The following is a 112885-nucleotide window of genomic DNA, read 5'->3' on the forward strand; positions in this document are numbered from 1 at the left end:
GCCGGCCGGGTCGGGGTGGTGGGGGTCATGTCACTCGGTTCCTTCCATGGCGTGCACCAGCGCGGGCTCGGTGATGTCACGGCCGACGAGTTCGCGTGCGATCCGGCCGTCGCGTACCACCAGGACGCGGGTGCACAGGGCGAGCAGGTCCTGTGTGTCGGACGACGAGACGATGACGCCCATGCCCTCGCCGGCCTGGCGCTCTATCAGGTCGTACAGCTGCAGACGGGTGGCGATGTCGACGCCCGCCGTGGGTTCGCACAGGGCCAGCACCGGTGGACGCTGTGCCAGGCAGCGGGCCATGACGACCTTCTGCTGGTTGCCGCCGCTCAGGGTGGTGACGCGGGCCCCGCGGCCCGCCGTGCGCACCCCGACCCGCTCGATCCAGTCCTCGGCGAGGGCGGACTCGCGGCGCCGGTGCAACCGTCCGCCCCAGGACCGGAGCCGGTCCAGGAGGGGGAGGGTGAGGTTCTCGCCGACCGAGAAGTCGCCGATCACCCCCTCACTCGCCCGGTCGGCGGGGACCAGGGGGAGGCCCAGCCCGCCGGCTTGGCGCGCGTCCGTCCAGTGTGCGGAGCGCTCCGGCAGCCGCAGCCTGCCGCTCACCCGCCCGGGGTGGGCCCCGCACACCGCGTACGGCACGATCTCGTGGCCGGAGCCGACCAGTCCGGTGATGCCCAGCCGCTCACCGCGGGCCAGGTCGAAGCCGATCCCGCGCAGGGGGCCGGCCCGCAGGTCGCGGACCTCCAGGACCGCTTCGTCGGCCCCGTCGGCGCCGGGGCGGTAGGCCGGACGGTGGTCGGTCTCGGTCTCCTCGCCCGCCATCAGTTCCGCCAGCGAGCGCGGGGTGAGTCCGTCGACCCGCCGGGTGGCGATCCGGCGTCCGCCGCGGATCACGGTGACCCGGTCGGCGAGTGCGAAGATCTCGTCCATCCGGTGCGAGACGTACAGCACGCCGGCGCCGGCGTCGCGTACCTCCCGCACGATGTCGAAGAGCCGCGCCACCTCACAGGGCGGCAGCACGGCGGTGGGTTCGTCGAGGACCAGGACTCCACGCCGGCCCTCCCAGCCCTGCAGCGCGGCGGCGATGGCCACCACCGCGCGCTGGACGGGGGTCGCGGTCGTCAGGGGGCGGCGTACGTCGATGCCGAGACCGAACCGTTCGACCAGTGCGGTCGTACGCCTCTCCATCTCCGGCCAGCGGATGTTGCCGAGGGCCGTGCGGGCGAAGCCGCGGCTGAGCGCGAGGTTGTCGACGGCGCTCAGCTCACCCACCAGCCCCAGCTCCTGGTGGACGAAGCGGAGCCGGTCGTGCCGGGAGGCGGTGACCTGGTCGAGGTCGAACGGCTCGCCGTCGAGCTCGGCCACCGCTCCCGGCTCCGCGTGGTGGTAGCCGGCGAGGATCTTGATGAGGGTGGACTTGCCGGAGCCGTTGGGCCCGATCAGGGCGTGGATCTCGCCGGGTGACACCTCCAGATCGACGTCCTTGAGTGCCTGGGTGCCGCCGAATCTCTTCGACAGGGCGGCCACCCGTAGCACCGGGCCGGTCAACTCAGTCCCCAGAGCGCCTTGAACTGCGCCTGGTAGTCCTCGACGATCGGGAAGTCGCCGTCGGCCGAGGGCAGGTTGTCCTTGGTGACGAGCATGTTGGGCAGTGCCGCCTGCTGGTCCACGTCCATGGGCTGGCCGGTGAAGTGCCGGGCCAGGGCGTCGGCCTGGATCCAGGCCGTCTCGTGGGAGTTGAGCGCCATCGCGCCGTCGGTGAGACCGCTCTGGATGTACTGGTAGTTCTGCGCGTCACCGACGTTGACGACGATGTGCCTGCCCGTGATGCCGGCGGTCTTCAGCGCGGTCGGCACGCCCACGTTGAGCAGGCCCAGGGAGAAGACGACGTGGGTCACCTTCGGGTGCGACCGGAGGTACGACACCACGCGGTCCGGCATGTCCTTGCCCACCGCGGTGATCGGCACGTCGACGTTGTCCAGTCCACAACCGTCGCACCATTTCCCGTACTTGGCGGCGAAGGAGTCCTTGACGGGCTTGAGGATCGTGTACGCCGGAAGGTCGAAGTAGACGGTGTTCGCCTTGGCGTCACTGTTCGACACCACCCATGAGGCGAGCATCTCGCCCTGGACGCCGACGTCGTCCGGCCCGTTCTTGAGCAGGGAGATGCCGTCGCCCAGCAGGTCGTCGGCGTTCGACTGGATGACGGGGATCTCGGCGGCCTTCAGCCGGGCCAACTGCTTGGCGTAGACGGCACGCGGGAAGCCGGAGGCGACGACGGCGTCCGGTTTGTCGCGCAGGGCCTGCTCGTAGGCGGCCTGGACGGACTCCGGTGTGCCCTGGGTGGCGATCTGCTTCACCTCCCAGCCGAGTTCCTCGGCGGCCTCGGTGAAGAAGTCGGCGAGATCCTTGCAGGACTGGACGCCGCACAGGATGAAGTCGATCTTCTTGCCCTTGGGGATCTTCTTGCCGACGGGCTGGGTGACGGAGATCGAGGCCGGGCGCTCGGAGTGTTTCTTCAGGGCCGCGCGGGCCGCCGTCAGGCCGGGCGAGTCGGGGCCCGCCGCCTGCGACGTGTCGGCGGCCGGCGTCGCGCCCGTACCGCACGCCGCCAGGGCGAGCAGGGCGGTGACGGGCATGATCGCGGTGAGGGCGCGGCGGACCGCGCGACCGGGTGTGGAACTCATCGTTGAGTACTCCCGTGGTGTGGTGCCTGCGCTGCCGCGCCCCCGCGTCCGCGGCGGTCGGCTCCGGTTCAGGCGGATCCTGTGCCGCCCGGGCCGGGACGGCACGTATGGGGTGCTGAGGGGAAGCGGGCTTCGTCGATCGCCGGCGTGGGGCACGGCGCGGGCCGAGGGGTGCCCCGCGGCGCTGGGCCCGGGATCGGCAGACGCCGACCCGGACGAGAAACTTATGAGGCACTACAGCCTCAAGTGCGTCGGAGTGTGACATGCCCCAGCGGGCTTGGGGAGGGGCTGTCGTAAAAAATTCCAGGCCTGGGAGTGCTGTCCGTGATGACCTCGGGCGATGTGGCGCTGTTCGACGTGACGAGTGTTGCTCCCGGGCGGGGCTGCTAACTACACTCACTCTAAAGTTTCTGCCGGAGGAGAGAAGATGGACGAAACGTCGGAGTCGGTCACCGCACGGTGCCCAGGGCCCAGCGTCCAGGACTACCTCGACCAGGACAGCCGGCCCGTTCCGCCCGCTCTGAGGTTCGAGCGGAACGACCACCTCGGCAGCGAGGACATCGACGCCACACGCTTCACCTCCCGCGACTGGGCCGAACGCGAGATGCGGCAGGTATGGCGGCGGGTCTGGCAGTTCGCCTGCCTGGAGAGCGAGATTCCCGAGGTCGGCGACCACGAGATCTACGAGATCGGCGACGACTCGCTCATCGTCGTGCGCACGGCCCCCGGCGAGATCCGCGCCTACGTCAACGTGTGCCTGCACCGCGGCCGCAAGCTGCGCACCGGTGGCGGCAACGTCGGCGAGTTCCGCTGTTCGTTCCACGGCTTCGCCTGGAACCTCGACGGCACCATGCGGACCCCGCCCTGCGCCTGGGACTTCCCGCACGTCAGCCCGGAGAAGTTCGCCCTGCCCGAGGCCCGGGTCGCCACCTGGCGCGGCTTCGTCTTCATCAACATGGACCCCTGTGCGGAGTCCTTCGACAGCTACCGCGGCACCTTCGACGAGTACTACATCTGGCCGCTGGAGGACCGCTACAAGTCGCTGCACATCGCCAAGGTGCTCCCCTGCAACTGGAAGATCGCGCAGGACGCGTTCATCGAGTCCTTCCACGTGATCGCCACGCACCCGCAGATGCTGCCGTGGCTCGCCGACGCCAACTCCCAGTACGACGTCATGGCCGACCAGCCGAACTGGAGCCGGATGATCAACATCCAGGGCGCGCCCAGCCCGCACGTGGCGGAGTCCGTCACGGAGGAGGACGTGCTGGAGACGTTCTACGACTCCCGTGCGTTCTACTCGGCGGCCCAGGGTCGCGACCTGGTGAGGCAGGAGGGCGACGAGCTGCCCGCGATCCCGTCCGGCGGCACCGCCCGCCAGGTCCTCGCCCAGCGGATGCGCGAACAACTGGCGGCCACCGCGCGGCAGGACTTCTCGCAGACAGCCGACACCGAACTGCTGGACGCCATCAACTACCTGTTGTTCCCCAACTTCAACCCCTGGGGCGGTGCCAAGTCCAACATCATCTACCGGTTCCGGCCACACGGCCTCGACCCGGACTCCTGCACCGCCGAGATCATCTTCATGTCGGCTCCGAAGCAGCCCGGCGAGATGCCGCCTCCGGCCAGGATCCGTTGGGTCCCGGAGGACATGCTCTTCGCGGACATCCCCGAACTCGGTGTGCTCGGGCCCGTCTTCGACCAGGACTGCGAGAACCTGCCCTACGTCCAGCAGGGCTTGAAGGCGATGCGCAAGCCGGGCATCACCCTGGCCAACTACCAGGAGAGCCGCATCCGCCACTTCAACCGGACGCTCGACCACTGGATGGACAAGTGACCCGCCGCGTGGCCATCCGGCCCTCCGACGTCGAGATCGAGGTCCTCGACGGCGAGGACCTGTTCAGCGCCGCCGGGCGGCTCGGCTACAGCTGGCCCACCGTCTGCGGCGGCAAGGGCACCTGCCGTACCTGCTTCGTCCGGATCGAGGAAGGTGCCGAGAACTGCTCTCCCGTGGACCCGCTGGAACGCGAGGGCATCGAGGCCCTGCGCAAGCCGGTGGACGGCCTGACCCGGCTCGCCTGCCGGCTCCGGGTCGAGGGCCCGGTGACCGTGACCAAGCGCGGCGTACGCCGCCGAGTGCAGGAGTGAGGCCCACCATGGCCAAGCAAGTGATCCACCCGCTGACCGGGCACGTGTACCGGCTCACCGAGGACGGCCTGGTCGAGGTGACCGACCCGAAGACCGGAGCGCAGGGCGTCTTCGACTTCCAGGCCCGGTGGCAGTCGGGCGAACTGCGCCACGCCGATCTGCAGATGGCCGGCTGGGTCGGCCGGCTCGCCCAGCGCCGCGGCACCCGGCAGCCGGGGGAGTGACCCGGTGGCGCCCCGCACCACGCGGGTGGTCTGTCTGGTGCGCCGACCCGACGGGGACCCGGTCCCTGCCGACTTCACCGTGGACGAACGCCCCCTGCCGGCCCTCGGCGAGGGACAACTGCTCGTCCGCAACCTCTACATGAGCGTCGACCCGTCCATGCGGGGGCGGCTGGAGAGCACCGAGAAGCACTACACGCACAACTTCACCCCCGGCTCGCCGCTCGACGGCCGGGCCCTCGGGGTCGTGGAGGAGAGCCGCTGCTCCTCGGTACCGACCGGTGCCTTCGTAAGGCACCAGCTGGGCTGGCGGGAGCGGGCCGTGCTGAATGCCGCGGACACCGACGGCGCGGATCGCATCGACCCGCGCCTCGCCCCGCTGCCCACCTGGCTGGGGCTGCTCGGCCAGACCGGCTTCACCGCGTACGTCGGCCTGACCCGGATCGCCGGCCTCCGCCCCGGCGACACCGTCCTCGTGTCGGCGGCGGCCGGGGCCGTGGGCACCGCCGCCGGCCAGTTCGCGCGGCTGCTGGGCGCGGACCGGGTCATCGGGACCGCCGGAGGGCCGGACAAGTGCGCCCTGCTGGTGAAGGAGTTCGGCTACGACGCCGCCGCGGACTACCGGACGGAGCCGATGCGCGAGGCGCTGGCCCGGCTGGCACCCGACGGCCTCGACGTCTACTTCGACAACGTCGGTGGTGAGCAACTGGCCGCCGCCCTGCACGCGTTGCGCCCCGGAGGGCGCATCGCGTTGTGCGGCATGATGTCGCAGTTCGGCGGCGAGCGACGGCCGGTGGACATCAACCAGCTGATCCAGGCGGTCCTCAAGCGGCTGACGCTGCGCGGCTTCATCGTCCGCGACCATGACGACCTGCGGCCGGAGTTCGAGCAGAGGGTCGCGAGCTGGCTCGCCGAGGGCCGGATCACCGCGCGCGAGACGGTCGTGGAGGGCCTGGAGAATGCCGCCGGTGCGCTGCTGTCGCTGCTGGACGGCGGCAACGTCGGCAAGATGCTGGTCCGGCTGGATTGATCCCACCGAGACGGCGCCCCCGCCGGGGGCGCCGTCTCAGCGCATGGGGCGTGACGCGGCGACGGTGTGGGTGGTCAGGCAGACCCCGACGCGGGTCAGCCCCGCCACGGCCGCCCGGAAGTCCTTGATGTGCGCGGTGGTGAAGTGCTCGTCCAGGGCCTGCCGGGAGGTCCAGTGCTCGTACACCCGGATACGCCGTTCGTCGGTGGGATCGGCGGTCATGGCGTAGTCCAGGCAACCGGGTTCCCGCTCACGGGTGTGCCGGCCCAGCTCGACCAGGGCCCTCAGCATGGTGTCGCGGTCGCCGGGCTCGTAGTCCATCCAGCCGGCGACGATGATTTCCTCGGTCACGTGGTCCTTTCGCGGTCATGCCCTCGGGCCCGCCGCCCCTGCACAGGGGCGGCGGGCCCGAGGTGTCTCAGACGCCGAGCGGCGCCGGGACGCTGTCGACGGTGACCGTGCCCCGGTCGCCGTCGACCGTGATCACCATGCCGTCCCGCAGCCGTCGTGTTCCGCCTTCGACGGAGATGACGGCCGGGATGCCCAGCTCCCGGCAGACCACGACGGCGTGGCTGTTGATCGCACCCACGTCCACCACGGCCGCCCCGGCGACCAGGAACAGCGGAGTCCAGGCCGCGTCCGTGATCGGCGCGACCAGTACCTCACCCGGCTCCAGAGCCTCGCACGAGGCCGGGTCGGTGACCACCCGCACCCTGCCGGTGTACGTACCGTGACTGCCGCCGACACCGCTGAGGGCATCGCCCTCGACCGCGGCCTCGGTGCGCTCCTCGGCGCGTCGCGGCCAGGCGTCGATCTCGGTCCGCGCGTCGTCCGCGATGAAGAACGGCGGCTCCAGTTCGTGCAGTCCCGCGTACTCCTGAAGACGCTGCGCGATGACGGGGCCGAACGGTTCCGGGTCGGCGACATAGCCGTCGAGTTCGGTGTCGAGCAGCATCATCACGTCCTCGGGCGCGGCGAGGCGTCCCGCCTCGACGCCGCGGCGGCCGAGCTCCCGCACCGCCATCCGGATCTCGTTGACGACGGTCACACAGTTCGCCTTGGTGCGCTCGCGGGCCGGGATCCACACCTGGGAGGCGTGCATGCCGGCGTCGAACATCGGCTGCGCGTCCTCGGGCAGCGCGGCCCGGATCTCCTGCGCGGTCTGCTCGCGTCGCAATCTCAGGCGAGCCCGCCGGGCGGCCGGGGAACCGTCGTCGGAGCTGTGCCGGATCCGGTCGACCAGCGCCAGCGCCTGGACCGGCGCAGCCTCCCACGACAGCGCGTGGATGTCCCACTCGTTGGGACCGCGGTCGCCGGACGCGGCCAGGAACTCCTCGAACGCGTCACGGAACGCCTTCACGTCCCCGATGGCCCCGTCGAGCGCCCGCTCCACCGCGGCCGGGCCCTCGTCGAACAGCGCGGTCAGCTCCGCCGACGCCGCCACCTGGCGGGACAGCGTCCACAGCCCGTCCGAGGGGGAGGCCGAGTCGACGTCGCCGAGACCGCCGATGAGGTCCAGCATGTCGCCGGGTCGGTCCACACTCGCGCACAGCGGTCCGAGGATCGCGGGTCCGACGGACGCGGGCAGCGACGACTCGACGTGCCGTTGGAAGGTCGTCTCCACCTGGTCCAGCAACGACCGTGCGTACGCCACCAGTTCGGCGTCCGGCAACCCGGTCAGGTCCGGCCGCTCACGGCGCAGGCGGCGCAGCCGCTCCCGGTCGGCGTCGGCCTCCGGGAAGTTGGTCTGGCCCAGCATCCGCTGGAGCGTGCCACCGGCCTTCGCGGTCAGTTCTCCGTCCTGGTCGTCGGGGTGCGCCACATACTCCGGAGTGTCCGAGCGCTGGCCGACGAAGGCGGCGTCGATCTGGTCCGCCGTCTGGCCCATACGGATGCCGAACAGCCGCATGTGAGACAGGTTGAGGTAGAAGTAGCCGCCGAACATCCCGACGAACGGCGGTCGAGGACCGGCCACCTCCTCCTCGTGGTAGATGCCGAAGCCGACGAAGCCCTTGCGCCAGCCGTGCAGACCGCGCCCCCAGACCAGGGTCCAGCCCAGCGGGCTGGCCGGCTCCGGCAGGGTCTCGCCCGCGTTGGCGCGGGTGTAGTGCGGCAGCCGCTCACTGCGCTGCCAGTCCGTGATCCAGCTCTTCACGACCGAAGGTCTCCCGCCGTCCGTCCCGGTGCCTACCACTGCGCCGTACCGCCGTCGACACTGATCAGCGTGCCCGTGATACCGGCTCCGACGTCACTCGCGAGCAGTGAGGCGACGGCCGCGATCTGTTCCACGGTGGTGATCTTCTTGGTGGCGGCATGCTCGGCGAACCGGCCCAGCCACTCCTCGTAGGAGATGCCCTCGGCCTCGGCCGCGGCCGGTCCGGCGGCCCGCATGAGGTCGGTGTCGACGGCGCCGGGGCAGATGGCGTTGCAGGTGATGCCCTGGGTGCCGTACTCGAAGGCGGTCGCCTTGGTCAGGCCGTGGATCGCGTGCTTGTTGGTGATGTAGTGGCTGATCGCGGGCTTGTTGGCCTGCTTGCCCTCGACGGAGGAGATGTTGATGATCCGACCCCAGCCGCCCGCCAGCATCTTCGGCAGCGCGCGCCGGGTGCCGTAGAAGTAGGCGTTGAGGTTCAGCTTGAGGGCGTCGTGCCAGGCCTCGTCGCTGAGCTGGTGGACCGGGGCGAAGCCCGAGGTGCCGCCGGCGTTGTTGACCCAGACGTCGAGCCGGCCGAAGCGCTCGGCGGCGAAGTCGGCGAGGTTCTCGATGTCCTCCTGGCTGTTGGCGTCGCAGGGGTGGAAGACGGCCCGGTCACCGGCGCCGATCTCCTCCAGGGCCTGCTTGCCCTTGAGCTCGCTGCGGCCGCTGATGACGACTGTGGCGCCGTCGGCCAGGAACTGTTCGGCGATGGCGCGGCCGATGCTGCGCGTGCTGCCCGTGATCACCGCGACACGTCCGTCGAGGCTGCCCGTAGCCACCATGGTGTTCTCCCGCGAGTGTTGTTGGTTCGTCACCTGGTGGCTCGGTCGGCTTGAGTGCCTTCGGCGTGTGTGTCCAGGGACTGGTGGATGGTGCGGTGGAAATGCTGGAGTCCGGGCTCGTTGCGTCCGAAGACGAAGTCGGTCCCGTCGAGGGCGGCAAGGCCCTGCTGTACTCCGTAGGTGGTCGCGTAGTCCTCGTCGCGGACCACCTCGTGGAACCATTCGCCGAACCGGTCGGCGGCCTGGCGCTCCTCGTCGGTGACCGCCGGTTCCCGCAGCAGGATGATCTGCTGGGTCACCGACTCGGTGGCCGTCCGGGGGAGCACCAGGGAGACGGCGATCTTCTGCCGCCAGCCGCCGGCGATCGCGAGGCCCGGGAAGAGCCAGTAGATGGGGCCGACGCAGTCGCCCGGGTCGCGCTGGTCCGGCGGCAGTTCGACCGCCTGTGCGATCGGGCGCAGGGCCGGTGCGATGCGCTGGTGAGGGCCCCAGGTGTCGTGGGCCATCATGTTGGAGAGGTTCGTCTCGAACACCGTCTTCGGGTGCAGGGAGGCGAAGTGGTAGGTCTCCAGGTATCCGTCGAGGGTGACCTTCCAGTTGGGGCTGGTCAGTTCGCCGGTGGAGTAGTGGTGGCACTCCGCCAGCCGCATTCCTTCCAGCAGTGGCTGGAGGTCGCCCAGCCAGGCGTCCAGGTCCGGTTCGGCGGCCGGGTCCAGTGAGACGAAGACGATGCCGGCCCGTTCCCCGGCGGGAAGCGCGACGAGGCCGCGCCCCTCGCGAGGGACCTCGCCGAAGGTCTTCTCGGCGTACACGCCGCGCAGCTCACCGGTGAGGTCGTAGGACCAGGAGTGGTACGGGCAGGTCAGCCGTTTGGAGACGCCGCAGCCGGGTTCCAGGAGCTTGGCTCCCCGGTGCCGGCAGGCGTTGATCATGGCGTGCACGGTGCCCTGGCGGTCCCGGGTGATCAGCACCGGAACGCCGAGTACGTCGATCGCCTTGTAGGTGTGGGGGCCGGGCAGCTCGCAGGACATGGCGAGCGGCAGCGGGACACCACGATGGACGGCTTCCGTCTCCCGTCGCCAGCGGTCGGCGTCGAGGTAGTTGGCGACGGGTTCCGTCCACTGCTCGTCAACCTGGTGCGTCGTGCCGTCGCGGTAGTGCGCCACCACGCGTTCGACGAGTTCGGCGGCCTCCCGCCGCATCGCCAGGGACGCGGCGTCGGTGGACCGGTCCCGGCTGATCCACGAGGAGTATTCGGGGGTCGGGGGGGCCGAAGGGGCCGAGGGCGGCTCGCTCCCGGCGTCCGTCTCCCGAATCTCCGGCGAACTGGTCTGGACCACGATGTCCTCACAATCCTCCCAGCCGCGAGCCGGCGACCGGCTTCGGAATGCGACAGCTGGGCTGTGTCCGAAACGACAACAGGACTTAGTGTGGTCTGTCAATAGAAAGTGGCGAAGTGGCCGCTCGGTGGTCCGTGGGGGTGGGTGCGATGGTCATGACCCTGCCGTTCGAGGTGGGCGTGGTGGTGCGGGACCTGGAGGCGATGGAGCGCTTCTATGGCGAGGTGCTCGGTTGCCGGGCCGTGCGCCGCTCGCGCGTGCCGGAGTCCGTCGGCGGTCCTGCGGGCCTCGGTGGCGAGCTGCTCGTGGTCTGGCTCCGGGTGCCCTCCGGGGGGTGCGTCAAGTTGCTTCTTCCCTCGTCACCCCCGTCACTCTCGGCGTCCGGGCCGTCGCCGGGCGAGGTGTCCGCTCCGGCCGGGCGGCAGGGGCTGTCGTACCTGACCTTTCACCTCGACGACATGGACCCGGTGGTCGAGGCGCTGACGGCCGCGGGGGCCCGGCCCCTGTCGGACCCGGTCGTCGTCCGGGCGCGGGGGCGGCGTGTCAGCTTCTGGTCGGATCCGGAGGGCAATGCGGTGGAGCTGGTGGACGCGCGGGGACGGGAGTCGGGACCGGGGCGTAGTAATTAGAGATCCTGTTCAGTAAGGTGCCCCCATGCTGGTTACTGTAGACCGGCACTAGTAAGTCCGATTGCTTGGCAACTTCCCTCGGGCGAAGGGGCGGACGATGACTCAACGAGCGTCGACGGCGTCGAAGAAATCCGCGCAGGTCACCGCGCGGGTCATCAAGGATCTACATGAACGCATGGTGCGCATCCGGCTGTTCGAGACCGAGGCCGGCAAGCTCATGGAGGCCGGCAAACTGCCCGGATTCCTGCATCTCTATGTCGGCCAGGAAGCCGTGGCCGCCGGCGTGATGGCCGCCCTGCGCGACGACGACCAGATCACCTCCACCCACCGCGGGCACGGGCATGCCGTGGCCAAGGGTGTCGGCTTCCGGGAGATGTACGCCGAGCTGTACGGCCGTGTCACCGGCGCCTGCCTCGGCCGCGGCGGAAGCATGCACATCAACGACGTCACCCGAGGCATGCTCGGTGCCAACGGCATCGTCGGAGCGGGTGTCCCGATCGCGGTGGGCGCCGCCTTCGCGGCCCGGTACAAGGGCGAGGACAGCGTCGCCGTGACCTTCTTCGGCGACGGTGCCACGAACATCGGTGCCTTCCACGAGGGCGCCAACATGGCTGCCATCCTCGGCCTGCCCGTCGTCTTCGTCTGTGAGAACAACGGCTACGCCGAGTTCACGCCCCAGTCGAAGCACATGCTGATCACCGATGTCGCCGAGCGGGCGTCCGCCTACGGCATGCCCGCCGTCATCGTCGACGGCATGGACGCGGTCGCCGTCCACCGCGCCGCCGGCGAGGCCGTCGAGCGGGCCCGCTCCGGCGGCGGCCCCATGATGATCGAGGCCAAGACCTACCGCTTCTACGACCACCAGGGCGTCAAGGGACTGCGCCACCCCTACCGCTCGGACGAGGAGGTCGCCGAGTGGAGGGCCCGCGACCCCATCGACCTGCTCGAAGCCCGCGCCCTCGCCGACGGCACCGCCACCCGCGCGGACCTGGACGACACCTGGCAGCGCACCCGTGACGAGATCGCCGAGGCCATCGCGTACGCCGAGACGAGCCCCCTGCCCGACCCCGCCGACCTGCTGGCCAACGTCTACTCGGGATGACCGCCATGAGCACCCGCACCGAAGCACAGGCCGCCGCCCCAGAAGGCACGGCCCGCAAACTCACCTACGTCAAGGCCTTCAACGAGGGGCTCGCGCAGGCCATGCGCGAGGACGAGAACGTCTTCGTCGCCGGCGAGGACGTGGCCGGATACGGCGGCGTCTTCCGCATGTTCGACAACCTGCTCGACGAGTTCGGCCCCCGCCGCATGATCGACACCCCGATCTCCGAGGCCGCTCTCGTCGGCCTCGGGGTGGGCGCCGCCGCCCGTGGGCTGCGGCCCGTCGTCGACCTCATGTTCATGGACTTCATCGGTGTCTGCCTCGACCAGATCGTCAACCAGGCCGCCAAGATGAAGTACATGTTCGGCGGCTCGGTGTCCGTGCCGCTGACCATCACCACCGCCTCCGGAGCGGGCCTGGGCGCCGCCGCCCAGCACAGCCAGAGCCTGGAGGCCTGGCTCGCCCACGTGCCCGGCCTCAAGGTGGTGATGCCGTCCGACGCGTACACCGCCAAGGGGCTCACCGTCGCGGCGATCCGGGACGACAACCCCGTCGTCGTGATGCTCAACAAGGTCCTGCTCGGCAGCACCGGCGAGGTGCCCGAGGAGATCTACGGCATCCCGCTGGGCCGGGCGCACACCGCCCGGCACGGTGGCGACGTCACCGTGATCGCCCTGGGCCGCATGGTCGGCGAGGCCCTCGCGGCGGCCGACGAACTCGCCGCCGAGGGCGTGGAGATCGAGGTGATCGACCCCCGCACCGTGCAGCCCCTGGACACCGAGACCATGTTCGCCTCCGTCCGCCGCACCAACCGGGTCCTCGTGGTGCACGAGGCCGTCACCTTCGGCGGGCTCGGCGCGGAGATCGCCGCCCAGATCCAGGACGCCGCCTTCGATCACCTCGACGCGCCGGTCCTGCGTATCGGCGCTCCCTTCTCCCCGGTGCCGTTCTCCCCGGTCCTGGAGAAGGCCTATGTTCCCGATCGCGTCCGGATCGCCCAGGGCTGCCGGCGCCTCCTCGAAAGGTCGTGACCGACGTGGCGGTCGAGGTTCTGCTGCCGAAGATCGGCCTGACCATGCAGGAAGGCACGATCGACGAATGGCTCGTGCCCACCGGCGGGGCCGTCGCCGAGGGCGACGCGCTGCTGCGGCTGGCCACCGACAAGGTCGACGTGGACGTCGAGGCCGAGGCCGCAGGACGGCTCCACCCGGTGGTCCCGGCCGGCACCACCCTCCCCGCCGGAGCCCTCATCGGCTGGCTGCTGGCCGAGGGCGAGCAGCCGCCGGACCCGGCCGGTACGCCGATGCCGGCCGGGTCCGGTTCCGCGACCACCGCGCCGACGGCGCCGGACGCCGCCCCCACGGCGGCGGCCGCATCCCCGCCCGGCGGTACCGCCTCCCTCGTCCCGGGGGGCCGGCTCCTGGCCTCACCGAACGCCCGACGGGTGGCGTCCGGCGCCGGCGTCGACCTCACCGGCGTAACGGGCACCGGGCCCGGCGGCCGGATCGTCTCCGAGGACGTGGAGGAGTTCCTCCTCGACGCCGCCACCGGCGTCCCCCCGGCGGTTGCGGCCACCGCCCCCGCCTCCGTCCTCCCGGTCTCGCCGCTGGTCCGCCGACTGGCGAAGGAGCGGGGCATCGACCTCGCGGAGGTGAACGGCACCGGGCCCGGCGGCCGGATCCGCAGGTCGGACCTCGACCCCGTCACGCCGGCCCCCGAGCCGCCGCCCGTCCGCGGGAAGACCGCGCCACCCCGGCCGGGAGACGTCCTCCCCCTCACCGGGATGCGCGGCACCATCGCCCGCCGGATGCACGCCAGCCTCCAGGAGATGGCGCAGCTGACGCACGGGTACGAGGTCCGGATGGACGCCGTGGTGTCCCTGCGGGACCGGCTCAAGGAGGAATGGGCCGACAGCGAACTGCCTGTGCCCAGCCTCAACGACTTCCTGCTGAAGGCCGCCGCGCTGGCCCTGGGCGAGCACCCGCTGCTCAACGCGACGGTGCGCGAGGACGGCGTCCATCTGCTCGACGGCATCCACCTCGGCTTCGCCGTCGCCGTGCCGGGCGGCCTGCTGGTCCCGGTGATCGAGGACGCGGCGGCGCTGCCCCTGCCGGAGATCGCCCGCCGGTCGAAGGAGCTGGCGCGGGCCGCCCGCGACGGGCGGGTCTCCCCGGCCCAACTGGAGGGCGGCACCTTCACCGTCACCTCATTGGGCGGCTACGGCGTGGACTTCTTCACCCCGGTGATCAATCCCGGTCAGGTCGCCATCCTCGGGGTGGGCGCGCTCAGGGACGGCGTGGAGTGGCGGGACGACCGGCCGCTGCGGACACGGGTGCTCACGCTGAGCCTCACGTTCGACCACCGCGCCGTCGACGGAGCGCCCGCGGCCGAGTATCTGCGCACGGTCGGGGAGCTGCTGCGCAAGCCCCTGCGTCTGCTGGTGTGACCGGCGGCCGGACAGCCCGGCCGCCGCCGGGCTATTCGGCCGCCGCCGGGTCCGCGATCCGCTCCGCGAGGTCGCCGACCTCGCGGACGAACGAGCGGTGCCCGAGCGACCGGTACACGTCGTCGCCCCGGACCTGCGAGATCGCCGCGGTCTCCAGCAGCGCCAGCAGTCCCAGGCCGATCACCGCCGCCTCCGGCTCCGAGGCCGAGGTGCGGGCTTTGTGGATCAGTCGTACCAGTTCGGCCAGCAGGTCCGCGCGGCTCTGCTGGCGCAGCGCCTCGGCCTCCTGGCTCATGCCGGCCGACGACACGAAGAAGACGGTGGCGGCGGACCGCTGCTCGCCGAGCCAGGCCAGCAGCGTGGTGACCGTCGGCCCGATGTCCGTACCGCGCTCGTGGGCGTCGGTGAGTGCCCGCAACTGCTCGCGCAGCGCGGCGGCGAACACCCGCATCCCTTCCGCCAGGACCTGGTCCTTGGAGGAGAAGTGGTAGTACACCGCCGCCGAGGTCATCTCCGCACGGGCGGCGATGTCGGCCACCGTCACCTCGTCCGGCGACTGGGTCGCGAACAGCTCCGTGGCTGCCTCGATCACCCACTGCTTGCGCGACGGACGGTGAGCGGCGCGGGTCCCGGATGTCGTCATGATGTCAAGTATGCCGGGGCCTGGATGCTCCGGAGGCCCATGTGCAGGAGGAATTTGGCCGCCTGCCGGTCGGAGTTACTGGATAGCATGGTCAGTACAAGGGGATCCACGTAAGCGCGGGTCCACGGCAGTTGCCAGGGGAGCACGATGGCCACCACGAAGAACGGCAAGCAGCCCGCCCACCGCCCCTCGCGACGGCAGCACATCATCACCGCCGCCGTGCGGGTGTTCGGCCGCAACGGATTCGCGGAGACCAGCATCCAGGACATCGCGGCCGAGGCCCAGGTGGTGCCCACGGCGGTCTACTACCACTTCGACGGCAAGGAGGAGCTGCTCGAACTCGCCATGCGACGGGTCTTCGACCAGCTGAACGCGGTCGTGGAGGCCGCCCGGCCGGAGTCCGAACCGGGTGACGCGGAGGGGCTGCTGCGCGTCATCGACGCCGTATGGGAGTGGGTGGAGCAGAACCCGGACGAGGCGCGCCTCTACCAGATCCAGTTCGCGTCCGCCAACGGCAGCGTCAAGGTGCTCCGCGACGAGTTCGAGCAGCGGCACATCCAACGGGGATACGACTACCTGCCCGAGGGCACCACCCGCAGCCCCCGGGCGGCCAAAGCCCGGCACGCGACGCAGGCACTCGCGGTCCGCACCCTGATCAGTACGACCATGCTCGTCACGGCACTGCGGGCGGAGGGAGGCCCGTTGTCGCGGATGCCCTCCCGGGCCGTACTGGAGGCCGTCAGGGCGCTGGCGCTGCGTATCGTCGCCGAGGAGAAGCCGGCCCCGGCGCGCTCCTGAGGCGCTCACCAGGACCACGGCGCACGGCCCGGCCGCCCCTCACACCGTGAGGACCGAGCAGGCGCTGATCCCGGGTGCTCCGTACACGTGGGTGAAGCCCACCCGGGGAGCGCCCGGTACCTGCACGCCCGGTGCCCGGCCCTGCAACTGCCGTACGACCTCATGGAACTGGCGCAGCCCCGAGGCGCCCACGGGCTCCCCGCCGGCCAGGCAGCCGCCGTCGGTGTTGACCGGTATCCGGCCTGTGGGATCGGTGTCCCCGCGGGCCAGCAGCTCTTCCTGTTCGCCGTGCCCGCACAGCCCGGTCTCCGCCAGGTGGATCAGCTCCGAGCCGCTGTCGGTGTCCTGCAACTGGGCGACCTGGACGTCCGCGGGCCGCACACCGGCCGTGCGGAAGGCCGCCTCGGCCGCGTCGACGCTGGGGCTGTGGTGCGGGCCCGGCGGCAGCCAGGGCGAGAACACCTCGAACGAACCGAACCGCCGGGTGCGGAACGCCAACGCCGCCAGTTTGACGGGTCGTTCGCACAGGTCGAAGGCGCGGTCGCCGAGCGCCAGCACGAGCGCCGCCGCGCCCTGTCCCGGTGAGCAGAACATGTACTGGGTGAGTGGTGGACTGACCTCGGCGGAGTCCAGGATCTCCTGCTCCGTCAGCGGCTTGCGCCGCCAGGCCAGGGGGTGGTGCGAGCCGTTGCGGAAGGCCCGCGCGGCGACTGTCGCCAGCGCCCGCTCGGAGATCCCGTGCTCATGCAGGTATCGCTGCGTCTTGAGAGCGAAGAACTGGGTGGTCAGCATCATGCCGGTCTCGGCATACCAGTCGCCCAGACCGTAGCGGGCCGCGGAGACGTGGAACGCGCCCCGCTCATGCTTGTCGAACCCCACCGCCAGTCCCAGTGACGCCTCGCCCGCGCGCAGCGCGTTGGCCACCGCGAGCACGGTGGAGGTGCCGGTGGCGCAGCCGTTCTGCACGTTGACGAACGGCACACCGGTCAGGCCCAGGCGGCCCACCAGCGTGTCGGGCTTGCCGGACACGTCGGAGCCGCCGGCCGCGTAGCCGATGTCCTCCCAGGAGACCCCGGCGTCGGCCAGCGCCTCGCGTACCGCCCGCTCGGCCATGTCCATCCCGGTGACGGTCTCGTCGCGGCCGAAGCGATGCATTCCGCATCCGACGACGTAGACGTCCTCGCTCCGGCTCATCGCTCCCCCTCCCCGTCCGGGCGGAACGCGAAGGTCAGGACCTCGGTTCCGTCCTCGTCCTGATACGCGGGCACGGTGGTGAGCCGTACCGGCAGCCCGATCCGTATCCGGGTGCGGGGAACCGCCAGCCGCGCCTCGATCAGCACCTCACCGAGGTCCACATAGCCCACGTGGTACGGCCGGTGGCCGTCGGCCGGAGGCCGGTAGGGCGGCTTCGGCGGGAACGCCTGGAGCGTCCACGACCACACGCGCCCGCTCACCGGCAGCACGTGACCGGACATGGGCCCGTCCGAACACCTCGGGCACGAGTCCTGTCGGGGGAAGACGACGGTGTCGCACCTGGAGCAGCGCGCACCCGCGAGCCGCGGTGGGGCCCCGTCGGCCCCGTCGTCGAACAGCGAGTCGTCGATGAGTCGGGTGGTCATACCGGTTCCGCCTTCCACGTCACCAGCTCAGCAGCCCTGCCAGCCGTTCCCGGTGGTGTGCGGCGCCGCCCAGCAGGACGGCGTCGGACTGGGCCCGCCGGAAGTACAGGTGTGCGTCGTGTTCCCAGGTGAAGCCCATGCCGCCGTGCAACTGCACGCACTCGGCGGCGACGGACACGAAGGCCTCACAGCACCACGCCTGGGCCACCGCCGCCGCTTCGGCCAGCGCTTCGGCCGAGCCGGCCGCCCGTACGGCGCGCGTCACCGCCGAGCGTGCGCCCTCGACCTGGAGCAGCATGTCGGCGCAGGTGTGCTTGACCGCCTGGAACCCGCCGATCGCCCTGCCGAACTGCGTACGGTCCCGCACATGGGCCACCGTCATGTCCAACGCCGCCTGAGCGCCGCCGAGTTGCTCGGCGGCCAGGGCGACCAGGGCCACGTCCAGGGCCCGGGAGACGACATCCGCCCCCTCGCCGCCGGCGGTCAGTGCCCGGGCCCGCGCGCCGGAGAGGGTGACCACCGCCTGGCCCCGGCTGAGGTCCAGGGTGGTGACCCGGCGCACGGTGACCCCCGGTCCCCGCGGGTCGACGAGGAAAAGGTCCACTCCGTCGGCTCCGGCGGCGGCCACCACCAGCGCCATGGCATCGGCGCCGTCGAGTACGAACGGCGCGGTGCCGTCGAGGACCGGGACCCCGCTCTGCCAGGAGACGGCGACCGGCACGGCATCGGGCCGCCAGGCCCCGTCGGGCGCCGATACCGCCAGTGCGTGGACCGTGCCTTCGGCCAGTTCGGCCAGCGCCTTGTCGGCCGTTCCGCAACCGGCGAGCACCTGTCCGGCCAGCACGGTGGAGGACAGCAGCGGTACCGGTGCCAGCGTCCTGCCCAGTTCCTCGCAGACCACGGCGATCTCGGAGAGACCGCCGATGCCTCCGGCCGGCTCGGGCAGCCCGAGGGCCGCGAGGCCGACCTGCCGTCCGAGGGTGTCCCACAACGCGGCGTCGATGCCGGGGGAGTGCTCGGGCAGCCGGCGCACCGTCGCGGTGCCTCCGGCGTCCGCGCACACCGACCGTACGGTCTCGCGCAGGTCGTCCAGTTCGGCGTCCGACAGGGCCGGGCCGCCGGTCACGGTGCTCGTCATCGTGTGCTCCCGCTGCCGCTCTCGTCATGCCGCCCGCGTCGGGCACTGTGCGCGGCCGCCATCCGGGCCACCGGCACGCGGTGCGCGGAACAGGAGACGTAGTCGAGGCCGAGGTCGTCGCAGAAGGCGATCGACTCCGGATCCCCGCCGTGCTCTCCGCACACGCCCAGCTTGATACCGGGCCGCACGCTCCGTGCCCGCTCGACGGCCAGGGCGATGAGGGCGCCCACCCCGTGCGGGTCGAGCCGCGCGAAGGGGCTGGCCGTCAGGAGGCCGCGCTCCTGATAGGTGGCGAGCACCTGGCGCTCGACGTCGTCCCGGGAGAACCCGTAGGTCAGCTGGGTGAGGTCGTTGGTGCCGAAGGAGAAGAACTCCGCGTGTTCGGCGAGTTCACCGGCCAGGAGCGCGGCCCTCGGGGTTTCGATCATCGTGCCGAGCCGGTACGGGACCTCCACACCGGTGCGGGCGGCGACCGCCTCGGCGGCGCCACGCACGTACGCGGCCGCGGCGGCCAGTTCCTCCGGCAGGCTGACGAGCGGGATCATCACCTCCAGCTCGGGCCGGACCCCGGTGGCCGCCACGTCCGCCCAGGCGGCGAAGAGCGCCTCGGCCTGCGCCGGGTAGAGCCTCTCGTGCAGCAGCGCCAGCCGAACCCCGCGCAGCCCGAGCATCGGGTTCGCCTCACGCAACGCTGCGGCCCGCTGCTCCTCGGCCGCGTCCAGGGCGTGGCCGGGGGCGGGCAGGAACTCGTGCAGCGGGGCGTCCAGCAGGCGCACGGTCACCGGGCGGTTCCCGACCGCGGCCAGCAGAGCCCTGAAGTCCTCGTGCTGAGCGCGCTCCAGCGCCACCAGCGCCTCGTGGCGGGCGGCCGGGTCGGCGGCCAGGATCACCCGGCGGATCAGCGGCAGCCGGTCGCCGAGGAACTGGTGCTCCGTACGGCACAGCCCGACACCCTCCGCGCCCAGGGCGAGGGCGGTGTCGACCTCGGCGGCGGTGTCGGCGTTGGCCCGCACACCCAGCCGGCGCATGTCGTCCGCCCAGGCGAGCAGGGTGGACAGTTCGGGCGGCGGGCCGGCCACACTGACGTTCAGCGTCCCCGCGTAGACGGCGCCGGTGCGGCCGTCCAGTGAGACGGGGTCGCCCTCGCGCAGCAGCCGCTCCCCGATCCGCACCGTTCCGGCGGCCCGGTCCAGGCGCAGCCCCTCGGCGCCGCACACCGCGGGCTTGCCCGCGCCCCGCGCCACCACGGCGGCGTGCGAGGCGATACCTCCACTGCCGGTCAGTACGGCGACGGAGGCCAGCATTCCCGGCACGTCCGCCGGGGTCGTCTCCTGCGCCACGAGCACGACAGGGGTGCCGTCCGCACCCAGTTCGAGGGCCCGCTCACTGGACAGCACGACCACACCGGTCGCCGCGCCGGGGGAGGCGGGCAGCCCCTTCACCAGAAGTTCCTCGCCGCCGGTCAGCCGGAGCTGGGGGTGCAGCAGTTCCTGCACCTGCGCGGGGCCGATACGCAGTACGGCCTCCTCGGGGCCGAGTGCGCCGTCCCGTGCCAGGTCGGCGGCGAGGCATACCGAGGCCCGCAGCGGCGGCCGTTGCTGCGCGGAGGCGGCGAGCAGGGAGATCTCGTCGTCGCGTACCTCGAAGTCGACGGAGACGGGCGCGCGCAGATGACGTTCGAGGGTGAGGAGGGAATGCTCCAGCAGAGCCGTTCCGCCCGCGAGGCGGTCCAGCGGTTCACCGGTGTGCGGTGGTGGGGCGCTGCGCCGCACCCCGCGGAAGAAGGAGCCCTGAGGGGAGAGACGGCCCGTCTCGGGATGGCGGCTGACCGCCGTGCCGTAGCCCGAACGGTCGGCCGGGCCGATGCGCAGCGCCTGTACGTGCAGGGCGACACCGAGATCGGCGGGGAGCCGCTGCGCCTTGCGGGATCTCCTCGCTCGCGGTGAGTCCCACCGTACGAGAAGGGCGCGGGCGGCCAGGGCGAGCTGCTGGGCCGGGTCGTCGGGGAAGGGCTGTGAGCCGTGCCGCGCGACCAGGGACAGCAGCGCGTCGACCCGTGCCCGCGGCTCGGGCGTGTCGAGGAGGACGTCGTCGAGCACCGCGCCGGGTACGTCGAGGGCGTACTCGGCGATCATCCGCACGGTGGCGGCCCACACCTCGTACAGGGCGTCCGCGCGTCCGATGACGGCGCACAGACCGTCGGCTCCCGTGGAGGTGACACCGAGACAGGCGAGGTCGGGCGGCAGTCCGGCGATCTCGGTCGGGGCGCTCGCCGACAGGCGCAGGAGCAACGGGCGGCCCGTGTCGCCGATCCGCCGTCCCGACAGCGCTTCGATCAGGTCGACGGCGGCTCGGGCGGTGCCGGGTTCACACAGCGACGCGGCGGCACCGGCCGGCACGGTGAGCCCCGGGACGACCGGCAGTCCGAGGGCCACCAGCCGGTCCATGGCCGCGCCGTGGGCGCCCAGTTCGCCGGCGTCGAGCCCCCGGATTCGTCCCTGGCCGTAAGGCACCAGGAGGCGGCCCGGGGCTTCGGAGGGTGCGAGCGAGGCCTCGGAGGATGCGAGGGGGGCCTCGGACGGAGCGAAGTGGCCCGGCTCGCGGTCGGTGACGCTCAACCCCGGCTCCTCGTGACCAGCTCCTCTTCCCGGACCTCGTCCTCGGCCCGGCTGATCCCGAGCACGAGCAGCAACTCCTGGTGCAGCCGCATCCACACGGTGTGGTAAGAGTCGCACAGCGGCGAGGCCAGCCACTTCACCTCACCGTCGTCGAAGCGGTCGAGGGCTTCCTCCAGCTCGGTCAGATACCGCCCGCTGCCTTCGAGCGCCTGTTCCAGCCTGCGCAGCACGGGCTGGATGGCCTCGTGCACGTCCTCCAGCGACTCGCGCACCCCGGCGTCGTAGACGCTGTCGGAGTGGTCGTTGGCGGTTCCGTCGGGCCGGCACTGCCATGCCGTGCACACCTCGCGGATCTTCCTGTTGACCGGCAGGAAGGCCTCGTACGCCTTGGTGATCTGCTTCTCCCTCGCCGATCCCTGCGGGATCCGCAGGATTCCTGCGGCGGTGGCCTTGGCCCGCTCGGTGGGCAGCACGAGCGGACCCTTCACCATCGCCAGCCCGGTGTCGACCAAGGGGCGGTGCTCCGATTCGGGCCTGCCGCGCCACATGCCCCGCAGAACGAGGTCGACGACGGCTTCGGTGAGCGTCTCGTCGGGAGCGCCCGGAAGGTCCACGGGAGCAGATTGCATCGCCACACCTTTTCCCCGGTTCTGTGGTGACCGGTTCCTCGGTTCTGTGTTGCCCGGAGGTTACGCTCCGGCGGGCCTGTTAGTGAAGAGGGATTCAAGAAACACTTTCCGGTTCCCCGAGCCGGAGCCGACTGTCGACCGTCCGGGCGCGGCCCCGGGCGGCGAGGAACGACGCCATCCGTTCCTGTGCCTCCGGCCCGTTCGCCAGGGCGGCGATCTGCCGCGCCTCCTCGGCGAGGTGGGAGCCCAGCGCGGACCCGTCGAGGCCGCGCAGCAGGTTTTTCGCGGCGCGCAGGGCGTCACCGGCGCCGGCGGCCAGCCCGGCGGCGGTCCGGTGCGCCGCCGCGTCCAGTTCCTCGTCATCGACCGAGCGGGAGACCAGACCCCACCGTTCGGCGTCGTCCCCGGTCAGGACCCGGTTGGTGAGGATCAGGTCCGCTGCCAGCCGGGGACCCACCAGGCGCGGCAGGAACCAGGACGCTCCGCAGTCCGGCGTGAGCCCGACGTCCGTGTACGCCAGCCGGAACCGTGCGGACCGGGCCGCCAGGACGATGTCGCCCACGAGGGCGAGACCGACCCCGCCACCCGCGGCGGCGCCGCGCACGGCGGTGACCACCGGCACCGGCAGTTCGTGCAGTGCCTGTATCGCGGCGTGCGCGGCGGTCGCCACGGCATGCACATAGGCGCCCGTCCCGTCGCCGAGACCGGCGAAGGCGCGCAGGTCACCGCCCACGCAGAAGGTCCCGCCGGTCGCCCGCAGCAGGACCGCGCCGCCCGGGTCCGCGGCCACCCGGGCCGTCGTGTCCCGCAGTGCCTCGGCCGTCGCCAGGTCCAGGGCGTTGCCCCGCCCGGGATCGTCCAGCCGCACCTCGACGACTCCGTCGGGGTGGCGGACGACCCGCACCGGCTCGGGGTTCACCGAGTTGCTCATAGGACGTCTCCCCTGCCGTCTTCCCGTCGCCGGGCTTCTCACGGCAAGATACTAAAGACGCTATACAGTTTCTAGAACGCGGCGGGACCCGATGCCCGTACGCCCTTCGGCGGGAGGCCCCGTGCCCATCCAGTTCGACGTCGACCCGACGGTCGCCCAACTTGCCGCGTCCACCTCCGCGTTCGTACGCGACGTGGTCATCCCGGCCGAGCGCGCGTGCGGAGGGTCCGTCCACGACGCCCCCGAGGACCTGCGGGAGGCGCTGCAGAAAGGCGCTCGTGACGCGGGTGTGTTCGCTCCGCACGTGCCGACCCGGTGGGGCGGGCACGGACTCGACCTGCGCGGGCAGGCGCTGGTCTTCGAAGCCGCGGGCTACTCGCTGCTGGGCCCCCTGGCGTTGAACTGCGCGGCCCCGGACGAGGGCAACATGCACCTGCTGGAGAAGGTGGCCACCGAGGACCAGAAGGAGCGCTGTCTTCGCCCACTTGCCGCCGGCGAGGTGCGGTCCTGCTTCGCCATGACCGAACCGGCCCCCGGCGCCGGCGCGGACCCCCGGTCCCTGCGGACCACCGCGACCCGGATTCCCGGCGGATGGCGCATCGACGGGCGCAAGTGGTTCATCAGCGGGGCGCGCGGCGCCGGCTTCGCGATCGTCATGGCCCGCACCTCCGGCAACCCCGGCGACCCGGGCGGCGCCACCATGTTCCTGGTCGACGCGGGCACTCCCGGCATGCGCATCGTCCGGGACATCGAGACCCTGGACGAAGGGCTCTTCGCCGGGCACAGCGAGATCGTCTTCGAGGAGTGCGTGGTGGGGGACGACCAGGTGCTCGGCGAGGTCGGCCAGGGCTTCGCGGGTGCCCAGGTCCGGCTCGGCCCCGCCCGGATGACGCACTGCATGCGCTGGCTGGGAGCCGCGCGGCGCGCCCAGGACGTCGCGCTGGAACGGGCGGGCAGTCGCACGGCGTTCGGCTCCGTCCTCGGAGACCTCGGCATGGTCCAGCAGATGCTGGCCGACTCCGAGATCGACATCGAGGCGAGCCGCGCCCTGATCCTGCGCACCGCTTGGGAGCTGGACACCGGCTCCGCCGCCGCCGCGCAACTCACCTCCGTGTCCAAGACCTTCGTGGCGGAGGCCGTGAACCGGGTGGTCGACCGGGCGGTGCAGATCTGCGGAGCACTCGGCATCTCGGCCGCCGACGCCCCACTGGCCCGTCTGCTCAGGGAGGTGCGCCCCTTCCGGATCTACGACGGCCCGTCGGAGACACACCGTTTCGCCATCGCGCGACGCGCCGTGCGGCCGTACCGACAGCCGAACGCGGGTGCCACCGGCTCATGAAGGCGGCGTCGACGCCGAACGTCAGCCGCGACCGTTCTGCGCGTCGCGTGCGGCCGTGACGCGTGCCGCGGCGGCGGTCAGCTGTTCCTTCGTGAGGTGCGGCAAGGGGTCGCCCGTGACGGAATCCACCAGTTGCCGAGCCGTTCGGTGCAGTTTGGTGTTGGTGTTCTGGGACGTCATCACCAGGGCTTGCCAGGCTTCCTCGGGAGAGAGCGTGAAGACGGCCATGAGGATGCCCCGCGCGAGATCGATGGTGTCCCGGGTCTGCATGGCCCGCCGCAACTGCACGACCTCGACACGTGGATCGGGCTCGGGGTCGTCCGGCCGTGACGTGGGCGGCTCGGCGTCGGCCGCGCCGTCCTCCTCGCCCGAGGTGTCGTGCGAGGTGAACAGCGACAGGGTGTCGGTGAGGGTGAGGATTCGCTCGGCCGCCGGACTGATGTCGCGGATGACGGCCGTTTTGGCATGGTCCAGGGCCTGCCGGCGGATGCTCAGCAGGGTGTTGAGTCCGGAGCAGCCGCAGAATTCGACGCTGCTGAGGTCCAGGTCGATGCCGTGATCGGAGCGGGTCAGCGCCGAACGCAAGGACCGGTGCAACTGCTGATCCGTGGCGAGCTCAAGGTCGCCGCACACCGTGACGACCATCCGGTGACCGTCGGGGCGGCTGTGGATCGTGAGGTTCGGCAGACGCTGCGCATCGGCGAGCCCCGCCGCTCTCGCGCAGCCGTCGGCCTCACTGATCCCGGACTGTGATGGCTCCCGCATGGCCGTCTCCCCGGTGGCGTGCTCGCGGCGGTCCTCCGGAACCAGGTTCACCCTCGCGTCAACATACGTCAAGTGATACAGGAACTCTGATTCAGGTATTTATAAGCGTGAACTGGCAGGCGTAAGATCTGGTCCATGGCTGGAGCACCGGAACCCCATGCGGGGTGGACGTTCATCACGAACCATGCGCGGGTACTGGCAGCCATTGCCGAAGACCAGACCGTGCGCGTGCGTGACATCGCCGCCCGCTGCAGACTCACGGAGCGTGCCGTCCAGAAGATCATTTCTGATCTGGAGCAGAGCGGTTTCCTGTCCCACACGCGCGAAGGGCGCGGCAACACGTACCGGATCGCGCCGGGCACGGTGCTCCGTCACCCTGCGGAGGCCGGGCTCACGGTGGCTGCTCTGCTCACTCTGCTCGCCCGCGTCGACACCGGTCGTGCCGCGTCGCCCGAGGGCGGACCTCCCGTTGACGAGGAAGCCTGAGCACTCCTGGGCGCCGGAATCGACGCAGCCGGACAGGGGTGCGCCGCGAGCCGACGGCTCCTGCGTTTCCCACCCGGTTACCGGCGGGGGCCGGAGTGGAGGCGGCGTACAGGGCGTACGTCGTTCGTTGAGCCGGTCCTGCCGACACGCGGTACCACCTTGGGCGGCGGCCCACGCTCACCGTGCGCGTGCCTCGTCGTTGCCGGCCGGTGTCACCCGGCGATGTGCCGCTGGATCCAGTCGGCGGCGGTCCGGCGGAAGAGCTTTCGGCTGTCCGCGCGGAGGAAGTCGTGGCCCTCGTCGCGCAGCATCAGCAGTTCGGCCTCCAGACCGCGCTCGCGGGCCGCGCGTACGAACTGCTCGGACTCGCCGAGCGGCACATTGGTGTCGTGTTCACCGTGCACCGCGAGGACAGGAACGCGCAGTGCGTCGACGCGGGTCATCGGGGAGAGCGCGCGCAGCAGCTCACGGTCGATCTCCGGATGGCCGTACTTGTGCGCGGCCGATTCCGCGATCCACGGCTCGGTCCCGGCGTAGAAGGTCGCGAAGTCGGACATGCCGCAGGCCGCGACACCGGTGCGGAAGAGGTCGGGGTGCCACACCAGTGAGGCCATCACCAGATAGCCGCCGTACGAGCGGCCCATGACGGCCAGCCGCCGCGGATCGGCGAGACCGGACACGACGACATGCGCCGCGCAGTCGGCGACGTCCTCGATCGCGGCGAACCGTCCCGTGGCGAGGTCGGCGTCGACGAACGAGCGGCCGTGCCCCGACGAGCCCCGCACATCGGGAGCGAAGACATCGAGCCCCCGGCCCAGCAGCTCGTGGTAGAGCGGATTGAACACCGGACGTTCCTGCTCCTCCGGCCCGCCGTGCAGATGGAGCACGCAGGGCGCCGGCACACCGGGGGCCCGGCCGGGCGCCCTGTAGTACCAGCCGTTCAGCGGCAGCCCGTCGCGTGCCGTCAGCCGCAGCGGTACGGGGCGCACGGGCGGACGGCCGGGCGGGACGGCGTCCTGGTCACGGGACGACCACTTCGTCCGTCGTGCGGCGCCGTCGGAGAACCACCACACACCCGGGCGGCGCTGCGAGCCGGACAGGGCCAGCACCAGTTCCGCCCGGCCGCCGACCTGCGGGATACGCGTCACCACCTCGTGCGGCAGCGACACCGTCTGCCGCGAACCCACCCGCGCGTCCCCGGCGGATGCCGCCGTGACGGCGGTGACCTCCAGCTCCGTGGCTCCCCGCACGTTCCAGGCCAGCGCCGCGGTGCGTCCGTCGTGGCCGAGGGCCAACAGTTCCAGTCCGCAGTCCGCGCGCTGCGCGGCGACGGCCAGCCCCAGCCGCTCCCCTCCGGAACCGAGGCGGACGGCGAACAGCGCGGCGAACTCGCGTGCCGCGTCGCTGCGCAGCCACAGCGTGGTGCCGTCCGGGGAGAACCGGCCGATCCACGGATCACCGTCGGCGACCGGCAGGGCGAAGGTGGTCCGCAGATCGGTCGTACGGACGACGAGCGCTTCGCGGCGGCCGCGTGGCCCCCGGCGCAGAAGTGCCAGCCGTCCGTCCCGGCTGATGTCGCACACGCGCAGGGTGGCGGCGCCGCGTTCCACGGCCAGCAGGGCGGGGGCCGCGACACCCAGGGGATCGACGAGGTAGGCGGCCAGCCCTCCGCCGGCAGTCGCCTGCGGAGCCGTCTCGCCGCCTTTCGCGCCGGGGGCCCGAGTGCCCCGCACACCACCGTCGACCTCGTCGTTCGCGTCGGTGCGTGCCGTGTCCGGCACGTGCGACGGTCCGGCCCCGTGCACGTCCGTCTGATCCTGAGGGGTCCTGTCATCCTCCCTTCCCTGGGCTTCCCGGGCATGGGCGGCGGGACCGGCATCGCCGTAGTACGGGCCGCCCAGCAGCACGGCCCGGCCGTCCCGGGCGGCCCAGCCCGTCGGACGGCGGGCGGTGTACGTGCGCGGATCGGCGAGGCCCGGCTCCGCAGGAGCGGGCCGCTCCTCCGTCTCGGCCTCGCCCGGTGTGAGAACCGGCTCCGCGACGGTGACGGCGACGGCCGACCCGTCGTGCTGCCAACAGCCCAGGTACGCGGAGCTGCCGGGCTCGGCGCCGGCGAGGACGCGGCGCCCGGTTCCATCGGGGCGTACGCACAGCACCCGGGTGTGTTCGCCGCCGCCCGGGGCGGTCGTGTAGGCGATCCAGCGACCGTCGGGCGACCAGGCCACCTCTTTGACCGGATGGGGATCGGAGTCCAGCAGATGGACCTCATGTCCGCCGACCGGGCCGCTCCACAACTGCGGCACCCCGCCGCGGTCGCAGATGAACGCGACGTACCTGCCGCTCGGGTCCACCGACGGATACCAGCAGCCATGGGACTTCAGTGGCTGCGGTGTGTCCAGCGGCCCGGCGGTGTCGGGCAGCGCGACCGGTGCCGGAGCCGTGGAGGCCGCCGTCGGGGTGACGGCCGTCCCGGCGCGACCGCCGACCGCCCCTGCCGCCACCGCGGAGGCGGTGCCATGGTCCTCGGTGCGCCACGGCACCCCGTCGGCGACGTCCTCGCCGGCGGGGGCGTGCGAGGGGGCGCCCGTCAGCGGATACGACAGGGACTCCGTCGCCGGACGCGGGGGACGGGTCCCCTGCGCCCCGGTCAACTGATTCCGTGGGTTTGCAGCCATATCTCCAGCAAAGCTACCTGCCACAGCGCGTTCGCCCCACGCCTGGTGCGGTGCTCGTCCGGCCCCGACAGCAGCCTGGCCACGTACGCGTCCTGGAAGACGCCACGTGACCTGGCCTCGGGCGCCGACAGTGCCTCACGGACCCGCCCCAGCACGGGGCCCGCCATGTGTTTGACGGCGGGGACCGGGAAGTAGCCCTTGGGCTGGTCGACGACCTCCGAGGGCAGGACCCGGCGTCCGGCGGCCCGGAGGACCCCCTTGCCGCCGTCGGCGAGTTTCAGCTCCGGCGGGCAGGCCGCGGCCAGCTCCACGAGGTCGTGGTCGAGGAACGGGACGCGGGCCTCCAGCCCCCAGTCCATGGTCATGTTGTCGACGCGCTTGACCGGGTCGTCGACGAGCATCACCTCGGTGTCGAGCCGCAACGCCGCGTCGAGCGCCGTCTCGGCACCCGGGCGGGCCATGTGCTCCCGTACGAAGCCGCCGGACACGTCGTGATCGGGCAGCATGTCGGGCCGCAGAATCCCGGTGAGGTCATGGTGGGACCGATCGAAGTACGTCTCGGCGTACGCCTCGGGCGCCCGCTCCCTCGGGACGGCGGCCATGTCCGGATACCAGTGGTAGCCGGCGAAGACCTCGTCGGCGCCCTGACCGCTCTGGACGACCTTCACCTCCTTCGCCACCTGCTCCGACAGCAGATGGAAGGCCACCACGTCATGGCTGACCATCGGCTCGCTCATCGCCTCGATCGCCGCGTCCAGCGCCGTCGACACCCGGTCCGAGGGCACCATCAGCTGGTGGTGGTCCGTACCGAAGTGCCGGGCGACCAGGTCGGAGTAACGGAACTCGTCGCCCTCCTCACCGCCCTCGGCCTCGAAGCCCACACTGAACGTGGCGAGATCACGCTGGCCTTCGTCGGCCAGCAGCGCCACGATCAGGCTGGAGTCGAGGCCGCCCGACAGCAGAACGCCCACGGGTACGTCGGCGACCATGCGTCGGCGTACGGCGGTGCGCAGCGCGTCCAGCACCGCGTCCCGCCAGTCGTCCGCGCCCAGATGCTCGTACTCGGGCGAACGGGTGTACGGCGGTTGCCAGTAGCGGATGTCGCGGTGGCGGCCGTCCGGCTCCACGACGCGCACGGTGGCGGCGGGCAGTTTGCGTACGCCGGCGAGGACGGTGCGCGGCGCGGCCACGGTGGCGTGCCAGCTCATGTACTGGTGCAACGCGACCGGGTCGAGCGAGGTGTCGACGCCGCCGCCCGCCAGGAGCGCCGGCAGCGAGGACGCGAAACGCAGTCGCCCCGGCGCCTCTGCCAGGTACAGCGGCTTGACGCCCAGCCGGTCACGGGCCAGCACCACTCGCCCGGTGACCTGCTCGACGATGACGAAGGCGAACATCCCGTAGAAGCGGTCGACGCAGGCGGTTCCCCACTGCTGGTACGCCTTGAGCACCACCTCGGTGTCGGAGCCGGAGAAGAAGCGGTGGCCGAGACCACGCAGCTCCTCGCGCAGCTCCTTGTAGTTGTAGACGCACCCGTTGAAGACACCGGCGATCCGCGCCGCGGGGTCGGCCATCGGCTGGGCCCCGTACTCGGACAGATCGATGATCTTCAGCCGGCGGTGCCCCAGCGCGACGGAGCCCTGCGACCACAGGCCCCTGCCGTCCGGTCCCCGGGGAGCGAGACGGTCGGTCATGCGCTCCACGGCCGCCAGGTCGGGCCGTCCGCCGTCGAACAGGATCTCGCCGCTCAGACCGCACATCAGGCCGCACCCCCTCGCAGAGGGCTGCAGCCTGCCGTGCCCGGAGGCGGAGCCGTAAGCGAGCACGAGCCGCTCGGTTTCGCATTCGTGTCGGTGCTGCTGGGCATGCGAGCCACTCTCCTTGATCACGGGCGGCACCGCACCACGGGCGGACGACGGCCTCTCCGTCCAGCTTCTCCGCGCCGAGGCGTTCTGTCGCGGGCAACGACCGGTGCCTGCCTTTCTGCATGACCGCCTGGGTGTCAGCCGCCGAGGGTCCCCACCGAGTGCGGTGCCGGGGCCCCGGGCGGGGCTGCCTCGGCCACTGCGACGGGTACGGTCTGGGCGGCGGGGCTCCGCCTGCGCCCGCCACGGGTCTCGGCGGCCATCGTCTCGACGCAGGCGGGCAGACCCTCCTGCTCGGCCACCTGGCGCAGGCGGTGCGCCGCACTGCCCCGAGCCAGCGCCTCGTCCGTGAGCGCGCGCACGGTGTCCCAGTCGCCGAAGGCTTCCAGGGTCGGGCGCAGCCGTCGGAGCATGCCGCGCAGGACGGTGGGGGCGGGCGCGGCGAGGCGGGTGGCCGGGTCGACCAGGTCGCCCTCCAGGCCCGCCCGGGCCGCCCGCCAGACCGCCGGCCGAAGCCATTCGTGCCCGCCGGCACAAGCCCGCCCCGACTCCTCCAGCCGACCCCGGGCGTCCTCGACCAGGGCGCGGAACAGCCCGGTGATGAGCACGACCGTCTCGGGACGCGGGCAGGCGTCGCAGATCCGCAGTTCCAGGGTCCGCTGATGCTGGCTCGGCCGCATGTCGTAATAGATCATTCCCGGGTCCTTGATCACGCCGGAGCGGATCAGGCCCTGGACCGCGGCGTCGTACTCGGCGGCTCCGGCGAAGCAGCCGACCGGCCCGGCGGTGGGCCAGCGCTGCCACAGCATCGTGCGCCAGCTCGCGTACCCCGTGTCGGCGCCGAGCCAGAACGGTGAGCTGGCGGACAGCGCCAGCAGCGGGGGCAGCCAGGGCGAGACGGCGCACATGATCCGCACGGCCGTGTCGCGATCGGGAACGTCGACATGGACCTGTGCGCTGCACACCAGATGCTCGTCGGCGACCTGCCGGTACTCGTCGGCCATGTACCGGTAGCGGAAATCGGGCGTGGTGTCACCGGACACCACCCGCGCGAACGGCACGGTCCCGGCCGCGACGACGGCCAGCCCCAACCCGGAGGCCGCGGCGTCCAGCCGCCGCCGCGCCCCGGCCAGATCGGTGTGCAGGGACTCCAGCGAGGCGTGCACCCGGCTGTTCCACTCGACCGCCGACCGCTGCAGCTCGTTCTTGAACTCGGACCCGTTCAGGTGGCCGAGAACCGCACCGGCACCTGGCACCAGCCGCCCGCTCTCCGCGTCCAGAACATGAAACTCTTCCTCTACGCCTATACGAACGGTCACGGCTTCTCCCTCATCCGTTACCCGAAATCGCCTGCCGGGCCGGAGCCCTGCCGACGACCGCTGCGCACTTCGAGTTCCCGACAAATGGCCGAATAAGCCTCACCCATGTACTTCTGTCACTCGCGCACGGCACTGTGCGGGCGACCGCAGCTCGCCTTCGGCGTCCTTGCCGTGGCCCGGCGGGCCGGAGGCCGCCGTCGCTGCACCGATCGACATGTTCCCGCTCAGTGTGCGAGGCCTTGCGCGAGGCGGCAACACCTGGCGGGCCGCCGCGGCTGTCAAGGTCGGACGTACTCGATCAGGTGGCGTGCGCGCCCGGTGGGCGAGGAACAACTCGTACGAACGCAACTCGTACGACGCACAAGGTAGGGGAGTGAAGAGGAATGCGCGTTCCGATGACCATCGCCGACTTCCTGGACAGGGCGGAGCTGGGTTTCGCCGACAGTCCAGGTGTGATCGACGAGCCGAGTCAGCCCGCGGCGCCGGTGGCGCCGTCGACGTACGGACGGTTGGGCGAGCGGGTGCGGGCCTGGCAGGCGGGGCTGGACGCGCTGGGGGTGGGGGAGGGTGAGCGGGTGGCGGTGGTCAGCCACAACTCGGCCCGGCTGCTGGAGCTGCTGTTCGCGGTGCCGATGAGCGGACGGATCTGTGTGCCGGTCAACTTCCGTCTGAAGGCGGAGGAGATCGAGTACGTCGTTCGGCAGAGTGGCGCCTCGGTCCTGCTGGTCGACCCCGAGGTCCGGGAGACGCTCGCCGACGTCGAGGTGGCTCACCGGTTCACGCTGGGGGAGCAGACCGAGACGGAGCTGATGCGTTTCGGTGTGGAGCCACGGCGCTGGTCGAGCCCGGACGAGGACGCCACCGCGACGATCAACTACACGTCGGGAACGACCGCACGGCCCAAGGGAGTTCAGCTCACGCACCGCAACATCTGGGTGAACGGGCTGACCTTCGGACTGCACACACGGGCATGGGAGCGGGACGTGTACCTGCACACGTTGCCGATGTTCCACTGCAACGGCTGGGGGATGCCGTTCGTGATGGCCGGGCTCGGAGCCAAGCAGGTGGTGCTGCGCAAGGCCGACGGGGCCGAGATCCTGCGCCGGGTGGACGAACACGGCGTGACGCTGATGTGCGGCGCGCCCGCGGTGTGGAACTCGGTGCTCGACGCGGCGGCGGACTGGGAGGGCCCGGTGCCGGGGCGCGACCGGGTACGGATCGTGTGCGCGGGAGCACCGCCGCCGAGCCGGATGATCCAGCGGGTCGGGGAGGAGCTGGGCTGGGAGTTCACCCAGATCTACGGCCTGACGGAGACCTCGCCGCTCCTGACGTTCAACCGCGCACGGCCCGAGGACGAGGCGCTGCCGGGCGAGGAGCGGGCCCGGAAGCTGTCGCGAGCGGGTCTGCCGGCGCTCGGCGTGAGGCTCCAAGTGGCGGAATCCGGTGAGGTGTTGGCGCGGTCGAACGTGGTCCTCGACGGCTACTGGGAGAAGCCCGAGGAGACGGCGGACGCGTTGGAGGACGGCTGGTTCCACACGGGCGACGGCGGGACCGTCGACGCCGGGGACGGACATCTGACGATCTCGGACCGGAAGAAGGACGTCATCATCACGGGTGGCGAGAACGTGTCGTCGATCGAGGTGGAGGACACGATCTTCAGCCACCCCGGGGTGGCGGAGGTCGCGGTCATCGGAGTGCCGGACACCAGGTGGGGCGAGACGATCAAGGCGCTGATCGTCCTGGCCGGGGGAGCGGCGGTGAGCGAGGCGGAGATCATCGCGCACTGCAAGGAACGGATGGCGGGGTACAAGGCGCCGAAGAGTGTGGAGTTCCGGGACGCCATCCCGAGGACGGCGACCGGGAAGATCCAGAAGTTCAAGCTGCGGGAGCCGTACTGGTCCGGGCGTGACCGGGGCGTCAACTGACGTGCCGGCCCGTGTGCCCCGGCCGGCTCAGCCGTCGCCGCGTTCCAGAAGGAGACGCACGAAGTCGCCGACCGGCCCGATGATGTCGAGTTCCTGGTCCAGGACCCACTGCAACTGGAGGCCGTTGAGCACGGCGTGGAACCCCGGACTCGGCCGGACACCCGACGACGAAATCGCGTCCACTTTCGGCGGGACGCGTGCGGATCTTCGGGATTCGCTCCCCAACAGCCCCTGCGGCACCCTATGTTCACGGCGCCAACCGCTCTCGTCCCCGCCTTGCAGGAGGCCCCGTATGCGCCGCACGCTCCGCACCACCGTCGCCGGGGTGGTGACCGCCGCCGCACTGGTGGTGGGTGGCACCGCCCATGCCACGCCCGCGGGTCCGGGGGTCTCGGGCCGGGTGATCAGCCAGAGCACAGCGAACGGCACGGACTACATCCTGCGGGAGGTCACTATCCCGCCCGGCCAGGCCACCGGCTGGCATTACCACGACGGACCGCTGTACGGCGTCGTCAAGCAGGGCACCCTCAGCCACTACGACTCCACCTGCGAGACCGACGGCGTCTACCGCACCGGCGACACCATCCAGGAACCCGCCGGAACCGACTACGTCCACATCGGCCGCAACCTGGGCGACACCCCGCTCGTCCTGGTCGTCCTCTACGTCCTCCCGCACGGCGCCCCGTTCTCCGAGGACGCCCCGAACCCGGGCTGCTCCTTCGAGTGACCGCCCGGCGGACGGCCGGGACCACGGATGGCGCCGGCCCTGTCGGCGCGCAACGGCCAGGTGTTCAGGTGCGGCGGCCGACGGCGATGTAGGTGTTGCCGAAGAAGCGGAGGCCGGTGATGGCCTGTTCGGCCTGCTGGAACGCCTCGTCCCAGCGGGAGATGTCGCCAGGGGTGACGAGGCCTTCGGCGAGCAGGGCGTCGCGGGCGGCCCAGGCGGGGCCGCGCATGCCGGGCGGGGGTGTCATGACGTTGATGTGGCCCTCGTAGGCGACGACTTCGAGGCCGGCCGCGGTGAGGAGTTCGTCGAGCCGGGTGCCCACGGCGAGGTCGTTGCCCCGGCGTCGGTGCAGCTGGTGATAGCGCTCGCTCATCTCGTCGTACGCGGCGGGCGCGCCCCGCAGTCGGAAACCGGTCGCGTCGATGTCGACGAGGTACACCGTGCCGCCGGGCCTGGCCAGTTCGGCGAGGTGGTCCACGATCGGCTGCTCCCGGCCGCCGTTGTGGGCCAGGACGTGCCGGAGCATCACCACGTCGAACGTACCCTCGGCCAGCGCGGTGGCGTCGGCGGAGCCGGTGGACGTGTGCACGGGGACGCCCGAGCGTTCGGCGAGCGCGGCCGCGACGGCCAGCGCGTCACCGTCGCGGTCCACCGCCCATACGCCGCCGCCGGGGGCGGCGATGTCCGCCAGCCGCACCGAGAGCGCGCCCGGACCGCACCCCACGTCCGCGATCCGCGCCCCGGGCACCACCCCGGCGGCCGTCCACAGCTCGCGTTCACGCCGCTCGGCGATGTCGGCCATGAGCCGGTAGCGCGCGATCTCCGAGTCGTCGAGGGTCAGTGAGTAGTCGGCCACGGGGGTCCCTTCCACGGTGCGTCGGTGGCTCATTGTGGTCGGCGGGGATGCTGTCGCAGACCATGACGCACAGGGTGTTCCGCCGGTTGACGGAAGCGAGGTGGTCGCTGTGGAGGGGCCGGTCGGAGGGGTCGGCCGATCCGGGGAGCGCGTCGGAGCGGCGAGCGCCTTCACACACCCACGGGCGCGAGGACGATGTCGAAGCGCACCCGGCTCCAGGTGCCGTCGACGACGCTGCCGTCGGGCGTCGGCGCGTCGGCGGCCCTGCGCTCGAAGCGTTTGATCAGGGAGTCCTTCACGCCGAAGACGGTGTCCTTGCGGCCGATCGGGTCGCCCTCGGGGAAGATGTGCGTCACCAGCGTCCGCGCGCTCTCGTGGGACACCATGAAGTGCAGGTGGGCGGCGCGCAGCGGGGAGCGGCCCACCGCGTCGAGCATCTTGCCGACGGGGCCGTCGTCGGGGATGGGGTACGGCGTCGGGGTGAGGCCCCAGAAGCGGTAGCCGCCGTCGGCCCCGGCGAAGAGGTGCGCCCGCGCGGCGCGCTTGGCGGCGTCGTACTGCACGTCGTAGAGCCCGTCCTCGTCCGCCTCCCAGACCTCGATCCGCGCGCCGGCGAGCGGGTTGCCGTCGGTGTCGGTGACGGTGCCCCTCGACCCAGCAGGGCTCGCCGGGGGCGCCGAAGGCCATGTCGTCGCCGAGTGCGATCTTGGGGGAGTCCTCGACGAAGAAAGCGGCCCGAAGACGGTCGCTTCGGTGGCACCCCTGTAGGCCTGGTTGTTGACGTTGATCGTCTGCATGCTGGCGCTGAGGGTGTCGGACAGCAGGATGAACTCCTGCCGGACGCCGTCGGTGATGTGGCCGGCCTTGGCCAGGAAGTCGCTCGCCGCTCCCCACTCCTCCTCGGTCAGCCGGACCTCGCGGACGAAGGAGTGCAGGTGCCTGACCAGGGAGACCATGAGTTCCCGCAGTCTCGGGTCCCCGCAGGCGTCGAAGGAGGCCACGACGGTGTCGACGAGTTGCTGCTCGACCGCCCGCTGCTCCGGCGACACCTCGCGGTGGACCGTGCCCTGGGAACCGGCCTGGGCCGACCCGGGGTTGACGTAGGTAGCCATGACGGCCTCCTTCAGTTGATCGGGTCGCCGGCCCACGCCGCCTTCAGCATCGCGGTCAGGTTCTCGGCGGTGACGGGCGTGGGGTTGTCGGCCGGGATCGCCTTCATGATCGGCCCCAGGGCCTTGGCGATGCCGTCCTCGGGCATGCCGTGGTCACGCAGCGCCCTCGGCGCGTCCAGTACCTGGCGCAGGGCTGCCAGGCCGGCGCTCGCGGTCCGGGTGGGGAAGACCGCGCCGAAGGCCTGGGCGATACGCGCCTCCGCCTCGGGGGCGTGCGGGGCGTTGAAGGCCAGCACATGGGGGAGGACGACCGCGTGGGTCTGCGCGTGCGGGAGGTTGAACATGCCGCCGAGGACGTGACAGATCTTGTGGTGCATCCCGGAGCCGGCCGAGGCGAACGCGACAGCGGCGAGATAGGCGCCGTACAGCGTCTGCTCGATGCCCTCGACGCTCGTCGAGTCGTCGGCCACCGCCGACAGGCCGGCCGCCAGGGCGCGGATGCCCTCCTGGGCCAGCACGCGGTCGATGGGGTCGGCACGTGGTCCCCACATCGAGTCCACGCAGTGCGCCAGCGCGTTGAGGCCGCTGGCCACGGTCATCTCGCCGGGCAGCGTGGTCAGCAGAGCGGCGTCGTACACGATCGCCCGGGGCAGCACCTCGTTGTCCACGCCGGTGGTCTTGGTCTCGCCTTCGGTCAGGCCCCATACGTTGGTCGCCTCGGAGCCGGCGTACGTGGTGGGTACCGCGACGATGGGCAGCCCCGTGGTCATCGCCACCGCCTTGGCCAGACCGGTGGTCGAGCCGCCACCGACGCTGACCAGGACGTCCGCGCCCGCGTCGGCCGCCGCCCGACGGGCTCGTCGGGCGACCTCGACGGGCACGTGCATCACGACCTCCTCGTGCCGCAGCACGACCGGGATCCCCTTGGCGATCGGGTCCGCCAGTTCCTTCTCACGGTCCGACGCGATCAGCATGACCCGGGAGGCGCCGAGCGCCTCGACCTCCGCCGCCACGGCGACGGGCGACTCCCCGGCCGCGAACACCACCCGCTGGGGAAGGGTCTCGTGGGCGAACCTCATCACTTGCTCCTTGCTGGGTCTGCGGCCGGGTCGACCGCCTGTGGGTGACGGCGGGCGTCAGGCACCGGCCAGCCATTGCGTGCCTTCGGAGTAGAGCCGCTCGACCGCCGTTCCGGTGAGGCCGGGAAGCCCGTCCTTCACGGTGAAGCCCGTCCTGGTCTGCAGGTAGGCCAGGTGCCGATAGCCAGCGGGGAACCGGTTGAGGAGCCCGGGATCCAACGTCAGTGAGGCGGCCGGGTCGACGACGTCGAGCCGGTCCTTCTCGTAGATCGGCTGTCGGCGCACGAGGGTCCAGCGTCCCTCGTGGCGGGAGAGGAAGTCGTAGAAGCGGCCGGTGCAGACGACGTCGACCTCGACGCCGTCGATGCTCGCGCGCTGGTTGATGGTCATCTTCGTCTGGGCGACGGCCCGGTCGCCGGCGATGTCCGCGGTGTGGCCGCCCAGGAAGTGGAGGATGCTCACCCCGTTGTCGAAGCCCTCACGACTGGCCTTGATGAAGTCGGTGGCGCTTCCCTGGAACCAGGTGGCGCTCATCCGGCCGTCGTGCGGATGCCAGACCGTGGCGAAGCGGCTCCAGTATCCGGCGTCGCGCCACAGCGCCCAGTTCTCGATGAGCCGGCGGATCTCCTGGCGGTCGTCGTCGGCGTGCGACATGGTTCGATCTCCGATTCGGTCTCTGTGAACAGCCGGTTCCTGCTGTGGGGCGAGGCCCCGAGGGCGTACGGCGCACGCCGTGTCATGTGCGCCGTAGCGACTCGTCGCCCGGGCGCCTCGTCGCCGCCGCCTCGACGAACATGCCCTTGGCGACGTGCACGTTGAAGCCGCACCAGGGGAGGGTGGCGCCCATCTCGCGGCTCATCGTGGCGACGATGTCGTCGGTGCGCTCGCCGAGCAGGACGGCCGCACGCTCCAGAACCGTCCGCCGGGCGGCCGGCGGAAGGCCCGACCACTCCGTGAGGGCGGCCGCCGCCGCGTCGGCCGCGAGGTTCACATCCTCGACGGAGGCCGCCGCGACCCGCGCGATCGGTTCACCGGTGAGGGCCTCGGTGGTTTCGAAGTAGCGGCCGTCCCTGGCCGCGACGTGCTCGCCCGCGATGAGGAGGTCACTGGTCCGGACCGTGCCGGACGCGGGTGCCTCGGTCTCAGTAGCTGACATGTGTTGCCCTACTTCCACAACAGCGGCGATCGCCGCACGAACCGTCTGTGCCGAACTCTCGGTGGTGGGCGTCGCGCACTGAACCCTCTTGTCCATTCATCGAACAGCGCGGTGAGGGGGCATGCGGTCGGCCGTCCCGGATGTCAGATCGGCGGAAACCGCCTGCCCATGACCATGTGCGCCAGGCGCCAGCCCTCCGGGGCCTCCTCCCAGACCTTCGTCACTGTCTCCTGCATCGGGAACGGCGGGAGGTTCTCGTCGAGGACGGTGTGCATCTCGTGGAAGCACGTGGTGATCGCGGTGTTGCCACGCACCGTGATCTCGAGCTCCGTGGCCTTCGCGGAGACGGAGCGGCGGCGGGCCACATGGAAACGGGCCCAGGTCTCCCGGTCGTCGACCGTTCCGACCGGGCCGTGGACGACGCGGCTGTCGTCGAGCATGAGGGGGATCAACGCCTTCTCGCCCTCGACGAGAGCCACGATCCATGCGGCCTCTGCCTGCTCGATCGCCTGGACGGCGTCGGTGTTTGCGTCGGTGGTTGCGTCGGACGTGGTGGTCATAGGTTCAGCTCCAGAATCGGTGAGAGTGCTCGGGACGAGCACGTGGTGAACATGCCGTCGGCGCGTTCACGATCGGTCAGGACGTCGTCGCGGTGGTCGGGCTCTCCGGCGAGTACGCGCACGATGCAGTCGCCGCAGATGCCCTGCCGGCATGAGTAGGGGGCGTCGACGCCGCCCGCGAGCAGGACGTCGAGGACGGTCTCGCCGTCCTTGATCTCGTACTCGCCGCCGGCGGCGTGCCGATCGTGACGGCCGACGGCGAGGTCATCGGTGCCGTCGGCGTGGGCGGGGCGGACGACGTCACCGACGACCGCATCGCGCAGCAGGCCCGCGATTCCGTGGCGAAGATCGTCGCGTAGGCACGCTGTCGCCCGAGAGGGCGCGGCGCGACCGGGGTGAACAGCGCCTGGGCACACGACGAGCGGTCTCCCCGGCGGGGCGTGCCCTGCGAAAGCGGCTCGTCCGGCTTCGGCGGACGTCTCAGAACATCGCCTGGATGATCCCCACGGTGCGCGCCAGGTGCGGCTCGGCGCGGTCGGCGCGGTGGGCCACCGCCAGCTCCACGCGTGCGTCGGCCCCGGCCAGCGGCAGGTAGGCGACGCCGTCGAGCGTCAACGCCGTCACGGGCTCGGGCACGACCGCGATGCCGAGGCCGCCGGCCACGAGCGTGACCAGCGTCGAGGTCTCGCCGACCTCGTGGCGGATGTGCGGCTCGACACCGGCGTCGCGCAGGAGGCCCAGGACGACGTCGTACATCACCGACCGTCGGTCGGCGGAGTGCACGATCAGGTCGGTGCCGGCGAGGTCCGCGACGCGCAGCCGTGAGCGGCGGGCCAGCGGATGGTCGACCGGTACGGCGACGACGAGCCGGTCCCGGCGCAGCGTGCGCACGGTCAGGGAGAGGTCGGCGACCGGAGGGCGCAGGAGCGCGACGTCGATCGTGCCGCTGCGCAGAGCCTCGACCTGGTCGGGCGCGAGCATCTCGCCGCGGAAGGAGAAGTCGACGCCGGGAAGCTCCTCCGCGAGCCGCCGCGAGAGCGCCGGCAGCAGGCTGTACGTCGCCGAACCCACGCACCCGATCGCGAGGTGGCCGACCGTGCCGGCGGCGACGCGCCGTGCGTGGTGGGTGGCCTCGTCGACGTCGGCGAGGATCGCGCGCGCCCGCTCCAGGTAGGCCCGGCCGGCCTCGGTGAGGTCGACGCGGCGCGTGGTGCGGTGGAGCAGCTCGACCCCCAGCTCGGTCTCCAGCTGGCGGATCTGCTGGGAGAGCGGCGGCTGGGCCATGTGGAGCCGTTCGGCGGCGCGGCCGAAGTGACGCTCCTCTGCCACCGCCACGAAGTACCGAAGATGACGCAGATCCATATGCCATTTATATCAATCGGCTTGGATATGCATACTTCAGAATATCGGGGCCCGGGACTACCGTCGCTGCCATGAGTGCTTTCATCTACGCCGCGACGCGGACGCCGTTCGGCCGCTTCAACGGTGCGCTGGCCGGGGTCCGCCCCGACGACCTCGCCGCCGCCGCGATCACCTCGACGCTCGCCCGGGTACCGGGTTTCGACCCCGCCGCGATCGACGACGTGGTGTGGGGCAACGCCAACGGCGCCGGCGAGGAGAACCGCAACGTCGGCCGCATGGCGGCGCTGCTCGCCGGGCTCCCGGTGAGTGTGCCCGGCACCACGGTCAACCGGCTCTGCGGTTCGAGCCTCGACGCGGCGATGATCGCGAGCCGGACGATCGAGTCCGGCGACGCCGAGGTGGTGCTGACCGGCGGCGTGGAGTCGATGACACGTGCGCCGTGGGTGCTGCCCAAGTCGGCGAAGCCGTTCCCGGCCGGCGATGTCACCGCGGTCTCGACCACGCTCGGCTGGCGGCTGGTCAACCCGCGGATGCCGAAGGAGTGGACGATCAGCCTCGGCGAGTCCAACGAGCAGCTCCGGGAACGCTTCGGGATCTCCCGCGAGCGGCAGGACGCGTTCGCCGCCCGCTCCCACCGACTCGCCCACGAGGCCTGGGAGGCGGGCTTCTACGACGACCTGGTGGTGCCGGTCGACGGCGTCGAGCTGAGCCGCGACGAGAGCATCCGTGCCGGATCCACACCGGAGGTGCTGGCGGGGCTCAAGCCGGTCTTCCGTAAGCCGGAGCAGGGCGGCACGATCACCGCGGGCAACGCCAGCCCGCTCAACGACGGTGCCTCCGCGGTGCTGCTGGGCAGCGAGCGGGCCGCGGCCACGATCGGGGCCGCCCCGATCGCCCGCATCGCGGGGCGTGGCGTGATGGCGCTGGAGCCGCAGGCCTTCGGCTACGCCCCGGTCGAGGCCGCCAACCGTGCGCTGGCCCGGGCCGGCATCGGCTGGGACCAGGTGGGCGCGGTCGAGCTCAACGAGGCCTTCGCCGTGCAGTCGCTCGCCTGCGTCGACGCGTGGAAGGTCGACCCCGCCATCGTCAACCAGAAGGGCGGCGCCATCGCGATCGGGCACCCGCTGGGCGCCTCGGGCGGTCGTGTCCTCGCCACGCTGGCCAAGGTGTTGCGCGAGACGAGGCAGCGCTACGGCGTCGCCGCGATCTGTATCGGGGTCGGCCAGGGTCTGGCCGTCGTACTCGAGAACTGCGACGTCACGGAGGCGGGCAAGTGAGCAGGGCGGAGATCGTCGAGAGCGCCGACGCGGCGGTCGCCGGGATCGAGGACGGGTCCACCGTCCTCGTCGGCGGCTTCGGCCTGGCGGGCATGCCGTTCGACCTGATCGACGCGCTCATCCGGCAGGGCGCGAAGGACCTCACCATCGTGTCCAACAACGCGGGCAACGGCGAGGTCGGGCTGGCCGCGCTGCTGGCCGCCGGCCGGGTGCGCAAGGTGCTCTGCTCGTTTCCGCGCCAGGCCGACTCCTGGGTATTCGACGGCCTCTACCGCGAGGGGAAGATCGACCTCGAAGTGGTGCCGCAGGGCAACCTCGCCGAGCGGATGCGCGCGGCCGGTGCCGGCATCGGCGCGTTCTACTGCCCGACCGCGGTCGGCACGCCGCTGGCGGAGGGCAAGGAGGAGCGCGAGATCGACGGCCGGAAGTACCTGCTGGAGTACCCCATCAAGGGCGACTACGCGCTGATCGGCGCGCACACCGCCGACACCCTGGGCAACCTCGTCTTCCGCAAGACAGCCCGCAACTTCGGACCGGTCATGGCCACGGCCGCGACGACGACCGTCGTCCAGGTCGAGGAGGTCGTCGAGGCCGGGACACTCGACCCCGAGGCCGTCGTCACCCCGTCCATCTACGTCGACCGGGTCGTCCAGGTGGCGGCCCGCCACTACACCGTCCAGGGGGCACGATGACCACCACGCCGAGCGTTCAGGTGGGCGCCGACCACCGGCTCTCGACCGACGAGCTGGCCGCCGTCATCGCACGCGACATCCCGGCCGGAGCCTTCGTCAACCTCGGGATCGGGCAGCCCACCAGGATCGCCGACCACCTGCCGGCCGACTCCGGTGTGGTGCTGCACACCGAGAACGGCATGCTCAACATGGGTCCGAAGGCCGAGGGCGACGCGATCGACCCCGACCTCACCAACGCCGGCAAGGTCCCGGTGACCGAACTGCCGGGGGCGGCGTACTTCCACCACGCCGACTCCTTCGCGATGATGCGCGGCGGGCACCTCGACGTCTGCGTCCTCGGGGCGTACCAGGTCGCCTTCGACGGCGACCTCGCCAACTGGCACACCGGAAAGCCCGATGACATCCCTGCCGTCGGCGGCGCCATGGACCTCGCCATCGGCGCCAAGGACGTCTACGTGATGATGACGCTCTTCACCCGCTCCGGTGAGCCGAAGCTCGTGCCCCGGTGCACCTACCCGCTCACCGGCGTCGGCTGCGTGAGCCGCGTCTACACGGACCACGGCGTCTTCGACGTCGGCCCCGACGGCGTAAGGATCAGGGAGACGTACGGCGTCAGCGCCGACGACCTCGCGGAGCGACTCGGCATCACGTCGCCCTGATCCGGCCGCTCGGCCGGGTGCGAGCACCCGGCCGAGACAAGCGGACGACGTCTCTTGGGCGCCGATCGGGCCGTCGCCGTCGCCGTCGCCGCCGCCCTGGCGGCCGGACTGTCGGGTCTCAGCGGCGCGTGCTGCCGCCGTCCGCCACGACGATCCGGCCCGTGATGAAAGCGGCGTCGTCGGAGGCGAGGAACGCCACGACGCCCGAGACGTCGGCCGGCAGCTGCGAACGCTTGATGTTCTGGATCCGCACGGCCTGGTCGAAGAAGGACTCGCTCGTGTTCTCCACGGCCGCGGCCGTGCGGACCAGACCCGCGGCGACGCCGTTGACGGTGATGTCGTGAGCGGCGAGGTCGGCGGCCAGGACGGAGGTGAGTCCGTTCAGGTAGGTTCGCCTTCCTGGCGATCATGTACTCCACCAGTATCCGCCTCACCACCGTCCAGGGGTTCAGCCCACTGCGGAGTTCCGTCGCCTACCTCTTCTTCGGAGGTATCGGCCTCGTGCTGCTGCCGCTCACCTCCAAGCTGCTCGAGCGTTGCAACCCCCGGTGGATTCTCTTCGGCTCCCTGCTCCTCGTCGGCGTCGGCGGGCTGTGGTTCGCCGGTATTCCGGCGAGCGATCGGGGCCTGGGTGCCATCATCGCGCCTCTGATCTTCGTCGGAGTCGGCTCGGCACTCGCCATCGCCGCCATCAGCGCCGTAGCGGTCAACGCGTTGCCCAATCGCCTCGCCGGGATGGCGAGCGGTGTCACGAGCATGTTCCGGGACCTGGGGTTCGCCCTCGCCCCCGCGATCGTCGGTGCCGTCGCGCTGGGTCGGGCCGCCAAGGAGATCGCCCTCGACTTGGCGGCCGATGCCGATCTGAGGAGTGCCTATGAGGCCTTCCAGGCCTCGGTGGCCCATGCTCCCGCGGAACAGAGACCACAGCTCGAGGCGGCGGTGCACGCCGTGGAATCGGGACCGCTCGGCGCCAACTCGGTACCGGCCACCATCACCCTGCCGGATGGTCAGGTCATGCCCTTCAACCCGCTCAAGGACGTCGCTTTCGATGCCCTCAGCAGCAGTTACTCCCTCGCCTACACGCTCGGTGGTGTGGCCGCACTCGTCGCGGCGGCACTCACGCTCGTGGGTACGCGTGGTGCCCTGGGCGCGACTCATCTCGACGACGACCCGCACACGCTCGACGGCTGACCGACCGGCGGCGGTTGCGGCGGGCCACGGCGTACCGGCACAGCGATGACCGGACAGACCCGGACAGGAGTCGAACGATGATCACCACACACCTGTGGTCGAGTCGTATGAACATTCCCCGTCCCGGACACGGTCGCTCAGGCGGACGCGGCGTGGCCCTTCGCGATCATGAAGGTGATGACGAGCGGCGCGACTCGCGCGCCCCGACGGTGTTCGTTCACGGCCCGGTCGGCAACGTCCACGGCCATGAGCGGTTTCCTCGGCCACCGTGCGTCCATGGGCTCCACCCTTGGGGCGGAGACCGGCGAGGGGTGGCGCCTTGCCGCATACAGCTCTCCCGGCGGCAACCATCGGCATGGTCCGCTGGTCGCCGCGTCGGTGAATCGCTACAAGGAGCGAATGGGGATGCCAGGCCGCCAACCGAGACTCCTGGACAACCCCAGTCCGCTCGCGACCAGTGAGGGAACGGCGGCCTGCAGTTTGATCGAGCCCGCAGCCACCACGACGGACAGAGCCGCGACGACCTTGCCGCTGCCGTCGATGATGCGCGTAGCGACCGACTCGGCCCCTTCGCTCAACTCCTCCTTGACGACCACCGTTCCGGTCGAGCGACAGGATGCCAGTTCGCGACGGAGCTCGGCCGGATCCACGATCGTCCTGGGAGTGAAGCGCCGCAGCCGTCCCGCCAGCACCTCGTCGATGAAGGCCGGACTGCTGTGGCTCAGAAGCACCTTGCCGACCCCCGAGCAGTGCAAGGGCAGCTGGCCGCCGACCTGCGACGTCAGCCCCACGGCGTTGACCGCCGACAGCCGTTCGATGATCACGGCATGGTCGCCCTGGAGGACGGCCAGCTGCACATGCTGGCGAAGAGCCGTGTACAGGTCCTCCACGAACGGCTGCGCGGCGCTGCGGAGGGTCTCGGCGCGCGGTGCGAGGGTTCCGAGGCGCCACAGCGGCAGGCCGATCGCGAACCGGTTGTCACTGGTGCGCTCCAGCGCGCCGACCTCCACGAGTTCGAGCGTGAGGCGCCTGGCGGTGGCGTGCGGCATACCGGTACGCCGGACGAGGTCGGCGAGGGTCAGTTCGGTGTGGTCGGGGTCGAAGGCGAACAGCAGATCCCACAGTCGGGAGCTGACTGAGCGTCCGGGCTCGTTCGCGCGTGGCATCGGCCTCCCCTTCGTCGTCCATGACCCGGTTCACCCTACCTTCGATGTTCGTTGGATGGATGAGGTTGTTCTTCCAATGCACTTCTTGCCGAACTCTTGAAAGCACCCAGTCACCACCTCGCTCAAGGACCACGGGAGTGAAAGCACATGACGCGTACAGAAGACGGCCCCAGGATCGCGATCCTCGGTGGCGGCATCGGAGGCCTCGCCGCCGCGGCTTTCCTGCGCGACCAGGGCTTCGCCAGTGACGTCTACGAGCAGGCGGCCGCCCTGACCGAGGTGGGTGCCGGCCTGGTGATCGCGCCCAACGCCGCGCGTCTCCTGCGCCGTCTCGGCGTGCTGGACCGGTTCGTCGGGCGCGCGGTCAGGATGGAGACCGGCTGGGAATTCCGGCGCTGGGAGAACGGCACCGTCCTCTCCGCGGAGAACCTGGAGGAGGCGTGCATGCGCCTGTACGGCGAGCACACCTACGCCGCCCACCGCGCCGACCTGCTGGACGCCTTGAGGTCGGCCGTCCCCGAGCACTCGCTCCATCTCGGCACGCGCTGCGTCGCAGTCGACTTCGAAGGCGACCAGGCCGTTCTTCGGTTCGAGGACGGCGAGACGGTTCGCCCGGACATCCTCATCGGCGCCGACGGGGTCCATTCACGGGTACGGGGCGCCATCGTCGGGCCGACGCAAGCCGGGGAGTCGGGAATCTGCGCCTTCCGGGCTCTCGTACCGGCGGACAAGGCACCCGACTTCGCCAAGCGGCGCGCCCAGACCCTCTGGATCGGCCCCGACCACCACCTCGTGCACTACCCGGTCCGCGGTGGGGAGTACGTCAACCTCGTCGCCTTCGCGCCTGCCGGAGCGAACAGTGTCGAGTCGTGGACGGCCACCGCGACCGTCGAGGACCTGCTCGACGAGTTCGCCGGCTGGGATCCGCGTCTGGTGGAGCTGATCACGGCGGCCGATACGCCGGGGCGCTGGGCTCTGCTCGACCGCGAGCCCCTCGGCCACTGGAACCGCGGAAACGCGACCCTGCTGGGCGACGCGGCCCACCCGATGTTCCCGTTCTTCGCCCAGGGCGCCGCCCAGGCGATCGAGGACGGCGCCGTCCTGGCCCTCTGCCTCGCGGCGGACCCGGAGAACCCGATCGCGGCGCTGGGCCGCTACGAAGAGCTGCGTCGGCCCCGTACGGCACGGGTGCAGGAGGTGTCGCACGGAAGGTCGCACGTCAACCACCTTCCGGACGGCCCCGAGCAGCGGGCGCGCGACCTCGAGTACTCACAGGCCGACCCTCTCAAGGCGAACGGCTGGATCTACGCGTACGACCCCGAGGTCGCCGTGTCGGCCCCGGTGTGACTCGGCCGCCCCGCGTCACACGACAGTCGGGCCGTGCCCGAACTCGAACAGCAGTCCATTGATCGTCCAACGAACACAGCCGTTGTCGTCGCCCCGGCCCCGCCCGAAACTCCGGTACGGGCGGTCCCGGACGCGGCGGCCATGTGTCCCATGGTTTTCGTCGAACCCCGATTACGTCCAGAGAGAACGGATCACCGAATGGCAACCGCGACCGGTAGTGGGCTCGTCGTACGAACACTGCGGCGAGCCGTATATCGATGTGGCATTCGGCCTGCCCGGAGCACACGTCGACGGAATCCTCCAGGATGCCCTGGACGCCGAGCTACGGATCGTCGATGTGCGGCACGAGATGAACGCCGGCCACGCGGCCGAGGGATACGCGCGGGTCACCGGGGAGCTGGGAGTCGCCGTCGTCACGGCCGGCGGCGGCTTCACCAACGTCCTGACCTCGATCACCAACGCCTATCTGGACCGGACCGCCGTCCTCTAGATCACAGGCTCCGGTCCCCTGGAGACGGACCAGGTCAACGACCAGCAGGCCGGGTTCGACCAGGTCGCCATGGCCGCGCCGGTGACCGGGTTCGCGCACCGCGTCACCCGGACCGCGCTGATCCCTCGCCTGGTCGCCCAGGCGATCCGCATCGCACGGTCGGAGCCCAAGGGCCCGGTGCTCCTCGACATTCCCTGGGACGTCCTCCGCCAGTCGGTCGACGTCGACGAGGTCGAGGACTACCGCCTCGAGATCGACGGCACCGGCATCGCCCCCACCGATGGCGTCGATCGGATCATCGAGGCGCTCAGCTCCGCCCGGCGGCCGATCGCGCTGGTCGGCAAGTCCTTCGTCACTGCCGATGCACGGGCGCGGTTGCACGGGTTCGCCGCCCGTACCGGAGTACCCCTCTTCTCCGACTGGGAGGGGCTCGGGGCGATCGTCGGCTCCGAGCAGCACGTCGGTCTCCTCCAGACCCTGGCCACCGTCCCTGAGGACGAGCGGCCCGACCTGGTCCTTCTGCTCGGGCTGCGCTTCGGTATGGCCACCCGGTTCGGCACGGGCCGGCTGCTCCCGAAGAGTTCGCGGATCTTCCAGATCGACCCCGACGGTCGTGAGCTGGGCCGTCTGCAGGATGTCGAACTCGGTATCCAGGCCGACCCGGTCGGCACGCTCGGCCTGCTGAACGAGCGCCTGGGAGACAGTCCCGTGCCTTCCGGGCGCGACGGCTGGCTCAGGACCCTGCGGCACATCTCCGTCGCCCGGCGGTCCGCGCTCGCCGCCGAAACCGAGCGGCACGAGGGTGCCATCCACCCCTACCTCGCGGTCCGCACGATCGCCGAGAGCGTTCCCGACAGGGCCACCGTGGTCGTCGACGGCGCGCTGACCGAGCTGTGGCTCTCCGAGACGATCGCGCTCGCGCCGCTGTCCCACTACCTTGGGCACGGCTACCTCAGTGCGATGGGGAGCAACTTCGGGGTGGCTCTGGGAGCGCAGTACGCCAACCCCGACAAGGCGACGATCCTCGTCACCGGCGACGGCGCGGTCGGCTACAGCCTGGCCGAGTTCGACTCCCTCGTCCGGGCGGAGCTCCCGGTCGTGGTGATCGTCCTCAACAACCGGGCCTGGGGCGCCACCCTGCACACCCAGCAGTTCTTCTTCGGACAGGACCGCGTCACCAACAACCGCCTGGAGAACGGCTCCTACAGCGGCGTGGCACGAGCGCTCGGGGCGGACGGCGTCGACGTCACCGAGCTGGACCAGCTGCGCCCGGCGATCGAGGCCGCCCTCGCGGCCCGCCGGCCGACGTGCATCGACGTAAGGGTGAGCCTTGCGCCCATTCCTCCGGAGGAGCGCGTCCTGAACGGCGGAGCGCCGTTCGGCGGCGTCGAGATCGACGCCTGACCCACCCCTTCGGAGCGACCCGAGGCAGCACCACGAACGACCCGACCGACGTGGGAACCCGCGAGCCGTCCATCGAGGACCGGCGTCAGCGGTCCTCGGGAAGACCTGCCCCGTCACCGGCGGCCGCGGGGTACTGGGGCCCGGCAGCGGTCCGGGCGTTCGCGCGTGAGGGCGCGCGTGTGGTCGTCATCGCGCACCACTCGGACCCGCTGAGGATCGCGAGCGGTCCGATCCGCGACGGCACGACCGCCGTCGCGGCCGACCTCCCTGCGGTGGCAAGGCTGCAAGGCGGCACTCACGGCGGTCGCCGCACAGGTCGGCCGCCTTCACCAGCACGGGCCATGCGGGCATCGAAAGTGCGGGTCATGCGGGCATCAAACGCCTCGACGACATGGACGAAGCCACGCGGGACATGACGTTCGACACCGGAGCCAAAGGCTCGATCTTCCTCATGCAGGCCTCCGGCCCCTGCTCGCATCCGGCAGGGCCCGTGGCCCCTGCGGCTCGGCGGCGGGCCGAGGGGCCGATGAGGGAACCGCCGTCGACCGAGCGGATGACGATATCGGCCGGGAATCCTCTGTCTTCGCGATTGGCCCTCCTGCCGCCACGCTGTGGGCACGGACGCGATCAGGAACCGGACCCCGCATGTGCGCGAGACGCACAAACCGAACGGGCCGCGGCACCGAGCGCTCGGCGGGCCGGTGCCGCGGTCCTCCTACCGGGCCGAACCCGCACGCTTCCCCCGTGTTCAGCGACGCTCACGGACCGGTTCCCGGGTCGATGCGGAGACCGGCTGCCCTCGATGAGATGGAATCGCGCACTCGTATGGTTGAATCGTGGACAACTTGGCCAGGTGGCTTGAACCGGTCGCCGGGTCCACGCGCTCTGCCTCTTGGGCAGGACTGCCGTGTGGTCCGCTGATCTCCGCCAGGCCGAGGCGCACCGCGACGTGCGCCGGGGGAGGGGGAGAGGGGGCGTCATTCAGTTCTTCAGTCGGCCTTGCGGCCAGACCTCCGGCATTTCTCCGGTGGCTGCCAGGGAGTGAAAGGCCGGGTACCGCGCCGGTCCGGGATTTGTCCGGCCCACAGCGGGACGGATGCGTGCGCCACACCACCCCGGCCGACGCACCGTGCCTGGGCGCTGCCTGCCGTCATGCATGTGAAGGGAACCTGAATTGAACGCCACCGTCTCCAATTTCTACTACGGCGCCGCGACCCCGGTCGCCGCCTATCTGATGGCGTGCCTCGGGGCGGCGCTCGGACTGCGGTGCACGACACGGTCGCTGCGACGACCGCACCGCAGGGCCGGGTGGCTGAGTCTGGGCGCGATCTCGATCGGCTGCGGCATCTGGACCATGCACTTCATCGCGATGATCGGCTTCAGCGTCCAGGGCGCGCTGGTCAGCTACGACATGACCAAGACGGTCCTCAGCCTCGCCGTCGCGATCGGTGTCGTCGCCCTCGGCGTGTTCCTCGTGGGCTACCGGGGCAGCTCCCCGATGACACTGGCGACGGCGGGCGCGGTCACCGGCCTCGGCGTCGCGGCCATGCACTACCTGGGCATGGCAGCCGTCCACACCAACGGCACGGTCCACTACGACACACGGACGGTGATCCTCTCCGTCGTCATCGCCGTCGTGGCCGCGACGGCAGCGCTGTGGGCCGCGGTCTCCATCCATACGCTGTGGGCCAGCCTGGGAGCGAGCCTGGTCATGGGCGTGGCCGTGACCGGCATGCACTACACCGGCATGGCCGCCGTCTCCGTCCACCTCACCGGCCAGTCCGCCGTCTCGCAGTCCTCCGCCGACCTGCTGTCGTTCCTCCTGGCGATGATCGCGGGCCCGCTCGTCGTCCTCCTGGTCGCCGCCGTCATCGTCATGTTCGACCCCGACATGGTGCTCGGCGACGACGACTGGAGCCGGCCCGCACCCGCACGGCGCGATATCCGAAGCGACAACCCCGCGCAGCGGTCCTCCCAGCCCCACTCCTCCTGGTGATCTCACGGCGGCGGCAGGGCCCGGCAGACGCTCCATGGCGCACGGCGCGCTCCGTCGCGGCGAAGCGGATCGCCGCCCGGGGAGTCGAACAGGGCTGGCATGTCCTCTCGGGTGCTTGCGCCGCGCCGAGGACCTGGAGCTGCCGTCGGCCGTGCAGGCGCCGGGGGCCGTATGGCGTCCACGGCGCTCGTGCCCGATGAGACCACTACGCATCGGCGTGGCGCCGGGCGGCGCATGCGTGTCCGCCGTAGCGGTCTGCACGAGCGTGCTGCCCGAGCGGACCGCCTGAACGGCTGAGACGAGCTTCCACGTCGACCCCGTCGACGGCAGTGGCAGCTGCACGGGACCAGGCACCGGCGCGCCCGCAGGACCGTCCAGGCCGCCCGGACCGCGGTGCGTGACGCGGTGAGCGGACGGGCGGTGAGCGCGTGGATCCTGCTCCCGGCGCCGTCGGTGGGCAGTTCGTGCACGCCGGCTGCCCCGTGGTTGTCGTCTCGTCGGTCAGGGACAACGGGAACCTCCGTTGGTGCCGTCACCGTGCGCAGCGGACCCTCTGCCAGGTGCCACACAGTCGTTCGGTGTCGGGACGGAGGTGTCGACGTCCCCCCCCGGACGGTCAACGCCCCGTCCTTCTGGGGCGCCTGGGTGAAGCCGTCCTTGCTGGTTCTGCCGGTGCCGTGCCGGTGCCGCCGCAGGCGGCCACGGTCGGCATCATGGTGACAGCGGAGTCGGCCAGCAGGGCCGAACGTCTCGTGCTGCGCACTCTCTTCTGGGTGGCCGAAGACTTCTGGGCGGTCATGAGCGACTCCACTGGGTTTGCAGGTGCCCCGAGCGGATCGGCAGGGCGGCGCGTGAAGAGGGGCGAGGCCAGGCCGTCCCGGTCGGGCGTCGAGTGCGGGAGACGACTCCGTCGCTGCCGTCGCGGCATCAATTCGGCGAGGGTCCGGCCCCGCGGCCCATGCCGCGCCAGATGCGGGCGCGCATCGTGCGGCCGGAGACGCCCTCCAGGACGGTGAGCAGGGTCTCGTTGCCTGTGGTCCTGGCGGCCTTCCGCACGTAGCAGCCTGCGGTCGGGCCGTGCCCGCGAAGACGCCCGTCGCTCCCCGGCCTGCCCCCCGGCCTGCTCCCCGGCCTGCCGAGAGGCCTCCGCTCGCCGACCTGTCTCGTCACACCGTCCGGACGCCTGCCGCAACGGCCACCCGGTGCGCGTGCGTTCCGGAGGCGCGGGCAGGGGAGAATGAGGACCGTACTCAGCGGTCGACCGGAGGAGCGGGTAAATGCAGGACGCGCGTGCGGGCCAGGTCGCCGGGCCCGAGGACCTCATCGATGTGGCCCGCCTGGTCACGGCGTATTACGCGCTGCACCCCGACCCGGCCGAACCGGGGCAACGGGTGGCGTTCGGTACCTCGGGACACCGCGGCTCGTCTTTCGCGGCGGCTTTCAACGAGGACCACATCGCGGCCACCAGCCAGGCCATCTGCGAGTACCGCACCGCCCAGAGCACCGACGGCCCCCTCTTCCTCGGCGCCGACACCCACGCCCTGTCCGAGCCCGCCCGGATCACGGCACTGGAGGTGTTCGCCGCCAACGACGTGACCGTCCTCATCGACCAGGCCGACGGCTACACGCCCACCCCGGCGGTCTCGCACGCCATCCTCGCCCACAATCGCGGTCGTACGTCCGGCCTCGCCGACGGCGTGGTGGTCACCCCCTCGCACAACCCGCCCGCCGACGGCGGCTTCAAGTACAACCCGCCGAGTGGCGGACCGGCTGGGTCCGAGGCGACCTCCTGGATCCAGGACCGCGCCAACGAGATCATCACGGCCGGCCTGAAGGACGTACGGCGTATCCCGTACACCCGCGCCCTGGCCGCGCCCGGCACCGGCCGCCACGACTTCCTCGGCGCCTATGTCGCCGACCTGCCGAACGTGCTGGACCTGGAAGCGATCCGGTCCGCCGGTGTGCGCATCGGCGCCGATCCACTGGGTGGCGCGTCGGTCGCCTACTGGGGCCGGATCGCCGAACAGCACCGGCTCGACCTGACGGTGGTGAACCCGCTCACCGACCCCACCTGGCGCTTCATGACGCTGGACTGGGACGGCAAGATCCGTATGGACTGCTCCTCGCCGTACGCCATGGCCTCGCTCATCGAGCAGCGCGACCGGTTCGACATCTCCACCGGCAACGACGCCGACGCCGACCGGCACGGCATCGTCACGCCGGACGGGGGCCTGATGAACCCCAACCACTATCTGGCCGTGGCGATCTCGTACCTGTTCTCGCACCGGGAGCGGTGGCCCGCGGGAGCCGGGATCGGCAAGACCCTGGTGTCGTCCGGCATGATCGACCGGGTCGCGGCGGACGTCGGCCGACAGCTGGTCGAAGTCCCCGTCGGATTCAAGTGGTTCGTGGACGGCCTGTCCGACGGAACGCTCGGCTTCGGCGGTGAGGAGTCGGCCGGCGCGTCCTTCCTGCGCCGTGACGGCTCGGTGTGGACCACCGACAAGGACGGCATCATCCTGGCCCTGCTCGCCTCCGAGATCACGGCGGTCACGGGCAGGACCCCCTCGCAGCACTACGCCCGGCTCACCGACCGCTTCGGCGCCCCCGCCTACGCGCGCGTCGACGCCCCCGCCTCCCGCGAGGAGAAGGCGCTGCTCGCCAAGCTCTCGCCGCGCCAGGTCACCGCCGACACCCTTGCCGGCGAGCCGGTCACCACGGTCCTCACCGAGGCTCCGGGCAACGGCGCCGCCCTCGGCGGCATCAAGGTCGTCACCGACAACGCCTGGTTCGCGGCCCGCCCTTCGGGCACCGAGGACGTCTACAAGATCTACGCGGAGTCCTTCCTCGGCCCGGACCACCTGAGCCGGATCCAGGAGGAGGCCAAGTCCGTGGTGCTCGCGGCGCTGGGCGCCTGACACGGACGAGACCGTCGGCCCGAGTGCCATCGCCCCTTGAGCGGTGGTCTCGCCGCCGGTGAACGCCGAGCGGCGGCGGATGCTGCTGATGTTCAGTGATCGCTGAACGCCTACTCTGCGTCTCGACCTGCGCGCAGCCCGCCCCCGACGGCGGCCGTGGCCCGGCCCCGTCGACAAGGCCGGGATGCCCGAAGCGGTCCGACGGCCGATGGTGACGCCCGTGGGTGAACCGTGTAACCGTTCGGGACGTACTCCTGATCGATGCCGGGTGACCGCGACCATCCGGGCTCGGGCGTTGAGCGCGGAACCGCGGTCGGCCGTATCGACGGTACGGAACAGGGAGGGGACCGGATTCATGGATGGTGCTCCCGTGGTGGAAGCTCCGTTTCGCGGAGGAGAGCGCGTGATGCCTGGAGAGGACTTCATCCTCAAGTACTCCGAGCCCATGGAATTCGAGCGTTCCGATTCCATGGAGGAGGAACGCGCGGACGCGGCGCCATCGGCCGGTGAGTTGCTGACGCTGCACGGCAGATCCGTCCTGGACTACGCGGCGCTCTGCACGGAGCCGAGCCGGGGTGCCGCGGAGAGGCTGGCCGGACAGGCCTTCCGGAACATCTACGACGACGCGGCGTCGCATGCCGGCGCCGACTTCCCGTGGCGGCCCCGGCTGCTCGCGGCGGTCCTTGCGGCCGCGCGGGAGTGGAACGCGGACGACAGGCGTTCGTCCCTCCATCCGGACCTGCGGGACGGCCCGACCGGTGACGTGGGCCGGGCGGTGTCCGGCACGGACCGCGGGAGCGGTGCCAGAAGCCTGGTCCTGCGCGCCTTACGGAACCTGCCGGACCGCGCCCAGGTCCTGCTGTGGCACACCGTGGTCGAGGCCGAGGGCATCGAGGCGGTGGCGCCCCTGCTCGGCGCCGAACCCTCCCTGCTGAATCCCGAGCGTGCCCGGACGCTGCTGCGCGACGAGTGCGTGCGGGTCCACCTCGACCTCGCGCCCGACGAGCGCTGCCGCCGCCTCAACCGGCTCATCGACGTCCACGCCCGCCGCGGATCCGACGAGATGATGGCGGAAGTGCGAGAACACCTCGACGGCTGCGCCTACTGCGGGGCGGCGGTGGACCAGCTGGACCAGTCCCCGGACCGGCTGCCCGCGTTGCTCGCGGAGGCCGTCCTGGGATTCCGTGCGGCGGACTACCTCGCGTCACGGCCCGCCCGCCGGGCGATCGCGTCGGCGCGCGCGCGTGCGGAGCCCGCCCCACAGCCCGCGGACGCGGAGCCCCGGCGGGTGTCCGCGGGCGCTCCCGAACTGCGGCGCCGCCGCTGGCCGCTGCTGATCGCCGTGGGTGTGGTGCTGTGCGGGGTGATCGCGGCGTCTCCCATGGCCCTCAGCGGAACCGAGGACGACAGCGAGGCGGTGGGCAGTTCGGTGCCCGGGCCGACCGGGAGCCCGTCCGGCTCTGCCGCGCCGTCCGCCGCGCCGTCCGCCGCTCCCGGCTCGCCCAGCGCGTCTTCGGCCCCCGGCGCGGGCGAGGGCCTGGTCACGCGGCTGCGCAACGTGCGGACGGGGCTGTGCCTCGACCTGCGTGCCGCGGCGGAGGTGGAGGGCGCCCCCGCGGTGACGGCGCGGTGCGGGGAATCGGCATCACAGATGTGGCTGTTGGAAGAAGGGGGACGACTGCGGAACAACGCGGCCCCCGAACTGTGTCTGAACGCCGAGCCGCAGGGCACCGTCGCCCTGCGACCGTGCACCGGTCAGGAGGGCGCGGAAGGAGATGATTCCGGCGACACGCGGTACGACCTTGCGGCCGACGGCCTCCTCACCCTTGTCGCCGAGCCCGGAGTCGCCGTGACGCCCGTTCGCCGGGCCGAGGGGGCGATCATCCTCCTGGAGCCCGTCCCGCAGGACCGGCTCCGCAAATCCCAGCGTTGGACCACCGACGAGGGGGCTGCCGGCGTCACCTTGCGAGAACGGTGACCTCGCGGCTGTGGAGGACGAACGATCGGGACGGGTCGTGGACGCCTCCGGCCTCGGCGGAATGCTCCCGCAATGACCGCTCGTAGGCGGGGAAGTGGGTCAGTGCGTCGTCCGCGGAGTCGTAGTACAGGGCGGCGACTCCTTCGTACACGTGCTGGTCCCGACCGCCGAAATGGCTCAGGAGCTGCTCGGCGCCCGGTACCTGACGGTGCTGGACGTAACCGCGCAACGCCTTGGCATGCGGCTCCTCCTGTCCCAGCACCTTCTCGTGTGCGGCCTGCCAGCGCTCGGTGAAGCGGTCGAGGTCCAGGCCTTCTGCCATGTGGAGGAAGTGCAGGACCTTCACCCGGCCCTCGTCCGCGGATGCCGGCGGCGGTATGAGCACCACGGGGCTGGTCAACAGGGCCAGGGCGCTGGGCATGTCGTTGAAATGGGCGCCGTCTGGGCCGACGACCTCGCGCGAGTACGGGTCGGACATCGTGGCGACCAGTGCCTCCATGCTCTCGAAGTGCAGCTCGGTGACGGAGTCCCGGCCGAAGTCGGTCAGATGGGTCGGGTCCCGCTCGCTGCCGAACGACGCGTCGAACACGTGGTTCTGGATGTATCGCCCGATGCGAAGTGGGTTCGCTGTGGCCAGGGATCCGTGCACGTGCTGCAAGTAGTGCAGGAACGCCTGGTGGGTCATTCCCGGCTTGCGGCGGATGGCGGCGATCAGGTTCAGCATGATTCTCCAGAGATGTGTGACAGGGGTGAGTGAAAAAGGTGAGTGCCAGAAGGGTGTGACAGAAGGGTGTGACAGAGGCGATCGGCATCGCGGGGGAGGGGAGGAGGTCCGCGATGCCGATCTCGTGTGTGGTTCCGGGAGTGAGTAGTCCAGCCGGTCAGCCCGCCAGTTGCTCGATCGGTTCCGCGGAGGCCGCCGACCGGCGCAGACGGGCGGAGTGGGCGAGTCCGGCGGCGCCGACCGCAGCGGCGGCGGCGAGGACGCCCATGGCGTTCGCCGTGCTGCCGACGGCAGGGGTGACGGCGAGGACCACGAGCGGGCAGATGAACTGGCCCAGGAAGAAGAAGCCGGTCCACAGGCCGGTGCCGCGGCCGCGGTCGGCGTAGTCGAGCTTGGACATCGCCAGCGTGAGCAGGCTCGGCAGCATGATGCCGCCGCCGAACAAGTTGATCACGCCGCCGATGGTCAGGACGACGGCGTTGGGGGCGACCCAGATCAGCCCGAGGCCGAGGGCACACAGGCCGAAGGCGAGGGGCAGCCAGGCCTGTTGAGTGCGGCCGGACTTGGTGAAGACGACGGCGCCGATCACGACTGCCGCGTTGCAGATGGCGATGGCCAGTCCGATCACGCCCGAGTCGGTCACGCTCATGTCGTCCAGGAGGAAGGACAGCTCGACCTGCACGGAGTAGAAGAGAACGGCGCCGAACAGGGTCAGCGCGCACGTTCCGGCCAGCGGCCGCCAGGGGAAGGGCCGCTTGACCGGCACTTCGGTGGTGGCGGACTCGTCCGTGCGGTCGGCCGACCCGGGCTTGGGCAGGAAGGCGGCCATGGCGGGGGCGAGGAGCAGGGCCACGGCGTAGGCCCAGAACGGTGTGCGCCAGCCGGCTGATCCGGCGGCGCCGCCCAGGAGGAGGAAGCCCGTCGCGGAGATCGCGGCACACATCGTCTGCAGGGCGAGATAGCGGTCGCGTTGCCTGCCGGAGTAGTAGTCGGCGATCAGGGTGGTGCAGCAGGTCATGATGGCGGCCTCGACGACACCGACGAGGGCGCGGCTGGCGACGATCGCGCCGAGGGAGTCCAGCCACAGCGGGGCGGTGCCGAGGATCGCGTACAGCACGGTGGCGATGACGAGCAGGCGTTTGCGGCCGACCTTGTCCACGATGACGCCGGCGAAGGGGGCCAGCAGGGCCAGGGAAAGAGCCGGGACGGTCAGGGCCATCGGGACCAGCACGTCCACGCCCGCCACGTCGGCGAAGTGGTCCTGCATCTGCGGCAGGACGGGAGCGATGAGGACGGCGCCGAGGATGGGCAGACAGCTGCCCGCCATCAGCAGCGTGATGCGAAGCCGGTGACCGGGGCCGGACACGGCCTCCTCGGAGGGGTGGTCCTCGACGTCTGCGGGCGTCGGGGGCGGGGACGGGGGCACGGGTGCAGGCATGCGGGAACTCCACCGGGCGTAGTGGGAACGGTGATGGGGAGGCGCGGCCACGTGGGTGGGCCTCCCGGAGCGCGGAGCCGGGGCGGAGCGTGGGGCGCCGCTGACTGCCGTGGCGTCGCGAAGGGCCCGCTTGGCGGGCGCCTGCGCCGGCCCGGCAGCGGTGGGTGGTGCGGCTCCGGTGCCGGGTTGAGACGACTATGGGGTACCGCGCAGGCCCTGCCTAGCCCTCGCCCGATCGAGATCGAGGATGCTGATCATCCATGTCATGGATGCTGCGGGGGCGACGCGCCGATCCGCTTCCTCAGCCGGACGTGTGCCTCGTCCTCGCTGCTGCGGCGATACGGCCGGGCGCGGACGAGGCCAGCTCCGCTCCCACGCGGGCGGCGGTCTCGCGCAGCCAGATGTGGGCGGCGTCGTGGGTGTGGACGGGGTGCCACCACAGTGCGTTCTGCAGCGGCACGGCCTCGTAGGGCGGTTCCATGATGCGTACGGCGGCCACCCCGCTCAGCTGCTCGGCCAGGCGCTGCTGCACCAGGGCGATCCGGTGGGTGCCGGCGACCAGGAAGGGGAGGGCCTGGAAGCTGTCGACGAAGACCTCGACGTGGGGGTCGATGCCCAGCATGCTCAGCTGCCGGGCGGCCGGGGCGTCATAGGTGCGCTGGTAGATGACCCAGGGCAGCCGTGCCAGGTCGTCCATGGTCAGCCGGTCGCCGACCTCGTCATTGGTTTCGGCGACGAGGAAGGCCCACCGGTCGGTGAACAGCCCGACGGCGGGGAATCCGCTGATGACACCGTGCGGCATCAGCAGGCCGTCAGCCGTGCTGAGCAGCGGCGCGGTGTCCTCGGTGACATCGGGCGGCGTCCGCTGGAAGCGCAGCCGTACACCCGGTGCCTCGGCGTGCACGGTACGGGCGAGTTCGGCACCGAACACGGCCACGGCGTAGTCCGAGGAGAGCAGCGTGAACTCGTGCTCCTCGCTGCCCGGCAGGAATTCGGCCCGGCTGCTGAAGACCCGATCCAGCAGGTCGCAGGCGGTGGCCGTGCGATCGAGCAGGGCGATGCCGAGAGCGGTCAGCTCGTACTGTCCGCCGACGCGGGAGAGCAGCTCGTCGTCGAAGTGGCGGCGCAGACGAGCCAGGGCCGCGCTCATCGCGGGCTGGCTGAGCCCGATGCGCTGTCCTGCGCGGGTGACGTTGCGTTCCTCCAGCAGAGCCCGGAGGGACAGGACGAGATTCAGATCCAGGCCGGACAGGGACACGACGCCTCCGGTTCGAGGCGGCCGGAGCCAGCCCTATTCACACGACAGATGATCAACATCAAAAGAATCGATTTCCCAGATTAGGTGGGGCGGCGCCAGATTAGTCGCACCGCAATCTGGAGGACACGCCCGTGAAACCCGTTGCCCCTTTCGCGCCCTTCGCCGGCCCGTTTGCTCTCGGCACTCTCTCAACCCCTGACCAGGCACCCTTCCCCGGCCTGGTGGTCCCGGAGAGGCACGTGCTGGACCTTCGGACGGCCCTCGAAGAGCCGGCCCTGACGACCCGGGGGATCCTCGAACGCTGGGACGAGGAGCTGCCTCGCCTGCGGGCCCTGGCGGCGGACGCGACCGGTGACGCCTGGCAACCGCTCGACGCGCTGCGTGTGCACGCACCCGTCGAGCCCCGCCAGATCTTCCAGTCCGGCGCCAACTACCGGCAGCACGTCATCGACCTGGAGGTCGCCCACCGCTCGCCCGACGACCCCCGCACGGTCGAGGAGGCACGGGCGGAGATCGCCGCGGTCATGGACCGCAGGGCGGCGGAGGACCTGCCGTACGTGTTCATCGGGCTGCCGAGCGCGATCACGGGACCGTACGACGACGTATTCCTGCCTTCCTGGGCCGAACAGCCGGACTGGGAGCTGGAGTTGGCGGCCGTGATCTCCCGGCCCGCCTACCGGGTGTCCGTCGAGGAGGCCATGGACCACGTCGCCGGGTACACGATCGCCAACGACCTGACCGACCGGGCAACCGTCTTCCGCCGGGACATGAAGGCGATCGGCACCGACTGGCTGCGCAGCAAGAACGCGCCCGGGTTCACCCCGCTCGGCCCGTGGATCGTGCCCACCGCCTCGGTCGAGGACCCCGGCGATCTGCGGGTCACACTGAAGCTGAACGGCGAGACGATGCAGGACGAGTCCACCAAGGACATGCTCTTCGGCGTCGCGCGGATCGTGTCGTACGCCTCGCAGACAGCCCGGCTCCTCCCCGGTGACCTCGTGCTGACGGGCTCCCCGGCCGGCAACGGCATGCACTGGGGTCGGCTGCTGCGGGCCGGCGACGTGATGGACGGTTCGATCACCGGGCTGGGCGCCCAGCGCACCCGCTGTGTCGCGGAGGAGGCCGCGTGATCCGGGACCGGCACGACCCCGAGGGCGCCATCGCCGAGGCCGCCAAGGCCTTCTCGAACTGGGGGCGTTGGGGTGAGGGCGACGTGCTCGGCACCCTCAACCTCCTCGACGAGGCCAAGCGGCGGGAGGGCGCTGCTCTCGTGCGGCGGGGTGCGAGTTTCTCGCTCTCGCAGAGCTTCGACATGAACGGCCCGCAGAAGGGCTGGCGGCGCCGCACCAACCCGGTGCACACCATGCTGGACACCGGCACGGACGCGGCTCTCGGCAACCAGGGTTTCCCGCACGGCATCGGCGGCGCCGACGACGTGATCGCGATGCCGTTGCAGTGCTCCACCCAGTGGGACGGGCTCGGCCACATCTTCGACCACGGCAAGGCCTGGAACGGGCGGCGGTCCGAGAAGGTCGTCACCTCCGACGGCGACCTCGTCACCGGCATCGAGCACATGGCGCCGTACGTCGCCGGGCGCGGGGTGCTGCTGGACGTGGGCCGGGTGGTGGGCACGGACGGGGAGCTGCCCGACGGGTTCGCCATCACCGAGGAGCACCTGACCGCCGCCGCCGAGGCTCACGGGGTGAGCGTCGGCCGCGGCGACATCGTCGTCGTACGGACCGGACGGCTGGCCCGAGCCCGCCGCGAGGGCTGGGGCGACTACGCGGGCGGCGACTCGCCCGGCCTGTCCTTCACCACGGCGGGCTGGCTGCACCGCACCGAGATCGCGGCGATCGCCACCGACACCTGGGGCTTCGAGGTCCGCCCGAACGAGTTCGAGCACGCCTTCCAGCCGCTCCACCAGGTCGCGATCCCGCACATAGGTCTGCTCATCGGCGAGATGTGGGACCCCGACGCGCTCGCGGAGGACTGCGCGCACGACGGCGTGTACGAGTTCTGGCTCACCGCCGCACCCCTGCCCATCACCGGAGCCGTGGGCTCACCGGTCAACCCGATAGCCGTCAAGTGAGCGGCGGAACAAGGGAGTTCCCCATGACCAGGACAACCGACGCCCGCAGAGTCCTCGTGATCGGGGGCGGCGCCTCCGGCAACGCCGTGACCGTCCTGCTCCGCGGCGCCGGTCTCACCGTCGACCTGATCGAGGCGAGACCCGACTGGAACGCCACCACCGGCTCCGGCATCACCCTCCAGGGCAACGCCCTGCGTGTCCTGCGCGAACTCGGCGTCTGGGAGAAGGTGCGGGCGTCCGGGTTCGCCTTCGGCTCGCTCGGCGTCACCGCCCCCGACGGCACCCTGCTGCACGAGGCCGAGGACCTGAAGACCGGCGGCGACGACCTGCCCGCCACCCTCGGCCTGCGACGCCCGCAACTGCAGCAGATCCTCATCGACGCGGTCCGCGCGTCGGGCGCCACCGTGCGCCTGGGCATCACCGCGGACATCAAGGAACAGGATGCCGAAGGTGTCACGGTGCGCTTCAGCGACGACACCACCGGCCACTACGACCTGGTGATCGCCGCCGACGGCCTCAACTCCGCCACCCGCGCCGCGATCGGCATCACCGACAGACCCGAGCCCACCGGCATGGCGATCTGGCGCACCCCCGCCCCGCGCCCCGAGAGCGTCACGCGCTCGGACCTCGCGTTCGGCGGCCCGGCCTACATCGCCGGCTACACCCCCACCAGCGAGACGACCCTCTACGCGTACGTCGTCGAGGCCAGCCGGGGTGACCGCTCCTCGATCCCGCCGGAGTCGTACGCGGACGAGATGCGGCGCCTCGCGCAGCGTTACGGCGGCGCCTGGACCGAGATCGTCACCCACATCACCGACCCCGCGACGGTCAACTACACCTGGTTCAACCGGTTGCTGGTGGAAGGTTCCTGGCATCGCGGCCGGGTGGTCGTGATCGGCGACGCCGCCCACTGCTGCCCGCCCACCCTGGCCCAGGGCGCGGCCATGTCCCTGGAGGACGCCTCCGTGCTCGCCGAGCTGCTCACCGGCGGACCGGCCTGGGACGACCAACTGTTCCAGGCGTTCTACGAGCGGCGCATCACGCGCGTGCGGACCGTCGTCGAGGCATCCGTACAGCTCGGGCAGTGGCAGCTCGACGGCGTACGAGACGCCGACGTACCCGGCCTCATCGGCCGCACGATGACCCTGCTCAAGGAGCTGCCGTGACGACACCCACGGTCGACGTGCACGCGCACGTCCTGCTGCCCGAGGTGGAGGCCCTGGTGGCCGACCACCCAGGCCTGGCCGAGGCCAGGGCGCTGGACGCCCGCCGCAACGGCCCCGCCGCCCTCGCCGTCAACGGCCCCATGGTGCGCGAGCGCCTCCCGAAGCTGACGGACGTCACCGTACGGCTGGCCGCGATGGACGCGCGGGGCGTGGACGTCCAGCTCGTCAGCCCGTCCCCCTCGCACTACCACTACTGGGCGGACGAGGAGACGGCCGAGAAGGTGTACCGGCTCGCGGGCGAGGCGACGGCCGCGCACTGCGCCCAGGCACCCGACCGGCTGCACGGGCTCGGCCTCGCGCCCCTCCAGCACCCGGATCAGGCGGTCCGGGCCCTCGAACACGCTCTGGAGCAGGGCTTGTTGGGCGTCGAGATCTCCTCCCACGCTCCGGGCCGGGAACTGTCCGACCCGGCGTACGAGCCCTTCTGGGCCCGGGCCGCCGCGACGGGCGCGGTTCTCTTCCTGCACCCGTTCGGCTGCACCCTCGACGGGCGGCTGGACCGGTGGTACCTGTCCAACACCGTCGGCCAGCCCACCGAGAACGCCGTCGCACTGTCCCATCTGATCTTCTCCGGGGTCCTGGACCGCCACCCGGGGCTGAAGCTGATCGCCGCGCACGGTGGCGGCTACCTCCCCACGCACATCGGCCGCGCCGACCACGCCTGGACCGCCCGCTCCGACGCGGGCGCCGACTGCGCCCGCCTGCCCAGCAGCTACCTCAAGCGGTTGTACTTCGACTCCCTCGTCCATGACCCGTACGTCCTGGGGGAGTTGATTCGCGTCGCGGGCGCTGACCGGGTCCTGCTCGGCTCCGACTTCCCCTTCGACATGGGCACCGAGGACCCCGTCGGCGCACTGCGCGCGGCCCGCCTGCCCGATGCCGACTTCCACGCGGTACGGGGCGGCAACGCGGCCGTCCTGCTGCGGCTCACCTGACCCCCACACAGGAGGAAACCCGTCATGAGCGCACGCCTGCTCACCCACCTGCGCCACGTCGACCTCGCCGTGCCCGACTACGACAAACAGCTCGACTTCTACGCCGGCGTCTGGGGCCTGACCAAGGTCGCCGAGGACTCCGGCATCTCCTTCCTGGCCGCCGAGGGCTCGCCCGAGCAGTACGTCGTACGGCTGCGCAAGGCCGAGGAGAAGCGCCTGGACCTCGTGTCCTACGGCGCCGCGAGCCCGGCCGACGTGGACACCCTCGCCGAACAACTCCTCTCCCAGGGCGTCCAGCTGATCTCCCAGCCCGGCAAGGTCGACACCCCCGGGGGAGGCTACGGCTTCCGGTTCTTCGACGTCGACGGGCGGACCATCGAGGTCTCGGCCGATGTCGAGGTACGGCAGCACCGCAGGATCGAGGAGAAGGAGTCGATCCCGGTCAAGCTGAGCCACGTCGTCCTCAACTCCCCCGACCTGAACCGCACCAGGGAGTGGTACGAGCGGCACCTCGGCTTCCGCCTCTCCGACACCCTCATGCATCCCAGGATGGGTGAGGCGATGCACTTCATGCGGATCTCCAACCAGCACCACTCCATGGCCATCGCCCAGGGCCCGCACACCGCCCTGCACCACGTCTCCTTCGAGATGCGCGGCATCGACGAGTACATGCGCGGTTCCGGCCGCGTCATCCGGGCGGGCTTCAAGAAGGTCTGGGGCCCCGGCCGGCACCTGGCGGGCGACAACACCTTCAGCTACTTCCTGGACCCGCACGGCAACACGGTGGAGTACACGACGGAGCTGGAGGTCCTCGACGAGGACACCTGGCACCCGCACGTCTACGACTTCTCCCAGCCCGAGGTCGCCGACCAGTGGGGCACGGCCAACCCGATGAACGAGTTGGTCGCCAAGGAGTCGTTCAACGACGTCGACCGCGGCGTGTTCGTCGCCCCGCCGGTGTAAGGGGCGCCGACCATTGCGTATCGCCACCTACCTGTACCAGGGACGGCGCCACAGCGGAGTCGTGGACGGCACCGTCGTCCGCGCGCTGCCGGACGGGACCTCGCCGCTCGACGCGGCGGCCGGGGTCCAGCCGGTCGGCCCCGCCGTACCGCTGAGCGACGTACGTCTGCTGCCGCCGCTGGAGCCGCCCACCATCCGGGACTTCGTCACCTTCGAGGAACACGTCGAGGGCGTACGGCGGTCCGTCGACGGAGTCGGCGGTGTGCCCGAGGCCTGGTACGACGCGCCTACCTTCTACTTCACCAACCCGTACGCGGTCATCGGCCCTCACGACGACGTGCCCGTGCCCCCGGGCTCGACGGTCCTCGACTTCGAGCTGGAGGTCGCCGCCGTCATCGGCCGCGAGGGCCGCGACCTCACCCCGGAGCGGGCCCGCGACCACATCATCGGCTACACCGTCCTCAACGACTGGTCCGCGCGTGATCTCCAGTCCCGCGAGATGCAGGTCCGTCTCGGCCCCTGCAAGGGCAAGGACACGGCCGCCACGCTCGGCCCGTACCTCGTCACCGCCGACGAACTGGAGCCCTACCGCGACGCCGACGGCTTCCTGCGCCTGGCACTGACCGCCGAGGTCAACGGCGAGGTGGTCGGCAGGGACCTGCTGTCCAACATGAGCTGGACCTTCGAGGAGATGGTCGCCTACGCCTCGCGCGGCACCGTCGTACGCCCCGGTGACGTGCTCGGCTCGGGCACCTGCGGCAACGGCGGCTGCCTGGCGGAGCTGTGGGGCGTACGCGGGGAGCAGTCCCCGCCGCCGCTGAAGCCCGGCGACACCGTCACCCTCACCGTCGAGGGCATCGGTTCCGTCTCCAACACCGTGGTCGCGGGGACCGGTCCGGTGCCGCTGCCGAGTGCCCGCCGACGTACCCGGGAGCGGCCATGAGCACACCGCGCAGGCTCAGCGGCAAGGTCGTGGTCGTCACCGGCGCGGCCCGGGGCCAGGGCGCCGCCGAGGCCGGGGCCCTGGCCCGGGAAGGAGCCCGGGTCATCGCCACCGACGCGCAACCGGAGGGCGACTGCCGCCGCCTCGACGTCACCAGTGAGCGGGACTGGGCCGAACTGGCCGCGGAGCTACGGGACTCGTACGGCCAGGTCCACGGCCTGGTCAACAACGCGGGCATCACCTGGCGGGCCCGGCTCGGCGACGTACGCCCCGAGGACTTCGCCCGCGTCCACGCCGTCAACGTCATCGGCCCGCTGTTGGGCATCCAGCACCTCGCGCCTCTCATGCCGCCCGGCGCGTCCATCGTCAACGTCGGTTCGTCCGCCGCGCTCACCGGCCACTACCCGGTCGCGTACACGGCCAGCAAATGGGCCCTGCGGGGTCTGTCGAAGAGCGCCGCGACGGAGCTGGGTCCACTGGGCATCCGGGTGAACACGATCCACCCCGGCTTCATCGAGACCGACATGACCGCATCCGCCGCGCCCGCCTTCCGCGAGGCGAACGTCCGCGAGACACCACTGGGCCGCACCGGCACCGCGGACGAGGTCGCGCCGCTGGTGATCTTCCTCCTCTCCGACGAGGCGTCCTTCATCACCGGCGCGGAGATCCCCGTCGACGGCGGATTCACCGCCCACGGCGGCGCCAAGTCCATCTCCGACGCGCTGCGTCCGGAGGCGCCCTGAGGATGCTCGACGGCAAAGGTGGCACTGATCCAGGGTGCGGCCCGGCGTCTGGCCCGGCGGGATCGGGTACGCGCACTTCGGCGCGCCCAGTTGCCGTACTCCCTGTGGGGCGGCATCCGGTGGGGATCACCTCGGATTGACGGATTCACCTCCGTCCACACCGGGCAATGGGCCAATAATGTCATGAGCACGACTGCCCCTTCCCCCACGAGGAGGTCGATCATGCACGTCCGTACGCTGACCGGTGGCCTGGCCGCTGCTCTGCTGGTGTCCTTGTCCCTGACGGGTGGCCAGGCCCTTGCTGCCCCTTCCGACGCGGCTGATGTCCCGCTGGCCGCCCGCGTCTTCACCTACGACGCCGCCGGCTCGGCGGAGTTCAGGAGCGCGGTCGACCGGGGCGCGGCGATCTGGAACGAGAGTGTCGACGCCGTGGAGCTGCGGCCGGTCGCCGCCGGGCAACGCGCGAACATACGGGTCCTCGCGGACAACGGCTGGCCGCGCGCCCTGCCCACCACCCTGGGCAACGGAACCGTCTACATCGGGCGCCAGGCCGTCGACCAGGGCCACAACACGATCCGTATCTCCGCCCACGAACTCGGGCACATCCTGGGCCTGCCCGATCGCAAGCCAGGACCGTGCTCGAGCCTGATGTCCGGCTCCAGCGCGGGCACCGCGTGCACGAACCCGTACCCGAACGCGGCGGAGAAGGCGGAGGTCGAAGGGAACTTCGGCGGCGTACTCGTCGGGCGGGCCCCGGCGGCTCGCACCGAGGTGATCGTCGACTGATCGAGCCGCACCACGGGTGAGGAAGGCTGTAGGCCCGGTGCCCTGCTCACGCGGGGAGGGCCCAAGCCGGACGGACCCACAGCCGAACGCCCGCCCCCGTCCTCGGGCGGGCGTTCGCGCGTCGCCCGGTGTGGCGGACCATCTCGACCCGTGCCGCCGGGCCCGGCCGGTCACCCGTGCCGGGCCCGGCGGCTGCTCAGTGACTGTTCAGCGAGCGAACACGTCCGCGAACTTCCGGCCCGCCACCACCGGGTAGCCGAAGTCCGTCGCGTTGAAGGACGTCGCCGAGGTCGTCGTCAGGCCGGAGGCCGCGCCCCGCAGCACCCACGCCGCCCCGTCGTCGTAGCCGTTCGGCAGCACGTCCTCGCCGAACGCGCCGATCGCCAGATCGGCCTTGCCGTTGCCGTTGATGTCGCGCAGGCGGAGCGAGGAGCCGAAGTGGTCCCCGGCCTCCGCCGCGCCCGGCACGCCCGTCGTGGCCTGGTGGAAGGACTGGGCGCCGACCGTGGTCAGACCGTTCGGCCCGCCCTTGAGGAGCACGACGTTGCCGACGTTGCGCTTGCCGTCCACGCTCTCGTACGGGGCGCCGACCGCCAGGTCCGCGCGGCCGTCGCCGGTCACGTCGCCCAGGGCGAGCGCCGAGCCGAACCTGTCGTACGCCTCGTCGGTGCCCGGGACTCCGGGGCTGTCCTGGTGGTACGTGCGGCCCTTGAGCGGCAGCCCGGACGCCGAGCCGTACCGCACGATGAACGAACCACCCTCGCCGCCGGCCTCGTCGGCGGTGACCAGGTCGTCGTACCCGTCGCCGTTGATGTCGCCCGTCGCGACGGCCCCCGACCACCATGCGGCGGAGCCGGTCGTCCCGTCGTCGCTGAGGTCCGTGTGGAGGGAGCCGATGTCGCCGTGGCCGCCGTGCAGCACGCCCACGTAGCCGGGGGCCGGGGAGCCGTCCGGTGCCGACCGGGTGCCGTGCAGGACGTACTCGAAGCCGTTGCCGCCGTCCTTGGAGGAGAAGTGGCCGGCCACGATGCCGTCCAGCCGGACGCCGTCCGGCAGGAAGTCCACCTCGGGGGCGAGTGCGCCGTCCTGGGCGGGCCCGCCGTCGCCGTACCACCAGAACGTGTCGTTGCCGACGACGGCGAGCTGGGGGCTGCCGTCCCCGTCGAGATCGGCGAAGGCCGCGCCCTCGCCGAAGCCTGCCGCCCCGGCGTTCGGGGCCGTGAGCGACATGCCGCCGGAGGTGAACGGCTTCGCGCCGCCCCAGACGATCGTCACCGATCCGCGCGGCTTGCCGGTGACCTCCTCGCCGGGCGCGCCGACGATCAGGTCGGCGTAGCCGTCGTGGTTCACGTCGCCGCTGGTGACGTTCTCGCCGAACCTGTCCACGCTCTCCGAGGTGCCGGGCACGCCGGGGGTGTTCTGGGTGACGTTCACGAACCGGGTCCGGCTGATGCCGGCGGCGGAGCCGAAGAGGACGGTGACCGTGCCACCGCTCGCCTTGGGTGTGCCGATGGCGAGGTCGCGGTAGCCGTCGCCGTTGAAGTCGTCCGCCGGACCGGAGGGCGCCGCGACGGCGGCGGGCGTGCCGAGCCCGGTGACGGCCAGGGCGAGGGCGGCGGCAGCCGTGGCCACGGTCAGGGTGCGTCTGTGCAACGTAATGCTCCCGTCTGAGAATCCGACGCCCGTACGACCCCCTTGGTGCACAAAGGGTTGTACGGGGCGGAAGACGGAGTGAACGGGGGCGCCCGACCGACTCGACAGCCGGGCGCTCCCGTTCGCGAACTCGACAGCCGGGCGCCTCAGTTCGTATGCGAGGGTGCTCTCAGCGCACCGTGACCGCTGCCGTCGTCCCCGAACCGTTCGTCCAGCCGGACCGCTTGGCCGTCACCTTCACGCTGACCTTGTGCCCCTTGTCGGCCTTCACCAGCACGTACGTCGACCTGGTGGCGCCGGTGATGGTCTTTCCGTCGCGCTTCCAGACGTACGTGTACGAGGTGGCCGTGGGCGACCAGGTGCCGTGCGCGGCGGTGAGCTTGTGACCCACCTTGGCCGTGCCGGTGATCGTGGGCGTCGTGCCGGCCTTCAGTGCGGGGCCTACGGCGACCGTGACGGCGGCTGAGGTGGAGCGCGTCGAGCCTGCGTTGTTGGTGACCGTGGCCCGGCAGGACAGCCCGTGTCTGTAGTCGGACGCGGTCAGCGTGCGGGTCTTGCCGGTGGCTCCGGAGATGACCGTGCCGTCGCGCAGCCAGGACCAGGCGGCCTTGGCGCCGGTACCGGTCCAGGCGGCGTTGCAGGTGACCTCGGAGCCCGTACGGACGGTCCCGCTCAGCGTGGCCTTCGAGGTGATCGCCGGCTTGGTCAGCAGGGTCTGCCACCGGGCCGAGACCTGGCTCGTGTAGTCACCGCTGCCCGCGGCCGTACGTGACAGGACGGTGGCCCGGCCGTCGGGGCCGGCGGCGACCTCGCCGGACAGCGCCTCCGTGCCGGAGACGTCGGGGACGGGCTCGCTGTCGAGGGCGGTCGCCTTGCTCCAGGTGCCGTCGGCGCGGACCGCCCACTGGAGGTAGTGGTCGTTGCCGTTGTCGATGCTCGGCACCTGTGGCCAGACGACCTGGACGGTGCCGTCGGCGCCGATGGAGGCGTCCACGTCGAAAGTGACGTACCCGGTCGACAGCGTCTTCGGCGTGGACCAGGTGCCGGTGCTCGCGGAGCGGGTGACCGCCCGTACGACCGGCTCGCTGGCGGCGCTGCTCCAGCCCACCCACACGTAGGTGAGGTCGCCGTTGGGCCCGGTGAGCGGGTCGCTGCCGTCGCTGTAGGCGAAGGACGTGACCGCGGTCTGTACGTCGCCCCAGCTCGCGGACGGGGAGGTCCGGGTGACGGCGTTCAGGTCGGTGCCTGTCCCGGCGGCGTTCGCGCCCCGCCACAGTACGGTGGTGGCGCCCTTGGCGTCCGACGTCACCTGCACGGCACCGTCCGTGTGGCCCACACCGGGCAGCACGGACGCGTCGCCCCAGGTCCCGGTGGCCGTGGCACGGGTGGCGGTGAGAACGGTGTGCTGTTCGCCGTCGGCGGCCTGGTCGTAGACGTCCCACACCGCGGTGGCCGACCCGTCGGGGGCGACGGCGAGCGCGAGGTCGTAGACGGAACCGGTGGTGACCGAGGCGACCGGCTGGGCCGTGGACCAGGTGGTCGCGCCCGGTGCGCGGGTGGCGGTCATGACCTTGTAGTCGTTGAACTCGCCCTGCTGCCATACGGCGGTGAGGGTGCCGTCGGCCGCCGGGGCGAGCCGGGGAAGGCCGAGGTAGGTGCCACCCGGGTACGAGGCCATCGGAACCGGCTCCGACCAACTGCCCCCCGTCGGCGTCCAGGTGGCGGCGACGGCGGCCAGGTCGCCGTCCACGCCCCGGCCCTCCACCCAGGTCACGACGGCCTGCCCGATGGGCGTCACGGTCAGGACCGCGGGGGAGGTGCTCTCGCGGCCGGTGGCCAGGGTGTGGGAGGCACTCCACGTATTGGCTCCGGCGGGCTTGACGGCGACGTCGAAGTCCCAGTGGGTGCCGTCGGCCGCCCGGTCGCGCCACAGCGCGAACGTGGTGCCGTCGCCGGCGGTCCTGACGTCGATCAGGGTCTGCCGCCCGTCGGCACCGGTCAGCGCGGTGGCGGTGCTCCAGGGACCGGCCGCGGCCGTGTACCCGGCGGCGGCGGCCGCCGGGATCGCCGGGACCACCGCGGTGACGACGGCCACCGCGGTGCCGAGCGCCAGGGCGGCGACTCTCGGTCGACGTATGCGAGATGTGCTCGGTGCCACGACGGCTCCTGTTTCCGGTGGGGTGTCGCTGATGGAACTCGACGTGGGGGGAAGTCAGTGGTGACGGTACCCGGCCTGGTTGCCCGCCCGGCTGTCGGAATGGTCTAGAGACGATCAAGGTTTCATCAGGTGTGTGTGATGCCGACTTCTCCGACGGCATGCCGGCTCCGGACGTGGCGTCCGGCCGAGCAGAGATGAAGCACGGGGCATACGCACACTGGCGCAGCGTCGAACGGGAGACGCTTCCTGGAAGTGCATCACGCAGGATCCGGCGAGACGGCGAGACGGCGGAGCGTCGGAGACTCCGCTCCACCCCACCCGATCATGGCTTTCCGGAACCCTCCATGGACCCACTCGACCTCTCGGCCACGGCCCCGCCGGAAAGACTGGGCGGCTCCTCAGCGGTCCGCCGCGACCGCACGTGGTCCATCAGTACGGCCGACGACCACCGTCCGCACGGGCGCGCACGAGGGGCGTCCATCGACGACCCCGTCATCTCTCCGCTCGACGGGTCGGCGACGCCCCGAAGCGCCCCGGGCTGACGAGCGTCTACACGTACGACGTCCTGCCCTGAGCGGTAGGGGTGTGTGCTGCTCGGGTGTCCCGGACGCGCGCGGCCGGATGTGGCGTCAGTGGTAGGCGTGGACGACGGCGTGGCCCTTGCCACGACCGATCATCCACTTGTTCACCGGCGTGGTGATCAGGAAGGCGACCGCGAACCCGCCCAGGAGGGCCGACCAGAACAGTCCGTCGTCGAGATGGGCGTCCATCGCTCCCGGCGTGAGTGCGATGATCGCGTTGTCGACCAGCTCCATCACGGCGATCGAGACGGTGTCGGCGGCCAGGGCCACCTTGATCGCGTTCTTCCAGTCCAGACCGGCCCGCCGCACCGCGAACAGCGTGAACGAGTAGCCGAAGACGAACGCGAGGGTGATGGCCAGAACCATGGTCGGCACGTTTCCCCATCGCAGGGCGGTGCCGATGACCATGCCGAGGACCTCGCCGATGGCGCACCCGGTCAGGCAGTGCAGCGTCGCCTTCGCCGCCATGGGCCAGGATGCGCCACCGTGCCCTCCGTCGGGGGTCCCCCGGTCGGAGTGATCCACGTGGCCGGCGTGGTCGATGTGGCCCTGGCGGTTTTCGCCGGTGGCGTCGTCGTGCGCGGCGCCGTCATGGTGAGCGCTGTGGTCCATTCCCTTTCATCCCCATTCTCGTCAGTGCCGACCTGTCGGCGGTTTACCGAAAGGCTATACCCCTGGGGGGTATAAGGCGAGTATTGCTCGGCCCTCCGTTCCGGATGTCAAGCGCACTGCTCTGAGTCCGATCCTCGTCCGCTACGTACTAAGCAGGTACGTAGTAGTCGACGAGGGTGAGCCGGCGCCGGCCCCCGCGAAGGGTGGCGACGTGACGGGACACCTTCTTGGCTGGACGCTGGTGGTGCTGGGCACCGGGGTGGCCGTCGGGAACCTCGTGCGCATGGCACTGGTCAGCGGCTGGGCCCGGTTCGAAGCGGGGGCCGAGGCCGTGATGGGCGGGGGAATGGCCGTGATGGCGGCGCCTCCGACAGCGGTTCTCTACGGGACGTACGGCATGTGGTGGGCGGCGGTGTTCGCGGCGCTCTGTCTCGGTGGCGTGGCCCTGTCCGTACGGCACGCCACCCGGCGCGGTGTGCGGCATCTGCGGCACACCGCTCACCTGGTGATCGGCAACGCCGCCATGGTGCTGATGACGCTGGCCATGCCCGGCGCCGCATCGGGGCCGACGCTCGCTTTGGCCGGCTCTTCCGGACACGGACACGGGGCCATGGCAGGGATGGAGGGCATGAGCGCCCACGGCGTGACCGAAGCCGCCGCCACCTCGGGTTCCGCGCTGCTGTGGCGTGTCGCCTTCTGGGCCCTGGCCGCCTACTTCCTGGTCTTCGTGGCCCTGGCCGTACGTGCCTGGATGCGGGACCCGGGCGGATCACCCGCTCCGGCGGGCCCGAGGGCCCGTCACCGCCGAGCGCCCCGGACCCCCGGGGTGTTCTCCTTACCGAACGCGCGCCTGGCCGGCCACATCGGCATGGGCGGCTCGATGGCGACGATGCTGGTGATGATGACCGCCTGACGGCGAACGTCACTCGACGAACCCGCTGGTCGTGTCAATCCTGGTTCACCTGCGTCGTCGGTCCTCGCGGTCGTGCCACGCCAGACCCGTACGAATGCGTCAGCCGATGCCGAGCGGGCAGGCGACCAGCAGCGGCAACAGCGGAACGGCAGCGGCTGCCGCGGCCATGGAGCCCCGGAAGGCGGGGTGCGGAGCCCTGCGCGGCCCGAGGACCCGCCGCATCCGGATCAGAACCGTCTGTCCACCCACCGCGAACGCGCCTTTCGGGGTCCGGGCCGCCGCCATCTCGTACAGCGCGGTCGCCAGGACCCCGTCGGAGTGGGCGCGCAGGGCACGGTCGTCGGCGACCATCTCCAGCAGGAGCGCCGTCTGTTCGCGGGCGAGGCGGGCCAGGGGGAGCCGGGGGAAGACCGAGTGGAACGCCGCCGCGGCGGCGAGTGCCAGATGGTGGCGGCCGGCGATGTGGGCCCGCTCGTGCTCCAGAACCGCCGCGAGTTGTTCGGGGGTCAGCGCCCGTACGGCCGCGTCACTGACCACGATCCTGGGTCGGCGGCCGGGCAGACAGTAGGCGGCGGGCACGTCGTACGGCAGGACGGTGGCGCCCAGCCGGGCGGAGCGGCGGCCCACCAGGTCCACCGCCTCCCGGTGCCTGGACCGAACTCGACGGGCCCGTACGACATGGAAGGTGAAACTTCCCGCGAGGGCGACCCCGAACGCCGGGGGAAGGGCGGCGGCGAGTCGGCCCGCGGTGTCGGGATGGGACCCGCCGGAGCCGATGTCGAGGCCGCAGGAATGCAGCAGACCCAGCAGTCCCTCGTGCGAGTGCTCCGTGGGCATGAGCAGGTTGTACGCGGTCAGCGCGGTACCGAGCGCGAAGGAGAGGGCCAGGGCGTGCCAGACCGCCACGGCCAGGGCGGGTGCCCGGTGTGGCCAGTCGGCCCGCAGGAGGAGGCGTGGGGCCACGAAGCCCACGAGCGCCGTGTAGGCGACGAGAGAGGGAGCCGCGTTCACGACTTCGCCTGTCGTCCCACGGTACGCAATGCCTTGCGCAGCGCGGCCTGCTCCTCCTCGGTCATGTTCTCGACGAAGTGGACCAGCGCGGCCGGCCGGTCCTTGCTCGCGCCCAGGCCGTCCTCCATCAGAGCGGCGGCGTACGCCTCACGGCTGCGCACCGGAGAGTAGAGCCAGGCGCGTCCCTGTTTGCCCCGCAGCAACCATCCCTTGTTGTAAAGGATGTTGGTCACGGTCATCACCGTGGTGTACGCGACGGGACGGGTCTTGTTGATGTCGTCCACGACCTCGCGCACCGTCGCCGGACGATGCCACGTCCACAGGCGGTCCATGATCTCCGCCTCCAGGTCCCCCAGCCGTCGCATGGCCATGACTCCCTTTCGCCGCCGACCCGCACTTGAATACGCAAGGGCATAGTAGATGGCCCACCTGCGCAGGGAGTCGCGCGAGGGCGGCGGGCAGCGGGGGCGGCGGCCGGACCCCAAGGATGTGATCGTCATGCAGGCCCACGGTTACGGTCACGGCGAGGCTTGGCCGGGTCGGTGCGGTCGGTGCGGCCGATGAGTGGGCCGTCCGGGTCCCGCAGCGTGAGTGCTGCGGGACCCGGACACGCGGTGTGGCGGCGCGAGTCGACCGGTCCGCTCGCGCCGGGATGCTCAGAGCCGGTCGAGGATGCTCTTCAGTTGCCTGACCTCGTCGGACTGGCCCTGCACGATGTCGCCTGCCATCTTCACGGCGTCCGCGTTCTCACCGTTCTTCTGCTCGTCCCGGGACATGCTGATGGCACCGTCGTGGTGCTCGATCATCATCTCGGCGAACATCTTGTCGAACTCGGCACCCTTCATGCCCGCGAGGTGCTCCATGTCGGAGTCGGACATCATTCCGTCGCCGTTGCCGTGGTCCATACCGGGCATCGATTCGACGTCGGTCGGCTCGTTCCAGGACTTGAGCCACCCCTTCATCGTCCTGATCTCGGGGTCCTGAGCCTTCTCGATCTTGCCGGCGATGTCCTTGAGCTTCGCGTCGGCTGCCCGGTCGTCGGCAAGCCCGGCCATCTCCAGAGCCTGCTCGTGGTGCGGGATCATCATCTGCGCGAACGTGATGTCCGCATCGTTGAAGTCGGCGGATCCGGCCTCGCCGGCCGCGGACTCCGAGGACTCCGAGGCCTTGCCACTGCCGTGATCCATACCGCTCATGTCATCGCCGCAGGCGGAGAGGAGCAGGGCGCCGGCCGCGATGACGCCCGCGGCGGCAGCGCGGCGGGTGGTGCCGCGGCGCAGGGCATGTGTGAAGGCAGTCATGTCGATTCACCTCGTGGTGTTGGTTCTGTGGCTGTTCGGGAGCAGGCGAAGCCGCGGGTCCGCGCGTGATGCGCGCCCGCGAGAGCGGTTCGGCCTACAGCCGCAGAACTGACAGACGGGTGAGATCGGGTCTGCGTGGCGGGCGGTTGGGTCGCGACACGGCGGCGAGCTGGGCGAGAAGCAGCGCCGGCCGATCCTGACGGCGCGCGAGCGCCGACTTGAGGAGCGCGCTGAGAACCCATGTGCCGAGCAGGACCGCCACACAGAGCGCCAGCATGTCCATGGCCATTGCGGGCTGGTGCGAGGACGTCGACTCCGGCGTATCCGTGCCCTGGCCGCCGGTGACTGTGGCGGCTGGAAGGCTCATCGGGTCGTGGGCCGACGCCGTCGTGTCCGTCGCAGTCGAATGGGACGCGGTGCTCATGTTGGAGTGCGCCGACTCGCTGGGATGTCCCGTGCTGTGCATCGCGAAGACGCCCAGAGCGAGCACGACGACGAGCAGCAGGCGCCCCAGGGCACCTCCTGCGCGTGCGCACCAACCCATCTTCATACGGACTCCGTTACCGACCGATCTGGATCTGCTTCATCGACAGTACCCAGGAGGCGTGGGGCCCGCTGGAGAAGAGGGCGATTTCTACTGATGTACTAAGCTGTTTAGTGGCAAAGGTCACTGTCCCGTCTGTCGGATCCTCGCAAGGGAATTCGGCCCCCTGCCCGGGCGTGGGGCGCTTGCCGTGCTGCAGGCCGGCCGCAACCCCGATGCCGAGGGACGCCGTCTGCCCCGTGGGCTGGGCGAAGCGCTCGACCTGGACCGGATCGGAATGTACGGCCACTCGGCCGGAGGCATCACCGCGGCCGAGACCATGCGCGTGGACCGTCGCATCGACGCGGGCATCAACATGGACGGCACGCTTCAGCACAGCGGCACCGAATACCTTCCGGTGGCCCTGGAAGGGCTCGACCGCCCGTTCATGCTCATGGGCAAGGCGAGTCAGACTCACCTGATCAAGCCGTCCTGGCAGTCGTTCTGGGACCGCTCGACCGGCTGGAAGCGCGACTTGAGCCTGGAGCTGGGCGGCCACTTCAGCTACACCGACACTCAGACGATCGTGCCGGCTCTGGACGACACCTGGACATCCCGGCGCAGACCCGCGAGCAGCTCATCGGCACCGGGGACCCCGAGCGCAGTACCGCAGCCCAGCGTGCCTACATCACGGCGTTCTTCGACCAGCACCTGCTGGGCCGGCCACGACATCTGCTGGACGAGTCCTCCCCGGCGTGGCCCGAAATACGCTTCGTTCGATGAGCGCGGCGGCCTCGCGGTCGGTAGGGCATCCTGCCACCGCCAGGTGGCAGGGCTGCTCGAAGCTCGAAGCGCACAGCCTGATCGCAGTTGCTTGATGCGCCGTCCGAGCGCGGCCTTTGGACGTTGTCGCAGGGGATGTGCTCGATGCCGACTGCCGGCCCGTCCGTTCGCGGGCGGGCCGGCGGTTCCGTAGTCGCGGATTGGCGGTGACGATGTCGTGCCGGGTGTAGAGCCACGGCCTCGCAACACCGGCCGCCCTCGCGATCGACGTGAAGCCGGTTCGGCTGCCGGTGCGTTGTGCTGAGAACAGCGCCTCGGGCAGCCGGCGTTGATGCCGATGCCGATGCCGCTCAGGACGCCCGCGTGTGGTGGTCCAGCAAGCGGCTGAGCAACCACACGAGTTGGTCGCGTTCCGCCGGACTCAGCGGCGCGAGCAGTTCGTCGTGGAGGTCGTCCAGGACCTTGTCGAGACGGGGTAGGTATCGGCGGCCCCGAGGCGAGATGGTGATGATGTTGCGGCGTCGGTCGTCCGGGTCCGGTGCCCGCTCGATGAGGTCACGCTCGGCCAGTTCGTTGAGCACGCCGACCATGTCGCTGCGGTAGATGCCGGTGCGCTCGCTCAGCGCCGCTTGGCTCCCCGGGCCGATGTCCTGCAGCGAGGCGAGCACGGCGTAGTGCCACTTACGGGCGTCGACCTGGGCCAGCCCTTCGCTGATCAGGCGGTCCGATCGCACGGACACCTGCGACAACAGTCGGCTCGCCCGTCGTCGCAGTCTGTCGGGCGTCTTGAGCGCGCCGATGTCGGCCAGGTCCGCGGCGCCGTCTCTGATCACGGTTCCCATCCTACCCCTTTGCGTTAGTGCGACTAACGATGTACGTTCGCTCGCGCCAATAACGTTAGTGAGACGAACGTTTGTCGAGTGGACTCCAAGGAAGGAAGCCCTTGCCCACCAAGGAACTGCGGATCCCCACCACGGACGGCCAGGCCGACGCCTTCGCCGCCTTCCCCGACCGCGGCGAGCGGCACCCGGGGGTGCTGATGTACACGGACGGCTTCGGCATCCGGCCCGTGCTGCGGGAGATGGCCCGTGAACTGGCCGGGCACGGGTACTACGTGCTCGTCCCCAACCTCTTCTACCGGTACGGCCCGGCACCGGTGATCGAACTTCCCGAGCACATCGGAGAAGAGATCCGGCCCGCGGTCATGACCCGGTTGATGCCCTTGATCGAGGCGCACACCACCGAACGTGCCCTGAGCGACGCCGACGCCTACCTCAGGTTCCTCACCAGCCGGCCCGAGGTCGGCGCCGGACCGGTCGCGGTGACCGGCTACTGCATAGGCGGCCTCCTGGCGATGCGTACCGCGGCGGCCCACCCCGGCCAAGTGGCCGCCGTCGCCGGATTCCACGGCCCCATGGGCGCTGACGGGCCCGACAGCCTGCACCGCCACCTCTCCAAGCTCACGGCCAAGGTCCACCTCGGCCACGCCGAAACCGACATGACGCCCGAAGCCCTCGGCGAGCTCGGCCAGGCCCTGGATGCCGCGGGTGTCGACCACACCTCCGAGATCTACCCCGGCACCGTCCACGGCTTCACCATGTCCGACACCGACGCCTTCAACCCCTACGCACTGCAGCGCCACTGGGACCGCCTGCTCGCCCTCCTCGACCGCACCGTGGCCAACGGCTGACGCTCCGGCCCGGGGGCCGAACCCGAAGTGCGCGGCTCCGCGGCCCGTAGCCGACCCGCCGACCGTGAAGCAGCGGACGGGAGCCGGCCATCGTGGTCGTGCGCCGCAGTTGCATGCACCTGGCAGGCGGTGCGGTCGCGTCTGCCAGGCAGGCCGTCGCCGCGCGGCGGGCCGTGCTCAGCCGGGTAAGGCGAGATGCGGGAACAGCGCGCCGTTCGTCCCGCACAGCCTCCCTGTGCTCCTCAACCTTCCACAGCCCCGAACCGGCTGGCCGTCGAGCCGCTCGCGGACGCCGCTCGACGGGGCCGGCACCTACTCGCACTGACCGGGCTGACGGCCCTGACCAGGCAATGTCGGCGCATCGGGTGATGTTGCGCAAACTCGGGGAAGAAGTTGCGGCAGCCGATGGGAGGGTGTCGTGGAGGGTGGAGATCTGGAACTGGGTGAGTTGTTGGCCGCCGCGGAGGCGGCCCCGCCCGGTGAGTCCGTCGATGTGATAGCGCACGATCTGCAGAAGCGGCTCGGCGCGGAGCGGGTGTCCTTCCTGTTCGTCGACCTCATCGGTCAGCGGCTGGTACGGCTCGCGGCGGCCGACGACGACGTCGCGGACCGAGCCGAGCCGATCGCCCTGCGGGGCAGCGTCTACGACAGCGTTCTGTGCAGCCAGCGCCAGCATGTGGAACAGGACGGCCAGGGCGCACGACGTGTCGTCACGCCGGTCACCAACCGCGGTGACTGCATCGGCGTTTTGGAGATGACCCTGCAGTCCGCCGACGACGCCGTGCTCCGGCAGGTTCGCGACGCGGCGCACGCGCTGGCCTACATCATCGTCACGGACGGCCGTTTCACCGACCTCTACCACCTGGGCCGGCGTACCACCGAGACCAGCCTGGCCGCGGAGATCCAGCACCAACTGCTTCCCTCGGCCTCCTGCTGCGAGGCGTCCCAGTTCACCCTCGCCGCCGGTCTGGTACCGGCCGACGACATCGGTGGGGACACCTACGACTACACCCTCGACCGTGACACCCTGCACCTGTCCATCACCGACGCCATGGGCCACGACACGAACTCTGCTCTGCTGGCCACCTTGCTGGTCGGCGCGCTGAGACGGGCACGGCGCAGCGGCTGTGACGCCCTCGAGCAAGCCAACCACGCCCACCAGGCCCTGCTGCGCCACAGCCGGGGGCTGGCCACCGGACAGCTGCTGTGCGTCGACCTGGAAACCGGCCTGTGTGAACTGGTCAACGCCGGTCATCCCTGGCCACTGCGGCTGCGCGACGGCACCGTCGAGGAGGTCGAACTCGCCGTCAACCTGCCCTTCGGTGTGGCGGCCCCCATCCCCTACCGCGTACAGGAACTCCAACTGCGTCCCGGGGACCGGCTGATTCTGGTCACCGACGGAATGCAGGACCGCGGTGCCGCAGCCGCCGATCTGGTCTCCGTCGTTCACGACACCCGCGCGCTGCATCCAAGAGAAGTCGTCCGAAGCCTGACCGCCGCGGTGCTTGACGCCTGCCATGGCAACCTCAAGGACGACGCCACGGTCCTGATACTGGACTGGCACGGCAACCATGACCACCATGACCGGGACCACCATGACCGGTCGGCGGATACCAGACCGGGAGCGCAGCGATGAGCCGCCCGCAGTCCGGCACCGCTGCGCCCACCGCCTCCCTGACGGCGCCATCGTCCGGGCCCACCATGGGACTTGGTCGTCCGCCTCGGACTGCTGGTGCTGCTGCGCCGCTGCGGCCGGGCGGACGGGCGCCGGCCCTGGCCTCGACGTCCGCCGGCGCCACCAAAGGGGGAGCGGACCAGCCGCCTCCTGCGCCCACCGCGCTTGACCACGAATCGGCCTGAGAGGCGCATCTCGGCCTCCCGTACGCCGTACGCCGTACGCCGCCGGGTTTCGGATTCATGGAGCGAGTCGACTTCCTGCTCCTCGTGAACGAGCGGTATTCCCACGGCGCACGCCGTGGCCATGAGGTACGACATGCGGGCCCACGTCTTCCACGGCACCGTCACCGGCACCGTCACAGCGATCCGACTCCGGCCTCGTCCATGAACCGCAGGACGGAACCTGGTGGTGAGGCGTTCGAAAACCAGTGGAGCAGCGCCGCGGTAAGCCATTACCGTGCTGCCGAACCAAGTCGTCTGGGCAAGGACGTGCCGTTGTACACCGTGTGAGACCTCCCGAGCGCTGATTTGTCGCGCGTTGCGCATGTGCGCGCCGCGCTCCTTTTTGCTGCGGACTTCTCACTGAAACCGGTGTACTTCTGTGCTCGAAAACTGGGTGGTCGTGCCCACCTGCCTGCCGCTCGTCAGCCGCCGTTGCCACGCATGCGCCTCCGAGCGTTTCCGGGCGAGCGGCAGATTCCGCGTCAACGCGAACCACAAGCTCATCGACGCCTGGCTCCTCGCGCTCTGTACCGCTTGCGGGGAAACCGCAAAGCTCACGGTCCTGGAGCGGATGAATGTGCGCTCCGTGCGACCTGAGCTGCTGGACCGACTGCATGACAACGACCCTGGCCTGACGGCTGAGCTGCTCCAGGATCCGGTCGTGCTGCGCCGTAATCGCATCGCCCTCGACTGGGACGACGCCTGGCGCCTGGACACCGGCGGATCGGATCGACTGGACCGTAGGGTGATCGACGTCTCGGTCCACTTCGCGGCGCGGATCCCTGTGCGGCCGGTGCGGCTGATCGCTGAAGGTTGCGGTCTTTCGCGGGCCGAGGTCGAAAGGCTGGTCAGGGAAGGGAAACTCGTCTCGGCAGTCCGGCTGAGCGGCAAACTCTCCGGAGACTTCGCCTTCATGCTCAAGCGCTGAGCCCCTCGGGACCACGGGCCTGTCCGGCTCGATCCGCCGGACAGGCCCTAGTGGGAGGGCTTACACAGGTGAAGGTGAGCGACGACCTGTTTGCCGGTGTTCAGAGCGATGGTCTGCACCTGGTCGCACAGCCTTGCGACCAGGTGCAGTCCGTGTCCGCCGACGCGGCGGGCGTCGTGTGCTCGCAGTTCGGGCGGGCGGGGGGAACTGTCGCTCACGGCGATGCGGAGCAGGGCGGCATCGGGCGCCACCTCCAGCGCCAGGCCGCCTGGACCGGGGGCGTGGCGCAGCGCATTGGTGACCAGCTCGCTGACGACGAGCTGGGCGTCCTGGCTCGGCCGGTGGTGGGGGTCGTGGCCGGCCTGGGCCAGCAGCGCGCGTACGGCCGTACGCGCGTCGGCGATCGATGCGTCTGCAGTGTGCCAGGCGGCGCTGTATCGCAGGGGCGCTGCGGATTCCTGTTCATCCGATGCCCGGTCTTCAAGCGGGGTGACCATAGAACTCTTCCCGTGGATCGTTCCTTGTCGTTCATCACGAGTTGCCGGTATCGCGTGATTCGCTTACCCGCTGTCGGCCTGTTCATGGGGCACTCAGCGGTCCTGGCTGATCGGTACGGGGCGGATGCCGGCGATCGTGCGCCTCTTGCCCATCGAATGTCGCGTCTGACGCGGCGAGTTGGCCGCTCGCCCCCGGCGAGGACGTTCTACGGGGCGGCAGTGGGGGCGCAGCCGCGGCGGCCGGGAGGAGAGCGGAACCTCGGAGACAGGGCGGACGGATCCCGGCCGCAGGAACACAACATCATCGGCAGTCCGCAGGGGCGCACGGTGGTGCCGGCACACGGGTTCGTCGGCGCCACCACCGTCCTTCGCGGTCACCGACCAGACGCCCTGCCCCCGCAGGCCGTCGTCCAGACCCTGACCGGCCTGCTCCGCAGCTTCGGTGACGGCCTCGACGACTACACCGCCCTGCTCGCCCTCGGCGTACCCGCCCCCGACCCGGGGACTACGGACCCACGATGAGTCCGCTGAAGATCACTACCCGAGACGCCGCCACCGGTCCCGTTCCGGAGATCACGGGCGAACTCGACCACACCAACGCAGCCGACTACGTGAGCTGCGCATCGTCGGCCCCGACCGGATCTCTCCTCTCCACCCGGACAGCCACTCCGCCACCCGGTCCTGACTCCAGCGGTGTTCCTCACCTGCGCGGCCGATCCTGGAGAGGCAGGGGAGAGGCTCGGCGGGGACAGAGCGCGCCTCGCGGGTTTCCCACGCGGCTGGGACGGTGACTGCCGACGACGGACACCTGGAGCGCACTGGGCGTGGGGTACTCGCCGCAGCAGACGAGAGCCTCCCCGGATCCTTTCCGGAGAGGCCCTCGACCGGTACGACGCGTCAGTGCTTGAAGGCGTCCTTGGTCTTTTCCTTGGCCTCACGGGCGTCGCCCTTGCTCTTCTGCGCCTGCCCCTCGGCGGCCATGCGGTCGTTGCCGAGGGCGCGCCCCAGGACCTCCTTGGCCTTTCCCTCGGCCTGCTCGGTCTTCGCCTTGGCCTTTTCGCCGGCAGTCATGGAACATGCCTCCTCACAGCATCGGGTGCCGCTGTCGCGGTAGAGCGTAAAACCGCGTGTGCCCTGGCGAATCCTTCACAAACAATGAATTGCCCAGGAATGGAGAAGTATTGGCAGGGCACACGGAGCCGCAGGAGGTTGATATCCATGGTTCCCCTGCTTCTTGTACTGATTCTCGCGGTGATCCTTTTCGGCGCGGGCTTCGCCCTCAAGATTCTGTGGTGGGTGGCCCTCGCCGTGCTGGTGCTGTGGCTGCTGGGCTTCGTGATGCGCTCCACCAACACCGCCGGTGGCCGCGGCCGCTGGTACCGATGGTGACCTGACCCGCACCACACCCCCACGTAGGGCCCGGCCGTCAACAAGAGATGCTGTTGGTCAATTCGGCCTGGCTGCTTCGCCCCGTCGCTGTGCGGCGGGGCGAAGTGCTGTCAGGAGACTGGTGCGGGTGCGGGTGCGGGTGCGGGGTCGTGGTGTGCTCGTGGTGTGCTCGTGAGCCGGGCGTTGATCCGGATGAGGTTGACGGCGGCGCCGGTGAGCCGGCGCTGGAGGCTGGTGTCACCCAGGCCGCGGTAGTGGCATATGTGCAGGTCGCAGACCTGGACCGCTTGGGAGATGGCGCCTTCGGCACCGGCGCGGATCTGTAGCGAGCCTTCCAGTCGTCTGTGGCCTGGACAGCACGGGCCTGTTGGAGGGCGTGGTTCCTCGCGGGGCCGCAGGTTGAGCTCGCGCTGGATTCCGTTGGGCGAGTTGATGCATCTGGCCCGGTCGGGACAGGGCCGGCAGGGGGTCCGGGAGAACCGGACACGGATCATGGGCAGGCCCTCCTCGGAGCGGTTGACGCGCCACGACGTGGCGGTGTGTCCGTTCGGGCGGTTGTCTGCCCGCTGTCCCAGTCGATGGTGAACGCGGCCTGCGCGTACGGGGCACCGCCGCGGGAGTGCGGGACGGTCACCGCCTTCACCGGCCCGCGGAGATCGACCCCGTGATCACGCTGGGCTGCGGTGAGTGAGCCAGCGTTGGCAGAGCCGGAATCGACCCAGCGATCGCCTGGCAACAAGTCCCGCCGGGCCAGAGACGTTCGGGGTGGGGTTGCCGGGCGAGGGGGCGGGGTCCGGTCCCCTACTGCCGCTGCCGGTCCGCCGAGTTGGTCACCCACGGCAAGGCGACCAGGCGCTTGTTCTCGCCAGGGTCGGCGACGCAGGCCCCGCTCTTTGGGTAACGGGAGTTGGGCGTGGTCGCGGGAGCCGTCCGCACGGTCATATCGGCCCTCGTGCAGTACCCCATCGAGTCCCTCGTGCAGTACCCCATCGAGTGGGGGGGGAAGCTTCACGATGGCTGCGGCGATGTGCTCGGCGTGAGCGTGGCATCGCCTTGAGGGCGCGGTGGGAGTGGCGGGAGTGGTGGTCGTCCACTGGTGACAGGTCGGCTGCCTCCCTGGTGAAAAATCAGGCTGCCCGGCTCGGTCCTGTCCGCCGGTTCGTCCGGCTTGGCCGGTGACGACTCCTGAGCTTCGGCCACCGACGCAGCCGTGAGAACGGGCGCACCACAGCACGCCCTGCCACCGCCCCACAACTGCGGCGGCGGCAGGGCGCGCCCTTCGGAACAGGAGCTGAGATCCAGCGCCAGGCATCGCGAACGTGGGGTTCCTACCGCGGGAGAAGCTCCACGCTGCGAGCCGTACATCCGAGGAATCCGGCACCGCTCCGTTCAGACAGCGGGACCATCCCCTCCCCGTCCTCACCGTCTGGGGAGTCGGTGCCCATGGGGAGTCGGTGCCCTACACCCACACGGTCATGCGCGTTGTTGCGGCTTTTCCCGAAGGGCCGCCCGATCCTCCCGCCCGTCGGACGCAAGCGGCTCCATCGGGCGGCCCTCCAGTTCCCGCTCCCTGGCAGCCAGGGCCCTCGCCAGCATCTTCGCCCGGTACGGGTTCGACGTACCGAGGGCCTTCGCCACCTGCACGGCTTCGTCCAACAGGGCCAACCGTCGCTCAGGCAACTCCCGCACCAGGGGCGACGCGCTTGCCTCCACCAGGACGTACGCCAGCTTCGACCCGTACGTCTCCGGCTCGACCCGTGTCAGAAGACGGTAGATCCACAGCCCCTCGGCACCGCGCACCACCCGCCGGTTTGCACTCAGCAGCCTGACCCTCGCCAGCACGACCATGTCCTGATCCATCGATCCCCTTCGTCACGCCACCCCCCGGCCGGTGCACGTCACACGGTGAGACAGCACGGCGACCGCGCCGACAGCCGAGAACGGTTGCCGACACGTTGGCCGGAGAGTGGATGACGACGAGTCTGGCGCGCGGTACCAACAGCCACAAGAACAAACGGACGTGCGCTGCGTCCTACCGAGAACCGCCTCCGAACAGGCATGATGGACCTGACACTCTCTCAAGGCGCGCCTGTCATGCGCTTTGGTGACGCAACCACGGCATCGCGCGTATTCACCAGGCCCCTCCGAGGCGGGCTGGTCCGCAGTCAACGTGGGCGCGGTCCGCATCGTGTAGGTCGCAGCCCTCCCCGCACCTCGACCCGCCCCCGGGGCCCAGCACGGTGCCCGGATCAGGAAGAACCCCTCGAGTCAGTCCCACTCCATGCGGAGGAGCGCGCGGGGCCGCTGCTGCACGGCCGGGAGGGTTCTGCGTCCGCGCTCGCGGTCGAGTGGATGCGCGAGGATGTCCCTGTCGGTCTGGTGGTGGACGTCGGCCGCCCGGTCAGTGACTCGCGCTGACCGTTTCCGCGCCGCGTTGCCATGCCAGGAGCCCCTGGTGGCGGTCGTCGGTTTCCTCGGTCACCTCGATGGTCACCGCCAGGTCGCTGCCGTAGATGCCGACCCTTGGCGGTAGACCTGGAGCGGGGTGGTGTCCACGCTCCACTTTCCGGTGACGGCGGGGCCGTCCTCGCGGAATCGGAGGATGGCGCCATGGGTGCCGGATGGCGAAACTCCCCACCGATCCGGACGTGATGCCGCGCACGGTCGTCGACATCGCGGCCGCGTCCTTCACGAACGCGCGCGACCTGCTCACCCGTGCTCGGGCTGTCCTCAAGACACCAGTGGCCCACGGCTTTTCCCGTCGCCGCCCTGGCACTTGAGGAGGTCGGCAGGGCGGCGTCTCTCCACCAAGGGCACGTACGAGATCGCGACGCGGCACGAGTCCAAGTCCAAGGGGGTCGACAAGACGACGGACCTGCGCGCAACAGCTCCATCGGCCGCGGGCATCGGACGCAAGAACGACGGCAAGACCAGTGCCGGCACCCGCAGCGAGAAGGCATGCATCAACGCCCAGAAGGATGGCAGCCTGTGGATCATCAAGCGGCAGCCTCGTCAGGAGCAACAAGTGACCTCAGTACTCAGCCAGCGCGTGGCGCCCGTCCTTCTGCTCCTGCCAGGTGGCCTGCATCGGGCTGTTCGCCGTGCTGATCACGACCCTGCCGCCGGACACTGCAGAACTCGACCACACCGACACCTCGGCACTGGACACGGCGTTGCACGCCGCAACCCTGCTCGCCATCGTGGTCGCCCTGCTAGGCGCCGCCACGCTCCTGGCACTGGAGAAGATCCGCGCAGGTACCCCGCGGGCAGTGCGCGCGGGGTGGCTGGGGGTCGTCGCGCTGGGCCAGGGCGCCATCGCCGCACGAGCACTAATCAACATCCTCGGCCAGGACCCTGGACCGGACATCGTGTTCGGTGTCGTTATGGCGGTGACCGCCCTGGGCATCGCCGCCGCCTGCATCAACGAGGCGCGCGGATCCGCACCGATCAGGCCGCACGTCCAGGCATGGACGGCCTCCCCAGTTCATGGCGTCCCCAAGCTTCCAGTGGGGGCGCCACGCGGCTTGTACGGCCCGTACCCAGGCTTCCGGAATCGCCAAGTACGCGATCACGTCCCAGGGACCGTGCACGAACCGCGCCACGGCCGGAACGGCGTCGGTACGACAGACGTGTGAGGCGTGTCGGCCGGCCGGCCGGGGGCTGCGTGGTCGATGTCGATCTGAGCGTGCAGGATGGGCCGCTCGATACCGATCGCGACCGGGTTCATGTCGGGAGGGTTGGCGGTGAGCCGCCGGTAGCGAACCTCGTTGACCAGGTCGTTTCCCGCAGCTGGTGCTCGATGACCGGCAGGTGGGTGGCGATGACCAGGTTGAGCATGTCGAAGACCGCGTCGTTCGCGGGCTTGGTGCCGGTCAGGGACGCGCTGTCGAGGTGGGTACCGGCGAGGAGTTCCCTGAGTGCGACCAGGTCACGCGGCTGCCCGGGTCGCTCTTGTCCGCGGACTTCCTGGAAGCAGGCGATGTCCGCGCGCAGCCGCGTGACCTGCAGCTTCATCAGTGCGATGAGTTCAGCCAGCAACGGGAGCACGCCCGGGGCAGGCCCGTCGCAGTTCGTCCGGGTGACTCCGTGGACCTGGACCTGGAGCGCCGAGCCGGGGCCGCACCTCCTCGCCCGGCCCCGGTGGCCGTGGCCGTGGGCACCGGGGGCCGGCTGGCTCGGCCCACGCAGGACCGGGCACCGCGGCCGCCCACGTTTCCGCCTCGGGTTCCGGGATAGGGGATGCCATGACCAGTACCCAAGAACCGTCCGAGCTGACTCCCCGAGTCCCCGAAGAGCCGTGCACACCGTCCGTCGAGTACCGGATCGCGCGGATACGCCGACGCCTGGAGCGCCTGATAGGGATCGCGGCGACCGAGGGCAACGCCCTCACCCCTCTGCGCAACGGCGACGAGATCTTCGCCGCGATGCTGGACGCGATCCGCCGCGCCGACCACACGGTGGACATGATGACGTTCGTGTACTGGAGGGGCGACATCGCCCGCGATTTCGCCCAGGCGCTGGCGGAGCGGGCCCGCGCCGGTGTGCGGGTGCGACTGCTGCTGGACGGGTTCGGAAGCCGGCTGATCGAGACCGAGCAACTGGAAACGATGGAGCAGGCCGGAGTGCAAGTGGCCTGGTTCCGCAAGCCGCTGTACCTCTCACCGCTCAAACAGAACCACCGCTGTCACCGCAAGGTCCTCGTCGTCGATGAGGAGACCGCGTTCACCGGCGGGGTGGGCATCGCACAGGAATGGTGCGGCAACGCGCGCAACGAGAACGAGTGGCGTGACACCCATGTCGAGGTCCGCGGGCCCGCGGTGGACGGCATGGCCGCAGCCTTCGCGCAGAACTGGGCAGAATGCCATGACGAACTCTTCGATGAACGGGACCGGTTCGTCGAGCACCACCCGCAGGGCAACGCGATCGTGCAGGTGGTCCGCGGATCGGCCAGCTTCGGCTGGCAGGACATGCAGACCCTGATGCGCGTCATGCTGGAATCCGCCGAGGAACGCTTCCGCCTGGCCACCGCCTACTTCTCGCCGGACCCATACTTCGTCGACCTGCTGTGCGGCGCCGCCCGGCGCGGGGTCGGGGTGGAGATCCTGCTGCCGGGGCCATACACCGACAAACGCGTCTGTCAGCTGGCCGGCCAGCACCACTACGAGGACCTCACCGCCTGCGGAGTGAAGATCTACCAGTACCAGCCGACGATGATGCACGCCAAAGTCATCACCGTCGACCGCGTCGCCGCGCTCATCGGCTCGACCAATTTCAACCGCCGCTCCCTCGACCACGACGAGGAGATCATGCTCGCCGTCCTCGACGAGGAGTTCACCGCCACCCTCGACGAACACTTCGAAGCGGACATGACGGTGAGCGAACCGATCCAGGCCGGCCGCTGGAAGAGGCGCTCCGTCCTGCAGAGAGCCAGGGAAACAGCCGTGCAACCCATCCGCCGCTTCCTGTGACCTGACGTTCGCCTCACCGCCGACACATGGGCGCCCGCACGTGCCACGCCAATTTCGTGGTGCCGTGCCACACATCCCAGGACACCGGCGTCAAGCCGCACACTGCCGTGCCGTGCTGTGCCGTGCCGTGCCGAGACGGTGAATCGGCTCGGTGTTCGGATCGGTGTTCGGGCAGTCGCTCCCGTCCGGCAGGGCCCGCCCGACGGTGGAATGTCCGGGCGGGCATCACGCCCTCCAGGCCGACGAGCCGGAGGATGCGCAGCACGAGCTTGCATGGGGTGCGCCGGCGATACATGGCCAGGTCTGCGATACACGGCCAGTACGGCCGGTGAACCGACGCGCCTCACCAGGGTGACTCGGCGCCGGTGAGCCGACGATAATTCGGCCGCGGCGGGGTATTGGGATGTGACCTGCCCCCGTTGAGAGAGAGCCGAGGATGACCGACGACGCCTACCTGTTCCTGCTCGACGACGTGTCCGCACCGCTGGGCGTGGCCCCGGCCGCCGTCGATGACCTCGCGTGCCTCGAGACTCCCGCGGTACGCGCGTGGCTGGACGCTCAGGGAAGCACGCTCACCTCACCATACCTGCGCCTGCTGCCACCGGAGGAGACCGCGGCCATCCCCGAGGGAGCGGAACGGCTGCCCGTCCCGCTGAGCGACGAGGAACTGAGCAGGGTCCGCCACCTGATGGCACCGGAGCCGCTCGCCCAGGTAGAGGAGGAGTTGCTCTCCTACCGAGACTGCGCGGACGGCCGGGACGGCCTGATCGCACGCGCACTGGCCGCCGGCGTGCCACCGCACCGCATCGTCGAACTGACCGGGATGGATCCCGCGACGGTGACCGCTGCGGCGGGCCGCTGACAAGCGGCTGCGCGCAACGCCTACGTCGACACCGTCGGCGACCCGGGCGTGGACGAGAACCCTGCCGGGCGTTCGGGCCCGGCCGAATCGTCCCTCGGCGCAGTTGCGAGCAGGTGGCGCGCTGCTGACAGCTCGTCGGCCCGCCCGTCGAGGCGGACCTTGCCCTGATCGACCAGCCTCAGGAGTGCGGTTCCCATGTAGCTGATGGCCACGTTCGTGGAAGCGTTTCTCCAGCCGTCTGCGCCCCCAGCCCACCGATCCGGGCCATCCGCGCTGAGGCGCACCGGGAATTGGCGCACCGGCACACGTACGTCTCCCACGCATCGGGCACACATGAAACGGCTCGGCTCCGCTCGGGCCGAGCCGTTCACGGTGTGTTGCGGCCAGGTCGGGCCGCCCGGCGCGCACGCTGCATCGGAGGGAGGAGGGGGGCGGCGAGTGTCAGGCGCCGGCTCGGACGAAGCGGAGTGTCGCCGTGATCGTGGCCAGGCCGCGCATCATGCCCAGCTGGTTCCAGCCGATGCCGAACTGCTCGCGGTCCACGGTGAACTCCGCTTCCAGCGTCAGAGCTTCGGGGGTCGCCTCCTTCAGCTTTGCGGTGAGGGAGCGCGACCTGCTGATGCCGCGGACGGTCAGCTGGCCGACGATCTGCACCGTGTCGGTGTCCCGGAGTTCGGCGCTGCGCACCGCGAAGGTGATCTCAGGGTGGTGCTCGACATCGAAGAAGTCGGCGGACCGCAGGTGCTCGTCGCGCTTGGCGCTCTTGGTGTCCAGGGAGGCGGCGTCGAGGGCCACGACACCGACGGCTGACCCGTCGGGCCGGACCTCGCCCTGGCCGCGGACGGTGTCGAAGGCGCCCTTCACGGTGACGAGGCCCCACATCGTCTTGTGCTGCAGGGCGACGGTCGAGGCGGTGGTGTCGAGCTGCCACAGTCCGGTGTCCACGGCGACGGTCATGGTCTTTCTCCAGTCGATCGGATCGGTCAGGTCATCCAAATTTGTATGACTGACGCTAGCCCGTTATCCGAATTTGAACAACCTCGTTCTCCAAAATTGGACAACAGTTACACTTGACCCATGGCCGACCTCGACAAGCACCCTGCTCGCCTGTCCGAATGCCCGTCCGCGCAGGGGGACGGCCTGCTCCCCGCCGAGCTGCACGCCTGGATGCTTCTGCTGGCCGCGACGGGTGCGGTGGAGCAGCGGCTGCGCGCGGTCGTGAAGGATCGGCTCGGCGTCTCCCACGACGAGTTCCTGATCCTGTGTCTGCTGGCCGCGCAGCCCGAGGAGGGCCTGCGCATGACCCGCATCGCGGAGCTCCTGGGCCGCCCCAAGACCCGGCTCACCTACCAGATCGCCTGCCTCAACCACTCCGACCTCATCACCCGCGAGTCGGTGTGCGGCGACAAGCGTGGCATCCAGGTGGCTCTCACCGACAAGGCGCGGCGCCTGCTGAAGGATGCCTCCGATCCGCTCGCCGGGACGGTCATCGACGCGCTCGGTCAGTTCATGGGTCCCGCCCAGAGGGAAGCCCTGCGCGGACTGCTGCCGGATCTCGCCGAAGCGTGTTCCACCGAGCCGCCGGGCCCGGCGCCCGTGTGACCTGTGCCGGCCATCTGATGCACGAGTCGCGGTCATCGTCCGGGTGGGGCCCCACCGGCCACGGCGGGGCTGCCGCCCGGGCGGGCTGTCGTCGGCCGATCGGCACAAGCCGCCCGGGGTGCGGTCACATGGAGAGAGCGTGACGGGGCACTCGTTCCCTCCCGACCAGTCAAGGGAGCCGACTCGTGATCGTTGCCGCAGTTGTTGGAGTGTGTGTGGTCCTGGCCGTGCTGGCCTTCTTCGTCCCGCGTCTGTCCCGTCACCCCGAACGCGGCACACAGCGTTCGCTCGGCGCGGGATCGAGGGCCGGTGGCAAGGCGCCCGGTGTCCTGGGCCGGCTTCTCAGCAAGCCGTTCCGGACGAGCTCCCGCGCCGTGTCCCGCAGCGGATCGGCCGGCCGTCGTACCCGTGGCCGCATGCCCTTCTGATCCTCCGGGAGGTCATGCCGACCGGTGTGCCCGTCCGGGGCCGGTGAGGTCTCCACACATCCACTGTCGGCACCGATTCCTGTCCTGGACAGCCGACGGGCACCCACACCGATACTGGGTACAGGGGCTCACGCGAGAGTGGTGCGATGAACGCTGAACAGGCCGACAAGCTGCTGGACGGGCTGACCGTGGACACCAGCCGACAGGAGCGGCCGGTCCTGCTGGACGGGACGGGCCGCCCCCTCAAGACCTGGCGCGAGAACCATCCGTACGGCCGCAAGGTCGGTCGCACGGAGTACGAGCGGCGCAAGCGCGTCCTGCAGATCGAGCTGCTCAAGCTCCAGAGGTGGGTCAGGGACACCGGCGCGCGCGTGATCGTCGTGTGCGAAGGGCGCGACGCGGCGGGCAAGGGTGGCACGATCCAACGCCTCACCGAGCGGCTCAACCCCCGCGGCGCACGAGTGGTGGCACTGGACAGGCCCACCGAGCGGGAGACGGGGCAGTGGTACTTCCAGCGGTACATCGCACACCTGCCGACGGCTGGGGAGATCGTCTTCTTCGACCGTTCCTGGTACAACCGGGCCGGCGTGGAGCGTGTGATGGGCTACTGCTCGAAGGACCAGTACGAGCTGTTCCTCGAACAGTGCCCGGCCTTCGAGCGGATGCTCGTCGACGACGGCATCCTGCTGGTCAAGTTCTGGTTCTCCGTGTCCCGCGCCGAGCAGCGCACCCGTTTCGCCATCCGGCAGGTCGACCCGGTGCGCCAGTGGAAACTCTCCCCCACCGACGTGGCCTCGCTGGACCGGTGGGACGACTACACGGAGGCCAAGGTCGACATGTTCCGGGCCACCGACACCGAAAGCGCGCCCTGGACCGTCGTCAAGAGCAACGACAAACGTCGCGCCCGGCTGGAGACCATGCGCAGTCTGTTGTCGCGCATCGACTACACCAGCAAGGATCCCGAGGCGGTCGGCACTCCGGACCCGCTCATCGTCGGCGCCGCCAACACCCTCCTGGAGCCCGGGGAGGAGGACACCACCCTTTCGCCGACTCCTCTGTCCCACCGCACCAGCGGGCCCGGCAGCCACCCTGAATCCACCTGACGGCCGACTGTCGCACTCGTTCGGCTGTACGGTTCTCCCGGCGGCAAGATCGCGTTCTTCGTCCGGCCGTAGGAACCACAGGAGGAGACGTTCTCGATGGGGACCGTCGTGCACGTCCCGCAGACGCGGGACATGATCGGGGACGAGCTTTCCGGAGACGAGGCGCTCACCGCGCTGAGGCACTACGGAGGCCGCCGACTGCTCCTCGACGCGTTCGCCCGTTTCCGCTACGCCGACGGCTTCACCAACTCCCGTTCTCTCGCGTTCCAAGTGGTCGTGGGCCTGGTGCCGTTCACCATCGCGCTGGTCGGCGTGGCCACCACCGTGCACACGGAGAGCGTGGGGCGGATCATCGAACTCACCCTGGGCCAGATCGTGCCGGGCGCCAGTGCGAGTCTGGTCGAGGACGCTCTGGACGCCACCGCGCGCAGCGCCGGTTCAGGGGTCTGGAACGCCGTCGCCATGTGGCTGGGACTGGCCTTCGCCGTCCTCAACCTCGCCTCGGCGATGGGCCAGGTCGAGCGAGGCGCCAACCGCATCTACGGCATCGAACGCGACCGGCCGTTCCTGACCAAGTACGGGCGGTCCCTGCTCCTCGCCCTCGCAGCGGGCATGCCGATGGTCCTGGGGTTCCTCGTGCTCGTCGCGGGGGATGCCCTCGGGAACGCGGTGGTGGAGGCCCTCGGCCGGCCCCGGGAGCTGCTCGACTGGTGGAGGCCCCTCGAAGTGCCACTGGGAGTGGCGCTCGCCTGGGTCGCGTCGGCGGTGATCTTCCGCTGGGCCCCACGCAGGGACCAGCCGGGCTACACATGGCTCGCGTTCGGCTCGGCGGTCCACCTGGTGCTGTGGGTCACGGCCACGTGGCTGCTGGCGCTCTACGTGGCCGAGAGCGGATCGTTCGGCGCCGTCTACGGACCGCTGACGGCGTTCGTCGCCCTGCTGCTGTGGGCCAACCTGACCGGTGTGGCGCTGTTCCTGGGCATCGCGTTCGCCGCTCAGCTCGAAGCGGCGCGGGCCGGAATCACCGAGGCCGTGCAGCCGGATCCAGGGCCGGGGCCGTGACCCCGGACGGTGGGATGTGCCCTGCGGGCGATGCCACTGTCCTCGCCCACCCAGGTGGTCGACGCTGCCGCGTCCCCCCTTCCCGGACGCATCGAGCTGGTCGCCGGACACGGCTCGTCGACCATCACGTTCCCGTTGTTCGACCACAACGAGCACGACCACGACAAGCACGACCACGACGTGCTGTACACCTCCAGACTCGACCTCAGCCAGGATGGGGTGCATCGCGCGGTCGAGTTGGGGCTGCCGATCCGAAGCGCTGTTGCGTCACCGTGGATATTCTCCGCCGCCCGTCCCCGTCGCCGAACATGGGCCGCCCGATGACGTCGGCACCTCAGCCGCGTGGCAGGGAGTCCTTGCGCCCCTTCGTGAACTGGCGCACCGGGTCGCCGGTGTAGGACCACGGGGTGCGGGTGGCGTGCTGTCCGATGATGTTGAAGAGTGATCCGGCGATGTCCGTCAGCCCGGCCGAACAGGCCGCGTGCGTCAGGTAGTTGAGGTCGCGTATCTCTCCGGGGGGAGGGGGACCCTCCGCTCGTCCGGTGATCCAGCGCTGCCAGGTGCGCCGTACGTCGCTGGCGGCGCCGTCGTGGCTCCAGTGCTGTCCCATGCCGACACCGGCGGGCCGCACCCGGCTCTCCTCCTGGAGGGTGCGGTACTCCTCGACGCGGGCGTACTGCACCAGTACCGGCAGCGGAGACCCGGCCGGGGCCACACCGGCCGCGTCCCGGGCGAAGTCGTACATCAGGCCGTGCGAGCCGTGCCAGCGCGACGAGTAGTAGTGCAGCACCTGGAGGTGGCCCTCCACGCTGAACGGGTCGCGGTCGTACAACTCGTCCCACCAGCGGGCGAGTTCCTGGCGGCGCACCCCGCCGCTGTAGAGCCGGGCCACGGAGATCAGGGAGATCCAGGGCGTCGGGTCGTCGGGGTACGCCTCGGCGGCCTCGAAGCAGGCCACCGCCGCGCTGTCGATGCGCCGCGGATCGATGGGTACGCCCCGGCCCGCGGCGATGGCCAGGTTGAAGGCCCGCGCCGTTTCGGTGGCGGCCCGCAGCGTCAGGGCATCGGCGCTGCGGGGCTCGGCGGCGAGCCAGGACTCCACGGTCGAACTGCCCGCACACGCCTGCGCGAGCATGCGGACCCGGTGGCCGCGGGCGACCCACGCCGGGCCGGTCCTGCGCAGCAGGTCCCGGGGGCCCTGCCAGCGGCCGATGACGATGTCCTGCCGGGCCGAGGTGAGCGGCGCGTCACCACAGTCGGAGTCGAAATCGGGAGTGAATCGTTCTCGCGCCATCGGGTCCCTCTCAGAAGTCGGTCGGGAGACCCTCATGGGCATGGGACCGTCCGGCCGCCGCCGCGGCGACCGCGGCGTCGCCTGCGGCGGCATCCGTCTCGACGGCCTCGGCGGCGTCGAGCGGAGCGGGCCGGTAGTACTCGCTGCCCTTCCGCCAGTACCAGAGCATCGGAATCACACCGACCGCGAGGCCGCCGAGACCGATCGCCACGGACGCACTGCTCAGCTCTCCCAGCGACTCGATGAGCACCCAGAACATGAACAGGGCGCCGAACAGTGGCCACAGCCCGCCGAAGACGAAGTTCGACACGGACTTCAGCAGCATTCTGCGGTAGGCGACGACCACCGCGAGGCCGGCCAGTCCGTAGTAGACGGCGATCTGCAGACCGATCGCGGAGATGGCGTCGGCGAGGATCTCGCCGACCGAGCCGAGGGCGTTGGAGGCCACGAACATCACCAGCGCCACACCGCCCACCACGGCGATGGCCACGTAGGGGGTGTTCCAGGTGCGGTGGACGCGGCCGAGGGCCTCGGGCATCGTGCGGTCGCGGCCCATCGCGAACAGGGAGCGGGTGACCTGGATGAGGGTGGTCTCCAGGGTGGCGATGGTGGACAGCATCACGGCGACGATGAGCAGCTTGCCGCCCAGGCCGGGCCATACCTCCTCGCCGAGCACCGCCAGGACGTTGGCGTCGTTCTCCTGGATCTGGGTGTCGGTGAGGATGACGTTGACCGCGATGGTGAAGACCTCGAACAGCAGGAAGACGATGCCGACGCCGATCAGGCCGGCGAGACCGGTCGTGCGGCGGCTGTCGCGGGTCTCCTCGCTGAGGTTGCTCGTGACGTCCCAGCCCCAGTAGTAGAAGGCGGCGATCAACGCACCGGACGCGAAGCCGCTCACCCCGTCGAACTGACCGAAGCCCAGCCAGGACCATTCGAAGGATCGGGCACTGTCGCCGTGCAGCAGCGCGAGCACGGCGAAGAGGGCCAGGATGACGAGTTCCACGCCCGACATGACGAGCTGGGCGCGGACGGTGAGGCGGGCGCCGCCGAGGACGACGAACAGCATGACCAGGAACCAGAAGGCGCCGACCGCCGTCGCCAGCGCGGTGTTGTCGGCCAGGTCCGCGTCGAAGAGGGACAGTGTCATCGCGCCCGCGGGCAGTGAGCCGGCCACCATGAAGATGGTCGCGGAGATCACCAGGGCCCAGCCGCTGAGGAACCCCAGGAAGGGGTGGAGCGTGCGGCCCACCCAGGAGTAGCTGGCCCCCGCGTTGACGTCGATGCGGCTGAGGTAGCTGAAGGCCAGGGCTATGCCCAGCATGGGTATCGCGCAGTACAGCAGCGCGGCGGGGCTCGCGAGGCCCACCGCACCGACGAGGACGGCGGTGGTCGCGGCGATCGAATAGGCGGGCGCGCTGCCTGCCACCGCCATGACCACCGTGTCGAACGTGCCGAGGACATTGGCCTGCAGCCCTCTGCCCCTGTTGTTGCTCATCGATGCGCTGCCTTTGTGAGGGCACGACGGACGGACGCCATGGGCCGCCGGCGTGGAGGACTTGGGGGTGACGCTGCCTCGGGCCCGGAGGGGGAGGGCTACGGGCCCGGGGCGGAAACGGAGGAGCGCATCGTACGCCAGCAATCGGCGACCGAATGATCACACCGTGTGTGCGAGTGATGATATCCGCGTTGTTTGATGGTTCAAGATTGACTGGTGGGTAATGTTCTGAGTTGGTGAAGATTTCACCGTCCCGGCCATGGGCCGCCCGCCGGGCGGCTGGCCTGGAAATGGCGGCCTCGCACATGGTTCGAGCAGGGCGCCCGCACTCGCCTCCGGACGGGCCGCCGCAGCGGCGGCACGGGCATCGTATGAGCAGGTGGACCGACCGGCGACGGGCTGGTCGGCCCGGCCATCTGCTTCGCGCGGCGATGGTTGGGGGTGAGGACTGCGGGTGTCCTCGGGGAAGAAGGTGCCTCGATGTGCTGTCAGATCGTTTGCGGGGCTGGTTCCCTCAGCTGAGCTGCCGGACGACCGCTTCCGCGACTGCCTTGGCGCTGCCGGGGTTCTGCCCGGTGATCAGCCGGGCGTCCTCGACCACATGGGTGGCGAAGGGCTTCTCGGCGATGCTGTAGACCGCTCCGAGTTCCTTGAGCCGCTCCTCCAGGCTGTACGGAACGGCCTCCGCCCGCTGAGCGAGTTCCTCCTCGCGCCAGGAGAAACCGGTGACATTCTTGCCCTTCACCAGGGGATCGCCATTGGTCAGCGTGACATCGAGCAGGCCGCACGGCCCGTGGCAGACGGCCGAGACGATCCGCCCGCTCTCGTAGAAGCGCGCGACGAGGGTTTCCAGGGCCTCGCTCTGGTGGAAATCGAACATCACGCCGTGGCCCCCGGTGAGGTAAATGGCGTCGTAGTCATCGACCTCGATCTGCGCCACACCGATGGTGTGCCGCAGCTTGTCCATGAACTTGCGGTCGGCGTACCGCTTGTCGGTGCCGAGGTCACCGAGGACGTTGTGGGCGAGGCTCTCCGGGTCGATCGGTACGGGACCGCCGTCGATGCTCGCGATGGTGAGCTCGAAGCCGGCCGCTTCGGCGACGTCGTAGAAGTGGGTCAGTTCACCCAGCCACAGGCCGGTGCGGTATCCGACGGTCCGGTACTCGCCGGCGCTGGTGACGATGACAAGAATGCGGTTCGTGCGGGACATGCGTGTCCTTCTGTAAGGGGCATGTGATGGGCACTGCGCGAGCCGATCCCGCTGCTCATCTCTCTGCCCGGTTTCGTCCATCTGTCGTGGGGTCAGGGACATTCCATCCTCTCACCGGCTACTCGGTGCAGACGCCTGCGGAGGTGCCCTTTCCGCCGTGCGGTCGTAGTGGATTCGGCAGTGACGAAGCGGGTGATCGGGAAACCAGCGGCAGAAGAAGACGCGGCAGAGATGACGCGGCAGAAGAAGACGCAGAAGAAGACGCAGAAGACGACGCAGAAGAAGAAAAAGCAGCAGAAGAACTTGAGCCCTGTCGTGCAGCGTACGAACGACGGGCTTCCACGCCTGGGGCATATGCGTCAGCAGGACTGTGCTTGGGAGTTGTTCCGAACCGGTGCGGTGGTTGAATTCAGCGGCCGACCGCAGCGAAGACGGCACCCGGTGGAGCGCGAAGCGCGTTACGTCACCGCGCTGAGTGTGTCCGCGAGGCGGTGACGGGAGGTGCGGGCCGCGGGGAGAGCCGCGAGGGCCAGGGCGCCCAGTACCGACGCCGCCCCGAAGGCGGACAGCGCCAGGGGGGAGGGGCCGTGCGCGATGCCGGCCCCGATGCCGCTCGACCGGCCCTGGGCGTCGATCAGCCAGTGCGCGAGGGGGATGCCCAGCGCGAGGGCGACCCCGATCGCGGCCAGGGCGGTACAACCCGTGGCCGTGACGGTGATCGCGGTGATCTGGCGCGGCGACAGTCCGACCGCCTTGAGGGCCAGCAGATCCCGTTCGCCCTCGCGCAGGGTTCCGCCGATGACGGTCAGCAGCTCCACCAGCCCGATGAGCGCGAGAATGCCAAGCAGACCGACGACGACACCGCGCAGCGGCGACAGTCCGTCGGCGGGGTTCGTCACGGCGTGTACGTCCAGCTGTCCTCGGCCCGCAACGCTGGTCAGGTCGGCGGCGACCCGGTGCGGATCCGCGTCGGCACGCAGACGGATCTGGTGGAGCGTGGGCCGGAGTTCCGGGTCGTTCTCAGATCGGTCTGCTGCCGGTGGCCAAACTCTTCGGCCAGCTGGGGCTGTTCGGCACGGTCCCGGGTGTCGTCCTCTTCCACGTCTCGTACGGAGTGCCGTTCGCGATCTTCCTGCTGCGGAACTACTTCGCCGAGATACCGCGGGAGATGCTGGAGGCGGCCCGCATGGACGGGGGCGGTGAGTGGCGCATCTTCACACGGCTCGTCCTGCCGGTGGGGCGGCCCGCCCTCGCGAGTCTCGCCATCGTCCAGTTCCTGTGGGTGTGGAACGACATGCTGGTGGCGCTGCTGTTCGCGGACAGCTCGGCACAGCCCCTCACGGTAGTACTGCAGTCACAGATACGGCAGTTCGGCAGCAACATCGATGTGCTCGCACCGGGCGCGTTCCTGTCGCTGATCGTGCCGGTGGCCGTGTTCTTCGCGTTCCAGCGGCACTTCGTGCAGGGGGTCATGGCGGGATCCGTGAAGTAGGACAGGTGACATCCCGGACAGTTCAGCGCCGGACAGCTCAGGCGCCGGAAGTTCAAGCACCGGACGGGTGAAGCTCCGGGCTCAGGCCGCGTCCTGGAGCTTCACCGGACCCGCTTCCGGCCTTTTGGCCGAGCAGCCGTCGCCCGACGACCGTCCGCGCAGTCGCCGCCACAGCCACGGCCCGAGAAAGTCCACCGCCCAGCGCACCTCGACGCCGACGGCCCGCAGGGCGGGGACGGGAGGCCGGGGCGGCAGGGACTCGGCCCAGTCGCCGTGGCCCGGCAGGCCGAGCGTGTGGGCCATGCCGGAAGCGATCCTCGCGTGGCCCAGCGGGCTCGCGTGCAGCCGGTCGTCGGCCCACAGCCGCGGATCGGTGGTGACCGGGTGCGCGAAGACGTCCAGGACGAGGACACCGTGCCGCTCCGCGGTGACGCGCAGGCGGGTGTTGAGGTCGAGGATGCGGGGGAGCACCCGGCGCGCGAGCGGCGAGACCTTGCCCAGGTCCGGGAAGGTCACGGTGGCGACCCGGGTGCCGGACTCGGTGAGACGGGCGAACATCTCGTCGATGTCGGCGATGACCGACGCGGCGTCGAAGCCGGACCGCACCAGGTCGTTCATTCCGGCCATGACGGTCACCAGGTCCGGCCGCAACTCCAGTGCCGGGCGCAGCTGTTCGGCCCTGATCTGTGCGGCCGTCCTGCCGCGTACGGCGAGGTTGGCGTACGCGAGGCTCGGTTCCTGCCCCGCCAGGGCTTCGGCCAGCCGGTCGGCCCAGCCCCGGTGTCCGCCCGCCGGGTCGGGGTCGCCGAGGCCTTCGGTCATGCTGTCGCCGATCGCCACGTAGCGCCGGTAGGGGTGCGGAGCGGTCATGGCGAGAAGCCTACGCAATCGCCTCGGCGGCAAGGCAGGCACGCCGAACACGACCTGTCGTGGCCGCTGAGCGCATGCGCCCGACCTGTCCGGTGGACGGCCGTTTCATGTGGGTGTGGTCCACCGGGGGGCGGTCCGGGCCCAGGCCGTGTCCCATCGGGCGAGGTTGTGTCGTTCCAGGCGGCCGGCGTAGCCGTATGCGGCGGCCGCGAGGAGGGGCACGGTGAGTGCGCAGAGGACGGCATGGACCATGGTGCGGATGCGGATCTGGTCCTGGGTCAGGGGCGGTTCGAGCGGGGCAGCCGGTGGCCGGGCCGACGGTCGAGCATCCGGGCGACCGCGGCGGTGTCGACGATGGCGCCGCGCCGGACGGGATGGACGGTCCCGTTGCCGAAGGCCACCGTGGCTACGTCGAAGACCAGTCCCTTGCCGCAACTCCAGGCGCGGGTGCGGGCGCTGCCCAGGTCGAGGGCGATGCCCCAGCACTGCCGGCACCCGGGCCACGGCCGGTGCCGGGGCCCGGTGGAGCGAGAGCGGCGGGTCGTGGTCACCGGTCGGCTTCCCTGAGGTGCTGGCAGCGAGCGCAGTAGCGGACCTGCGGCACGATCATCAGACGCTCACGGTCGATGGGCCTGCGGCACAGATGGCAGGTGCCGTAGTGGCCTTGGTCCATGCGCTGGAGGGCTGCTTCGACGTCGACGAGGACCATGCGGGCGGACGCGGCGAGTTCGACGCGGACCTCGGTCTGCGAGGCGGCCCGCCTGTCGAGCAGCGTCTCGGTACGGGGCACGGCCGTGGCCGTGAGCTGCTGGATCTGTTCCTGGCGGAACAGGCGCTGCTCGTGCAGGTTTTCGCGCAGCGCGGCGAGGTCCTCGGTCGACAGGGTCATGTCGCGTGCGCCGATGATCTGCTGGTTCACCACTTCACCCCTAGGGCAGGCAGGGAGACTTGAGAGACTGGGCGGGCGGTTCGTCAGGCGGCGTCGCGCTGACAGGGGACGCAGAACCGCGTGTAGGGCAGGATTTCCAGGCGTTCGATCGGGATGGGCTTCGAGCAGCCCTGGCAGGTGCCGTAGCTGCGGTCCTGGATGCGGGCGCAGGCCGCGTCGACCTCCTTGAGGACCCGCTCGATGGTGTCCTTCTGCGCCGACATCAGATGGTCCTCCGCGTCGTGCCCTGCCTCGGCGATGGCCTGTAGTTGCGTCAGACGGGTGTTGCGTTCGTGTTCGAGGCGCTGCCGGGCCTCGAGCGCGGGCAGACGCCCGAGCCGTGGTTCGGTACGAGGTATGTCGAGCGACATGGCGGGTCCTGTCTTCCGGAGGATGAGGGGCGGTGAGGGTGCGTGCCGGTGAACGGGGTGCGTGCCGGGGAACGCGATGGCTGAGGGTCACGGAGGGTGGGGCATGACCTCACCGTGGCCGATGCGCGGCGCGAAACCCATCGGGCGCAATACCCATTTGCGGCCGTTCGGCGGCCTACCGTGGCGTGGGCAGGCCGCGAGGCGGAAATGGGCATTGGAGCCCATCGACGGAACCACCCGGGTGCGGGCAGGCTTGCGGGAGGCCGGTCCGGAGCGGTGGGGCGCGGCGCATGCTCGGGTACACGAAGACCGCGGGAAGCGACCGCGGGAACGACGCGGGCAACGACGTGGGTAACGACCGCAGGAAAGACCAAAGCCGTGTCGCAAGGCCGTGTCACACAAAGGAAGGCGTCATCGCGGTGTCCTTGTTCTGGCGGATCTTCGCTCTCAACGCCGTGGTGCTGGGGACCGCGACCGCGTTGCTGCTGTGGGCTCCGGTGACCGTCTCCGTCCCCGTGGTGCTGACCGAGGCGATCATCCTCGTGGCCGGCCTGGTCGTCATGCTGATCGCCAACGCCGCCCTGCTGAGGATCGGACTCGCCCCCCTGGACCGGCTGACGAAGCTCATGACCACTGTTGATCTCCTGCGGCCCGGTCAGCGGCTGCCGGAGCGCGGCCGGGGTGAGACCGCCGAGCTGATCAGTACCTTCAACGCCATGCTGGAGAGACTGGAACACGAGCGGGCCTCTAGCAGCGCCCGCGCGCTGCTCGCGCAGGAGGACGAGCGGCGCCGTATCGCCCAGGAACTGCACGACGAGGTGGGCCAGAGCATGACCGCCGTCCTGCTGGGGCTGAAGCGGGCGGCGGACGACGCCGAAGAGCCCCTGCGCGGTGAGCTGCACCAGGCCCAGGAGATCACCCGCGAGAGCCTGGACGAGGTCCGCCGACTGGTGCGCCGCCTGCGGCCTGGCGTCCTGGAGGATCTCGGCCTGGTCAGCGCCCTGACCTCGCTGACCACGGAGTTCGCCACCCACACCGGACTGCGCGTCGTGCGCCGTTTCGACGGCGGCCTGCCCGAACTGGATCAGGAGACCGAACTGGTGCTGTACCGGGTCGCGCAGGAGGCCCTGACCAACGCCGCCCGCCACGCCGAGGCCGGCCGGGTGGAGGTGAGTCTGTCCCCGGCCGATGGCACGGTGGTGCTGGCCGTCGAGGACGACGGCCGGGGGACCGGGGTGGCCCGGGAAGGCGCGGGGATTCGCGGGATGCGTGAGCGGGCCCTGCTCATCGGGGCCACGCTGGACGTCACCTCCCAGCCGCAGGCCGGTACACAGGTCCGGCTGACCGTACCCGTTCCCAGGAAGCAGCCATGACCACGACCGACCCGCCCGTGATCCGCATCCTCCTCGCCGACGACCACGCGCTGGTACGGCGCGGTGTGCGGCTCATCCTCGACGGGGAGCCGGACCTCCAGGTCGTCGCCGAGGCCGGAGACGGCGCCGAGGCCATCGCGCTGGCCCGCACACACGAAGTCGATCTCGCCGTGCTGGACATCGCCATGCCCAGGATGACCGGCTTGCAGGCCACCCGCGAACTGATCGCGCTGAAGCCGGACCTGCGGGTGCTGATGCTGACCATGCACGACAACGAGCAGTACTTCTTCCAGGCGCTGAAGGCGGGCGCCAGCGGCTACGTGCTGAAGTCGGTCGCCGACCGTGACCTGGTGGCCGCCTGCCGGGCCGCCATGCGCGACGAGCCCTTCCTCTATCCGGGCGCGGTCACCGCCCTCATCCGCAACTACCTCGACCGTGTCCGCCACGGCGATGAGCCACCCGACCAGATCCTCACCCCGCGCGAAGAGGAGGTGCTCAAGCTCGTCGCCGAGGGGCACTCCTCCAAGGAGATCGCCGAGATGCTCTTCATCAGCATCAAGACCGTCCACCGGCACCGGGCGAACCTGCTGCACAAACTCGGCCTGCGAGACCGCCTGGAACTCACGCGCTACGCCATCCGTGCCGGCCTCATCGAACCCTGAAGCCGCTCTCGGACCCTCGTGACCGCCTCGATGCCCCGGCCGGCCGCTCCACGGCCTCCACGGCCTCCACGGCCTCCACCGCCTCCACAGTCGGAACTCTGAGGCCAGGCGCAGCCGTTCGTACTGATGGACCACCGACATCAAGAAGGGGACGGCGCATGGCACGCGGCTTGCTCACCGTCCCCCGCAGGGGCGACCTCGGTCCGGCAGCGGTGATGGCCGTCCTGCTTGCGGTCCTCACCGCCCTGCTCCTTCCGTCTTCGTACGGCAGCACCGCACCCCGTACGCCGGACCACGTGGCGTCGGCCACCGAGGCCGTGCAGGCCGCCGGCGGAACCAGGTCGGACGACGGACACTGCGCCGCCCTGCTCCGAAGCCCTCGCGATGTTCCTGGCGAGCGGCTGTCACCGCCGAGCACGGCCACCGTCGCCTCGTCCTGCACGCCAGTCGGCCCGCCGACGCCCGTCCACACGGCGTCCCCGGTCGCGGTGAGCCAGCCGGCCTCCCCCCACTCGACGGGCCGTCATCAGGGGCGGGCGCCACCTCCACCACCAGGCACCTGAGCTTCCCTCTACTTTCCGTCGACCGCGGTCATGCCTGGCTGCGGTGTGCCTGCCGGAGGCCCCATTTGACCCGCGCCCTGCGCATCCGAGGGCTGCTCGCCCTCGCAGCTGTCGCCCTGTCGCTGTACATCGCCGTCACCGTCCCCGTCCACCTCGGACTCGATCTGCGCGGCGGCACGCAGATCGTGCTGGAAACCCGACCCACCGCCACCGCTGACGCCGACAGCGAAGCCACCGACCGCACCCTGGAGGTGCTGCGCGGCCGCATCGACGCACTGGGCGTCGCCGAACCCACCCTCGCGCGCTCCGGCAGCAACCGGATCGTCGTCGAACTTCCCGGAGTGCAGGATCCGGCCGAGGCAGCCGATGTCCTCGGCCGCACCGCCCAACTCACCTTCCACCAGGTCCTGTCCACGACGACCAGCGCCGACAACAAGGACGAACCGCTGCCGAAACGGCCGCGCTCACAGGTTCTGGCCGATGAGACCGGCCGGAACCTGCGCCTCGCGGCGGCCTCACTGACGGGTCGGAACGTCAAGGAAGCCGCCGCCCGGCTCGACCAGCAGGCCGGCGCCGGATGGCACGTGACCGTCGACTTCAAGGGGGCCGGCCGCGACGGCTGGGCCCGTCTGACCGGCCAGGCCGCCTGCGCCCCGGCGGGGGACCCGTCCCGACGGATCGCCATCGTCCTCGACGACAAGATCATCTCCTCGCCCCAGATCGACCCCTCGGTCGCCTGCGGTTCGGGCATCAGCGGTGGCTCCACACAGATCACCGGATCCTTCAGCGCCGACGAAGCCAAGGAACTGGCCCTGCTCATCAACGGCGGCGCCCTGCCCGTACCCGTGGAGAGCGTCGAGCAGCGCACCATCGGCCCCACCCTCGGAGCCCGAGCCATCACCGCCAGCGCCTGGGTCGCCGCGGTGGGCACCGCGCTGACCGCGCTGTTCGTCATCGCCGTCTACCGGATCATGGGCGTTCTGGCCACCGTGGCGCTGGCCTGCTACGGCCTGATCTCCTACGCCGCCCTGGCCGCCCTGGGCGCCACCCTCACCCTTCCCGGCCTCGCCGGGTTCGTCCTGGCGATCGGCATGGCGGTCGACGCCAACGTCCTGGTCTTCGAACGGGCCCGTGAGGAGTACGCCTCCCGCCACCGGCCCAGCCCGCGCTCGGCCCTGACCGCGGGATTCCGCGGCGCCTTCAGCGCGATCGCCGACTCCAACATCACCACCCTCATCGCCGCCGGCCTGCTGTTCTTCCTCGCCTCCGGACCCGTGCGCGGTTTCGGCGTCACTCTGGGGATCGGCGTCCTCGCCTCCATGTTCAGCGCCCTGGTCGTCACCCGTGTGCTCGCCGACCATGCCGCCTCGCGGCGCCGACTCCGCCGCCGCCCACGCCTGACGGGCATCGCTCACACCGGCACCGTCCGCGACCGCCTCACGCGCACTCAACCGCAGTTGCTGCGCCGGCCCCGGCGGTGGCTGGCCGCTTCCGCCGCGGTCCTGGCCCTGGCCGCGGCCGGGATCGCCGTGCGCGGTCTGGACTTCGGTGTCGAGTTCACCGGGGGCCGCCTCATCGAGTACACCACCGCCACCCCCGTCGACCCCGACCGGGCGCGCACCGCCCTCGCCGACGCCGGTTTCCCCCGAGCCGTCGTCCAGACCTCCGGGGACACCCGGCTCACCGTCCGCACCGACCAGCTGACCAACGCGCAAGCGGCCGCCGTCACCGACACCATCAGCACACTGACCGACCACGCCGACAAGCTCCGCGACGAAGCCATCGGCCCCAGCCTCGGCAAGGAGTTGCGCCACGGCGCACTCATCGCCCTCGTCGTCGCCCTCGGCGCCCAGCTGCTCTACCTCGCGGCCCGCTTCCGCTGGCTGTTCGGCACCTCCGCCGTCGCCGCCCTCGCCCACGACGTGGTGATCCTCATCGGGATCTTCGCCTGGCTGGGCAAGCCCGTGGACGGCGTATTTCTCGCCGCTCTGCTCACCGTCGTCGGCTACTCGGTCAACGACTCCGTCGTCGTCTTCGACCGGATCAGGGACCTGAGCCGCAGCGACCGCACGGCACCTTTCGCGGTCCTCGCCAACCGGGCTCTGCTGCAGACTCTGCCCCGCACCGTCAACACAGGCATGGGCGCCGCCTTCATCCTCACCGCCCTGGCCGTCCTCGGAGGCGACTCCCTCGCCGACTTCGCCCTCGCCCTGCTGATCGGCGTCGCCGTGGGCACCTATTCCTCCATGTTCACCGCCACCCCACTCGCCATCGAACTCCACGAACGCGGCCACTGAGGTTGTGCCCGTCCGGGGTGACGTCATGGCGCCGTCGGGCGGTGTGCCGGACAGCGTGGGGTGGCCGGGCAGGCCGGTCACCCCACGCTTCGGCGGGTGCGGTGGGCCGTGCCACGGTGAGGATCCCGGCGATCAAGCGGACCGTCCCTTGGTGACCGGTCGACGAGGTGGAAGTGGCCGCCGGGGTGCGCCTGCACGGTGACGGGGCCCGTCACCGTACACCGGACCCGGCTGAGAGGTGAGGCCCGGGCAGGGCCAGCCCGGCGCATCAGTGGCTGGGGTGCCCGGGCCTCACCGTGGCATTCGTGTCAGGTGCCGAGCGCGCCGAAGAAGGCACGGACATCGGTGACGAAGGCCTCCGGTTGCTCCAGCGCCAGGAAGTTGCCCCCACGCTCCAGTTCGCTCCAGTGGGTGATGTTGTGCTCGCGCTCGGCGAATCGACGGACGGCGATGTCGGTGCTCAGGGCGACGGCCACACCGGTCGGGACGGTACCGCGTGCCCTCGGAGCCCAGGCGGTCGCGTCGTGGGCCGTCTCGTAGTACAGGTTGGCCGACGAACCGGCCGTGCCGCTGAACCAGTAGACGCTGACGTTCGTCAGCAGGCGGTCACGGCCCACGGCGTCTTCGGGGAGTTCGGCGGCGGCGTCCGTCCACTCCTTGAACTTCTCCACGATCCAGGCGAGCTGGCCGACCGGTGAGTCGTGCAGACCGTAGGCGAGGGTCTGCGGGCGGGTGGACTGGATGGCGTTGAAGCCCATCATGTCCTGCTGGAAGTTCTCCAGCCGCGCCAGCCGCTCCTGCTCCGGTCCGCTCAGCCCCTCGAACTCGGCGGGGTCCCCGGAGGGGAAGGTGAGCAGACCGTTGACATGGATGCCGACGACCCGGTCGGGTGCCTGCCGACCCATCTCGGCGGCCAGCCAGGCACCGCCGCCCGTGCCCTGAACACCGTAGGTGCGGTAACCGAGCCGATCCATCAGCTCGACGAACGCGCCCGCGATGCGGCCCGTGTTCCAGCCGGTCTCGCCGAGCGGACCGGAGAAGCCGGTGCCGGGGGTGGAGGTGACGACGACGTGGAAGTCCTCCGCCAGCGGCCGGACGACCTCGACGAACTGCACGAACGAGCACGGCCAGTCGTGCAGCAGAAGCAGCGGAACGGCTGCCGGGTTCTGCGAACGGACGTGCAGGAAGTGGATGTTCTGCCCGTCGATGTCGGTGGTGAACTGGGGAAACTCATTGAGCTCCGCCTCCGCCTTGCGCCAGTCGAAACCGTCGGCCCAGTACGCGGCCAGGGCCTTCAGGTAGTCGGTCGGCACACCCCGGCTCCAGCCGACGCCGGGGATCTCGCCGCCCCAGCGGGTACGGGCCAGCCGGTCGCGCAGGTCGTCGAGCTCGTCCTGCGGGACGTCGATGCGGTACGGGTGGATCCGGGCGTCGGTGCTGCTGCTGGTCTCCATGGGTGAAACACTATTCTCGATATAGGCACGTTACGTTCCTAATGAAGCCACAGGCTGGACTCCATGCTGGACACCTCCGCGCGGTTGCTGCGCCTGCTCTCCCTGCTGCAGACCCCGCGAGCCTGGCCCGGGTCCGAACTCGCCGAGCGCCTGGGGGTGAGCGGCCGCACCGTACGCAACGACATCGACCGACTGCGTGAACTCGGCTATCCCGTCGACGCCACCCGTGGATCCGCCGGCGGCTACCGGCTCGGCGCCGGGGCGGCGATGCCGCCGCTGCTCCTCGACGACGAGGAGGCCGTCGCGGCAACGATCGCGCTGCGCACCGCCGCGCAGGGCGCCGTTCCCGGCACCGAGGAGACCTCGTTGCGGGCGCTGGCCAAACTGGAGCAGGTACTGCCTTCGCGGCTGCGCCGACGGGTGCGGGCACTGCAGACGTTCACCGTGGCCGTGCCGGACGACCGGCCTGCCCCGACCGTCTCCGCGGACGTCCTCACCACCCTGGTGTCCGCCTGCCGTGACCGGGAACGACTGCGCTTCGACTACCTGGACCACGCAGGCACTCCCAGTCGGCGCCTCGTGGAGCCGTACCGGGCGGTGAACTGGGGCCGGCGTTGGTACCTGGTCGCGTGGGACGTCGAACGGGAGGACTGGCGGACCTTCAGGATCGACCGGATCCAGCCGCGGACCCCGACCGGACCGCGTTTCACCCCGCGCGAACCGCCCGGTGGCGACATCACCGCGTACGTCTCCCTGAGGGTGTCGAGCGCGGCATGGCGCCATCACGCGCGAGTGACCGTCCACGCGCCGGCGACGGCGGTGATCGAGCGGATCAATCCGGCGGTCGGCACGGTCCAGGCTCTCGACGCCGACACCTGCGTTCTGACCACCGGCGCCGACACCGTACAGACACTCGCTGCCTACTTGGGCATGCTCGACTTCGACTTCGACGTCACCGAACCCGCGGAACTCGTCGACCACATCCGTCGACTCGCGGACCGCTACGCCCGCTCGACACCACCGGGCCGCCAGGGCGAGGCCACCCTGCGGGCGCCCCGGGAACGGGCGTCAACCAGCTCGACCACTGGCGAACCGGACGGTCCGACACACTCGGGAGCCGAATGCCGGTGAACGGGCTCCACGAACAGGTGTATCAAGCGGTTCGGTCGCCGCGGGGCGCGGCTCGGCCCGCCGACCGGATCATCCGAGTGGGGACGACGGTCCCCCGGGGGTGAGCCGGGGGACCGCGTCGCATTCAGCAGGTCGGGTTGGTCTGGGTGAGGAGACCGAGCCGCCACGGGAGGGTGTTGTAGTCACCGCTCGCGTTGGGGTTCATGCCCTGGTAGAGGTACTGGAGCCGGCAGGCGGGGATGGTCAGTGTCTGGTCGTAGCCGGCACGGATCATCTCGCCGTGACTGATGTCCCTGGTCCAGGACCCGGACGGGAAGGTGACGTTGTTCGACTTGGCGAAGGGGTTGTTCTCGGAGGCGGCCAGTTGTGTCCAGGAGCCCGCGAGGTTGCTCGTCGTCCAAGAACGGAAATAGCGGCGGCCGTCCGACCCTATGGCCTCGACGAGGAGCAGATACTGATCGGAGCCCTGCACCTTGTACACGTTGCTCGCCTCGAACATGGCGTATTTGGAGTCCTGGGCCGCGATGACGGTGTTGGTGAAGCCGTTCGGGAACTGGCCGACCGTCGTCCGGGACCGGTACAGATGCCCGTTGTCGTCGGAGGAGAACAGATAACAGTTGGCGCTGTCGCAGATCACCCACATGTCGACCCAGTGACCGTTGCCGATGTTCTGCTTGATGATGTCGGGCATCGACGAGTAGAAGTTGCGCGGTGCGCTCCACCCGTTCGGATTGCTGATGTCGGGGTTGGTGGAGTAGGACGCGTTGCCCGTCTGGTACACGAGGTACCACAGGCGTTGCGGCGCGTAGTAGAAGACCTCAGGCGCGGCCCGGTAGCCGGCTCCGATGGCGCTGCGGTCCAGGTAGTGGTGCGTGGCCGAGCCGGCCTGGGACCAGTCACTGAAGTTCAGGTACACCAGGTTGTAGCCGGAGGCGCCGGCGGTGCTGGCGAACACGTGGTACTTGCCGTTGTACTGGACGACCGTCGGATCCTTGATGCCGGCGATGTTGTGGGTGGCGTCCGACTTCGGCGAGATCAGCGTTCCGCTGGAGCTCCAGGAGAAGCGGGAGGGCAGCGCGGCGGCTGCCCCGGGCGAACGGGAGTCAGCCGGCTGGGCGTCGGCCCGCTTCGTCGCGGCGGTGCCGCCCATCGTGGTGAGCGTCGACTGGTAGGCCGCTTTCTTGTTCCCGTTGCGGTCGAACAGCAGGGGGTTCTCCCCCTGGCGCCAGGAGTCGCTGTCGCGGATGCCCCAGACGGTGATGCCGGTGCAGCGCGACACGTTCATACAGGCCCTGACCGTGTTCGCGTACGCGGCCGTCGGTGCCTGTGCGATGTCCAGCTCGGTGATCTGTACGTCCACGCCGAGGGCGGCGAAACTCGACAGCGTCGTCCGGAAGCTGGCGGGCGGACCGCCGGCGCCGAAGTGGGCCTGGAGGCCGACGCAGTCGATGGGCACGCCGCGGGCCTTGAAGTCGCGCACCATGCGGTAGACGCCCTGGGTCTTGGCGGCGTTCCAGTCCTCGATGTTGTAGTCGTTGTAGCAGAGCTTGGCCGCCGGGTCGGCCGACCGCGCGGTTCGGAAGGCCTGTTCGATGAAGCCGTTGCCCAGCAGGTTCTGGAACACCGAGGGGCGGTGCTGGCCGCTGCCGCCGTCGGCGAAGGCCTCGTTGACCACGTCCCAGGAGTGGATACGGCCCTTGTAGCGGTTCGCCACCGTGGTGATGTGGTTGTTCATCACGCTGCGCAGCGTGTTCGCGTCCGTGATGGAGCTGACCCAACTGGGTAGTTGGGAGTGCCACACCAGCGTGTGGCCGCGCACGCGCTGACCGCGGGCCGTCGCGCGGTTCACGATCTGGTCGGCGGGGCCGAAGGTGAACGAGCCGCGGGATCGCTCGGTGGCGTCCCACTTCATCTCGTTCTCGGCTGTGACCGAGTTGAACTCGCGGTCCAGGATGCCGGTGTACGTGCCGTCACCGAGCTTTCCGGCGGCCACCGCTGTCCCGAAGTACCGTCCGGACTGGGCGGCTTGCGCGCCGAGTGTGGAGGCCCGGACGGCGTCGGCCGCGTCGGTCGCGGCGGTCGCGGCCTCTGGCGTCACCAGGGCGGCCATGGCCAGCAGGGACAACACCGAGGCTCGGCGACGGCCGAGCCGTTTCAGCGGGTTCATGGTTCTCCTCGTACGGTTGGCGGGGGGTTGGGTGGTGCGGTCGGTGGGGGTGGGTCAGGGCGTGGACACCTCGAACCGCGGGATGCGGACCGTGCCGCCGAGTGCCTGGGTGGCGTGGTTGAAGAGGGCGAATCGGTAGCCCATGAAGAACCGCCAGTCGTTGCCCATGGAGAAGGAGGGGCCGAGGCGGGTGAAGTCGATGCCGTCGACGCTGTAGGAGAAGGTTCCCGGGCGTGCCGAGCCGGGGCGGATGTCCGCGGTCGCGCGCAGCCGGACGCGGCTGCCGGTCACGTTCACGCTCGCGACCTCGGTGCCGGTGCCGGTGGTGTTCCAGTTGCCGTCCATGGCCAGCCCGTTGACCATCACCACCCGCGTCACGCCACCGTCGCGTTTGACACCGATCCAGGCCGAGGAGTCACGCAGCAGCGCGAGTCCGGCCCGGTCGCCGTCCCGCATGGCCGAGAAGTCGAGCTCGACGGTGGCCGTGGAGGTCGGACCCTGGATGCGGTGGGTGAGCGTGTTGCGGGCCCAGTACAGGTCGTTGGTGACGGTCGCCGTCCGCAGGGTCAGTCCGTTGCCGACCGACCATTTGCTGTTGTCCGGGTTGTGGTTCCACTCCCACTTCGGCTTGAGGGCCGTGCCGTCGAAGGTGTCGACACCGATCATGGGGGAGACCCGGCGGGGTGGCGTGGGCACGGCCGGGCTGGGATACGAGGTGCTCCATGCGCCGTTCACGAGTTGCACGACGGGCCAGCCGTCCGCGGTCCAGGTGATCGGCGCCAGGGCAGGCACCCGGCCGCCGGGGTACGCGTCCACGAAGGCCAGGTAGTACCAGGCGCCGCTCTGCGTCTGCACCAGTCCTCCCTGGTGCGGGACTCCACCGCCGGGGATCGGCCCGCGCAGGTCGAGCAGGACCTGCCGCAGTGTGTACGGACCGAAGGGGCCGCTCGACGACTTCAGGATGTACTGGCCGTTGGCCGGACGGGTCAGGAAGATGTAGTACTGCCCGTTGATCTTGTAGAAGCGGGAGCCCTCCAGGGTGCCGACACTCGATGGGGTGCTGAACACCTGCTGCGTGCGGACCTGGGTGCGGCCGTCGCGCGAGAGCTGGGCCACGCTGATGGTGGTGTTTCCGTACGCCACGTACAGGGTGTCGTCGCTGTCGACGAGCAACCCGGCGTCGTAGTACGGCGTGCCGATCGTGGTGAGTCTGCTCCACGGTCCCTCGACCGCGGTGGCGGTGTGGATGTACGTCCTGGCGAAGTCGATCTGGCCGAGCCAGTAGAACGTCCCGTTGCTCGGGCGGTAGGCCAGCGACGACGCCCAGATCCCCCGGACGTAGCCGCGGCCACCGTTGAGGTCGTACTTGGCTCCGAAGTCGAGGGTCGGCACCGAATGGCCGGCGATCTCCCAGTTCACCAGGTCGTACGAGCGCAGGACGGGGGCACCCGGCGAGTAGTGCATCGTGGAGGCCGAGGCGTAATAGGTGCCGCCTACGCGGATCACGTCGATATCCGCGAAGTCCTGCCAGACGACCGGGTTGGTGTACTCCGCGAGTGCCGGGCCTCGGACGAAACCGGAGGCCGCGGAGCTTCGGGACGCTCCCGCCAGGGGGAGGGAGGTGCTCGTCACCAGACCGGTGGCTGCGGCCAGCACTCGACGACGACCCATGTGCTGATGAGGGCATGACATATCCATGTCGTTCTCCTTGTGCGGCCGAGCCGTTGTGGGTGGCGCGTGCAACCGCCGTGAGTCTCACGGCCGAGGAGTGGGTGCTGTGCCGACGTGCATGGCGTGGGGGCCTGCTTCTGGCGGCGTGCAGTGGCCGGGCCTGTCCTGTCCACCTTGGTCGGGGTTCTCGGACGCCTGTCGACACATCGAGCAATCTGGATGATAGAAGGCCGGTGAGCCCCGTCAATACCCCTCGCATGATTCGCTCTCTACGTCGAAATGTTTCGCCACTCGGGTTGGCTTCGAACGGGCGTACACCGATCGCGTCTTGGGGGACCACGGGCATGACCCCGCCCTCCGCGGTGACGGACCGCTGTGGCCCGTTCCGCTGCGGACTCTCACCGGAGGTGGATCGACGCAGGTCATGCCATGGATTCTCGGTCGGCTTCACCTTGCCCCGCTCGAACCGAGACCGGCGCGTGCGGAGGGACCGACCGGTCCGTGCGCCTTCTCGGGGTGCGGTAGTTCCGCAGTCAACGAGTCGCAAGAGGTTGACATGTTGGGCTGCCCCTCTATGATCCGGAACTGTCTGAGGATCCCGAATGGCGTTCGATACCACGAACGCGCCCTGGCGGGACCCGCTTTTCCCTCGCGACCGCAGTGCGATTGCCCGGTCCCGAAGCACGTCCTCAAGAGCTTGCGCATCTCGCACCTGGACCTCTGTCCGCACATGGCAATGTGCCAGAAAAGGGGAGTTGCATGATGACCAGGACAAGATCCCTCTTATGGCCCGCGATGGTCGCGGTGCTGCTCGTCCTGATCATGGGAGGCACGGCGCTGGCCGCCGGCCCCGCCGGAAGCGCCCCGCCCGCGGCATCCGGCACGGCTGCGGCGTCCCCACGCACCGCTGCCGCGACCCCCGGCTGCGGCAAGGCACCCACCCTGACGAGCGGTACACACACGATCCAGAGCGGCGGCAAGAATCGGAGCTTCATCCTGCGGATCCCGGACGGATACGACCGAAACCGCGCCTACCG

At 70.6% G+C, this 112885-nt stretch carries 108 protein-coding genes and 5 pseudogenes (2 of these 113 cut by a window edge); 55 read left to right on the forward strand and 58 right to left on the reverse strand.

What is annotated here, in order from left to right; all coding sequences use genetic code 11:
• The 3 genes in view from OG858_RS43590 to OG858_RS43600 are tightly spaced (at most 1 nt apart) and all read right to left on the reverse strand, a layout consistent with a single transcriptional unit that may run on beyond the window.
• Positions 1-29: the 5' end (the start) of an ABC transporter permease gene (locus OG858_RS43590; protein ID WP_327725831.1), read on the reverse strand. The gene continues 1087 nt to the left of window position 1, outside the view; 29 of the gene's 1116 nt are visible here — the first part of the coding sequence; its start codon is at positions 27-29; its stop codon lies off the left edge, out of view.
• Between the two features lies 1 nt (position 30).
• A complete protein-coding gene (locus OG858_RS43595; RefSeq protein WP_319065821.1) occupies positions 31-1551 on the reverse strand; it encodes a sugar ABC transporter ATP-binding protein in 1521 nt (506 codons plus the stop codon).
• On the reverse strand, positions 1548-2690 hold the full coding sequence (locus OG858_RS43600; protein WP_086749808.1) for a substrate-binding domain-containing protein: 1143 nt from the start codon (positions 2688-2690) through the stop codon (positions 1548-1550). The genes OG858_RS43595 and OG858_RS43600 overlap by 4 nt, the downstream gene beginning before the upstream one ends.
• A 427-nt stretch (positions 2691-3117) precedes the next feature.
• Here OG858_RS43600 and OG858_RS43605 point away from each other — a divergent pair, with 427 nt between their 5' ends.
• The 4 genes from OG858_RS43605 to OG858_RS43620 are packed head-to-tail and all read left to right on the forward strand — an operon-like array spanning position 3118 to position 6086.
• Positions 3118-4524 carry an aromatic ring-hydroxylating oxygenase subunit alpha gene (locus OG858_RS43605; RefSeq protein ID WP_086749809.1) on the forward strand — a complete coding sequence of 469 codons (1407 nt, stop codon included), beginning with the start codon at positions 3118-3120 and terminating at the stop codon, positions 4522-4524.
• A complete protein-coding gene (locus OG858_RS43610; RefSeq protein ID WP_086749810.1) occupies positions 4521-4835 on the forward strand; it encodes a 2Fe-2S iron-sulfur cluster-binding protein in 315 nt (104 codons plus the stop codon). Before OG858_RS43605 ends, OG858_RS43610 begins: the two co-directional genes overlap by 4 nt.
• 8 nt (positions 4836-4843) lie before the next feature.
• Positions 4844-5059, forward strand: a complete 216-nt coding sequence (locus OG858_RS43615; RefSeq protein ID WP_086749811.1) for a transposase — start codon at positions 4844-4846, stop codon at positions 5057-5059.
• Positions 5060-5063: 4 nt separating this feature from the next.
• Entirely contained in the window at positions 5064-6086 is a 1023-nt protein-coding gene (locus OG858_RS43620) for an NADP-dependent oxidoreductase (protein WP_086749812.1), read from the forward strand.
• A 36-nt stretch (positions 6087-6122) separates the two neighbouring features.
• Here OG858_RS43620 and OG858_RS43625 read toward each other — a convergent pair whose 3' ends face one another.
• From OG858_RS43625 to OG858_RS43640, 4 genes are all read right to left on the reverse strand, one after another.
• Entirely contained in the window at positions 6123-6437 is a 315-nt protein-coding gene (locus tag OG858_RS43625; RefSeq protein WP_086749813.1) for a putative quinol monooxygenase, read from the reverse strand.
• Positions 6438-6504: 67 nt separating this feature from the next.
• The gene (locus tag OG858_RS43630; RefSeq protein WP_086749814.1) at positions 6505-8241 is read right to left on the reverse strand and encodes a PEP-utilizing enzyme; all 1737 of its coding nucleotides are present in this window, start codon (positions 8239-8241) and stop codon (positions 6505-6507) included.
• Positions 8242-8273: 32 nt separating this feature from the next.
• Positions 8274-9065: an SDR family NAD(P)-dependent oxidoreductase gene (locus tag OG858_RS43635; protein WP_037697506.1), complete on the reverse strand. Its 792-nt coding sequence runs from the start codon at positions 9063-9065 to the stop codon at positions 8274-8276.
• A 29-nt stretch (positions 9066-9094) separates the two neighbouring features.
• On the reverse strand, positions 9095-10405 hold the full coding sequence (locus OG858_RS43640; protein WP_086749816.1) for an aromatic ring-hydroxylating oxygenase subunit alpha: 1311 nt from the start codon (positions 10403-10405) through the stop codon (positions 9095-9097).
• Between the two features lie 155 nt (positions 10406-10560).
• Here OG858_RS43640 and OG858_RS43645 point away from each other — a divergent pair, with 155 nt between their 5' ends.
• From OG858_RS43645 to OG858_RS43660, 4 genes are all read left to right on the forward strand, one after another.
• Positions 10561-11034: a VOC family protein gene (locus tag OG858_RS43645; RefSeq protein WP_328543851.1), complete on the forward strand. Its 474-nt coding sequence runs from the start codon at positions 10561-10563 to the stop codon at positions 11032-11034.
• Positions 11035-11131: 97 nt separating this feature from the next.
• The gene (locus OG858_RS43650) at positions 11132-12136 is read left to right on the forward strand and encodes a thiamine pyrophosphate-dependent dehydrogenase E1 component subunit alpha (protein ID WP_328543850.1); all 1005 of its coding nucleotides are present in this window, start codon (positions 11132-11134) and stop codon (positions 12134-12136) included.
• Positions 12137-12141: 5 nt separating this feature from the next.
• Positions 12142-13167 carry an alpha-ketoacid dehydrogenase subunit beta gene (locus OG858_RS43655; RefSeq protein WP_328543849.1) on the forward strand — a complete coding sequence of 342 codons (1026 nt, stop codon included), beginning with the start codon at positions 12142-12144 and terminating at the stop codon, positions 13165-13167.
• Positions 13164-14582, forward strand: coding sequence for a dihydrolipoamide acetyltransferase family protein (locus OG858_RS43660; RefSeq protein ID WP_328543848.1), 1419 nt, complete (start codon positions 13164-13166; stop codon positions 14580-14582). The genes OG858_RS43655 and OG858_RS43660 overlap by 4 nt, the downstream gene beginning before the upstream one ends.
• Positions 14583-14613: 31 nt before the next feature.
• On the opposite strand, the gene OG858_RS43665 is transcribed toward OG858_RS43660, so the two are convergent.
• The gene (locus OG858_RS43665; RefSeq protein WP_328543847.1) at positions 14614-15225 is read right to left on the reverse strand and encodes a TetR/AcrR family transcriptional regulator; all 612 of its coding nucleotides are present in this window, start codon (positions 15223-15225) and stop codon (positions 14614-14616) included.
• Positions 15226-15372: 147 nt separating this feature from the next.
• Between OG858_RS43665 and OG858_RS43670 the strand changes: the two genes are divergently transcribed.
• Positions 15373-16023 carry a TetR/AcrR family transcriptional regulator gene (locus OG858_RS43670; protein ID WP_086752914.1) on the forward strand — a complete coding sequence of 217 codons (651 nt, stop codon included), beginning with the start codon at positions 15373-15375 and terminating at the stop codon, positions 16021-16023.
• Positions 16024-16062: 39 nt separating this feature from the next.
• Here the strand turns inward: OG858_RS43670 and OG858_RS43675 are convergent, their stop codons facing one another.
• From OG858_RS43675 to OG858_RS43700, 6 genes are all read right to left on the reverse strand, one after another.
• Positions 16063-17217 carry a thiolase family protein gene (locus OG858_RS43675; RefSeq protein ID WP_328543846.1) on the reverse strand — a complete coding sequence of 385 codons (1155 nt, stop codon included), beginning with the start codon at positions 17215-17217 and terminating at the stop codon, positions 16063-16065.
• Positions 17214-17642, reverse strand: a complete 429-nt coding sequence (locus OG858_RS43680; protein ID WP_328543845.1) for a Zn-ribbon domain-containing OB-fold protein — start codon at positions 17640-17642, stop codon at positions 17214-17216. The genes OG858_RS43675 and OG858_RS43680 overlap by 4 nt, the downstream gene beginning before the upstream one ends.
• Positions 17643-17661: 19 nt before the next feature.
• Positions 17662-18780, reverse strand: a complete 1119-nt coding sequence (locus tag OG858_RS43685; RefSeq protein WP_328543844.1) for an acyl-CoA dehydrogenase family protein — start codon at positions 18778-18780, stop codon at positions 17662-17664.
• Positions 18777-21398, reverse strand: coding sequence for a putative PEP-binding protein (locus OG858_RS43690; RefSeq protein ID WP_328543843.1), 2622 nt, complete (start codon positions 21396-21398; stop codon positions 18777-18779). Before OG858_RS43690 ends, OG858_RS43685 begins: the two co-directional genes overlap by 4 nt.
• The gene (locus OG858_RS43695) at positions 21395-22027 is read right to left on the reverse strand and encodes a hypothetical protein (protein ID WP_328543842.1); all 633 of its coding nucleotides are present in this window, start codon (positions 22025-22027) and stop codon (positions 21395-21397) included. The genes OG858_RS43690 and OG858_RS43695 overlap by 4 nt, the downstream gene beginning before the upstream one ends.
• 94 nt (positions 22028-22121) lie before the next feature.
• Positions 22122-22958, reverse strand: coding sequence for an enoyl-CoA hydratase/isomerase family protein (locus OG858_RS43700; protein ID WP_328543841.1), 837 nt, complete (start codon positions 22956-22958; stop codon positions 22122-22124).
• 121 nt (positions 22959-23079) lie between these two features.
• Between OG858_RS43700 and OG858_RS43705 the strand changes: the two genes are divergently transcribed.
• Entirely contained in the window at positions 23080-24297 is a 1218-nt protein-coding gene (locus OG858_RS43705) for an acyl-CoA dehydrogenase family protein (protein WP_328543840.1), read from the forward strand.
• 21 nt (positions 24298-24318) lie between these two features.
• Here OG858_RS43705 and OG858_RS43710 read toward each other — a convergent pair whose 3' ends face one another.
• Complete coding sequence (locus OG858_RS43710; protein ID WP_328543839.1) at positions 24319-25113, reverse strand: ANTAR domain-containing protein; 795 nt, start codon at positions 25111-25113, stop codon at positions 24319-24321.
• Positions 25114-25197: 84 nt separating this feature from the next.
• On the opposite strand from OG858_RS43710, the gene OG858_RS43715 reads away from it, so the two are divergent.
• Complete coding sequence (locus OG858_RS43715) at positions 25198-25548, forward strand: helix-turn-helix transcriptional regulator (RefSeq protein WP_328543838.1); 351 nt, start codon at positions 25198-25200, stop codon at positions 25546-25548.
• A gap of 212 nt (positions 25549-25760) precedes the next feature.
• On the opposite strand, the gene OG858_RS43720 is transcribed toward OG858_RS43715, so the two are convergent.
• From OG858_RS43720 to OG858_RS43730, 3 genes are all read right to left on the reverse strand, one after another.
• Positions 25761-28223, reverse strand: a complete 2463-nt coding sequence (locus OG858_RS43720; protein WP_319065831.1) for a prolyl oligopeptidase family serine peptidase — start codon at positions 28221-28223, stop codon at positions 25761-25763.
• Complete coding sequence (locus tag OG858_RS43725) at positions 28196-29980, reverse strand: N-acetylglutaminylglutamine amidotransferase (protein WP_086748199.1); 1785 nt, start codon at positions 29978-29980, stop codon at positions 28196-28198. The genes OG858_RS43720 and OG858_RS43725 overlap by 28 nt, the downstream gene beginning before the upstream one ends.
• Positions 29981-30222: 242 nt before the next feature.
• A complete protein-coding gene (locus tag OG858_RS43730) occupies positions 30223-31404 on the reverse strand; it encodes a carboxylate-amine ligase (RefSeq protein WP_086748198.1) in 1182 nt (393 codons plus the stop codon).
• A gap of 383 nt (positions 31405-31787) precedes the next feature.
• Here OG858_RS43730 and OG858_RS43735 point away from each other — a divergent pair, with 383 nt between their 5' ends.
• Positions 31788-33329, forward strand: a complete 1542-nt coding sequence (locus tag OG858_RS43735; RefSeq protein WP_328543837.1) for an AMP-binding protein — start codon at positions 31788-31790, stop codon at positions 33327-33329.
• A 292-nt stretch (positions 33330-33621) separates the two neighbouring features.
• On the forward strand, positions 33622-34056 hold the full coding sequence (locus OG858_RS43740; protein WP_086752676.1) for a cupin domain-containing protein: 435 nt from the start codon (positions 33622-33624) through the stop codon (positions 34054-34056).
• A gap of 64 nt (positions 34057-34120) precedes the next feature.
• Here the strand turns inward: OG858_RS43740 and OG858_RS43745 are convergent, their stop codons facing one another.
• The 8 genes from OG858_RS43745 to OG858_RS43785 form a co-directional block, all read right to left on the reverse strand.
• Positions 34121-34912, reverse strand: a complete 792-nt coding sequence (locus tag OG858_RS43745) for a methyltransferase domain-containing protein (protein WP_328543836.1) — start codon at positions 34910-34912, stop codon at positions 34121-34123.
• 170 nt (positions 34913-35082) lie between these two features.
• Positions 35083-36024: a dioxygenase family protein gene (locus tag OG858_RS43750; RefSeq protein WP_319065836.1), complete on the reverse strand. Its 942-nt coding sequence runs from the start codon at positions 36022-36024 to the stop codon at positions 35083-35085.
• A gap of 11 nt (positions 36025-36035) precedes the next feature.
• Complete coding sequence (locus OG858_RS43755) at positions 36036-37103, reverse strand: maleylacetate reductase (protein WP_086751777.1); 1068 nt, start codon at positions 37101-37103, stop codon at positions 36036-36038.
• A gap of 57 nt (positions 37104-37160) precedes the next feature.
• On the reverse strand, positions 37161-37757 hold the full coding sequence (locus tag OG858_RS43760; protein WP_086751775.1) for a nuclear transport factor 2 family protein: 597 nt from the start codon (positions 37755-37757) through the stop codon (positions 37161-37163).
• Positions 37758-37839: 82 nt separating this feature from the next.
• Positions 37840-38259 (reverse strand): aldehyde dehydrogenase family protein, encoded by a 420-nt coding sequence (locus OG858_RS43765; RefSeq protein WP_256960861.1) that lies wholly within the window; start codon positions 38257-38259, stop codon positions 37840-37842.
• Between the two features lie 143 nt (positions 38260-38402).
• On the reverse strand, positions 38403-38819 hold the full coding sequence (locus tag OG858_RS43770; protein WP_086751773.1) for a nuclear transport factor 2 family protein: 417 nt from the start codon (positions 38817-38819) through the stop codon (positions 38403-38405).
• On the reverse strand, positions 38816-39235 hold the full coding sequence (locus OG858_RS48585; RefSeq protein ID WP_444875637.1) for a 2Fe-2S iron-sulfur cluster-binding protein: 420 nt from the start codon (positions 39233-39235) through the stop codon (positions 38816-38818). Before OG858_RS48585 ends, OG858_RS43770 begins: the two co-directional genes overlap by 4 nt.
• 64 nt (positions 39236-39299) lie before the next feature.
• Positions 39300-40181: a LysR substrate-binding domain-containing protein gene (locus tag OG858_RS43785; protein WP_086751772.1), complete on the reverse strand. Its 882-nt coding sequence runs from the start codon at positions 40179-40181 to the stop codon at positions 39300-39302.
• A 71-nt stretch (positions 40182-40252) separates the two neighbouring features.
• Between OG858_RS43785 and OG858_RS43790 the strand changes: the two genes are divergently transcribed.
• From OG858_RS43790 to OG858_RS43800, 3 genes are read left to right on the forward strand one after another with little or no spacing between them, the layout of a single operon-like run.
• Positions 40253-41458: a thiolase family protein gene (locus tag OG858_RS43790; RefSeq protein ID WP_319315388.1), complete on the forward strand. Its 1206-nt coding sequence runs from the start codon at positions 40253-40255 to the stop codon at positions 41456-41458.
• The gene (locus OG858_RS43795) at positions 41455-42150 is read left to right on the forward strand and encodes a 3-oxoacid CoA-transferase subunit A (protein WP_037697422.1); all 696 of its coding nucleotides are present in this window, start codon (positions 41455-41457) and stop codon (positions 42148-42150) included. The genes OG858_RS43790 and OG858_RS43795 overlap by 4 nt, the downstream gene beginning before the upstream one ends.
• Positions 42147-42809, forward strand: coding sequence for a 3-oxoacid CoA-transferase subunit B (locus tag OG858_RS43800; protein ID WP_086751768.1), 663 nt, complete (start codon positions 42147-42149; stop codon positions 42807-42809). Before OG858_RS43795 ends, OG858_RS43800 begins: the two co-directional genes overlap by 4 nt.
• 118 nt (positions 42810-42927) lie before the next feature.
• Here the strand turns inward: OG858_RS43800 and OG858_RS43805 are convergent, their stop codons facing one another.
• Positions 42928-43194, reverse strand: coding sequence for an SDR family oxidoreductase (locus OG858_RS43805; RefSeq protein ID WP_319264693.1), 267 nt, complete (start codon positions 43192-43194; stop codon positions 42928-42930).
• Positions 43195-43214: 20 nt separating this feature from the next.
• Here OG858_RS43805 and OG858_RS43810 point away from each other — a divergent pair, with 20 nt between their 5' ends.
• On the forward strand, positions 43215-44000 hold the full coding sequence (locus OG858_RS43810; RefSeq protein ID WP_330346594.1) for an MFS transporter: 786 nt from the start codon (positions 43215-43217) through the stop codon (positions 43998-44000).
• Positions 44001-44386: 386 nt separating this feature from the next.
• Here the strand turns inward: OG858_RS43810 and OG858_RS43815 are convergent, their stop codons facing one another.
• Positions 44387-45166 carry an IclR family transcriptional regulator gene (locus tag OG858_RS43815; protein ID WP_086752556.1) on the reverse strand — a complete coding sequence of 260 codons (780 nt, stop codon included), beginning with the start codon at positions 45164-45166 and terminating at the stop codon, positions 44387-44389.
• Positions 45167-45313: 147 nt separating this feature from the next.
• Between OG858_RS43815 and OG858_RS43820 the strand changes: the two genes are divergently transcribed.
• From OG858_RS43820 to OG858_RS43835, 4 genes are all read left to right on the forward strand, one after another.
• Entirely contained in the window at positions 45314-46513 is a 1200-nt protein-coding gene (locus OG858_RS43820) for an FAD-dependent monooxygenase (RefSeq protein ID WP_327747754.1), read from the forward strand.
• A gap of 259 nt (positions 46514-46772) precedes the next feature.
• Positions 46773-47003: a thiamine pyrophosphate-binding protein gene (locus OG858_RS43825; RefSeq protein WP_327745593.1), complete on the forward strand. Its 231-nt coding sequence runs from the start codon at positions 46773-46775 to the stop codon at positions 47001-47003.
• 69 nt (positions 47004-47072) lie between these two features.
• Complete coding sequence (locus OG858_RS43830) at positions 47073-48407, forward strand: thiamine pyrophosphate-binding protein (protein ID WP_328543835.1); 1335 nt, start codon at positions 47073-47075, stop codon at positions 48405-48407.
• A gap of 1174 nt (positions 48408-49581) precedes the next feature.
• The gene (locus tag OG858_RS43835; RefSeq protein ID WP_328543834.1) at positions 49582-50403 is read left to right on the forward strand and encodes an MHYT domain-containing protein; all 822 of its coding nucleotides are present in this window, start codon (positions 49582-49584) and stop codon (positions 50401-50403) included.
• A gap of 957 nt (positions 50404-51360) precedes the next feature.
• Here OG858_RS43835 and OG858_RS43840 read toward each other — a convergent pair.
• A pseudogene (locus tag OG858_RS43840) lies at positions 51361-51441 on the reverse strand (GntR family transcriptional regulator); the annotation flags it as partial.
• Between the two features lie 239 nt (positions 51442-51680).
• Between OG858_RS43840 and pgm the strand changes: the two are divergent.
• Both pgm and OG858_RS43850 read left to right on the forward strand, forming a co-directional pair.
• Positions 51681-53321, forward strand: coding sequence for a phosphoglucomutase (alpha-D-glucose-1,6-bisphosphate-dependent) (pgm, locus tag OG858_RS43845; protein WP_086750601.1), 1641 nt, complete (start codon positions 51681-51683; stop codon positions 53319-53321).
• A gap of 406 nt (positions 53322-53727) precedes the next feature.
• Entirely contained in the window at positions 53728-55299 is a 1572-nt protein-coding gene (locus tag OG858_RS43850; RefSeq protein ID WP_256960697.1) for an RICIN domain-containing protein, read from the forward strand.
• Here the strand turns inward: OG858_RS43850 and OG858_RS43855 are convergent.
• From OG858_RS43855 to OG858_RS43865, 3 genes are all read right to left on the reverse strand, one after another.
• Complete coding sequence (locus OG858_RS43855) at positions 55280-56023, reverse strand: EthD domain-containing protein (RefSeq protein WP_086750599.1); 744 nt, start codon at positions 56021-56023, stop codon at positions 55280-55282. The genes OG858_RS43850 and OG858_RS43855 overlap by 20 nt on opposite strands.
• A gap of 157 nt (positions 56024-56180) precedes the next feature.
• A complete protein-coding gene (locus OG858_RS43860; protein WP_086750598.1) occupies positions 56181-57461 on the reverse strand; it encodes an MFS transporter in 1281 nt (426 codons plus the stop codon).
• A gap of 301 nt (positions 57462-57762) precedes the next feature.
• Positions 57763-58719 (reverse strand): LysR family transcriptional regulator, encoded by a 957-nt coding sequence (locus OG858_RS43865; RefSeq protein ID WP_319065837.1) that lies wholly within the window; start codon positions 58717-58719, stop codon positions 57763-57765.
• A 131-nt stretch (positions 58720-58850) separates the two neighbouring features.
• On the opposite strand from OG858_RS43865, the gene OG858_RS43870 reads away from it, so the two are divergent.
• The 8 genes from OG858_RS43870 to OG858_RS43905 all read left to right on the forward strand — a co-directional run bounded on the left by OG858_RS43870 (position 58851) and on the right by OG858_RS43905 (position 66404).
• Positions 58851-59849: a fumarylacetoacetate hydrolase family protein gene (locus OG858_RS43870; protein ID WP_086751825.1), complete on the forward strand. Its 999-nt coding sequence runs from the start codon at positions 58851-58853 to the stop codon at positions 59847-59849.
• A complete protein-coding gene (locus tag OG858_RS43875; protein ID WP_086751827.1) occupies positions 59846-60808 on the forward strand; it encodes a cyclase family protein in 963 nt (320 codons plus the stop codon). Before OG858_RS43870 ends, OG858_RS43875 begins: the two co-directional genes overlap by 4 nt.
• Positions 60809-60831: 23 nt before the next feature.
• Positions 60832-61974, forward strand: a complete 1143-nt coding sequence (locus OG858_RS43880; protein ID WP_086751829.1) for an FAD-dependent oxidoreductase — start codon at positions 60832-60834, stop codon at positions 61972-61974.
• Positions 61971-62969, forward strand: a complete 999-nt coding sequence (locus OG858_RS43885; RefSeq protein ID WP_328543833.1) for an amidohydrolase family protein — start codon at positions 61971-61973, stop codon at positions 62967-62969. Before OG858_RS43880 ends, OG858_RS43885 begins: the two co-directional genes overlap by 4 nt.
• A 24-nt stretch (positions 62970-62993) precedes the next feature.
• Complete coding sequence (locus OG858_RS43890) at positions 62994-63932, forward strand: VOC family protein (protein WP_086751833.1); 939 nt, start codon at positions 62994-62996, stop codon at positions 63930-63932.
• A gap of 13 nt (positions 63933-63945) precedes the next feature.
• Positions 63946-64875 (forward strand): fumarylacetoacetate hydrolase family protein, encoded by a 930-nt coding sequence (locus tag OG858_RS43895; protein ID WP_086751834.1) that lies wholly within the window; start codon positions 63946-63948, stop codon positions 64873-64875.
• Complete coding sequence (locus OG858_RS43900; RefSeq protein WP_086751836.1) at positions 64872-65618, forward strand: SDR family NAD(P)-dependent oxidoreductase; 747 nt, start codon at positions 64872-64874, stop codon at positions 65616-65618. Before OG858_RS43895 ends, OG858_RS43900 begins: the two co-directional genes overlap by 4 nt.
• A gap of 222 nt (positions 65619-65840) precedes the next feature.
• Entirely contained in the window at positions 65841-66404 is a 564-nt protein-coding gene (locus OG858_RS43905; RefSeq protein ID WP_086751838.1) for a snapalysin family zinc-dependent metalloprotease, read from the forward strand.
• 207 nt (positions 66405-66611) lie between these two features.
• Here OG858_RS43905 and OG858_RS43910 read toward each other — a convergent pair whose 3' ends face one another.
• The 3 genes from OG858_RS43910 to OG858_RS43920 all read right to left on the reverse strand — a co-directional run bounded on the left by OG858_RS43910 (position 66612) and on the right by OG858_RS43920 (position 71408).
• Positions 66612-68057 carry an FG-GAP-like repeat-containing protein gene (locus tag OG858_RS43910; protein ID WP_319315362.1) on the reverse strand — a complete coding sequence of 482 codons (1446 nt, stop codon included), beginning with the start codon at positions 68055-68057 and terminating at the stop codon, positions 66612-66614.
• A gap of 169 nt (positions 68058-68226) precedes the next feature.
• Entirely contained in the window at positions 68227-70215 is a 1989-nt protein-coding gene (locus tag OG858_RS43915; RefSeq protein WP_327747745.1) for a hypothetical protein, read from the reverse strand.
• A 629-nt stretch (positions 70216-70844) separates the two neighbouring features.
• Positions 70845-71408 (reverse strand): DUF4396 domain-containing protein, encoded by a 564-nt coding sequence (locus OG858_RS43920; RefSeq protein ID WP_319264642.1) that lies wholly within the window; start codon positions 71406-71408, stop codon positions 70845-70847.
• Between the two features lie 211 nt (positions 71409-71619).
• On the opposite strand from OG858_RS43920, the gene OG858_RS43925 reads away from it, so the two are divergent.
• Entirely contained in the window at positions 71620-72321 is a 702-nt protein-coding gene (locus OG858_RS43925) for a DUF5134 domain-containing protein (RefSeq protein ID WP_327747744.1), read from the forward strand.
• A 99-nt stretch (positions 72322-72420) separates the two neighbouring features.
• Here OG858_RS43925 and OG858_RS43930 read toward each other — a convergent pair whose 3' ends face one another.
• The 4 genes from OG858_RS43930 to OG858_RS43945 form a co-directional block, all read right to left on the reverse strand.
• Positions 72421-73332, reverse strand: coding sequence for a M56 family metallopeptidase (locus OG858_RS43930; protein ID WP_319065843.1), 912 nt, complete (start codon positions 73330-73332; stop codon positions 72421-72423).
• On the reverse strand, positions 73329-73697 hold the full coding sequence (locus tag OG858_RS43935) for a BlaI/MecI/CopY family transcriptional regulator (RefSeq protein WP_037697597.1): 369 nt from the start codon (positions 73695-73697) through the stop codon (positions 73329-73331). The genes OG858_RS43930 and OG858_RS43935 overlap by 4 nt, the downstream gene beginning before the upstream one ends.
• Before the next feature lie 291 nt (positions 73698-73988).
• The gene (locus OG858_RS43940; protein ID WP_086748995.1) at positions 73989-74633 is read right to left on the reverse strand and encodes a DUF305 domain-containing protein; all 645 of its coding nucleotides are present in this window, start codon (positions 74631-74633) and stop codon (positions 73989-73991) included.
• Positions 74634-74727: 94 nt separating this feature from the next.
• Positions 74728-75183, reverse strand: coding sequence for a DUF6153 family protein (locus OG858_RS43945; RefSeq protein WP_086748994.1), 456 nt, complete (start codon positions 75181-75183; stop codon positions 74728-74730).
• A gap of 184 nt (positions 75184-75367) precedes the next feature.
• Here OG858_RS43945 and OG858_RS43950 point away from each other — a divergent pair, with 184 nt between their 5' ends.
• A complete protein-coding gene (locus tag OG858_RS43950; protein ID WP_256960512.1) occupies positions 75368-76132 on the forward strand; it encodes an alpha/beta hydrolase in 765 nt (254 codons plus the stop codon).
• Between the two features lie 157 nt (positions 76133-76289).
• Here the strand turns inward: OG858_RS43950 and OG858_RS43955 are convergent, their stop codons facing one another.
• Complete coding sequence (locus tag OG858_RS43955) at positions 76290-76781, reverse strand: MarR family winged helix-turn-helix transcriptional regulator (protein WP_086748993.1); 492 nt, start codon at positions 76779-76781, stop codon at positions 76290-76292.
• 101 nt (positions 76782-76882) lie between these two features.
• Here OG858_RS43955 and OG858_RS43960 point away from each other — a divergent pair, with 101 nt between their 5' ends.
• The 3 genes from OG858_RS43960 (at position 76883) to OG858_RS43970 (ending at position 80456) form a co-directional block, all read left to right on the forward strand.
• Positions 76883-77629: a dienelactone hydrolase family protein gene (locus tag OG858_RS43960; RefSeq protein ID WP_086748992.1), complete on the forward strand. Its 747-nt coding sequence runs from the start codon at positions 76883-76885 to the stop codon at positions 77627-77629.
• A gap of 418 nt (positions 77630-78047) precedes the next feature.
• Complete coding sequence (locus tag OG858_RS43965; RefSeq protein WP_086748991.1) at positions 78048-79265, forward strand: PP2C family protein-serine/threonine phosphatase; 1218 nt, start codon at positions 78048-78050, stop codon at positions 79263-79265.
• Positions 79266-79907: 642 nt separating this feature from the next.
• Positions 79908-80456, forward strand: coding sequence for a DUF1062 domain-containing protein (locus OG858_RS43970; RefSeq protein ID WP_086748990.1), 549 nt, complete (start codon positions 79908-79910; stop codon positions 80454-80456).
• A 47-nt stretch (positions 80457-80503) separates the two neighbouring features.
• Here OG858_RS43970 and OG858_RS43975 read toward each other — a convergent pair whose 3' ends face one another.
• Positions 80504-80953, reverse strand: a complete 450-nt coding sequence (locus OG858_RS43975) for an ATP-binding protein (RefSeq protein ID WP_319065844.1) — start codon at positions 80951-80953, stop codon at positions 80504-80506.
• 327 nt (positions 80954-81280) lie between these two features.
• Here OG858_RS43975 and OG858_RS43980 point away from each other — a divergent pair, with 327 nt between their 5' ends.
• Positions 81281-81475, forward strand: coding sequence for a hypothetical protein (locus OG858_RS43980; protein ID WP_143677193.1), 195 nt, complete (start codon positions 81281-81283; stop codon positions 81473-81475).
• Positions 81472-81561, forward strand: a pseudogene (locus OG858_RS43985) (anti-anti-sigma factor); the annotation flags it as partial. The gene OG858_RS43980 and the pseudogene OG858_RS43985, both read left to right, overlap by 4 nt.
• 289 nt (positions 81562-81850) lie before the next feature.
• On the opposite strand, the gene OG858_RS43990 reads toward OG858_RS43985, so the two are convergent.
• Complete coding sequence (locus OG858_RS43990) at positions 81851-82024, reverse strand: CsbD family protein (protein WP_079024192.1); 174 nt, start codon at positions 82022-82024, stop codon at positions 81851-81853.
• A 147-nt stretch (positions 82025-82171) separates the two neighbouring features.
• On the opposite strand from OG858_RS43990, the gene OG858_RS43995 reads away from it, so the two are divergent.
• Positions 82172-82342 carry a hydrophobic protein gene (locus OG858_RS43995; protein WP_086751659.1) on the forward strand — a complete coding sequence of 57 codons (171 nt, stop codon included), beginning with the start codon at positions 82172-82174 and terminating at the stop codon, positions 82340-82342.
• A gap of 110 nt (positions 82343-82452) precedes the next feature.
• Here OG858_RS43995 and OG858_RS48400 read toward each other — a convergent pair whose 3' ends face one another.
• Both OG858_RS48400 and OG858_RS44000 read right to left on the reverse strand, forming a co-directional pair.
• The gene (locus OG858_RS48400; RefSeq protein ID WP_406202072.1) at positions 82453-82917 is read right to left on the reverse strand and encodes a transposase; all 465 of its coding nucleotides are present in this window, start codon (positions 82915-82917) and stop codon (positions 82453-82455) included.
• Positions 82918-83815: 898 nt separating this feature from the next.
• On the reverse strand, positions 83816-84202 hold the full coding sequence (locus OG858_RS44000; RefSeq protein WP_256961193.1) for a hypothetical protein: 387 nt from the start codon (positions 84200-84202) through the stop codon (positions 83816-83818).
• Between the two features lie 1217 nt (positions 84203-85419).
• Here OG858_RS44000 and OG858_RS44005 point away from each other — a divergent pair.
• Positions 85420-85977, forward strand: coding sequence for a hypothetical protein (locus tag OG858_RS44005; RefSeq protein ID WP_328543832.1), 558 nt, complete (start codon positions 85420-85422; stop codon positions 85975-85977).
• 88 nt (positions 85978-86065) lie between these two features.
• Here OG858_RS44005 and OG858_RS44010 read toward each other — a convergent pair whose 3' ends face one another.
• Positions 86066-86356 (reverse strand): hypothetical protein, encoded by a 291-nt coding sequence (locus OG858_RS44010; protein WP_319264624.1) that lies wholly within the window; start codon positions 86354-86356, stop codon positions 86066-86068.
• Between the two features lie 230 nt (positions 86357-86586).
• Between OG858_RS44010 and OG858_RS44015 the strand changes: the two genes are divergently transcribed.
• Together OG858_RS44015 and OG858_RS44020 are read left to right on the forward strand one after the other, a co-directional pair.
• Entirely contained in the window at positions 86587-87810 is a 1224-nt protein-coding gene (locus OG858_RS44015) for a phospholipase D-like domain-containing protein (protein WP_319317994.1), read from the forward strand.
• 436 nt (positions 87811-88246) lie between these two features.
• The gene (locus tag OG858_RS44020; RefSeq protein ID WP_086747056.1) at positions 88247-88672 is read left to right on the forward strand and encodes a DUF6003 family protein; all 426 of its coding nucleotides are present in this window, start codon (positions 88247-88249) and stop codon (positions 88670-88672) included.
• A gap of 441 nt (positions 88673-89113) precedes the next feature.
• On the opposite strand, the gene OG858_RS44025 is transcribed toward OG858_RS44020, so the two are convergent.
• Entirely contained in the window at positions 89114-89629 is a 516-nt protein-coding gene (locus OG858_RS44025; protein WP_086747059.1) for a YceI family protein, read from the reverse strand.
• 120 nt (positions 89630-89749) lie between these two features.
• On the opposite strand from OG858_RS44025, the gene OG858_RS44030 reads away from it, so the two are divergent.
• The 5 genes from OG858_RS44030 to OG858_RS44050 all read left to right on the forward strand — a co-directional run bounded on the left by OG858_RS44030 (position 89750) and on the right by OG858_RS44050 (position 93191).
• On the forward strand, positions 89750-90274 hold the full coding sequence (locus OG858_RS44030; RefSeq protein WP_319065845.1) for a MarR family winged helix-turn-helix transcriptional regulator: 525 nt from the start codon (positions 89750-89752) through the stop codon (positions 90272-90274).
• A 185-nt stretch (positions 90275-90459) separates the two neighbouring features.
• Positions 90460-90702, forward strand: coding sequence for a DUF6411 family protein (locus OG858_RS44035; protein ID WP_046702618.1), 243 nt, complete (start codon positions 90460-90462; stop codon positions 90700-90702).
• A 146-nt stretch (positions 90703-90848) separates the two neighbouring features.
• Positions 90849-91805 (forward strand): polyphosphate kinase 2, encoded by a 957-nt coding sequence (gene ppk2, locus OG858_RS44040; protein WP_319065846.1) that lies wholly within the window; start codon positions 90849-90851, stop codon positions 91803-91805.
• A 96-nt stretch (positions 91806-91901) separates the two neighbouring features.
• Positions 91902-92867, forward strand: coding sequence for a YihY/virulence factor BrkB family protein (locus OG858_RS44045; protein WP_086752981.1), 966 nt, complete (start codon positions 91902-91904; stop codon positions 92865-92867).
• 30 nt (positions 92868-92897) lie between these two features.
• Complete coding sequence (locus OG858_RS44050; RefSeq protein ID WP_086752979.1) at positions 92898-93191, forward strand: hypothetical protein; 294 nt, start codon at positions 92898-92900, stop codon at positions 93189-93191.
• 10 nt (positions 93192-93201) lie between these two features.
• Here OG858_RS44050 and OG858_RS44055 read toward each other — a convergent pair whose 3' ends face one another.
• From OG858_RS44055 to OG858_RS44065, 3 genes are all read right to left on the reverse strand, one after another.
• Positions 93202-94161 (reverse strand): hypothetical protein, encoded by a 960-nt coding sequence (locus tag OG858_RS44055; RefSeq protein ID WP_086752977.1) that lies wholly within the window; start codon positions 94159-94161, stop codon positions 93202-93204.
• A 10-nt stretch (positions 94162-94171) separates the two neighbouring features.
• Positions 94172-95659, reverse strand: coding sequence for an APC family permease (locus tag OG858_RS44060; RefSeq protein ID WP_086752975.1), 1488 nt, complete (start codon positions 95657-95659; stop codon positions 94172-94174).
• A 514-nt stretch (positions 95660-96173) separates the two neighbouring features.
• Positions 96174-96869 (reverse strand): type 1 glutamine amidotransferase domain-containing protein, encoded by a 696-nt coding sequence (locus OG858_RS44065; protein WP_086752973.1) that lies wholly within the window; start codon positions 96867-96869, stop codon positions 96174-96176.
• 180 nt (positions 96870-97049) lie between these two features.
• Between OG858_RS44065 and OG858_RS44070 the strand changes: the two genes are divergently transcribed.
• Positions 97050-97364, forward strand: a complete 315-nt coding sequence (locus OG858_RS44070) for a hypothetical protein (protein WP_319264616.1) — start codon at positions 97050-97052, stop codon at positions 97362-97364.
• Here the strand turns inward: OG858_RS44070 and OG858_RS44075 are convergent.
• Positions 97328-97930: pseudogene (locus OG858_RS44075) on the reverse strand (FtsX-like permease family protein); the annotation flags it as partial. The gene OG858_RS44070 and the pseudogene OG858_RS44075 sit on opposite strands and share 37 nt — an antisense overlap.
• Here OG858_RS44075 and OG858_RS44080 point away from each other — a divergent pair.
• Positions 97864-98361, forward strand: a pseudogene (locus tag OG858_RS44080) (carbohydrate ABC transporter permease); the annotation flags it as partial. The pseudogenes OG858_RS44075 and OG858_RS44080 overlap by 67 nt on opposite strands.
• Before the next feature lie 81 nt (positions 98362-98442).
• On the opposite strand, the gene OG858_RS44085 reads toward OG858_RS44080, so the two are convergent.
• From OG858_RS44085 to OG858_RS44105, 5 genes and pseudogenes are all read right to left on the reverse strand, one after another.
• Entirely contained in the window at positions 98443-99231 is a 789-nt protein-coding gene (locus OG858_RS44085) for an SGNH/GDSL hydrolase family protein (RefSeq protein WP_328543831.1), read from the reverse strand.
• Between the two features lie 105 nt (positions 99232-99336).
• Positions 99337-99483: a hypothetical protein gene (locus OG858_RS44090; RefSeq protein ID WP_319065849.1), complete on the reverse strand. Its 147-nt coding sequence runs from the start codon at positions 99481-99483 to the stop codon at positions 99337-99339.
• A gap of 29 nt (positions 99484-99512) precedes the next feature.
• A pseudogene (locus OG858_RS44095) lies at positions 99513-99782 on the reverse strand (hypothetical protein); the annotation flags it as partial.
• Complete coding sequence (locus OG858_RS44100) at positions 99779-100153, reverse strand: TraR/DksA family transcriptional regulator (RefSeq protein ID WP_319065850.1); 375 nt, start codon at positions 100151-100153, stop codon at positions 99779-99781. The gene OG858_RS44100 and the pseudogene OG858_RS44095, both read right to left, overlap by 4 nt.
• Before the next feature lie 50 nt (positions 100154-100203).
• Positions 100204-100530 (reverse strand): TraR/DksA family transcriptional regulator, encoded by a 327-nt coding sequence (locus OG858_RS44105; RefSeq protein WP_086753832.1) that lies wholly within the window; start codon positions 100528-100530, stop codon positions 100204-100206.
• A 419-nt stretch (positions 100531-100949) separates the two neighbouring features.
• On the opposite strand from OG858_RS44105, the gene OG858_RS44110 reads away from it, so the two are divergent.
• The 4 genes from OG858_RS44110 to secD all read left to right on the forward strand — a co-directional run bounded on the left by OG858_RS44110 (position 100950) and on the right by secD (position 105425).
• Positions 100950-101903: a HAMP domain-containing sensor histidine kinase gene (locus OG858_RS44110; protein WP_086747388.1), complete on the forward strand. Its 954-nt coding sequence runs from the start codon at positions 100950-100952 to the stop codon at positions 101901-101903.
• Complete coding sequence (locus OG858_RS44115; RefSeq protein ID WP_086747387.1) at positions 101900-102565, forward strand: response regulator; 666 nt, start codon at positions 101900-101902, stop codon at positions 102563-102565. The genes OG858_RS44110 and OG858_RS44115 overlap by 4 nt, the downstream gene beginning before the upstream one ends.
• 158 nt (positions 102566-102723) lie before the next feature.
• The gene (locus OG858_RS44120) at positions 102724-103128 is read left to right on the forward strand and encodes a hypothetical protein (RefSeq protein WP_143677124.1); all 405 of its coding nucleotides are present in this window, start codon (positions 102724-102726) and stop codon (positions 103126-103128) included.
• A 65-nt stretch (positions 103129-103193) separates the two neighbouring features.
• A complete protein-coding gene (secD, locus tag OG858_RS44125; protein WP_328543830.1) occupies positions 103194-105425 on the forward strand; it encodes a protein translocase subunit SecD in 2232 nt (743 codons plus the stop codon).
• A gap of 308 nt (positions 105426-105733) precedes the next feature.
• Here secD and OG858_RS44130 read toward each other — a convergent pair whose 3' ends face one another.
• The gene (locus OG858_RS44130) at positions 105734-106879 is read right to left on the reverse strand and encodes an epoxide hydrolase family protein (protein WP_319317984.1); all 1146 of its coding nucleotides are present in this window, start codon (positions 106877-106879) and stop codon (positions 105734-105736) included.
• Between the two features lie 63 nt (positions 106880-106942).
• Here OG858_RS44130 and OG858_RS44135 point away from each other — a divergent pair, with 63 nt between their 5' ends.
• Positions 106943-108010: a helix-turn-helix transcriptional regulator gene (locus OG858_RS44135; RefSeq protein ID WP_328543829.1), complete on the forward strand. Its 1068-nt coding sequence runs from the start codon at positions 106943-106945 to the stop codon at positions 108008-108010.
• A 124-nt stretch (positions 108011-108134) separates the two neighbouring features.
• Here the strand turns inward: OG858_RS44135 and OG858_RS44140 are convergent, their stop codons facing one another.
• Together OG858_RS44140 and OG858_RS44145 are read right to left on the reverse strand one after the other, a co-directional pair.
• Positions 108135-110177 carry a non-reducing end alpha-L-arabinofuranosidase family hydrolase gene (locus tag OG858_RS44140; protein ID WP_328543828.1) on the reverse strand — a complete coding sequence of 681 codons (2043 nt, stop codon included), beginning with the start codon at positions 110175-110177 and terminating at the stop codon, positions 108135-108137.
• Positions 110178-110231: 54 nt separating this feature from the next.
• Positions 110232-111848, reverse strand: a complete 1617-nt coding sequence (locus OG858_RS44145) for a glycoside hydrolase family 43 protein (protein WP_328543827.1) — start codon at positions 111846-111848, stop codon at positions 110232-110234.
• 795 nt (positions 111849-112643) lie between these two features.
• Here OG858_RS44145 and OG858_RS44150 point away from each other — a divergent pair.
• Positions 112644-112885 carry the 5' end (the start) of an alpha/beta hydrolase family esterase gene (locus OG858_RS44150; RefSeq protein ID WP_373420785.1) on the forward strand. Its footprint extends 670 nt past the window's final position, so the window shows 242 of its 912 coding nt (coding positions 1-242); the start codon lies at positions 112644-112646; its stop codon lies off the right edge, out of view.

It is taken from the genome of Streptomyces europaeiscabiei (genome assembly GCF_036346855.1).
In the GTDB taxonomy this organism is placed as follows: Bacteria; Actinomycetota; Actinomycetes; order Streptomycetales; family Streptomycetaceae; genus Streptomyces; species Streptomyces europaeiscabiei.

What these genes read in the sequence shown, in the direction of transcription:
- OG858_RS43600 (WP_086749808.1), bottom strand. Translation starts at nt 2,690, where the DNA reads ATGAGTTCCACACCCGGTCGCGCGGTCCGCCGCGCCCTCACCGCGATC.
- OG858_RS43605 (WP_086749809.1), top strand. Translation starts at nt 3,118, where the DNA reads ATGGACGAAACGTCGGAGTCGGTCACCGCACGGTGCCCAGGGCCCAGC.
- OG858_RS43615 (WP_086749811.1), top strand. Translation starts at nt 4,844, where the DNA reads ATGGCCAAGCAAGTGATCCACCCGCTGACCGGGCACGTGTACCGGCTC.
- OG858_RS43635 (WP_037697506.1), bottom strand. Translation starts at nt 9,065, where the DNA reads ATGGTGGCTACGGGCAGCCTCGACGGACGTGTCGCGGTGATCACGGGC.
- OG858_RS43645 (WP_328543851.1), top strand. Translation starts at nt 10,561, where the DNA reads ATGACCCTGCCGTTCGAGGTGGGCGTGGTGGTGCGGGACCTGGAGGCG.
- OG858_RS43650 (WP_328543850.1), top strand. Translation starts at nt 11,132, where the DNA reads ATGACTCAACGAGCGTCGACGGCGTCGAAGAAATCCGCGCAGGTCACC.
- OG858_RS43655 (WP_328543849.1), top strand. Translation starts at nt 12,142, where the DNA reads ATGAGCACCCGCACCGAAGCACAGGCCGCCGCCCCAGAAGGCACGGCC.
- OG858_RS43665 (WP_328543847.1), bottom strand. Translation starts at nt 15,225, where the DNA reads ATGACGACATCCGGGACCCGCGCCGCTCACCGTCCGTCGCGCAAGCAG.
- OG858_RS43670 (WP_086752914.1), top strand. Translation starts at nt 15,373, where the DNA reads ATGGCCACCACGAAGAACGGCAAGCAGCCCGCCCACCGCCCCTCGCGA.
- OG858_RS43675 (WP_328543846.1), bottom strand. Translation starts at nt 17,217, where the DNA reads ATGAGCCGGAGCGAGGACGTCTACGTCGTCGGATGCGGAATGCATCGC.
- OG858_RS43680 (WP_328543845.1), bottom strand. Translation starts at nt 17,642, where the DNA reads ATGACCACCCGACTCATCGACGACTCGCTGTTCGACGACGGGGCCGAC.
- OG858_RS43685 (WP_328543844.1), bottom strand. Translation starts at nt 18,780, where the DNA reads ATGACGAGCACCGTGACCGGCGGCCCGGCCCTGTCGGACGCCGAACTG.
- OG858_RS43695 (WP_328543842.1), bottom strand. Translation starts at nt 22,027, where the DNA reads ATGCAATCTGCTCCCGTGGACCTTCCGGGCGCTCCCGACGAGACGCTC.
- OG858_RS43700 (WP_328543841.1), bottom strand. Translation starts at nt 22,958, where the DNA reads ATGAGCAACTCGGTGAACCCCGAGCCGGTGCGGGTCGTCCGCCACCCC.
- OG858_RS43715 (WP_328543838.1), top strand. Translation starts at nt 25,198, where the DNA reads ATGGCTGGAGCACCGGAACCCCATGCGGGGTGGACGTTCATCACGAAC.
- OG858_RS43720 (WP_319065831.1), bottom strand. Translation starts at nt 28,223, where the DNA reads ATGGCTGCAAACCCACGGAATCAGTTGACCGGGGCGCAGGGGACCCGT.
- OG858_RS43725 (WP_086748199.1), bottom strand. Translation starts at nt 29,980, where the DNA reads ATGTGCGGTCTGAGCGGCGAGATCCTGTTCGACGGCGGACGGCCCGAC.
- OG858_RS43735 (WP_328543837.1), top strand. Translation starts at nt 31,788, where the DNA reads ATGCGCGTTCCGATGACCATCGCCGACTTCCTGGACAGGGCGGAGCTG.
- OG858_RS43740 (WP_086752676.1), top strand. Translation starts at nt 33,622, where the DNA reads ATGCGCCGCACGCTCCGCACCACCGTCGCCGGGGTGGTGACCGCCGCC.
- OG858_RS43750 (WP_319065836.1), bottom strand. Translation starts at nt 36,024, where the DNA reads ATGGCTACCTACGTCAACCCCGGGTCGGCCCAGGCCGGTTCCCAGGGC.
- OG858_RS43755 (WP_086751777.1), bottom strand. Translation starts at nt 37,103, where the DNA reads ATGAGGTTCGCCCACGAGACCCTTCCCCAGCGGGTGGTGTTCGCGGCC.
- OG858_RS43760 (WP_086751775.1), bottom strand. Translation starts at nt 37,757, where the DNA reads ATGTCGCACGCCGACGACGACCGCCAGGAGATCCGCCGGCTCATCGAG.
- OG858_RS43765 (WP_256960861.1), bottom strand. Translation starts at nt 38,259, where the DNA reads ATGTCAGCTACTGAGACCGAGGCACCCGCGTCCGGCACGGTCCGGACC.
- OG858_RS43770 (WP_086751773.1), bottom strand. Translation starts at nt 38,819, where the DNA reads ATGACCACCACGTCCGACGCAACCACCGACGCAAACACCGACGCCGTC.
- OG858_RS43785 (WP_086751772.1), bottom strand. Translation starts at nt 40,181, where the DNA reads ATGGATCTGCGTCATCTTCGGTACTTCGTGGCGGTGGCAGAGGAGCGT.
- OG858_RS43790 (WP_319315388.1), top strand. Translation starts at nt 40,253, where the DNA reads ATGAGTGCTTTCATCTACGCCGCGACGCGGACGCCGTTCGGCCGCTTC.
- OG858_RS43800 (WP_086751768.1), top strand. Translation starts at nt 42,147, where the DNA reads ATGACCACCACGCCGAGCGTTCAGGTGGGCGCCGACCACCGGCTCTCG.
- OG858_RS43815 (WP_086752556.1), bottom strand. Translation starts at nt 45,166, where the DNA reads ATGCCACGCGCGAACGAGCCCGGACGCTCAGTCAGCTCCCGACTGTGG.
- OG858_RS43820 (WP_327747754.1), top strand. Translation starts at nt 45,314, where the DNA reads ATGACGCGTACAGAAGACGGCCCCAGGATCGCGATCCTCGGTGGCGGC.
- OG858_RS43830 (WP_328543835.1), top strand. Translation starts at nt 47,073, where the DNA reads ATGGCCGCGCCGGTGACCGGGTTCGCGCACCGCGTCACCCGGACCGCG.
- pgm (WP_086750601.1), top strand. Translation starts at nt 51,681, where the DNA reads ATGCAGGACGCGCGTGCGGGCCAGGTCGCCGGGCCCGAGGACCTCATC.
- OG858_RS43850 (WP_256960697.1), top strand. Translation starts at nt 53,728, where the DNA reads ATGCCTGGAGAGGACTTCATCCTCAAGTACTCCGAGCCCATGGAATTC.
- OG858_RS43855 (WP_086750599.1), bottom strand. Translation starts at nt 56,023, where the DNA reads ATGCTGAACCTGATCGCCGCCATCCGCCGCAAGCCGGGAATGACCCAC.
- OG858_RS43860 (WP_086750598.1), bottom strand. Translation starts at nt 57,461, where the DNA reads ATGCCTGCACCCGTGCCCCCGTCCCCGCCCCCGACGCCCGCAGACGTC.
- OG858_RS43880 (WP_086751829.1), top strand. Translation starts at nt 60,832, where the DNA reads ATGACCAGGACAACCGACGCCCGCAGAGTCCTCGTGATCGGGGGCGGC.
- OG858_RS43890 (WP_086751833.1), top strand. Translation starts at nt 62,994, where the DNA reads ATGAGCGCACGCCTGCTCACCCACCTGCGCCACGTCGACCTCGCCGTG.
- OG858_RS43900 (WP_086751836.1), top strand. Translation starts at nt 64,872, where the DNA reads ATGAGCACACCGCGCAGGCTCAGCGGCAAGGTCGTGGTCGTCACCGGC.
- OG858_RS43905 (WP_086751838.1), top strand. Translation starts at nt 65,841, where the DNA reads ATGCACGTCCGTACGCTGACCGGTGGCCTGGCCGCTGCTCTGCTGGTG.
- OG858_RS43920 (WP_319264642.1), bottom strand. Translation starts at nt 71,408, where the DNA reads ATGGACCACAGCGCTCACCATGACGGCGCCGCGCACGACGACGCCACC.
- OG858_RS43935 (WP_037697597.1), bottom strand. Translation starts at nt 73,697, where the DNA reads ATGCGACGGCTGGGGGACCTGGAGGCGGAGATCATGGACCGCCTGTGG.
- OG858_RS43940 (WP_086748995.1), bottom strand. Translation starts at nt 74,633, where the DNA reads ATGACTGCCTTCACACATGCCCTGCGCCGCGGCACCACCCGCCGCGCT.
- OG858_RS43945 (WP_086748994.1), bottom strand. Translation starts at nt 75,183, where the DNA reads ATGAAGATGGGTTGGTGCGCACGCGCAGGAGGTGCCCTGGGGCGCCTG.
- OG858_RS43955 (WP_086748993.1), bottom strand. Translation starts at nt 76,781, where the DNA reads ATGGGAACCGTGATCAGAGACGGCGCCGCGGACCTGGCCGACATCGGC.
- OG858_RS43975 (WP_319065844.1), bottom strand. Translation starts at nt 80,953, where the DNA reads ATGGTCACCCCGCTTGAAGACCGGGCATCGGATGAACAGGAATCCGCA.
- OG858_RS43990 (WP_079024192.1), bottom strand. Translation starts at nt 82,024, where the DNA reads ATGACTGCCGGCGAAAAGGCCAAGGCGAAGACCGAGCAGGCCGAGGGA.
- OG858_RS43995 (WP_086751659.1), top strand. Translation starts at nt 82,172, where the DNA reads ATGGTTCCCCTGCTTCTTGTACTGATTCTCGCGGTGATCCTTTTCGGC.
- OG858_RS44000 (WP_256961193.1), bottom strand. Translation starts at nt 84,202, where the DNA reads ATGGATCAGGACATGGTCGTGCTGGCGAGGGTCAGGCTGCTGAGTGCA.
- OG858_RS44010 (WP_319264624.1), bottom strand. Translation starts at nt 86,356, where the DNA reads ATGAAGCTGCAGGTCACGCGGCTGCGCGCGGACATCGCCTGCTTCCAG.
- OG858_RS44015 (WP_319317994.1), top strand. Translation starts at nt 86,587, where the DNA reads ATGACCAGTACCCAAGAACCGTCCGAGCTGACTCCCCGAGTCCCCGAA.
- OG858_RS44020 (WP_086747056.1), top strand. Translation starts at nt 88,247, where the DNA reads ATGACCGACGACGCCTACCTGTTCCTGCTCGACGACGTGTCCGCACCG.
- OG858_RS44025 (WP_086747059.1), bottom strand. Translation starts at nt 89,629, where the DNA reads ATGACCGTCGCCGTGGACACCGGACTGTGGCAGCTCGACACCACCGCC.
- OG858_RS44030 (WP_319065845.1), top strand. Translation starts at nt 89,750, where the DNA reads ATGGCCGACCTCGACAAGCACCCTGCTCGCCTGTCCGAATGCCCGTCC.
- ppk2 (WP_319065846.1), top strand. Translation starts at nt 90,849, where the DNA reads ATGAACGCTGAACAGGCCGACAAGCTGCTGGACGGGCTGACCGTGGAC.
- OG858_RS44045 (WP_086752981.1), top strand. Translation starts at nt 91,902, where the DNA reads ATGGGGACCGTCGTGCACGTCCCGCAGACGCGGGACATGATCGGGGAC.
- OG858_RS44050 (WP_086752979.1), top strand. Translation starts at nt 92,898, where the DNA reads ATGCCACTGTCCTCGCCCACCCAGGTGGTCGACGCTGCCGCGTCCCCC.
- OG858_RS44055 (WP_086752977.1), bottom strand. Translation starts at nt 94,161, where the DNA reads ATGGCGCGAGAACGATTCACTCCCGATTTCGACTCCGACTGTGGTGAC.
- OG858_RS44060 (WP_086752975.1), bottom strand. Translation starts at nt 95,659, where the DNA reads ATGAGCAACAACAGGGGCAGAGGGCTGCAGGCCAATGTCCTCGGCACG.
- OG858_RS44065 (WP_086752973.1), bottom strand. Translation starts at nt 96,869, where the DNA reads ATGTCCCGCACGAACCGCATTCTTGTCATCGTCACCAGCGCCGGCGAG.
- OG858_RS44085 (WP_328543831.1), bottom strand. Translation starts at nt 99,231, where the DNA reads ATGACCGCTCCGCACCCCTACCGGCGCTACGTGGCGATCGGCGACAGC.
- OG858_RS44090 (WP_319065849.1), bottom strand. Translation starts at nt 99,483, where the DNA reads ATGGTCCATGCCGTCCTCTGCGCACTCACCGTGCCCCTCCTCGCGGCC.
- OG858_RS44105 (WP_086753832.1), bottom strand. Translation starts at nt 100,530, where the DNA reads ATGTCGCTCGACATACCTCGTACCGAACCACGGCTCGGGCGTCTGCCC.
- OG858_RS44115 (WP_086747387.1), top strand. Translation starts at nt 101,900, where the DNA reads ATGACCACGACCGACCCGCCCGTGATCCGCATCCTCCTCGCCGACGAC.
- OG858_RS44120 (WP_143677124.1), top strand. Translation starts at nt 102,724, where the DNA reads ATGGCACGCGGCTTGCTCACCGTCCCCCGCAGGGGCGACCTCGGTCCG.
- OG858_RS44130 (WP_319317984.1), bottom strand. Translation starts at nt 106,879, where the DNA reads ATGGAGACCAGCAGCAGCACCGACGCCCGGATCCACCCGTACCGCATC.
- OG858_RS44135 (WP_328543829.1), top strand. Translation starts at nt 106,943, where the DNA reads ATGCTGGACACCTCCGCGCGGTTGCTGCGCCTGCTCTCCCTGCTGCAG.
- OG858_RS44140 (WP_328543828.1), bottom strand. Translation starts at nt 110,177, where the DNA reads ATGAACCCGCTGAAACGGCTCGGCCGTCGCCGAGCCTCGGTGTTGTCC.
- OG858_RS44145 (WP_328543827.1), bottom strand. Translation starts at nt 111,848, where the DNA reads ATGGGTCGTCGTCGAGTGCTGGCCGCAGCCACCGGTCTGGTGACGAGC.